At 47.4% G+C, this 115,343-nt stretch carries 95 protein-coding genes and 4 pseudogenes (1 of these 99 only partly in view); 46 read left to right on the top strand and 53 right to left on the bottom strand.

Annotated features, from left to right (window positions below; genetic code table 11):
- Window position 1 precedes the first annotated feature (1 nt).
- The 6 genes from EJO50_RS00755 to EJO50_RS00730 all read right to left on the bottom strand — a co-directional run bounded on the left by EJO50_RS00755 (window position 2) and on the right by EJO50_RS00730 (window position 7,172).
- On the bottom strand, window positions 2-304 hold the full coding sequence (locus EJO50_RS00755; RefSeq protein ID WP_125971117.1) for a hypothetical protein: 303 nt from the start codon (window positions 302-304) through the stop codon (window positions 2-4).
- 123 nt (window positions 305-427) lie between these two features.
- Window positions 428-760 (bottom strand): hypothetical protein, encoded by a 333-nt coding sequence (locus EJO50_RS00750; protein ID WP_125971116.1) that lies wholly within the window; start codon window positions 758-760, stop codon window positions 428-430.
- Between the two features lie 23 nt (window positions 761-783).
- Window positions 784-1,119, bottom strand: a complete 336-nt coding sequence (locus EJO50_RS00745) for a hypothetical protein (RefSeq protein ID WP_125971115.1) — start codon at window positions 1,117-1,119, stop codon at window positions 784-786.
- Window positions 1,120-1,179: 60 nt separating this feature from the next.
- Entirely contained in the window at window positions 1,180-1,521 is a 342-nt protein-coding gene (locus EJO50_RS00740) for a hypothetical protein (RefSeq protein ID WP_206434427.1), read from the bottom strand.
- A gap of 369 nt (window positions 1,522-1,890) precedes the next feature.
- Complete coding sequence (locus tag EJO50_RS00735) at window positions 1,891-2,388, bottom strand: hypothetical protein (protein ID WP_125971114.1); 498 nt, start codon at window positions 2,386-2,388, stop codon at window positions 1,891-1,893.
- An 8-nt stretch (window positions 2,389-2,396) separates the two neighbouring features.
- Entirely contained in the window at window positions 2,397-7,172 is a 4,776-nt protein-coding gene (locus EJO50_RS00730) for an RHS repeat domain-containing protein (RefSeq protein WP_164521391.1), read from the bottom strand.
- Between the two features lie 1,232 nt (window positions 7,173-8,404).
- On the opposite strand from EJO50_RS00730, the gene EJO50_RS00720 reads away from it, so the two are divergent.
- The 4 genes from EJO50_RS00720 to EJO50_RS00705 all read left to right on the top strand — a co-directional run bounded on the left by EJO50_RS00720 (window position 8,405) and on the right by EJO50_RS00705 (window position 10,647).
- Window positions 8,405-8,866 (top strand): PAAR domain-containing protein, encoded by a 462-nt coding sequence (locus tag EJO50_RS00720; RefSeq protein ID WP_125971112.1) that lies wholly within the window; start codon window positions 8,405-8,407, stop codon window positions 8,864-8,866.
- Window positions 8,867-8,953: 87 nt separating this feature from the next.
- Window positions 8,954-9,634 (top strand): zinc protease, encoded by a 681-nt coding sequence (locus EJO50_RS00715; protein WP_125971111.1) that lies wholly within the window; start codon window positions 8,954-8,956, stop codon window positions 9,632-9,634.
- Window positions 9,635-9,636: 2 nt separating this feature from the next.
- On the top strand, window positions 9,637-10,140 hold the full coding sequence (locus tag EJO50_RS00710) for a hypothetical protein (RefSeq protein ID WP_125971110.1): 504 nt from the start codon (window positions 9,637-9,639) through the stop codon (window positions 10,138-10,140).
- Between the two features lie 138 nt (window positions 10,141-10,278).
- Window positions 10,279-10,647, top strand: a complete 369-nt coding sequence (locus EJO50_RS00705; RefSeq protein WP_125971109.1) for a DUF6232 family protein — start codon at window positions 10,279-10,281, stop codon at window positions 10,645-10,647.
- A 543-nt stretch (window positions 10,648-11,190) separates the two neighbouring features.
- Here EJO50_RS00705 and EJO50_RS00700 read toward each other — a convergent pair.
- The 5 genes from EJO50_RS00700 to EJO50_RS00680 form a co-directional block, all read right to left on the bottom strand.
- Window positions 11,191-12,278, bottom strand: a protein-coding gene (locus tag EJO50_RS00700) for an IS3 family transposase (protein WP_125971108.1) whose coding sequence is annotated in 2 segments (ribosomal slippage) — window positions 11,191-12,026 and window positions 12,026-12,278 — 1,089 coding nt in all. Because the reading frame shifts where the segments join, the coding sequence is not laid out codon by codon here.
- A 350-nt stretch (window positions 12,279-12,628) separates the two neighbouring features.
- Window positions 12,629-12,991, bottom strand: coding sequence for a T6SS amidase immunity protein Tai4 family protein (locus EJO50_RS00695; RefSeq protein ID WP_125971107.1), 363 nt, complete (start codon window positions 12,989-12,991; stop codon window positions 12,629-12,631).
- The gene (locus EJO50_RS00690; RefSeq protein WP_125971106.1) at window positions 12,988-13,530 is read right to left on the bottom strand and encodes a type VI secretion system amidase effector protein Tae4; all 543 of its coding nucleotides are present in this window, start codon (window positions 13,528-13,530) and stop codon (window positions 12,988-12,990) included. The genes EJO50_RS00695 and EJO50_RS00690 overlap by 4 nt, the downstream gene beginning before the upstream one ends.
- Before the next feature lie 9 nt (window positions 13,531-13,539).
- A complete protein-coding gene (locus tag EJO50_RS00685) occupies window positions 13,540-14,175 on the bottom strand; it encodes a PAAR domain-containing protein (protein WP_125971105.1) in 636 nt (211 codons plus the stop codon).
- A gap of 256 nt (window positions 14,176-14,431) precedes the next feature.
- The gene (locus tag EJO50_RS00680) at window positions 14,432-15,055 is read right to left on the bottom strand and encodes a phage portal protein (protein ID WP_125971104.1); all 624 of its coding nucleotides are present in this window, start codon (window positions 15,053-15,055) and stop codon (window positions 14,432-14,434) included.
- Window positions 15,056-15,279: 224 nt separating this feature from the next.
- On the opposite strand from EJO50_RS00680, the gene EJO50_RS00675 reads away from it, so the two are divergent.
- From EJO50_RS00675 to EJO50_RS00665, 3 genes are read left to right on the top strand one after another with little or no spacing between them, the layout of a single operon-like run.
- Window positions 15,280-16,419: an RNA ligase RtcB family protein gene (locus EJO50_RS00675; RefSeq protein ID WP_125971103.1), complete on the top strand. Its 1,140-nt coding sequence runs from the start codon at window positions 15,280-15,282 to the stop codon at window positions 16,417-16,419.
- Window positions 16,416-17,036: a peptide chain release factor H gene (gene prfH, locus EJO50_RS00670; protein WP_125971102.1), complete on the top strand. Its 621-nt coding sequence runs from the start codon at window positions 16,416-16,418 to the stop codon at window positions 17,034-17,036. Before EJO50_RS00675 ends, prfH begins: the two co-directional genes overlap by 4 nt.
- 44 nt (window positions 17,037-17,080) lie before the next feature.
- Window positions 17,081-17,407, top strand: coding sequence for a low molecular weight protein tyrosine phosphatase family protein (locus EJO50_RS00665; protein WP_125971101.1), 327 nt, complete (start codon window positions 17,081-17,083; stop codon window positions 17,405-17,407).
- Window positions 17,408-17,523: 116 nt separating this feature from the next.
- Here the strand turns inward: EJO50_RS00665 and rtcA are convergent, their stop codons facing one another.
- Genes rtcA through EJO50_RS00650 form a run of 3 tightly spaced genes read right to left on the bottom strand, consistent with a single transcriptional unit; the run spans window position 17,524 to window position 20,614 of the window.
- On the bottom strand, window positions 17,524-18,537 hold the full coding sequence (gene rtcA / locus EJO50_RS00660; protein WP_125971100.1) for an RNA 3'-terminal phosphate cyclase: 1,014 nt from the start codon (window positions 18,535-18,537) through the stop codon (window positions 17,524-17,526).
- Window positions 18,538-18,555: 18 nt separating this feature from the next.
- The gene (locus tag EJO50_RS00655) at window positions 18,556-19,359 is read right to left on the bottom strand and encodes a nucleotidyltransferase domain-containing protein (RefSeq protein ID WP_125971099.1); all 804 of its coding nucleotides are present in this window, start codon (window positions 19,357-19,359) and stop codon (window positions 18,556-18,558) included.
- Window positions 19,360-19,393: 34 nt separating this feature from the next.
- Window positions 19,394-20,614: an RtcB family protein gene (locus EJO50_RS00650; RefSeq protein ID WP_125971098.1), complete on the bottom strand. Its 1,221-nt coding sequence runs from the start codon at window positions 20,612-20,614 to the stop codon at window positions 19,394-19,396.
- A 294-nt stretch (window positions 20,615-20,908) separates the two neighbouring features.
- Here EJO50_RS00650 and rtcR point away from each other — a divergent pair, with 294 nt between their 5' ends.
- Entirely contained in the window at window positions 20,909-22,492 is a 1,584-nt protein-coding gene (gene rtcR / locus EJO50_RS00645) for an RNA repair transcriptional activator RtcR (protein WP_125971097.1), read from the top strand.
- A 136-nt stretch (window positions 22,493-22,628) separates the two neighbouring features.
- Here rtcR and EJO50_RS00640 read toward each other — a convergent pair whose 3' ends face one another.
- Window positions 22,629-23,438: a substrate-binding periplasmic protein gene (locus EJO50_RS00640; protein ID WP_125971096.1), complete on the bottom strand. Its 810-nt coding sequence runs from the start codon at window positions 23,436-23,438 to the stop codon at window positions 22,629-22,631.
- A gap of 227 nt (window positions 23,439-23,665) precedes the next feature.
- Complete coding sequence (locus EJO50_RS00635; RefSeq protein WP_125971095.1) at window positions 23,666-24,472, bottom strand: substrate-binding periplasmic protein; 807 nt, start codon at window positions 24,470-24,472, stop codon at window positions 23,666-23,668.
- A gap of 822 nt (window positions 24,473-25,294) precedes the next feature.
- On the opposite strand from EJO50_RS00635, the gene EJO50_RS00630 reads away from it, so the two are divergent.
- From EJO50_RS00630 to EJO50_RS00620, 4 genes and pseudogenes are all read left to right on the top strand, one after another.
- Window positions 25,295-26,836 carry a subtype B tannase gene (locus EJO50_RS00630; protein WP_125971094.1) on the top strand — a complete coding sequence of 514 codons (1,542 nt, stop codon included), beginning with the start codon at window positions 25,295-25,297 and terminating at the stop codon, window positions 26,834-26,836.
- A 290-nt stretch (window positions 26,837-27,126) separates the two neighbouring features.
- A pseudogene (locus EJO50_RS17315) lies at window positions 27,127-27,315 on the top strand (integrase core domain-containing protein); the annotation flags it as partial.
- A gap of 407 nt (window positions 27,316-27,722) precedes the next feature.
- On the top strand, window positions 27,723-29,138 hold the full coding sequence (locus tag EJO50_RS00625) for an HlyD family type I secretion periplasmic adaptor subunit (protein ID WP_125971093.1): 1,416 nt from the start codon (window positions 27,723-27,725) through the stop codon (window positions 29,136-29,138).
- A gap of 266 nt (window positions 29,139-29,404) precedes the next feature.
- Window positions 29,405-30,037: a hypothetical protein gene (locus EJO50_RS00620; RefSeq protein WP_125971092.1), complete on the top strand. Its 633-nt coding sequence runs from the start codon at window positions 29,405-29,407 to the stop codon at window positions 30,035-30,037.
- Between the two features lie 42 nt (window positions 30,038-30,079).
- Here EJO50_RS00620 and EJO50_RS00615 read toward each other — a convergent pair.
- Window positions 30,080-31,641, bottom strand: a pseudogene (locus EJO50_RS00615) (IS3 family transposase).
- 108 nt (window positions 31,642-31,749) lie between these two features.
- Between EJO50_RS00615 and EJO50_RS00610 the strand changes: the two are divergent.
- Window positions 31,750-32,323 (top strand): annotated as a pseudogene (locus EJO50_RS00610) (ATP-binding protein).
- A 282-nt stretch (window positions 32,324-32,605) separates the two neighbouring features.
- On the opposite strand, the pseudogene gltS reads toward EJO50_RS00610, so the two are convergent.
- Window positions 32,606-33,807, bottom strand: a pseudogene (gene gltS / locus EJO50_RS00605) (sodium/glutamate symporter).
- 241 nt (window positions 33,808-34,048) lie between these two features.
- On the bottom strand, window positions 34,049-34,417 hold the full coding sequence (locus EJO50_RS00600) for an Mth938-like domain-containing protein (protein ID WP_125971091.1): 369 nt from the start codon (window positions 34,415-34,417) through the stop codon (window positions 34,049-34,051).
- Window positions 34,418-34,566: 149 nt separating this feature from the next.
- Here EJO50_RS00600 and EJO50_RS00595 point away from each other — a divergent pair, with 149 nt between their 5' ends.
- The 3 genes from EJO50_RS00595 (at window position 34,567) to thrC (ending at window position 38,763) form a co-directional block, all read left to right on the top strand.
- Entirely contained in the window at window positions 34,567-35,796 is a 1,230-nt protein-coding gene (locus EJO50_RS00595) for a pyridoxal phosphate-dependent aminotransferase (protein WP_125971090.1), read from the top strand.
- A 13-nt stretch (window positions 35,797-35,809) separates the two neighbouring features.
- Entirely contained in the window at window positions 35,810-37,120 is a 1,311-nt protein-coding gene (locus tag EJO50_RS00590; RefSeq protein ID WP_125971089.1) for a homoserine dehydrogenase, read from the top strand.
- 230 nt (window positions 37,121-37,350) lie between these two features.
- Window positions 37,351-38,763 carry a threonine synthase gene (thrC, locus tag EJO50_RS00585; RefSeq protein WP_125971088.1) on the top strand — a complete coding sequence of 471 codons (1,413 nt, stop codon included), beginning with the start codon at window positions 37,351-37,353 and terminating at the stop codon, window positions 38,761-38,763.
- Window positions 38,764-39,793: 1,030 nt separating this feature from the next.
- Here the strand turns inward: thrC and EJO50_RS00580 are convergent.
- The 11 genes from EJO50_RS00580 to EJO50_RS00530 form a co-directional block, all read right to left on the bottom strand.
- Entirely contained in the window at window positions 39,794-40,636 is an 843-nt protein-coding gene (locus EJO50_RS00580) for an HNH endonuclease (RefSeq protein ID WP_125971087.1), read from the bottom strand.
- Window positions 40,637-40,792: 156 nt separating this feature from the next.
- Window positions 40,793-41,029, bottom strand: coding sequence for a hypothetical protein (locus EJO50_RS00575; RefSeq protein WP_206434426.1), 237 nt, complete (start codon window positions 41,027-41,029; stop codon window positions 40,793-40,795).
- A gap of 266 nt (window positions 41,030-41,295) precedes the next feature.
- Complete coding sequence (locus EJO50_RS00570; RefSeq protein WP_125971086.1) at window positions 41,296-42,396, bottom strand: ABC transporter ATP-binding protein; 1,101 nt, start codon at window positions 42,394-42,396, stop codon at window positions 41,296-41,298.
- An 86-nt stretch (window positions 42,397-42,482) separates the two neighbouring features.
- Window positions 42,483-43,322: a carbohydrate ABC transporter permease gene (locus tag EJO50_RS00565; protein WP_233702130.1), complete on the bottom strand. Its 840-nt coding sequence runs from the start codon at window positions 43,320-43,322 to the stop codon at window positions 42,483-42,485.
- 18 nt (window positions 43,323-43,340) lie between these two features.
- On the bottom strand, window positions 43,341-44,216 hold the full coding sequence (locus EJO50_RS00560; protein ID WP_233702129.1) for a carbohydrate ABC transporter permease: 876 nt from the start codon (window positions 44,214-44,216) through the stop codon (window positions 43,341-43,343).
- 97 nt (window positions 44,217-44,313) lie between these two features.
- Window positions 44,314-45,555 (bottom strand): ABC transporter substrate-binding protein, encoded by a 1,242-nt coding sequence (locus EJO50_RS00555; protein WP_125971085.1) that lies wholly within the window; start codon window positions 45,553-45,555, stop codon window positions 44,314-44,316.
- A 178-nt stretch (window positions 45,556-45,733) separates the two neighbouring features.
- Window positions 45,734-46,996: an ABC transporter substrate-binding protein gene (locus EJO50_RS00550; RefSeq protein ID WP_125971084.1), complete on the bottom strand. Its 1,263-nt coding sequence runs from the start codon at window positions 46,994-46,996 to the stop codon at window positions 45,734-45,736.
- A 467-nt stretch (window positions 46,997-47,463) separates the two neighbouring features.
- Window positions 47,464-48,204 (bottom strand): GntR family transcriptional regulator, encoded by a 741-nt coding sequence (locus EJO50_RS00545; RefSeq protein WP_125971083.1) that lies wholly within the window; start codon window positions 48,202-48,204, stop codon window positions 47,464-47,466.
- A gap of 20 nt (window positions 48,205-48,224) precedes the next feature.
- Window positions 48,225-49,100 carry a glucosamine kinase nucleotide-binding domain-containing protein gene (locus tag EJO50_RS00540; RefSeq protein ID WP_164521390.1) on the bottom strand — a complete coding sequence of 292 codons (876 nt, stop codon included), beginning with the start codon at window positions 49,098-49,100 and terminating at the stop codon, window positions 48,225-48,227.
- Between the two features lie 347 nt (window positions 49,101-49,447).
- Window positions 49,448-50,131, bottom strand: a complete 684-nt coding sequence (locus EJO50_RS00535; RefSeq protein ID WP_125971081.1) for a phosphoadenylyl-sulfate reductase — start codon at window positions 50,129-50,131, stop codon at window positions 49,448-49,450.
- Between the two features lie 26 nt (window positions 50,132-50,157).
- Window positions 50,158-50,934: a sulfite exporter TauE/SafE family protein gene (locus EJO50_RS00530; protein ID WP_125971080.1), complete on the bottom strand. Its 777-nt coding sequence runs from the start codon at window positions 50,932-50,934 to the stop codon at window positions 50,158-50,160.
- Between the two features lie 131 nt (window positions 50,935-51,065).
- Between EJO50_RS00530 and cysB the strand changes: the two genes are divergently transcribed.
- Window positions 51,066-52,001, top strand: coding sequence for an HTH-type transcriptional regulator CysB (gene cysB / locus EJO50_RS00525; RefSeq protein WP_125971079.1), 936 nt, complete (start codon window positions 51,066-51,068; stop codon window positions 51,999-52,001).
- Window positions 52,002-52,199: 198 nt separating this feature from the next.
- Window positions 52,200-53,015, top strand: a complete 816-nt coding sequence (locus EJO50_RS00520; RefSeq protein WP_125971078.1) for a hypothetical protein — start codon at window positions 52,200-52,202, stop codon at window positions 53,013-53,015.
- Window positions 53,016-53,261: 246 nt separating this feature from the next.
- On the opposite strand, the gene EJO50_RS00515 is transcribed toward EJO50_RS00520, so the two are convergent.
- Window positions 53,262-53,888 carry a TIGR02117 family protein gene (locus EJO50_RS00515; protein ID WP_164521389.1) on the bottom strand — a complete coding sequence of 209 codons (627 nt, stop codon included), beginning with the start codon at window positions 53,886-53,888 and terminating at the stop codon, window positions 53,262-53,264.
- 694 nt (window positions 53,889-54,582) lie between these two features.
- Here EJO50_RS00515 and EJO50_RS00510 point away from each other — a divergent pair.
- Window positions 54,583-55,332, top strand: a complete 750-nt coding sequence (locus tag EJO50_RS00510; RefSeq protein ID WP_206434425.1) for a hypothetical protein — start codon at window positions 54,583-54,585, stop codon at window positions 55,330-55,332.
- Window positions 55,333-55,439: 107 nt separating this feature from the next.
- Here the strand turns inward: EJO50_RS00510 and EJO50_RS00505 are convergent, their stop codons facing one another.
- Together EJO50_RS00505 and EJO50_RS00500 are read right to left on the bottom strand one after the other, a co-directional pair.
- Window positions 55,440-55,634, bottom strand: a complete 195-nt coding sequence (locus tag EJO50_RS00505) for a YgaP family membrane protein (protein ID WP_125971076.1) — start codon at window positions 55,632-55,634, stop codon at window positions 55,440-55,442.
- Between the two features lie 119 nt (window positions 55,635-55,753).
- Window positions 55,754-56,341, bottom strand: a complete 588-nt coding sequence (locus EJO50_RS00500) for a 3'-5' exonuclease (protein WP_125971075.1) — start codon at window positions 56,339-56,341, stop codon at window positions 55,754-55,756.
- 323 nt (window positions 56,342-56,664) lie between these two features.
- On the opposite strand from EJO50_RS00500, the gene EJO50_RS00495 reads away from it, so the two are divergent.
- The 6 genes from EJO50_RS00495 to EJO50_RS00470 all read left to right on the top strand — a co-directional run bounded on the left by EJO50_RS00495 (window position 56,665) and on the right by EJO50_RS00470 (window position 62,624).
- A complete protein-coding gene (locus EJO50_RS00495) occupies window positions 56,665-57,108 on the top strand; it encodes a MarR family winged helix-turn-helix transcriptional regulator (RefSeq protein ID WP_125971074.1) in 444 nt (147 codons plus the stop codon).
- Window positions 57,109-57,226: 118 nt separating this feature from the next.
- Window positions 57,227-57,646: an organic hydroperoxide resistance protein gene (locus EJO50_RS00490; protein WP_125971073.1), complete on the top strand. Its 420-nt coding sequence runs from the start codon at window positions 57,227-57,229 to the stop codon at window positions 57,644-57,646.
- 373 nt (window positions 57,647-58,019) lie between these two features.
- Complete coding sequence (locus EJO50_RS00485) at window positions 58,020-58,748, top strand: YebC/PmpR family DNA-binding transcriptional regulator (protein WP_125971072.1); 729 nt, start codon at window positions 58,020-58,022, stop codon at window positions 58,746-58,748.
- Between the two features lie 381 nt (window positions 58,749-59,129).
- A complete protein-coding gene (locus EJO50_RS00480) occupies window positions 59,130-60,425 on the top strand; it encodes an aminopeptidase P N-terminal domain-containing protein (RefSeq protein WP_125971071.1) in 1,296 nt (431 codons plus the stop codon).
- A gap of 195 nt (window positions 60,426-60,620) precedes the next feature.
- The gene (locus EJO50_RS00475) at window positions 60,621-61,790 is read left to right on the top strand and encodes an FAD-dependent monooxygenase (protein ID WP_164521388.1); all 1,170 of its coding nucleotides are present in this window, start codon (window positions 60,621-60,623) and stop codon (window positions 61,788-61,790) included.
- A 639-nt stretch (window positions 61,791-62,429) separates the two neighbouring features.
- Complete coding sequence (locus tag EJO50_RS00470) at window positions 62,430-62,624, top strand: hypothetical protein (RefSeq protein ID WP_125971069.1); 195 nt, start codon at window positions 62,430-62,432, stop codon at window positions 62,622-62,624.
- Between the two features lie 390 nt (window positions 62,625-63,014).
- On the opposite strand, the gene EJO50_RS00465 is transcribed toward EJO50_RS00470, so the two are convergent.
- Complete coding sequence (locus tag EJO50_RS00465) at window positions 63,015-63,524, bottom strand: GAF domain-containing protein (protein ID WP_125971068.1); 510 nt, start codon at window positions 63,522-63,524, stop codon at window positions 63,015-63,017.
- Between the two features lie 143 nt (window positions 63,525-63,667).
- On the opposite strand from EJO50_RS00465, the gene EJO50_RS00460 reads away from it, so the two are divergent.
- The 5 genes from EJO50_RS00460 (at window position 63,668) to EJO50_RS00440 (ending at window position 69,072) form a co-directional block, all read left to right on the top strand.
- On the top strand, window positions 63,668-64,603 hold the full coding sequence (locus EJO50_RS00460) for a LysR family transcriptional regulator (protein ID WP_125971067.1): 936 nt from the start codon (window positions 63,668-63,670) through the stop codon (window positions 64,601-64,603).
- A gap of 184 nt (window positions 64,604-64,787) precedes the next feature.
- Window positions 64,788-65,480, top strand: a complete 693-nt coding sequence (locus EJO50_RS00455) for a DUF502 domain-containing protein (protein WP_125971066.1) — start codon at window positions 64,788-64,790, stop codon at window positions 65,478-65,480.
- A 233-nt stretch (window positions 65,481-65,713) separates the two neighbouring features.
- The gene (yiaY, locus tag EJO50_RS00450; protein WP_125971065.1) at window positions 65,714-66,865 is read left to right on the top strand and encodes an L-threonine dehydrogenase; all 1,152 of its coding nucleotides are present in this window, start codon (window positions 65,714-65,716) and stop codon (window positions 66,863-66,865) included.
- Between the two features lie 293 nt (window positions 66,866-67,158).
- A complete protein-coding gene (rlmD, locus tag EJO50_RS00445) occupies window positions 67,159-68,463 on the top strand; it encodes a 23S rRNA (uracil(1939)-C(5))-methyltransferase RlmD (RefSeq protein WP_125971064.1) in 1,305 nt (434 codons plus the stop codon).
- Between the two features lie 189 nt (window positions 68,464-68,652).
- Window positions 68,653-69,072, top strand: coding sequence for an META domain-containing protein (locus tag EJO50_RS00440; protein WP_125971063.1), 420 nt, complete (start codon window positions 68,653-68,655; stop codon window positions 69,070-69,072).
- Window positions 69,073-69,455: 383 nt separating this feature from the next.
- Here EJO50_RS00440 and bioH read toward each other — a convergent pair whose 3' ends face one another.
- The 6 genes from bioH to EJO50_RS00415 all read right to left on the bottom strand — a co-directional run bounded on the left by bioH (window position 69,456) and on the right by EJO50_RS00415 (window position 77,323).
- Window positions 69,456-70,235, bottom strand: coding sequence for a pimeloyl-ACP methyl ester esterase BioH (bioH, locus tag EJO50_RS00435; protein WP_125971062.1), 780 nt, complete (start codon window positions 70,233-70,235; stop codon window positions 69,456-69,458).
- A 358-nt stretch (window positions 70,236-70,593) separates the two neighbouring features.
- The gene (gene bioF / locus EJO50_RS00430) at window positions 70,594-71,733 is read right to left on the bottom strand and encodes an 8-amino-7-oxononanoate synthase (RefSeq protein WP_125971061.1); all 1,140 of its coding nucleotides are present in this window, start codon (window positions 71,731-71,733) and stop codon (window positions 70,594-70,596) included.
- Window positions 71,734-71,803: 70 nt separating this feature from the next.
- Window positions 71,804-71,926 carry a hypothetical protein gene (locus EJO50_RS17590; RefSeq protein WP_267900657.1) on the bottom strand — a complete coding sequence of 41 codons (123 nt, stop codon included), beginning with the start codon at window positions 71,924-71,926 and terminating at the stop codon, window positions 71,804-71,806.
- Between the two features lie 160 nt (window positions 71,927-72,086).
- A complete protein-coding gene (locus EJO50_RS00425) occupies window positions 72,087-74,882 on the bottom strand; it encodes an HD domain-containing phosphohydrolase (protein ID WP_206434424.1) in 2,796 nt (931 codons plus the stop codon).
- A gap of 954 nt (window positions 74,883-75,836) precedes the next feature.
- A complete protein-coding gene (locus EJO50_RS00420; protein WP_125971060.1) occupies window positions 75,837-76,673 on the bottom strand; it encodes an alpha-amylase family glycosyl hydrolase in 837 nt (278 codons plus the stop codon).
- Between the two features lie 17 nt (window positions 76,674-76,690).
- Complete coding sequence (locus EJO50_RS00415; protein WP_125971059.1) at window positions 76,691-77,323, bottom strand: alpha-amylase family glycosyl hydrolase; 633 nt, start codon at window positions 77,321-77,323, stop codon at window positions 76,691-76,693.
- Window positions 77,324-78,406: 1,083 nt separating this feature from the next.
- Here EJO50_RS00415 and EJO50_RS00410 point away from each other — a divergent pair.
- Window positions 78,407-81,067 (top strand): TonB-dependent receptor plug domain-containing protein, encoded by a 2,661-nt coding sequence (locus tag EJO50_RS00410; protein WP_125971058.1) that lies wholly within the window; start codon window positions 78,407-78,409, stop codon window positions 81,065-81,067.
- Between the two features lie 75 nt (window positions 81,068-81,142).
- Here EJO50_RS00410 and EJO50_RS00405 read toward each other — a convergent pair whose 3' ends face one another.
- On the bottom strand, window positions 81,143-81,748 hold the full coding sequence (locus EJO50_RS00405; protein ID WP_206434423.1) for an arylesterase: 606 nt from the start codon (window positions 81,746-81,748) through the stop codon (window positions 81,143-81,145).
- Here EJO50_RS00405 and EJO50_RS00400 point away from each other — a divergent pair.
- Both EJO50_RS00400 and EJO50_RS00395 read left to right on the top strand, forming a co-directional pair.
- The gene (locus EJO50_RS00400; RefSeq protein ID WP_233702128.1) at window positions 81,747-82,469 is read left to right on the top strand and encodes an ABC transporter ATP-binding protein; all 723 of its coding nucleotides are present in this window, start codon (window positions 81,747-81,749) and stop codon (window positions 82,467-82,469) included. The genes EJO50_RS00405 and EJO50_RS00400 overlap by 2 nt on opposite strands.
- A 114-nt stretch (window positions 82,470-82,583) precedes the next feature.
- A complete protein-coding gene (locus tag EJO50_RS00395) occupies window positions 82,584-85,037 on the top strand; it encodes an ABC transporter permease (RefSeq protein ID WP_164521387.1) in 2,454 nt (817 codons plus the stop codon).
- A gap of 57 nt (window positions 85,038-85,094) precedes the next feature.
- On the opposite strand, the gene EJO50_RS00390 is transcribed toward EJO50_RS00395, so the two are convergent.
- Window positions 85,095-87,875 (bottom strand): M16 family metallopeptidase, encoded by a 2,781-nt coding sequence (locus EJO50_RS00390; protein WP_125971056.1) that lies wholly within the window; start codon window positions 87,873-87,875, stop codon window positions 85,095-85,097.
- A gap of 542 nt (window positions 87,876-88,417) precedes the next feature.
- On the bottom strand, window positions 88,418-88,798 hold the full coding sequence (locus tag EJO50_RS00385; protein WP_125971055.1) for a Rid family detoxifying hydrolase: 381 nt from the start codon (window positions 88,796-88,798) through the stop codon (window positions 88,418-88,420).
- 205 nt (window positions 88,799-89,003) lie between these two features.
- On the opposite strand from EJO50_RS00385, the gene EJO50_RS00380 reads away from it, so the two are divergent.
- The 3 genes from EJO50_RS00380 to EJO50_RS00370 all read left to right on the top strand — a co-directional run bounded on the left by EJO50_RS00380 (window position 89,004) and on the right by EJO50_RS00370 (window position 91,996).
- Window positions 89,004-89,507, top strand: a complete 504-nt coding sequence (locus EJO50_RS00380) for a Spy/CpxP family protein refolding chaperone (RefSeq protein ID WP_125971054.1) — start codon at window positions 89,004-89,006, stop codon at window positions 89,505-89,507.
- An 87-nt stretch (window positions 89,508-89,594) separates the two neighbouring features.
- Window positions 89,595-90,281, top strand: a complete 687-nt coding sequence (locus tag EJO50_RS00375; RefSeq protein ID WP_125971053.1) for a response regulator — start codon at window positions 89,595-89,597, stop codon at window positions 90,279-90,281.
- A gap of 497 nt (window positions 90,282-90,778) precedes the next feature.
- The gene (locus EJO50_RS00370; RefSeq protein ID WP_125971052.1) at window positions 90,779-91,996 is read left to right on the top strand and encodes a sensor histidine kinase; all 1,218 of its coding nucleotides are present in this window, start codon (window positions 90,779-90,781) and stop codon (window positions 91,994-91,996) included.
- A gap of 194 nt (window positions 91,997-92,190) precedes the next feature.
- Here EJO50_RS00370 and EJO50_RS00365 read toward each other — a convergent pair whose 3' ends face one another.
- Window positions 92,191-92,679, bottom strand: coding sequence for a GNAT family N-acetyltransferase (locus EJO50_RS00365; RefSeq protein WP_233702127.1), 489 nt, complete (start codon window positions 92,677-92,679; stop codon window positions 92,191-92,193).
- Window positions 92,680-92,923: 244 nt separating this feature from the next.
- Window positions 92,924-93,460 carry a transporter substrate-binding domain-containing protein gene (locus EJO50_RS00360; protein WP_125971050.1) on the bottom strand — a complete coding sequence of 179 codons (537 nt, stop codon included), beginning with the start codon at window positions 93,458-93,460 and terminating at the stop codon, window positions 92,924-92,926.
- A gap of 123 nt (window positions 93,461-93,583) precedes the next feature.
- On the opposite strand from EJO50_RS00360, the gene EJO50_RS00355 reads away from it, so the two are divergent.
- The 6 genes from EJO50_RS00355 (at window position 93,584) to EJO50_RS00325 (ending at window position 98,220) form a co-directional block, all read left to right on the top strand.
- The gene (locus tag EJO50_RS00355; protein WP_125971049.1) at window positions 93,584-94,123 is read left to right on the top strand and encodes a chorismate--pyruvate lyase family protein; all 540 of its coding nucleotides are present in this window, start codon (window positions 93,584-93,586) and stop codon (window positions 94,121-94,123) included.
- Between the two features lie 99 nt (window positions 94,124-94,222).
- Window positions 94,223-95,095, top strand: a complete 873-nt coding sequence (ubiA, locus tag EJO50_RS00350; RefSeq protein ID WP_125971048.1) for a 4-hydroxybenzoate octaprenyltransferase — start codon at window positions 94,223-94,225, stop codon at window positions 95,093-95,095.
- Window positions 95,096-95,114: 19 nt separating this feature from the next.
- Window positions 95,115-95,528 (top strand): type VII toxin-antitoxin system MntA family adenylyltransferase antitoxin, encoded by a 414-nt coding sequence (gene mntA, locus EJO50_RS00345; RefSeq protein WP_125971047.1) that lies wholly within the window; start codon window positions 95,115-95,117, stop codon window positions 95,526-95,528.
- Complete coding sequence (gene hepT / locus EJO50_RS00340) at window positions 95,518-95,937, top strand: type VII toxin-antitoxin system HepT family RNase toxin (RefSeq protein ID WP_125971046.1); 420 nt, start codon at window positions 95,518-95,520, stop codon at window positions 95,935-95,937. Before mntA ends, hepT begins: the two co-directional genes overlap by 11 nt.
- A gap of 49 nt (window positions 95,938-95,986) precedes the next feature.
- Window positions 95,987-97,336: a KAP family P-loop NTPase fold protein gene (locus EJO50_RS00335; RefSeq protein ID WP_125971045.1), complete on the top strand. Its 1,350-nt coding sequence runs from the start codon at window positions 95,987-95,989 to the stop codon at window positions 97,334-97,336.
- Between the two features lie 203 nt (window positions 97,337-97,539).
- A complete protein-coding gene (locus tag EJO50_RS00325; protein WP_125971044.1) occupies window positions 97,540-98,220 on the top strand; it encodes a hypothetical protein in 681 nt (226 codons plus the stop codon).
- Window positions 98,221-98,256: 36 nt separating this feature from the next.
- Here EJO50_RS00325 and EJO50_RS00320 read toward each other — a convergent pair whose 3' ends face one another.
- The 6 genes from EJO50_RS00320 to EJO50_RS00295 form a co-directional block, all read right to left on the bottom strand.
- Window positions 98,257-98,805, bottom strand: a complete 549-nt coding sequence (locus tag EJO50_RS00320; protein ID WP_125971043.1) for an NUDIX domain-containing protein — start codon at window positions 98,803-98,805, stop codon at window positions 98,257-98,259.
- A gap of 224 nt (window positions 98,806-99,029) precedes the next feature.
- Entirely contained in the window at window positions 99,030-101,477 is a 2,448-nt protein-coding gene (locus EJO50_RS00315) for a glycogen/starch/alpha-glucan phosphorylase (protein WP_125971042.1), read from the bottom strand.
- Between the two features lie 360 nt (window positions 101,478-101,837).
- Complete coding sequence (gene glgA, locus EJO50_RS00310) at window positions 101,838-103,274, bottom strand: glycogen synthase GlgA (protein ID WP_125971041.1); 1,437 nt, start codon at window positions 103,272-103,274, stop codon at window positions 101,838-101,840.
- 291 nt (window positions 103,275-103,565) lie between these two features.
- Window positions 103,566-104,834: a glucose-1-phosphate adenylyltransferase gene (gene glgC, locus EJO50_RS00305; protein WP_125971040.1), complete on the bottom strand. Its 1,269-nt coding sequence runs from the start codon at window positions 104,832-104,834 to the stop codon at window positions 103,566-103,568.
- A 218-nt stretch (window positions 104,835-105,052) separates the two neighbouring features.
- On the bottom strand, window positions 105,053-106,663 hold the full coding sequence (locus tag EJO50_RS00300) for an NAD(P)/FAD-dependent oxidoreductase (RefSeq protein ID WP_125971039.1): 1,611 nt from the start codon (window positions 106,661-106,663) through the stop codon (window positions 105,053-105,055).
- A gap of 422 nt (window positions 106,664-107,085) precedes the next feature.
- A complete protein-coding gene (locus EJO50_RS00295; RefSeq protein WP_125971038.1) occupies window positions 107,086-107,997 on the bottom strand; it encodes an AraC family transcriptional regulator in 912 nt (303 codons plus the stop codon).
- Window positions 107,998-108,182: 185 nt separating this feature from the next.
- Between EJO50_RS00295 and EJO50_RS00290 the strand changes: the two genes are divergently transcribed.
- The 3 genes from EJO50_RS00290 to EJO50_RS00280 all read left to right on the top strand — a co-directional run bounded on the left by EJO50_RS00290 (window position 108,183) and on the right by EJO50_RS00280 (window position 109,666).
- Window positions 108,183-108,869, top strand: a complete 687-nt coding sequence (locus EJO50_RS00290) for a type 1 glutamine amidotransferase domain-containing protein (RefSeq protein ID WP_125971037.1) — start codon at window positions 108,183-108,185, stop codon at window positions 108,867-108,869.
- 126 nt (window positions 108,870-108,995) lie between these two features.
- On the top strand, window positions 108,996-109,304 hold the full coding sequence (locus EJO50_RS00285; RefSeq protein ID WP_164521386.1) for a putative quinol monooxygenase: 309 nt from the start codon (window positions 108,996-108,998) through the stop codon (window positions 109,302-109,304).
- A 38-nt stretch (window positions 109,305-109,342) separates the two neighbouring features.
- A complete protein-coding gene (locus EJO50_RS00280; protein ID WP_125971035.1) occupies window positions 109,343-109,666 on the top strand; it encodes a type 2 periplasmic-binding domain-containing protein in 324 nt (107 codons plus the stop codon).
- 17 nt (window positions 109,667-109,683) lie between these two features.
- On the opposite strand, the gene EJO50_RS00275 is transcribed toward EJO50_RS00280, so the two are convergent.
- A complete protein-coding gene (locus tag EJO50_RS00275; RefSeq protein ID WP_125971034.1) occupies window positions 109,684-112,404 on the bottom strand; it encodes an ImpA family metalloprotease in 2,721 nt (906 codons plus the stop codon).
- Between the two features lie 777 nt (window positions 112,405-113,181).
- On the opposite strand from EJO50_RS00275, the gene EJO50_RS00270 reads away from it, so the two are divergent.
- Window positions 113,182-114,642: a catalase gene (locus EJO50_RS00270; RefSeq protein ID WP_125971033.1), complete on the top strand. Its 1,461-nt coding sequence runs from the start codon at window positions 113,182-113,184 to the stop codon at window positions 114,640-114,642.
- 78 nt (window positions 114,643-114,720) lie between these two features.
- Here EJO50_RS00270 and EJO50_RS00265 read toward each other — a convergent pair.
- Window positions 114,721-115,343, bottom strand: a protein-coding gene (locus tag EJO50_RS00265; protein ID WP_125971032.1) for an IS3 family transposase (it continues 744 nt past the right edge of the window). Within the gene, window positions 114,721-115,343 belong to an annotated coding region that runs on past the window's edge; the region does not span the whole gene.

Below are 115,343 nucleotides of genomic sequence, written 5' to 3'. Positions count from 1 at the left end.
GTTATATAAGTTCTACAACAACAGCTTCTATATGCCCGCACTCTGCCACCATGGCATCGCTTGTTGTGATATGTACTGTTTTATTAGTTAGCTTTGCACTCATTAGTAAAGTTAAATTTTCCTTATATGCTGGATGAGATTTTTTCAAAGCAAACCAAGGAGACCCAGATGTTGCCGTATCTGCCGAAGTAACCCCTTCCAGCATAAATAGCGTACATGGCCGTGCATCACTTCTAATCAACGAAATAGATTTATTTGGGAAATAAGCTGCACAAAGGGTGTTTGCTTGTAGTGCAATACTCAAAAAAACACAACACCTTATAAAAAATGACAAATACACAATTGCTCCTTTAGCACAGCTGCTTAAATAGCATAAAACATAATAAAAGAAATATTAAATAATTCTATTAAGAAAATACAAAAACCATCAAAGCATAATATGAGTAATTAATGGCCTTTCGCCAATACACTGCAAAGCCAATTTAACTGGTCTGGCGGTTGAATACGCAGTTAATGCAATTGCAAGCTGAGCCCTGCCTTTTGATATGCTTAAATCAAGGGTATTGTATGGAGAATTACAGCCAGCAGGAATGTAATCAGCAGGAACGCCACCCTGAATAACAATCAACGCTTTCCCTCCCACATCCCCTTCAACAATAATATTCTCAATCAACCGTGCTTCAGGCATCCATTGCCCAGGAGCGGCACTGGCAAAACATGCTGCAAATAAAAAACAAAATGCTATGCTAAATTTCATCAATCAGATCCTGAATATTAATTTAATTAGCAAGGGATAAGCCCAACACAAACAGCTTCAACATCCCATGAATTTGACCATGCATTACACGTTAATTGTGGAATAAGTACAGTGACATCGGATTGCGAATGAAATGCACTCATTACTGCAGCCTGTGTGGCTTTAAATTTTAATGATGTACTATCAATAGCAAGCCGCCCTGTCGTATTACAACCACTTGGCGCACTTCCCTGGATTTTAAAAATAAGCACCTGCTTACCAGGTGCCTCATAGGGGATATACCCCGTAATTTTTCCAGTTTGAATTTCCGCAATACTTAGTGAAGAGCTGATAAAAACAAAAAACAAAAGAATAATTTTCAAAACGAAAGCACCTGTAAATTAAATATGAATTATTTTTTAACTCACTTTTAAACAACCCACTCACTCAAAAACAATACTATATACATCTTCACCATCCCCCCAGCGCTCGCATGTACCGGTGCCATGTACAGTGACAACACTGGCTGATTTTTTGGCCATTAATATCAATGCCAATTGCTGCATTCCAGACATTGAATTCTCATCTTTAATCATCCAATATGGCCATGAAGCACAGGCTGGCTTGCCTGTGGCAGGGCCATTCAAAGTAAAATAAAGAAGTCCATCAGTTGATCGTTTAGTAATAGCTGCTACAGTGCCTTTTTGGGTTCCTGCATAGGTCAATGAAAAAAAACCAAACATAAACAAAGCCAATACAACCTTTAAAAAATTAGGGAGTAACATTTTTAATCCACTTGATTTTAATATCATATATTTAGTTCACCAACATCACATAATATGGTGCAGGGACAGCGTTATAGGCAGGTAGTGCATTACAAGTCGGAGTATTCAGATCTGTAGCAGAATTGGGGCCAGACCACAGTTAAAATAAAATAATTAACCCTATTAACCGTGGTCTGTTCCAAAATTCCACCTAGGAATAACTTAAGCATTCGCTGTCCCATTTTTATGATGTCAAAGGCAATGAATTTAAATTTACTCTGACCCCAGTTATGACCCCAGTTATTATCAGTTAATAAAAAAATAATCGCCCCAATTACCCCAATTAACCGTGGTCTGACCACGGTTTCATTTTTTTAACTCACTTTTAAATTATCTTATTTTACATCGAGAAGCATTTGATAATAGACTGGCTTCTTCACCCCAATAAAAGTCATCCTTCCTTATTAGTTTTTTCCTGACATGGCGCAATATAGCATTCGCCCATATTTTGAAAGCGTCAGGCTTTTGAATTAAAACAGAGTTGTCGTTGTAGTATTTCTCATTAAAATAAATTCGCCCTCGCCCTAATGTATTTTCATTAAAAAAGCATTTATTTAATTCAATAACTGGTGAGTGTGTTTCATCAATAACCCAATACCCTTGACTAGGTACAGCTCTCATTTTAACGTCAAGGATGTCACATTGCCGCACCAAATAATAAAAAAGCCAATCATCCTCACCATCCCTCACTGCGAAATCATCAACAATCAATGGCTCATTCGATTTAGACCTGCTGTGCAAAATAAAGCATGGTTCAATTGTATCAATTAGCGTTTTTACACCAAGAAAATCAGACGGTGTTAGATAAAAATTTACTTGTTTACCCATGACAGACCTCAGTTATAAGGGTGATATTGTGGTCGAACATTGCTTGCTCCTTGAATATCATCCAATGCTTTTACTTCGCGAGAAACTGGGTTCCCCCCCTTAGTTTGGCGACCTACTTGGTGCATCTCCACAACATCACCTTTTTTATCCCTCGCAACCACATCAACGAAACGGCGCGATTTATTACCGCTAGGGGTCCTCACTAGGTGCTCTTGCCCAGCTACTAACCCACGAGATTCAATATCATCAACAATTTCTTTAACTTTAGCTCGATGTTGTGGACCACCAGCTTTGCCAAATGGATTTGGTACCTTATTCAATCCACCTACAACCTTACTCGCACCGGCAGGAACATAAGGGATTGCTGTCGCTACTAAATCAGCGGCTAGATCTACAGTGCCCGAAGCCACCATCGCTGAATTGCCAGTTACTGCTCCAACTGCAATTTTCCCGAGATCGTAAATTACGTTAGCAACATCCCAAATCGTATCAACAGGCACCCTCCCATCCGGATCCACATATCGCCAAGGGTTATTATTCGCATACGCATAACTATTAAACGAATGAAACGGATTCGACTCCTGCCAATCCACTGGATCCATTGCCATAAAGCGGCCAATAACCGGATCGTAATAGCGGGCACCGAAGTATTGCAGGCCACTTTCATCGTCTTGCGGTTTGCCACCAAACCATTGCTTGTTCTTTTCCCCTGCCCCGCCCCCTGCAAGCTTGTAGCCATAAGGATAATAATTGGCTGCCCATAGCACGACACCTGCAGTATCGGTTGCCAACATGGGCGACCCGGCTGGGTCTGCATGGAAAAACTCTAACTTTTGCGTGCCATCCTTATCCCATGTCCAGTCAGCTACTTTTTGATTACCGAGGTAGAGGTGATCGAGCCAGCCTTTTTTAATATTGTCGTATTCACTAACTAAGTTGTTGCCGATATGAACTTGCTGGCTATCCAGATTGGGGCCAAGGCTGCGTACTCGCCAACCTTTGGCGTCATAAGTGTAAGCCACGGCATTGGCTGCGCCTTTATTGATGAAAGCCATATTACCGGCATCATCATAGCTATAGCTTTGCCCTGTACCGCGCTTAGTAATGTTGCCGTAAACGTCGTACTGATAACTCCCTGTCTGCGCACCGCTGGTACTACTAAGCTTTTGGCTGGCTGCATCGTAAACATAATTCAGCTTGTAGCTGCCAAAAGTCTGGCTAGTGATATTGCCGTTGCCATCGTAAGCAATGCTACCAGCCCCCCAGCTACCATTAGCCACTACCAAGCGATCAATTGCATCGTAATCCAGATCGCGATTCGCTTCCGGGCGAACGCTATCGCGGATGTTTTTAACATTACCTACGCCATCATAACCATAACTGCGGTTGGCGTAGAGTGTGCCCCCTGCGGCTACATTGCATGGTGTTGGGTTTAAATTGCCATTAATATCGCGGGCCGAATTTCCTGCTAATGGCAAACCTTGTGCAAGCTGGGCAGGAGATAACGCATTTGCTGGGATGGCAGGCACAGGAATAATTAAGTCATCATCCAGCGGGATCATCGCGTAGCTTAGCTTTACCAATTGGGCATCGTAATAGCCATTGCCCACATAGATATAGTTGCCGTCATTCTGACGGATGATTTCTGGCTTATTACTTAAATTGGCTGGTGGCGTAGGTGAGCCACCACAACCGCCAGTGCCACCACGGCCTACCTGAATGGTTTTAATCCACTGTCTATCGTCCAAGGTTTGTGTTTGAGCCACACCATTGGCATAAGTCATAGCTTGCACTACGCCATTGGGGTGATACCAAATGCCTGGAACAGCCTCACCGATACGGGTTGGCCGGCCAAAAGCATCTGGATCAAACTGAACTACTCGGCCATTTGGGTAAGTCAGGCTGCTGCGGGCATCGTTAGCGTTGTAGCTATACTTGGAATCCAGCCATTTATCACCCGTACCTACGCGCTCTGTTTCTAAATTATTATTAGCATCATATGTGTAATGGCGAAGCGATGAACCAACTGCCATACTTAAGATATTAGAATTTTCATCATATTCATAATTAGCAGGAGCACTATTGGGATAAACAACCTTCTTTAGCCTATTTTGAAAGTCATATTCATAGCGAGTAACACCCAAATTACCAACCTGACGAGATATCATATTTCCAAGATTATCACGCCCAAACGTCGTAGCTCCGATTTCGGGATCAATACGTTTTTTTAAGAAAAAGTGTTTATCATATTCATAGCTACGGGTGCGACCGTTTTGGCTAACACTTGTAATCTGATTTTGCAGATTACGATTAATAACAATATTTGCCGATGGTAAATCTACGCTATTTACTGCAATAAGTTGCGTGTCAAGCGGATTGCCATAGCTTTGATAATATCGCTGGATAACAAAACCACGCTCATTCGTCTCATCAACCCTATTACCAGCACCGCGTTCATAATCCCATCGTTGCCAAGACCCGTCTCCATGTGTTCTTTTTACAGGACGATTAAGGGCATCATATTCTACTGACTCTCCTTTTTCCGAATTAGGGTAGGACTGAAAAATCTTCCTTCCTAAAGAATCAAAACGACTATGAATAACAACACCATTATGTTCATTTTTAATTGCGCGACCAAAGCCATCAAAAAAGGTAGTTTTAGTATCACTTCCCTTAGACTCAATTTTTAAATCTTTCCCCCATGTAATAAGCGCGGGATTATGAATAGGCGTGTAAATACCTGTTGGCCTGTTTATTCCATCAAAAGTGTAACGCGTTGTAAATTCTCTACCATCTGTTTCAGATTTAATATTGCCTGAATCATCAACTTCACGAGAGATAATAATATTATCCATCTCAGCCACAGGCCAAACTTCCTGCTGGGCAATACCTCGCTTGTAATTATTAAAATAGGTCACTCTCTGATTTGCATCTGTCTTAGTAGAAATATCTCCACTAGGATATCTGGTGAACTTTGTAAATACCCCATTATTATTTTCACTTAATACTCTACCAGTACCAATATCAAACTCGCGCTCAATAAACATATCTTGTTGTTGAGGGCTGCTCACAACCTGTCTTTTTACCGCATTAAAAACAAAGCGCTTAATTAAATCTGCATCATATCCAACAGTCCTAGTCTTTCTACCAAAACCTTGCTCACTTTCTTTAACAATCCTTCCAAACTGATCGTAGTCATATGCAGTGCTAGATTTTATGCCATTAATCGTAATATTTTTATTCTTCAATAGTGGCAATCTAACTGGGTTATCAGCAATTCCTACAGTCCCCTCCCCCGTCACCATAGAATACCAATTGCTATTGTGCAAAATAGAATCCCATTCATACTCTTCAGTATAATTATCACCTACTTTTTTTTCTACAAGCAGTCCTACTTTCCACGCACCTTGAACTGGTGGCGAAAACAAGGAATTCAAATCAGGCCGCCAAAAATAATTAATCCCAATATGTTTATACTTAACTATCTGGTTAGGACTAATAACAGTTGTTACATCATACTGACCACTTTCTTTTTGCGTTGCTGGTTTATACTGGTAGATCCACTCCCCAACATTATCCAATACTCGCTTTACCACTTTTGACTCTTGAATTATAGGGATAAATACTGAATTAAAATCATGAATATTATCTGGAACCTGATATGGCCATAAGTATGCTCTATAATTACGCTCAAAACTATAATCGAAACTAATCCCTCCTCCTTCAGGAAGCAACATTTTTTTTAAACGCCCAGACCTAGCAGCATCGTCATTTGCAGGGTTTCCACCTGCCAAATGATTTTCAGGGTGTGACGTTTCATCCCAATATGAAAATTGATATTCTTGTCCATCAGGACGTTGCACTTTAGATAAGTAACCGTAATATGGGACATAAAAATATGGTGACAATGTACTTTCTGCATATGAATACTTCCAAACACCTAAAGACGTTTCAATTGATGCAAGTCTTGCAATACCATTTTTATTATTAGTATATTGAAAACTAACGAAAGCACCTTCTTTAGATTTTATATTTTTGACTAAAGTATTTTCATACTCAATCTTTAACCAATTTCCATTTTTATCATAAATTTTTTCTGCTTGTATCAAAACTGCCATGGATGTCTGCTCACCAGAGGATGAACCACCATGGGAGCCATAAACTTTATTTACTTTCGTAAGCTGATATGCTAATCCACTAGGATCTTGCAACAATAGAGAGTTATTTTCCCCTTCACAACTTAGCCTCCAATTATCTAAAGAGTTTGCAACACCAGATTCAGCGGGGAACATTTTTTTGGTCTTACCTTCCAAATCAACAATTAAATATTCATATGAATCTCTAGCTGGATGCCATGCCTGCTTTTGACAAAGCTTATTGATCGAAAAATCCACTCTAGGATTATTATCTATTGCATTTCCTGGAATATATAGCTTAGGGGCAACATTTAGTGTCCAACCATACCCCATTCCAATCCATCGATCATCAGCAGAAATGACACGACTATTATCCTCAGGACCAGCAACTGGATTTAAATATTGAGTACTATAATTTCTATTGACTACAATATCTAATCCACCATTCCCTCGAATAAAAACGTCCTGATGCTTAATAGTCAAAACGCCATTAAATGGATCAACATGGTCAATATCACCATATCCGTTAGAAATAAGTTCATTTATTTCTGACGGATTAATAGCTTTAGGTGCAGCCATAGCATTAAAGCACGTCACCATAAAAAAACAGAAAACGACTTTCCAATCTTTCATAAAATAACCTTTCAACTTTAGAGGCATTGCTTATAGTAAAATTAAATCAACAATTAACTTTTTACAATAGACATTTACTTTTATTTAAGAATAGCAATTTTATTCTAATTTAAAATATCGAAATTGAGCACAATATTGGCATGAAAATTAAATCCTAATCGGCATCGCAACAAAATAACCCGAAAATATAAAACAATAAAAAACAACATCACTACTAAGACACATAACTGTGCAAATCTATATTTTTAAATTAATGGTACTCCACACCAATCATCAACCCTATCAACTTAAGAAAATAACCGAACAAAGCTTGTTTTTGTACAGAGCATGCAAGTCGTTTTTATTGTGCAGTGCTTTTCGTCGCTCAAGATTTGAGTTTTGCTGAGTTAAACGGCTTAAGTTGGCAGGACTACCCTAATTTGCCCCTTTTAGAGGACTGATAATAATACCATTAATAAAAGAAAATAACTCTCATTCCCAATAATAAATTTACAATGCGTTGTGTACGACTATCCACCAAGCTTGCCTAATGCCTATTTTCAAAGCAAAACTAGCTGATTCCCATCAGTTTCTACCTTAGGCTGAGCTTGTCGTGCCAGTCAGTCGTCCGTGTTTGCTGCTTTTCTAAACACCAGTCCTTCCACCGTTAAAAAGTGGGAGCAAGGTCAAAAACACCCGAACGGCCCATCACTCAAACTACTCAATTTGGTCGCACGCAAGGGCTTGGAAGTTCTAAGCTATGAAGCTCTGATTGCTCTAGCTATCAGCAGTTTGCTACACCTAGCTACGCCTACTTCCTTACTGAAGAACATGGATGGATTTTGGTAGCCGCCGCAAGGCAATAATTCAATATAAAAATAGCCGAAATGGCGTATCAGCTAGCAAATGAGCTGTTATAATCTGGCAAATTGATCTAGCTAGCTACACCTTGCTACAGCGATCTACAGAATATAGAACTGTTTGGATTCCAGTTGCTGCCCCACCACCAGTATAAAGCAATGAAATCAGCCACTTAGAGAAATCTAAGTGGCTTTTTTTATGCCTAAAAAAGCCATTTTAGGCCCAACAATAGCAACATTCCTTACAAAAAAACCAGTTCAATTAAAAAACCTTGCATAAGCAAAGCAAACACGATATGCATTAATTACGTCAGCTTACCTAGCCAATACACCCTACCTCTTATTGTATGCCTAGTAAGCAAAGATTAAGGTTAACAATCTAATCTTGGTCCCTCATAGGCAGCATTAATGAAAAGAGTAATACGTTTAGGCGACCAAACCAGCCACGGCGGTGTCGTGGTAAGTGCTGCATCAACAAGCAATATGTTTGGCAAGCCTGTTGCTCTTCTTGGGGACAAAGTTAGTTGCCCTATTCCTGGCCACGGTGTTTGCCCCATTATTGAGGGAGACCCCTCGTGGAATGTTGGCGGTAAACCCGTTGCATTAGAGGGGCATAAAACTTCGTGTGGGGCTGTTCTAATATCATCTATGCCGGAGGTCGGGCGCTCGTATGAAGGCAGCGGTGCAGCCTCTTCAGGAGCATCCAGCAACGCAGGTAAGGCTATAGCGGCCATTGCCCCGAAAGCCTTTGATGAGCAAATAAGATTCTTGATGCCGAACCGTAGTGTTTTAGCAGAGACCGCCTATAAGCTCACTCTAGAAGACGGCACAATCATTGAAGGTAAGACAGATGCAGAAGGTAAAGCATAACGGATTAGTACAGAGTGCGCAACAGCCATCACTCACGCAGAGTTTTATCCTGAAATAGTGTACTGCTGTGAAAGCCACGCCGATTATATGTGTGAAACTGGAGGCCGAAGCCTTCCGCCAGGCTTTGAAACATTCATACAAAATATTGCAACAAATAGAGTCCCTGACTCTACAGTTGAAGTAACACTGAAGGAGGGAGAATCTAGGCCACTCACCGCCGGAGAAATTGCCCTTGCAAAACTGGTCTTTAAAGATTCAATTAATTACGCTTTAGTAAAAATTCACCGAGGCGGTTTATTTGGTCAGCCAACTAAAACGGGAATTGCAATGACTCCCAACGGTGAAATTTATATGCCAAATACAGAAAATGGCTATAAACCCGACTTTTCTACCGAAAGAGAGAGAGATAAAGTTTGGCTAATTCATGAACTGACACATGTTTGGCAATACCAACTAGGCTATGACGTAAAGTTTTATGCTATGGATATTAAACTAAGGGGCGGATATGACGGTGCAGCCCCCGCTTATCATTATGACCTTGAAGGCGAAGACACAGGCAAGGTCATAGAACAATTTAACATGGAACAACAAGGGCAATTAATAGCACATTACTTTGATGCAGTTTATTTAGAAGGCACAAAGCGAAAAGGACATGCTGACAGCCTAAAAAGGCTTCCCAAACTGCGATTTACCCTAAGCTCGTTTCTCGAAAACCCAAAGAATCCAGCGTTACTCCCTACCACAACAGGCAAAATACATTGGCAATAAATATGAAGGTAAAGTATCTCTTATTAGCGGTAACCTACAGTGTATTTAGTTTACCCATCCTTGCTTATTCAAAGCCTTTTGATGCTGATGCAAACGCCATTTTGAAAGAAGACGTGCCTTGCTTCTTCATTCTACCAACCACAAAAGCTCTCCCCCCAAAGGTTTCGGTAAGCATTTTGGTCTACGACATTGGAGGCCCAACGACTGAAGTGTGGGGGGTATACTACAAGACACCAACAATCACACCGAGTACCACGCAAACTTGCATTGCATACGACAAAGCCACACTAGCGGAAGAACAATCCATAGGAAAAAAACTAGAATTTTCCCGCCCTTATTCTGCTGATATTGCTACAGAAGACTTTGTCGCACGCATTAACTTTTGTTTAATGAAAACAGCAAGCAATCAGCCTTTCCTTACAAAAACAAACGGCCAAGGCAGTTGCACTCTAGAGCCATTAAATGCCCACAAAGAATCTACCTTTTGGCAAAGGCTGTTTAAGTAAAAAAATACTTCAGGCCGCGCCCCGCAAGGTCTTACAGGGGGGCGTTTTTATACACCCAAGATGGTGGTTTTTCTACCGTTTTAGGGTGCCTATCTCTTGTTAGCCATTTGCATCTTTAAACTTAAGAAAGGTTTCAACATGGACGAAAAAATATTTTTCAATCAAGAAAATGTCAGTGTTAGTAATAGTCGCTTTATTGTAAACGACCAAACATATGCAATGAGTAACGTTACATCAGTAAAATCTGGTATTACTGAACCTCAAAGGGGAGGCTCAATTTTTCTAATAGTCATCGGGTTATTATGTTTATTTGGTAGTGGTTGGGTATTTGGTCTTGGCTGCATTCTAATCGTACTTGGTATTAGCGCTTGGTTAGGTGCAAAAACACAATATTCAGTAATCTTAAACACATCGGCTGGCGAGAACCAAGCATTAGTAAGTGAAGAAAAAGCTTATATAGAAGATGTTATTACAGCCTTAAATGATGCAATCGTAAGTAGGGGTTAGTAACATATACTACCTAACCACGCTTTCAGTCACGGACAAATAAAGCTGCTTTTTGGACACATACGTGCGCTCTCCCTGCGCGACTTGCACCTTGCACTTCGATGGCGACACTAGATGATTCGTAAGTCATTGATTTTACTTGAGATCTAGTTCTGCAGAGCAGCCTAAAAGGAGACGGAGTTACATTATCTGCTGCGCTGAGAGCAGATTAATTCGGCACAGAAAGCAGTTCAAATCGTCACAACATTCCTTTGTCCACCGTTGTCGCGATAGTGTAAAAGTAACTTTATGTGCCCGTGACTGGCTTTACCCCCTGAGTAAGTCGGAATCCCTAAAAAGGGAGTATCTCAACTATCCTGGTACAGGGGGCTCTCAAAGCTTGGCTACGTGGGCATCGTTTACAGTTGCGGCAGTGGTTGGCAGCGCCACAATTATCAGTACAGTCATAACATGTCTCAAGTAGGTGTAGCTCATGCCCATATTGCCGCCCAACCCATCTACCGGGGTAATCCCCCCATTTTTAAGCTCACTCAAAAGTAGAGGCTAGGCATGTAATGCCAGTTTCTGTTTCGGGGTGATGCCACCCAATCCCATATGTGGGCGTTCGTTATTGTAACTCCAAAGCCATTGCGTTGCGATTTCTTGTACTTCCGCAATACTTTCAAAATCATCACAAGCCAGCCATTCATATCGAACAGTGCGATTATAGCGTTCAATATACGCATTCTGCTGCGGGTTGCCGGGCTGGATATAGGCCAATTCAATCGATTGTTGTTCTGCCCAATTCTTTAATATGTGACTAATGTATTCAGGGCCATTATCAGACCTGATTCGTTTGGGTTTACCGCGCCATTCAATAATTTGATTCAGGCTGCGTACTACTCGCTCTGCAGGCAAAGAGAAATCGACCTCAATACCTAATCCTTCACGATTAAAATCATCAATCACGTTAAATAAGCGAATACTACGTCCATCGGCTAATTGATCGTGCATAAAATCCATCGACCAAGTTTCATTTTTTGCCTCAGGCACTGCTAATGGCTCTGGCGTTTCACGATCTAAACGTTTTTTTGGTTTAATTCGCAGATTTAATTCTAAATCGCAATAAATGCGGTAAACACGTTTATGGTTCCAGTGCTTTTTCTTGACATTGCGCAGATGCAAAAAGCAGAGACCGAAGCCCCAGTTTTTGTGTTCCTCTGTGAGCTGAACCAGAGAATCGGCGATTTTGGTGTTTTCGACATCCAACTTACGAATATAGCGATAGCAAGTCGTGCTAATTGAAAAGCTGGCGCAAGCCGCACGAATAGACAATGCCTTGGTTTCAACGGCCCAGTGAGCCATCTCGCGACGCTGAGATGGCTTCACCACTTTTTTGACATGGCTTCCTTGATGACGTCGGCTTGCATCTGTGCCTCTATGTACATTTTTTTGAGACGCCGATTTTCATCTTCAAGCTCTTTCATTCGCGTCATCATGGAAACGTCCATGCCGCCAAATTTAGCACGCCACTTGTAGAAAGAGGCAGAACTCATACCGTGCTCTCGGCATAGATCAGGAACGGTCGAACCGGCTTCAGCTTGCTTTAAAATCGCCATAATCTGGCTGTCGGAATAACGTGCTGCTTTCATGTAGAGCTCCTCAAAGACTGCGAGAAAATTCTACTTAAAAATGAGCTGGTTTTGTGGGGGATTACCAAAACAATCACAGTTAGAAGTGAAATTTCCCCCAAACAGGGGGATTGCAAACTCTGCAACAATCGGCAAGAAATCCGCAAATAGTGCAAGCTTTTATAGAGGCATTTTTTACTATTCAAGGCCATATTTGGCGGGGCTTGAGCCTTCCTCATGCAGGTGCATAAAAAGTAATGGGTTAAGTCCCCAGGCGTGGCGGGGTCACGAGGGCGCGCGCCGGGGGCTGGCAGCAGATTCTTTTCAAAATGCAGGCACAAAAAAGCCCGCGCTTGCGGGCTTATTACAAACTACTGACTTATGTAACTATCTTGCTCTTTAATGAGGCGGTCATAGTCTGCCCTTTCATAAGCATCCAAACATTTCATAACGGTAAGCTCTTGCCCTGTTTGTTGACCAACAAGCTTACTTTTTTTCAAATACGCATCAAAATACCCTCGCACCTTTACATAAGCGGCTTCATCATCATAGCCGCCAAGTTGGAAGTATCCTCCCATAGCGAGACCAGCATCATTTTTTAATTTCTCATTTGAGCTTAGGCAATATGCAAGCCCCCACTTCTTAAGAATGGTGCGTGTCTCTGTCATTTTATTACTTGAAATAGCCATTGCTGGGCAAATCAATAAGATGATAACTAGAAGCTTCTTAATCATTTCAACTCCCAAAAAAACACATCAGTTGTTTTTGCATTGGGTTGATTTGGGTGCATAAAATAGCAATGATCACCGCAATCTGAACCATTCCAAAGAGTTACATGCCCCGATGCATCGCCCCAACCGGATACCGTAAATATAAGAATTCCATTCTTCCCTTTAAATTTTTCTGATACGTCTTTTCCATCCGGTTTTACCGAAATATCAGGGCTACCGAAATTAGCCTTAACAAAAGAAATCATATCTTTTACGCGTAATAAATAATACTTATCATCACCACCTTGTACTTTATAGCCTGTAGCCCCTTTAGTTATAGTTACTCCTCCATAATTAAATGAACGACTTAAACGAAGAGCACATGCATTTGCATAACCAGTAGGATTAGTTTTAAAAAGTTCATAAGCATTACCACCTACTAATTTATAAACACTTTGGGCATCCATATGTACGGGATACTTTGACCAAACATCTTTAAATTTAGGCCTATTAACTTTAATTCTTGCACTTTGATTACCTGCTGTTGCTTGTATTTGTCCCATTTTCAATCCTTAAGCTGTAGCATAAATTTCTACCGAATGATCTTTTAAAGCGTTCATTATTTTGGCCTTCCCATCGGCTTGCACAATAGCGGTCAATGTAATTTGAGCAACACCATCTGCAATTTCATGCTCATCACCACCACAGCTAATAATGACCTCTACAGATTCACCCGCTTGGTAATTTAAAGTTTCAACATGCACATTTATATCTGAATAAAATCTAGATACATCAGCAAGAGGAGTTTCGCTCTCCCCATAGCTCCAATAAATACGCTTAATTTCTTTTTCTTTAACAATAGGGCTTGCCAAACTTGATAAAGCAGTCGCAATAACAGCAGGCGCTTTGCTCTTAGAAACTGGTAAAGCAGCTCCGCTAGGGGCCTCAATCATTGCATAATTTTGAGTTGCAATAAGCGTTGCACCACACGACGTTAGCATCCCCTCAACCGCAACATTTTTTCCTAAATATGAAACACCCACTACCCCTGCAACAATAACAAATTGGCACTTACACTTTGGGCAAACACCTTTATGCCCCACACCTGCAGCGGGTTTTCCATAAATATTAACACTTGCAAAGCCTTCAATAACTGTGCCGCCATGTGAGGTAGGATCACCCTCTCTTATTATTGCTTTAAGACCCATTTAATGTTCCTCAAAAGATAATCACTTATTCAAATTGATTAAACTTAAAAAACGCACCCTATTAGTTCAGTTGCACGCTTAAGTTACAGGATACATATACAGCATCTTTAAATTTTAAATAATTATTTAAATACCTTACTATGTACATATTCAAAAAGCATATAGATAACTTACACTCAAATATTCAATCTAAATAAATTTGTTATTCAGATAAAAAAAGCCCGCGCTTGCGGGCTTGCTTCTTACTTGGGTTTGTTTACGACAACACGTAAGGATTGAAGTGAATCACCTCCACCCCCAGCCAGTCATTCAACTCTTTCATGCGCTCCTGCAAGGGCTCAATCTCGTTATAAGCAAACACCGTGGCAGCCTTCTCTACGTCTCCCAGGCCTCCGGCATTACTCGGAATAATCCCCATCAGTTGCGCCGGTACACGGTAGGCGCTCAGCTGATCGTCACGGGTTACGTTCTTGATATTCCAGAAGTCATCCTTGGCCGCCACTTCTGAGATGGGCAGAATCTGTATGCCGTCCTTCTTGCCGCCAGGCGCGTACACCATCAGATTTTTAAAATTACCGGGGCCTTTGCTGCCTTGTAATGCGGTGCGCAAATCATCGATATAGCTTTCATTTTGCGCGGCGTCAGTCATGTACAGGATAAAACCGGCGTGGCTGCCGTTAGCAAAGTAGCGGCGGCGAAACAGCGTGGCCGATTCATTCAGCCAGGTTGAATTCAGCGCCGACAGGTATTCAGGCAGGCCGTAAATCTCCTGATTAATATCAGGCTCTAAAAGGTGGAAGATGGCCCCTTGCTGGAACTGGTGCTCATTGGCGTAATCAAGGATCTGAAAATATTGCTCTTCTTTCACACCCTCCCGCATATATTCAGCCAGTGCATAATTAATTTGTGCAACGCATTAAACCCAGTGTAGGATGCGGCCATTCGTTTTATTCACCGCACTGTTTAAAGGAGAACACATTATGCAAAACACCACTACATTCTCCGCAGTCCGCGCCTAGTTTGATCGAGACTTTCCTCCTGTAAGTCCCATTGCCCTAGGCTTCGGCCTGCCACATCATTTTTTAAATCTGATATGGATTTATCATGGGCGATTACGTTCAAAATTTGTCTGCGCGCGTTAATTTAATCGCGTCTGCAGATACATGGATCGAAGGCGGTGCGATCCGGCAATTACAAAACACCGCCAAACTTCCCGGCATGCAATATGTTTCCGGTATGCCTGATTTGCATCCCGGCCGGGGCTATCCGGTGGGCGCGGCTTTTTTCTCTGCTGATTTTATTTATCCGGCTTTAATTGGCGGCGATATTGGCTGCGGCATGGCCTTGTGGCAAACCGATATTGCGGTGCATAAAGCCAATCTCAGCAAGCTGGAGAAAAAACTCGGCAATATTGATGGCCCTTTGGGTGAGGAATGGCAGGATGAAATTGCCGGCTCAATCGCCACACAAACCGGCTTTCAACAGGCACTGGGTACCATAGGCGGTGGTAATCATTTTGCAGAGCTGCAATCAATTGATGAGGTTTACGATGCTGCCGCGCTGGATGCGCTGGCCATCAGTAAGCAGCAGCTTCAGCTTCTGGTGCATAGCGGCTCGCGCGGCCTGGGGCAGTTTATTTTGCGCCAGCATATTGATCAGCATGGCCACAGTGGATTAGCTGTGGATACGGCAGATTGCGCGGCGTATCTACAAGCGCATCAGCAAGCCGTGCAATTTGCCATGCTAAACCGCAGGCTGATTGCCCGGCGGATATTGTCGCGGCTAAACGCAAATGGCCAGGCACTGCTGGATATCAACCATAATCTGCTCCTGCCCGCAAAAATGCATGGCCTGCAAGGCTGGGTGCACCGAAAGGGCGCAACGCCGGCCGATGTTGGCCCGGTGGTGATTCCGGGCTCACGCGGCGATTTCAGCTACCTGGTTTCACCGCTGGCCAGCGATCTGAGCCTGAACTCACTGGCCCATGGTGCGGGCCGTAAATGGATGCGCAGCGAATGCAAAGGCCGCTTAAGCCCGCGTTATACCGTGGCCCAGCTTAGCCGCACCAAGCTGGGCAGCCATGTGATTTGTGCCGACCGGCAACTGATTTATGAAGAAGCCCCCGAAGCCTATAAACCCGCCGAAAACATTATTTCTACTCTGGAAGGTGCAGGGCTGATCAAGGTGATTGCAAGGCTGAGGCCGGTACTCACTTACAAAACCCGCGGGGAGTGCTGCGAATGATTTTATTACAACTCTCTGCTGCCCAAGGCCCGCTGGAATGCCAGCTGGCCGTTAGCAAAGCACTGCTCCGACTGATGTTTGAAGCCAGACAACGGCTGCTCAAGCTGGATATTTTAGAGCAGGAAGCGGGCGATAAAACCGGGGTTTATCGCTCTGTTTTAATCAGCCTGGATGGTGCAGGCGCTGAAGAGCTGGCCCGGCTGTGGGAAGGCACAGTGCAATGGATCTGCCCCAGCCCCTACCGCCCGCGCCAATTACGCAAAAACTGGTTTATTGGCGTATTGCGCTGTACAGAAACCCAGCGCAATTTATCAGGGGAGATTCGTTTTGAAACCACACGCTCATCCGGCCCTGGCGGCCAGCATGTAAACAAAACCGAATCCGCAGTGCGGGCAACCCATCTGGCCACAGGCATCAGCGTAAAGGTGCAAACCGAGCGCAGCCAGCACGCCAATAAGCGCCTGGCAGAAATGCTGATCGCCCACAGGCTGGCCAGCCTTGCCGAGGAAGCCAGCGCCTGCCAGCGCAGCGAGCGGCGTTTGATGCATTACCAGATTGAGCGCGGCAGCCCCAAACGCATTTTTAAAGGCGAGCTATTTGAGCCGGTAATCGCTTAATCAATGGCCCTTCCGATGCGAAGGGCCTCACAGCAGAGAAAATCATGATTCGCGCACTTTTTATTTGCAGCCGAAACCGCCTGCGCAGCCCCACCGCAGAGCAAATCTTTTCCACATGGCAAGGGGTTGAAACAGATTCTGCAGGCCTTGCACCCGATGCCGGTGTGCCGCTTTCATCAGAGCAAATCGGCTGGGCCACGCATATTTTTGTAATGGAGAAAATCCACCAGCGGCGCTTAAACCAGCGCTTCACCGCCGCCATTAAAAATAAAAAAATCATCTGCCTGAATATCCCGGACGATTACCAAGATATGCAGCCAGAATTAATCAGCTTATTAGAGAAAAAAGCAGGCGGGTATTTGGGGGGATAAAATCCAAAGCAATTAACTTAAGCGAAATGCTCTTCGCAGGGCAGATGCAACCCGCCAGACTTTCACATGCAAAGCTGCAAAAAACGGCGTGGCTTTACCCGCCAACAAACACAACATCAAACCGATGTAATACTGACACTCACGGCCTGCCCGCCTTGCTCGTGCTTTATTTTTACAGGTAAAAAACGCTCGATTACACCGATATTAGTCAGCAAATGGGAAGATGCTTTGGTGCAGGTAAAGCTGCCTTCCCCCGCAAGCGCCATGCTCAGCAGTAATTGATCAGCAAGGTATTCCCCCACTGCGCCCCGGCTGGCTAAATAGATTTTTGCCAGGCTGGCGGCCTGATTAGCCACGGCTTCCGCACTGGTGCCCTTCTCACCAAAGCCTGTAAAAATCTCGCTAAGATGCTTATGCACCACTTCAATCAAAACGGCATTACCGGGGCCCTGATCGTTGCTTAAAACACGAATCTCCCCTGCCACACCTTCAATCCGCAGGCTGATCTGATCAAGCTCCCGCTGGGCCACTTTACCGGGTACTCCGGCAACGAGCGCTTCGGCCTTAATCTGCTGCAATGTGCCTCTGCTGCTTAAGTACAGCGGGGTCAGTGCAGAAACAGGCTTTACACTGGCCGTGATTTCACCGCCGCCTGCGGGGTAAAAACCATAGCGTTTTAAGGCTATATCCTGCTGCACGCCCATTTTTGCCAGCAGCGGCTGCCAGACGCGGATCAGAAAATCAGCAGGCGGGGCCGCCTTATTATGCGTGCCCCCACTTACCGAAACCGTACTGGCCTGCTTTGCAAACCAAAGTGCGGGCAAAATAGTTTGCAATACCAGGGTGCAGCTGCCCGCCGTGCCAATAGCAAAACGATAATCCCCGCCCTGCACCAGGCCGGGAATAAAGCGCAGGCTTTGCGAGCCCACCGCCGCGCCTTCAACACTTGCGCCACAAATAGCCGCCGCGGCCTCCACCGCCGTCAAATGCTGGCGCAACAAGCCCGGCTTTTGCCGCCCGGCGCGAATGTTTTTAATTTTAAAACTTTGGCCAGTCATCATGGAAAGCGTAAGCGCGCTCCGCAAGATCTGCCCGCCCCCTTCCCCAACGGCCCCATCCAACTCAATCAATTTATTCTCCTTTTTGTTTTAAGCAGCATCTGCAAGCACCGCTTTATAAAGCAAGTGATCCAGGCTTGTCAGCTGAGCAAGCGGCCTTGGGGCGCTTGTTTCTGCCACTTCCTGCGCCAGGGTTTGCTCAATAAAGGCGTGGATGCGCGGGAAACGAACGCCGTACTCAGCCTCGCCAGCACTCATTTTTACCGCCAGCAGCTGGTTGATTTCTTCTGCCAGTGCGCTCTGATCTGCAAGCATGGCCTGGGCCAGATCAGCAAACCGCATGGGTGGCATATCTGCCCGGCTATCTATCCACTGAGTCGCCAGCAAGGGCCGCAGCACATAAAAATATTTTTTTAATCGCACAGATTCTGCTTGCAGATACTCACGAAAATTATTTTTTGCCATCGATAAATAATGCCAGCGTGCTTTTTTAGCAGAGAAATACCCGGCTTTTAAAGCCTGTAATTCATCGCAAAGCCAATCTTCCTGCCGATAAATCACCGGCGAATCCAGCCATTCAAACAGGGTGGGATTCGATTTTCCCAATAAACCCAGCGCTTTGCGCAGCTCCCAGCCGCAGATATCCAGCTCATCGCTGATGGGCACTTCAATCACATCGCGCTGTTTTTCAATATTGAGGTACCAGTCTAATGAGTGCACATAGATAAACCGCACATCGTAATCGCTATCGGGCGAGGCAAATCCCCAGCCCCGGCTGCCCGATTCGCAAGCAAACAATATCTTTACCTCATGCCTTGCTTCGATCGCGCTCAATTCATCCATGATGCGCTCTCGAACACGGGCTTCTATCGGGTGGGCGCTCAGTATTTTCATTTTACTTCCTCTTAAAACCGCCCCATCCAGTGCTTTACCCCTTCACACAAACCACCTGGCGCAGGGTATGCACAATTTCTACCAGATCGGACTGCGCGGCCATCACTGCGTCGATATCTTTGTAAGCCATGGGAATCTCATCAATCACCTCTGCATCTTTGCGGCATTCCACATGCGCAGTGGCGTTGATCTGGTCTTCCACCGTAAAGAGTTTTTTGGCCTTGGTTCTGCTCATAATTCGCCCGGCACCGTGGCTGCAGGAGCAAAAAGCCTCTTCATTTCCAAGGCCACGGACAATAAAGCTTTTGGCCCCCATCGACCCCGGAATAATCCCCAGCTGGCCTTTTTGCGCCGAAACCGCCCCTTTGCGCGTCACCAGCACCTCGGCACCAAAGTGCGTTTCTTTTTGCACATAGTTATGGTGGCAATTCACCGCCTCTACATCAGCCAGAAAGGGCTTGCTGATTACTTTTCGCGCGGCTGCAATCACGTTTTGCATCATCACCGCACGATTACGGCGGGCAAAATCCTGCGCCCAGCCCACGGCTTCCACATAATCATCAAAGTGCTGGCTGCCTTCCTCAAAATAAGCCAGATCACGGTGCGGCAAGTTGGCAATATGCTGGCGCATATCGGCCTGAGCCAGCTCGATAAAGTGCGTACCAATCGCATTTCCTACCCCACGCGACCCGGAGTGCAACATAAACCACACGCGGTTTTCCTCATCAAGGCATACCTCGATAAAGTGGTTTCCTGTACCCAGTGTTCCCAGATGCTTACGATTATTGGTTTTAATTAAGCGGGGATATTTATCGGTAATCTGCTTAAACCCATCAGCCAGCTCACCCCACATGGCATCCACCGTGGCAGGTGGAGTATCCCAAGATCCTTTATCCCGACCGCTTCTGGTTGAAGTGCGGCCATGCGGCACTGCGGCCTCAATCGCACTGCGCAACCCGGCCAGACTATCGGGCAAATCTCCCGCCATCAGCGTGGTTCTGGCGGCCATCATTCCGCAACCAATATCCACCCCCACCGCAGCAGGAATAATCGCCCCGCGGGTTGGAATCACGCTGCCGATGGTCGATCCCTTACCCAGATGCACATCGGGCATCACGGCCAGATGCTCAAAAATAAACGGCATTCTGGCAGTGTTAATCAGCTGCTCGCGCGCCTCATATTCCAGCGGCACGCCCTTGGTCCAGAGCTTGATTGGCGAAGCGTTTTCCACATTAATCTGGCTGTAATTGCTCATTTTTTTATTCTCATTTGTTGGCTGTGTTGTGTATAAACACAGCGATTTAAGTAAAGTTGGCCTTGCTATGATCTTCAGTACGGGTAAAACCCGCTTAATTTTCAGCATTGCCAGCACCACAGTACATAGCAAGCACTGTGCCACCCATAAAAATAACGTGTCAATTAATCAACAAGCCTTTGATTTATATTCGTAATTAAAAAATTTAAACGCAAACCAGCCAGACTACCCTTCGCCGGAAACAGATAAAATATGATAAATTAAGCTAGTCATTTATATTTTTGGATAAGGCAGATGCAAAAGACCGTGGTGTTTGGCTTTGTAGGTACGGTGCTGGATTATGTGGGCCGTGGCAGCCAGCGCTGGGAGAAGTGGCGTCCTACCATTGGCCTATGCCAGCAGGAAGAGCTGCTTATCCACCGAATAGAGCTACTCCACGATCTGCGCAACCGTGGCCTGTTTGAAAGACTCAAACAAGATATCAAACAGGTTTCTCCCGAAACCGAAGTCGTCGGCACCGAAATCAATTTAAGCAACCCATGGGATTTTGAAGAGGTTTACGCCGCGCTGCATGATTTTGCTCACGGCTACCGCTTTGATACCGAGGCCGAAGACTATCTGATTCATATCACCACCGGCACGCATGTGGCGCAAATTTGCTGGTTTTTGCTGGCTGAATCGCGCTATTTACCCGCCAAACTGATCCAGACCTCACCTGATCGCAAAGAACAAGGCCCGGCTGGCCGCTATGCCCTGATTGATCTTGATTTATCCCGCTATAACAAAATTGCCAGCCGCTTTGCCCAGCTTAAAGACGAAAGCGTTTCTTTTTTGAAATCAGGCATCGCCACACGCAATCCGCGCTTTAACCGCATGATTGAGCAAATCGAAAGAGTGGCAATTCGATCCAAAGCGCCCATCTTGCTGAGTGGCCCCACGGGCGCAGGCAAATCATTTTTAGCTCGCCGTATTTATGAAATGAAAACCTCCAGGCACCAGATTAGCGGGCGTTTTGTGGAAATAAACTGCGCCACACTGCGCGGCGACAGCGCCATGTCTACCCTGTTTGGCCATGTAAAAGGCGCATTTACCGGCGCACAAACCGAGAGAGCAGGCCTGCTGCGCAGCGCCGATGGCGGCTTACTTTTTTTAGATGAAATTGGCGAGCTGGGGCTGGATGAGCAGGCCATGCTGCTGAAAGCCATCGAAGAAAAACGCTTTTTCCCCTTTGGCAGCGATAAAGAAGTCAGCAGCGATTTTCAGCTGATCGCAGGCACCGTGCGCGATCTGAAACAATGGGTGGCCACAGGGCGCTTTCGGGAAGACTTATACGCCAGAATCAATTTATGGCTCTACGAATTACCCGGCCTTGCCGATCGCAGCGAAGACCTGGAGCCCAATCTGGAATTTGAACTGCTGCGCTACGCCAAAGAGCAAGGCGAGCAAGTACGCTTTAATGCTGGAGCCAGACAAAGCTATTTAAAATTCTCCGGCCGGCCAGAGGCTAAATGGTCTGGTAATTTTCGCGAGCTATCCGCCTCCGTCACCCGCATGGCCACGCTGGCAGAAAACGGGCGCATTACCCAGGAAAACGTAAACGAAGAAATCACCCGCCTGCAGCAGGCCTGGCACAACAATACCCCCAATGAATTAGACGAATTAATGGGAAGCAAAGCCGGTGAGCTTGATTTGTTCGATCGCATGCAGCTGGAAAAAGTCATCCAGATCTGCAAAGCATCTGATTCGCTATCGGATGCGGGCAGAAAACTATTTAATATATCGCGCCAGGAAAAGGCAAAAAGCAATGATGCGGACCGCTTAAGAAAATACCTGGCAAAATTTGAATTGGACTGGGGCAAAGTAAAGAGAATGGTTTAGATCTGTAGAAATAAATCATGCCAATGCATTTACTTTATTAAACAACCTATTAAATCAAATATCAACAGGTGTTAATTTACATTTGAATATTTAAATCACAATCATTAAATCAGGCAGATATGCCATTAAACATCATTTAAAACAACAATGAGTTTTCTGCACCTTCCCATTTAATCACCTTTTTTTTGTACAGCTCTTTAACTCTTCCTGCTTTAACTTTTAAAGTTATTTCATTTATCAAAAGCATCCGGTCTTTTTCAGGCAAACTATTTTTAGGAAAATAAAAACCGGCCCCAACCGGAGGAAAAGAGTCAATCGAGGTAATCCGCAGGCGTGATTCTAAATTATATTTTTCAGCAGATTTAATAAATCCACTAACCCCCATGATTGTTGCATCACAACGTTTATTAAACATTTTTTGTGCAATCACATCTGTATTTAATACATCTTCAACACGATTTTTTTTACGCAAGCTGGCAATCAATTCTAAGTATTTAGGCCCAGAATCGAATCCTCTGACAACATTTACCTGCATTTTACCTTGCATCAAATCATCAAGTACATTATTGCTACCCTGCCAGTCTTTTAATGAAATCAAACTAACCTGCTCGGACAGAACATTTACATAGTCTGCTACAGCATCACGCTTCGGCGTTTTTGAAGCTGCAATTAAATCGATCTCTCCTGACTCAAGCATTCTCAGTGCACGCACTCTTGGCATCACGTCATATACAAACTGACATGCGGTTGCTTTACTTATTTCAGCCAGAAAATCCGGGATAATCCCGCTTACTTTATTCTGCTCATCAATATCCATAAAAAAACCAAGCGGGCTCGCTGCCACAACAACGGGGCGTGAACACCCGCCAGCAGAGTGCGCGGTTGAAGTCATTGCAGTTAAAAGCACAGCAGCCAATATATGAATTGCTGTTATTTGCTTAGACATTACCACCTCCCACTATTTTTGGTCAGCACTTATCGTTTCATTATTCAAGTTAAACGATGCCCGTGCAATTTTCTACCTACCGTAAGTCAGTTCATATGAACAGCCAGCTATTATGGCTTATTTTCGAATTATTTTTATAAGCCTCTCAAGCTGCCACATGACATGCATGCTAATCCATCTATTTTTTAATGCTAAAAAAACAAGTGTAAACCCGGCTTGATCCAAGTTTATTCAAATATTATTGAATTTGTCTCTTCTTCCCATTTACTTACTTTTTCCCTATATAACTCTTTAATTCTCCCTGCTTTTACCTTTGATATAATTTTATCAATTAAAAAAAATCGATCTTTTTCTGGCAAACCTTTTTTTGTAACATAAAAACCAGAATGATATATGGGCAAAAAATCAATCGGAGTAATAAGTAAACGAGATTCTAAATTATATTTTTTTGCTGATTTAAAAAAGTTACTGACAGCCATTATGGTTGCATCGCATCGCTGATAAATTATCTTTTGTGCAATTACATCAGCATCAATAACATCTTCCAAATTATGACTTGCACTTAATTGAACTAAAAGTTCTAAATATTTCGGGCCCAAATCATAGCCTCTTATAACGTTTACCCGTATTTTCCCGCTCATTAAATCATTCAGAATATTTCCACTATTAGGGCGCTCTTTTAAAGAAATCAGGCTAATGCGGGCAGAAGCAACACCGATATAATCGGCAACAATATCCCGTTTAGGTGTTTTTGATGCAGCAATTAAATCAATTTTCCCGGTTTCAAGCATATGTAGCGCACGGATTCTGGGCATCACTTCATACACAAACTGACAACCGGTTGATTGGCTGATTTCAGCAAAAAAATCAGCAATGATTCCTGTAACCTTTTTCTGTTCATCTATTTCCATAAAAATACCGAGCGGGCTGGCCGCCACAACAACAGGCCGGGAGCAGCCGCCAGCCGCCATAACTGCTGGTACATTTACAAATGCAATAAGCGACAAATAAATCACAGATATTTGCTTAAACATTGCCCAGCCCCACCGCCCAAACAATACTCGATAAAACGTTATTTCTTACTGCTGCATATTAATAAGCAGGCATGCATTTAAATTAAACGATGCCCGGCTTGTTTTCTACCCACCACAAGTCAGCTTACTTACAATGCAAATAAAAGGCAGTTATTTTTACTTTAGTGGGTAAGCTCAGAAAAATATAAAGCCCCTTTTTTACTTCCCCCATCCATGCACCCATTTTTTAAACACTTTCTTTATCACAAATAAAAAAAACAACCATTATCTTCCCGGATAAAAAAACACCGGAATGTGAGAAACAGAGCAGACTCCATACTAAGCATGCAAAAGCGGCCACTAACGGCAATGGGGCATGGGGCATGGGGCTACACGCAAAAACCCACCCCGGATATTACAGCTATATAGATTGCCAATATGGACAGTAAAATCAGCCACAATTTGTGATGCAACTCAAATCAGTGCCCCTTATGTAGTGATGTAATCTGATGAGCTGCGGGGCCATCATGTAAATCAATCATCTTCAAACTACCCAAATAATTTCTGCCCGGGTAAAAGGGCTTTTACCTGGCCAGTGTGTGTCCCGTGCGATCCATTGCCATCTGGTGAAACCAGTTTTTGCCTAAAAACTCTAAAAACACCAATAAAAAAGCGCTGTAAAACTAAAAATAATGACCGCACAAGCCTGCGCCAACAGTGCAATATCAAAATTTAGTCATCATCCAATGTGAATAAAAGTTATGCCAAACCACCGTCAGCTACTGATAATAATGTAAAATTAAGAATAATTCCTATTCTCAAAATTTATTCAGGACTTACCTCATGAAAACCCGGCTAAACCTGCTACTCCTTAGCTTTTTGTTCGCTGCACCAGCCTTTGCAGAAAGCAAAAACCTGCACTTTAATGCCAGCCAAGGTCAGGAAAGGCATATTGATGTCAATGGACAAAAAGTACAGTACCTGGCATTCGAAGGGCTTAGTTATGTAGCAAAGCCTTTGGAGCCAGCCTACCAACAACTGAATGTCTACATCCCCAAAGCCTATTTTGAACATCAGAGTATTGGCCGCTACACAACAGAAACGGCTCCGATATTTCTGCCAAACAATGTAGGTGGTTATATGCCATCGCAACCCAAAGCTCCGGGGCTGGGGCGTGATCAGCAACCCGATGCCATAGCGCAAGCGCTAGCCCACGGCCTTGTTGTTGTCTCCCCCGGAACCCGGGGCCGCACCTTGCAAGATAAGTCAGGCAACTACACAGGCAAAGCTCCGGCTGCTATAGTCGATTTAAAAGCCGTCGTACGCTATCTAAAATTTAATGACATAAAGATGCCCGGTGATGCAAACAAAATCATCTCGAATGGTACCAGCGCAGGAGGTGCTTTATCTGCTCTACTTGGCGCCAGCGGTGATGCTCCCGACTACTTACCCTACCTTAAACAACTGGGGGCAGCACCAGGCAGCGATGCAATTTATGCAGTATCAAGTTATTGCCCTATTACTAATTTAGGCCATGCCGATCTGGCTTATGAATGGATGTTTCAGTCCATTCATGAAGCAACCGCTCCAAAATTGCAGGCTGGCCAGGCTTTTGAAGCCCCAGGGTTGGAGCCAGGCAGCCCATTAGCACTCAATGAAAAAATTAAAGGAGACAGGCGAAACAGGCCCGCCGGAGCACCTGTGTTCAACCTAGGCCCTATGACAGCCAAACAGCTTAAAGTATCGTCAGAGCTGGCATCTGCCTTCCCCGATTATCTTAATTCACTGTCACTAACCCACAAAGGACAAGCACTACAGCTATCGAAAGACGGCACGGGCGCATTTCAGCAGTATCTGCAACAACAGCTGCTACAGTCAGCAATGGTGGCACAGCAACAGGGCAAAGATCTTAATGCTGCTACATGGCTAAAGACATCTTCAGCCGGACTGCAGGTGGACTGGAACAATTACATCAAAGCAACAGGACGCTTAAAAAAAGCCCCGGCCTTTGATTCGCTGGATTTAAGCAGTGGTGAAAACAGTTTATTTGGTGACAGCAAGACCAACAACAAACACTTCACCGATTGGGGCGTTGCACACTCGGCCTCTCCCCAGAAGAAATCAAAACAAAGAGCGCCTGCAGCAATCGTCACACTAATGGATCCAATGCATTTTATTGGTAAAGAAACAATTAAAACCTCGACCCATTGGCGGATCCGGCATGGAGCTGCTGACAACGATACCTCGCTGGCAGTGCCTGCTATATTGGCGCTTCGATTAGAAAACAGTGGCAAAAATGTTGATTTTAGCCTGCCATTCGCTCAGCCTCACGGCGGAGATTATGATTTGGCAGAGTTATTCAACTGGATAGCAACATTACCCTGAATAGCTCCTGACGAAAGCCTATAACTAAAATCGTGTAAATGCCCTAGGCCGATTAATCTCTTTCCAGAAAAAACTCATGTCAGGCATCACAATGGATCGTCAAACATTTCCTGGAAGGATTACAAAGCCGTTGCCGCAGATTTGAAACGGGAAAAATATTTGAAGCTTTACAATCACCATATCCCGCAAAAAGCGCAGGGGCATATTACGCCGATTGCGGCGTTAAAGAACTGACAAAAAACCAAGCCTGAATTGTTTACGAAACAAGTTTATAACCATGTGCAACTAGGCAGCAGAATGCGTATATTGAACGTCATAATCGCACTGTTCGAGGTGAATAGCTGGCCTACGGTAATTTTGAAAGCCTTGCAGAAGTGCAAGAAACTGCAACGCAATAGCTTTGGACTTACAATAACGAGCGCCCGCATATGGAATTGGGCGGCATCACCCCGAAACAAAAACTGGCATTACATGCCTAGCCTCTACTTTTAAGTGAGCTTAAAAACAGGGGGGATTACCCAAATCTTTAGCGCCCACGTTTACACCCGGAAAAATAAGAAATTAAAACGTTAGTAGTGCTGTTAATTAAGTTGTTTTTAAATGCGTAGAAAAATAAAAAATGCGGATTTATCAGATTTATTAAAGGTAAATACTTACAATATGTAAGTATTTTGATTGTTGCTGTTAATTAGCAATTTACTGAAAAAACAGATAATTATATTGGCTTGTGCGGGCATTCGGCCAATTATTACAGCTTATTGCTTTTGTATTTATTGTGTTTTAATAAATATTATTGAAATAATTATTTATTTTTCTTTGTTTTTAATTGACGTATTAATTATATGGTGCTTACTATGGTTTATTAAAATAACTTTATAAAGTTAATATGAAATACCAAATTGTCGGTGAATTGCTTACAAAATACCGGCAGGTTTTTGCTGCGGCGTGGCAAAGCCGCAAGCAGCAAGATTTACCACCTAAAAGCGCTAACGAGCTTGCCTTTTTACCCGCAGCGCTAGAGCTGCAAGAAAATCCCCCTCACCCCGCCGCCCGCATCACGCTTTGGGCCTTGCTCGCTTTTATCTTGATTGCCTTTACTTGGGCCTGCCTTGGCAAGATCGATATTGTGGCCGTGGCGCCTGGCAGGTTGATTGTGTCTGATCGCAGTAAAACCATTCAGCCCTTAGAGGCAGGGGTGGTGAAATCCATTCATGTGCAAGACGGGCAAATGGTGCAGGCGGGGCAGCTATTGATCGAGCTGGATGGCACCGTTTCTGGCGCAGAAAACACCAAGCAGCAAACCAATCTGCACGATGCAGAATTAAACGCGCTGCGCGCCAAAGCCTTGCTCGCCGCTTTAGATAGCGGGCAAACGCCTGTGGTTAACCATGTGGCGGCGGGTAAGGAACTGCAATCTCTGGAGGCCAGCCGTTTGGCGCTCAGCCAGTGGCAGGAATTACAAGCCAGGCTGTCTACCCTGGATAGCGATACTTCACGCAAGCAAGCCGAGCGGGCGGGGGTGCAAGACCAGATCGCCAGGTTTGAGCAGACCTTACCGATTATTAAGCAGCGCGAAAAAGACTTTCAGGACTTGGCGCTGCAAAACTTTGTTTCCAAACACGGCGTGCTAGAGAAACAGCAGGCCAGAATAGAGGCCGAGCAAGATTTAGCCAACCAGCGGCATAAACAATCAGAGCTGGATGCTGCCATTCGCGGCAATGCCCAGCAAAGAATCGCCATACAGGCAGAGTTTCGCCGCACCCAGCACGATCTGCTTAGCCAAGCCAGCGAGCAAGCCCGCTCGTTTACCCAGGACGTGGTTAAAACTGGGCAGCTGCAAAAACAAACCCGCCTAACCGCGCCCGTTGCCGGAATTGTGCAGCAACTGGCTGTACACACCGTAGGCGGCGTCGTCACCCCCGCGCAAGCCCTGCTGGTGATCGTGCCAAAAGATGAAGCCGTAGAGGCCGAAGTGGTACTGGAAAACAAAGACATCGGCTTTGTCAATGCCGGGCAGGCCGCCGCTATTAAAATTGAAACCTTTAATTACACCAAATACGGCCTAATTGAAGGATTGGTGAAAAACGTTTCATTTGATGCCGTACCAGATAAAAAATTAGGATTGATTTATCAGGCCAGAATCAAATTACACAAAAATAAAATGAATGTTGATGGTAAATGGCTAAAGCTGGCACCGGGAATGGCGGTAACGGTGGAGATTAAAACGGGGCAGCGCAGGGTAATTGAATATTTCTTATCGCCACTCATGGCGCATGTTTCGGAAAGTACGAGGGAGAGGTGAATGCTTAATAGCATGAGTTGGGCAATTTCACTAAAAAAGTTTTAAGTGATCACTCAATAAGCTGGATTTAGGTACCCACAGCAATTCTTATGAAGCCTTTGGCAGGAAAAATTATAAATAAAATTACACCTATATCTCTTTATAATGCCGCATTTCGTTAAGAAAATTCATCATGCAATAAGTGCCGAATGGCTTTTAAGTGGATGAAATGGTGAATATGGGGAGCAGGCCATGTATATGTTTTTGTTGATAAATAAGGGCGATACATGATCACGATAAAAAAATGTTTTTATTTTATTTTGTTTGTTTTTGAACCACTGTTTTTCAAGGGACGCTGGATTATGTGGTTTTTTGCGTTTCTACTGTTGATGATGATGGGAAACACTATTACAGCGATTCGGATGGAAATTCCAAATATTGAAAAAGTTAATCGTATTTCTGGGAAATTTATCAACACCGGCAAAGGTTATCACAAAGGTGTGCTATTCAATATCGGCATTAAAGATGCATATGGAATAACCCATATGTGTGGTTGCGAACCATTGGAATTCTCTAATTGTTTAGGGCGGAAGCCATCCGATCACAGGGAAATACTGGATCAACTTGATGCTGAAATATTAAAGAAATACGTGGCGCAAATGGCAATCGTTAAGTGGCTGGCGGGTCAAGATGGAGAAGTGTGGATGTATCCTAATCGGGGTTTATTTAGCTCTCTAAATTCTTGCTACCAAATATCAACTAATGCCCACACTCTCAGGTCATTTGAGCAGTCTGTTCAGGAATACTCAAAGGTAAAAAACGGGGTCAACGTTTATTCGTTTTGGATCATCATGTTATCTGGAGCAGTGGCTTTACTGATTTTTTTTATTATTCGGATCAATGCATATTTTAAGGAGTAAGACATGCGGCAATTGTCAAAGTAGTTGAGATGTTTTTACGATTTAAGCTGCCTGTAATTCCTCGCTTGTTTTAGGCTCAATGGCCCGACCCGGATTGAGTTGAACTTCGTTTTGCCAGCTCCAGTTCCGAGTAGTATTGCGCCACCGTTCCGGCCGCGCCAAGCGGGCGGTTTGGTAAACCGCATGGCGCTTTTCTAACAGCGCTTTGTCTTGCCCTTGATGCCGTTGTGATGGCGTGACAAATTGAATGCCGCTGTGCCGGTGCGCATGGCTGTACCAATCCACAAAGCGCCTCACCCATTGCCTTGCTTCATCCTGACTGGCAAAGCCTTTATGCGGCCAGGCGGGCCAGTATTTCAGCGTGCGAAACAATGATTCCGCATAGGGGTTGTCATTGCTGACGCGGGGGCGGCTGAAGGACGAGGCGATCCCCAGCATCTCCAGCTTGGCTTTCAGCGTATAGCTTTTCATCGGCGCACCATTATCTGAATGCAATACCAGTGGATTCATACTGCAGCGCTGGGCCAGCACGCTGCGTTGCAGCAGCTCAGCGGCCAGTTCTCCTGTTTCTTCCGCATGCACTTCCCAGCCTACTGGATAGCGGCTGAACAGGTCTTCAATCATATACAGCTTGTAATACTCGCCTTTTATCGGTCCCGGTAACCAGGTGATATCCCACATCCAGACTTGATTCGGGCCGGTGGCGGTGAAGCTGGTTGGTTTGGCTTTGCGCACCACCTTGGCGGCACGGCCACGGTGCTGTAGTTGATTGGCTTGCCGCAGTACGCGGTACATCGTTGATTCAGAAGCCAAATAGCGGCCTTCATCGCTCAGAATGGGGACGATCTGGCTGGGCGGAACGCTGTTAAAACGCGGGCTGTTGCAGACCGATAAAATCGCCTGACGCTCTGTTTCACTCAGCTTGTTCGATGGATTGTTCCGTTTGATCAAAGGCCGCTGATCCGCGGTCACCTTACCAGCCGCTTGCCAGCGATACCAGCTATGCACCGAAATACCGATGGTTTCGCAGGCACGATATAAGCTCGCACCGGCGTGACAAGTCTGTCTGATCCACGTGGTCAGCCGCTCCCGTTGATCCAGTGAGGTCAGTCTTCCCCGGGTTCGCCCCAAAGGGCGCGCACCTTTTTTTGCAGAATCAGCAACGCTGCCGCCTCCGCCAGTGCCTTATCTTTACGCAGAATTTCCCGCTCCAGCTGCTTGTTTTGCTTACGCAGCGTTTTGTTTTCCTGCGCCTGCTCCGGCGTGATGATTTCAGCCAGGCCCTGGGCCTGAATGGAGAGATCGCGCCACTGTTTAACTTGCTCCGGGAATAAACCCTTGGCACGACAATATTCACTCAGCTCGATTTCTGACATGGCAATGGTTTCAACGACCACGGCAAAACGGGTTTGAGCAGACCAGTTTTCATTGCTGCGATGGTGTTCTGGCACGGGGCGACCTTCCTGGCGAAGTTGATTTCGCCAATTGTACAACGTGGCTTCGGAGAGGTTTTCTTGCAATGCCAACTGCCGGATGCTGACCGGGTAAGGAGCAAGCATTTTGCTTAAAATGGCATCTTTACGAGCCTTGGGAATACGCGACATGATAAGTAACCAGCCCCCTGGATAAGTTGGAATCCCTGAAAAGGGAGTATCTCAACTATCCTGACACAGGGGGGTGGTTTGCAGCTAAAGCAATTACAGCTCTACGGCATGGCTGCGGCCTAGACGGAATGGCAAGCCGAGAAAACCAGAAAACCGGCCACGATAGAAGCCTGGCTGGATCATCTGATTGCAGCAGAAGCGGCCGATCGGGAAGTGCGCAGTTTGCGCTATCAGCTCAAGGCAGCTCGCTTCCCGATCCACCGGGATCTGATGGGCTTTGACTGAGCAGAAAGCCCCTTGGCTTGTGCCCTGATTGAGCCACTGGCCACCGCTGCGTTTATGGAGCATGCGCACAATCTGATTCTGGTTGGCGGCATCGGCACGGGCAAAACCCACCTCGCCACAGCATTGGGTGTTGCTGCGGATTATGGACGAACTAGGCTATCTGCCCTTTCCTGCTTCAGGTGGCGCTTTACTGTTTCATTTGCTTAGCCAGCTGTATGAAAAAGCGAGCCTGATCATCACGACCAACCTGTCATTTGGCGAATGGGTCACGGTATTTGGTGACGCCAAAATGACGACAGCGCTGCTGGAGCGAATCACACATCACCGTGAAATTCTGGAAACGGGCAATGATTCGTTCAGGTTTAAACAGCGTAAAAAGGGGCAGAAAACGGGCTGACAAACTGGAAACTTTTGGACGCTGACGGGTGGAAAATATTGGATGCTGATTGACATGCATGATATTTCTCGCCATGAACAAGGGCCAACTATACATTGGGATATGATCACCCAGAACTAAACACCTATATCACTCATTGTTACTTAAATAAATTACAAACAATAAAAACAAGCTATTTTTGCAACATACATAAATTCAAACAAAAAAAACCTCACCAAATGGTGAGGTTTGTAAACCAGGATAATTCACACCTTTCCCGCTAAAACAGTCAAACACAATAATCTATCCATAAATCGGCAGCAGTAAAAATAGCTTAATTAAAATTGCATTGGCAATATCAATAAAGAATGCGCCAACCATGGGTACAACCAGAAAGGCGATGTGCGAGGGGCCGAAGCGTTCGGTTACGGCTTGCATATTAGCAATAGCGGTAGGTGTAGCACCCAGACCAAAGCCACAGTTACCAGCGGCAAAAACCACCGCATCGTAGTTTTTACCCATGATGCGGAAAGTCACAAAGATGGCAAAAAGTGCCATCACGGTCGCTTGCAGCGCCAAAATACCCAGCATAGGCAAAGCCAGAGAGCCCAATTCCCACAAGCGCAAGGTCATTAAAGCCATCGCTAAAAAGAGCGACAGACTGACATTACCCAAGACCGAAACTCCACGATCAAATACTCGATAAAGGCCCAGTGCGGATAAGCCGTTTCTCAGTACCACACCAACAAACAGCACACACACAAAACTAGGTAATTCAAAAGCGGTGCCTTTTAATACGGAGGCTAGCGTCGATCCCGCCATCAGGCTTACTGCGATCAGGGCCAGTGTTTCGATAAATACCTGAGGGGTAATCAGACGCACAGTGTGCGGCCGCTCAAAGGTGGTCGGGCTATCATCGCTATTATGCTCAGAACCTGGGATTTCTACCTTCTTAACCAGATAACGCGCAACCGGGCCACCAATCAGCCCCCCATCACCAGGCCAAAAGTGGCGCAGGCCATGGCAACTTCGGTGGCAGAAGCTAGGCCGTATTTCGCACCAAATACCGAACTCCACGCAGCACCTGTGCCGTGCCCGCCAGACATAGTGATTGATCCGCCCAGCAATCCCAGTAATGGGTTAATGTCCATCGCACTGGCAGCTGCAATCCCGACAATGTTTTGCACAATCAGCATGGTCACGACCACGCCCACAAACACAACCAGTGTAGAGCCCCCTTTTTTCAGGCTGGCCAAATCCGCATTCAGGCCAATACTTGCAAAAAATGCCAGCATCAGCGGTGTTTGCATGCCGGTATCAAACTTCACTTCGACATCTAAACTCAGCCGGGCGATCAGCAGTAAAATAGCAACGAGCAGGCCACCAACAACAGGTTCCGGGATACTGTAATTGCGTAGCGGCGATGACCATTCAACAATTTTGCGGCCTAGTAACAAAACCAGCGATGCTGCCACTAAAGTGCCATAAAAATCGAGTTGAAGCATATGAATCCTTATCTTTTTTATTAATTAATGACATACGTATATTACATAAGAATATTTAGCCACTTTATTCACCCCGTGATTAGACAAGCCATTCTTACTAAAAACAAGCGAGGAAAACCCGACTGAAATGACACTATTTACTGCAATTGGTAAAAATAACTTATTTCAAATGGGATATAAAACCTGTTTTATGCCATTTAAATAAAAAATAGCGAAAATTACCCAAAATCTGCAGCAAAGATCAATGATGCACAATAAGTGCAACCACTTTACGGTTTTCCGAGGTCAGAATATTAAAAGTGCGGCACAATGCACCGGTATCCATTACATCTAACCCGATATGCACAGCCGCCAGAGCACTATAAAGACGCGGATGCGGGAAGCGAATTGTCTTTCCTGTACCTAATAAAACCACTTCGGGCTTATACGCCAGCACCGCACTAAAATCAGCCTCGGTTAAATCATCAAAACCCCAAGGCCGCCAGACGTGTACCTCAGCTCCCGTAACCAGCACATTGCCCTGATACTGCTCGGTATTCACCCGCACGAAATTGTCACCATAGCCCGAGAACTGATTTAAATTTTCAATGGCGGTATGTTGTAATTTCATGATGATTTTCCTATTAAAGACGCACTATTTTAACTTAATTACAGGTTGATACCTTTTTGCATTCATTTTTTTGTTTTCGTAATCACAATAAGTGCAGTACAGCACAATCTTTCGTTAGAATATGAAGCCCTAGCCCATAAGCCGCCGCCATGACGACCATCCTTAAATCAAACAAATTACAAAATGTCTGTTACGAGATTCGTGGGCCTGTTCCTGAGCGGGCGCGTCAGATGGAAGAAGAAGGCCAGCGTATTATCAAGCTGAACATTGGTAATCTGGCTTCCTTTGGCTTTGATGCACCCGAAGAAGTCGTGCAGGATATGATTCGCAACCTGCCCAATTCTGCAGGTTATGTCGATTCCAAAGGTCTGTTTCAGGCGCGTAAAGCCGTCATGCATTACACTCAATCCAAAAATATTGGTGACGTGACGGTAGACGATATTTATATTGGCAACGGCGCATCCGAGCTGATTGTGATGGCGATGCAGGGCCTGCTCAATGATGGCGATGAAGTTTTGGTGCCGATGCCGGATTATCCGCTCTGGACTGCCGCAGTGAGCTTGGCTGGCGGCACGCCGCGCCATTATTTGTGCGATGAAGCCAATGAATGGTATCCGTCGCTGGAAGATATTCGCAGCAAAATTAATGATAAAACCAAAGCCATTGTAATTATCAACCCGAATAATCCAACGGGTGCTTTATATCCTGATTCACTGCTTAAAGACATTATTCAAATTGCACGTGAAAATAATCTGATTATTTATGCCGATGAAATCTACGACAAAGTACTTTACGACGGCGTCACACATACCTCGATAGCATCCCTTGCCAATGATATTTTGTTTGTAACCTTTAATGGTTTATCCAAAAATTATCGCGCCTGTGGCTTCAGGGCTGGCTGGATGTTTGTCTCTGGCAATAAGAAAATAGCCAAAGATTATATCGAGGGACTCAATATCCTCGCTACCATGCGGCTTTGCGCCAATGTGCCTGCCCAATACGCGATTCAAACCGCGCTGGGCGGGTATCAAAGCATTAATGATTTAGTAAAACCCACAGGCCGCCTCGCCAAACAACGCGATCTGGCCTACAAGTTGCTCACGGAGATCCCGGGGGTAAGCTGTGTAAAACCACGAGCAGCGCTCTATATGTTCCCCAGGCTTGATCCGGCCATTTACCCGATTGCCGATGATCAGCAGTTTATTTTAGAGCTATTACAAGAAGAGAAAGTACTGCTGGTACAAGGCACTGGCTTTAACTGGCAACAGCCTGATCATTTCCGTGTGGTGTTCTTACCTAACCTTGATGATCTGACTGACGCCATTGCCCGCATTGCCCGCTTCTTAGAAAACTACCGAAAACGTCACGGCACAGCTTAAGGAATAAAATGAAATGAAACCCATCAATGTAGGTTTATGCGGTGTAGGCACCGTAGGCGGCGGAACAATTACAGTTCTTAAACGTAACGCAATCGAAATCACCCGCCGCGCAGGCCGGCCGATTGTCATTACCATGGCTGCCAACCGTGATCTGATCCGTGCTCGTGAACTCTGTGGCGATGACATCACCCTGACAAGCGATGCTATGGATGTAGTCAACAATCCGGAAATCGACATTGTAGTGGAGCTCATTGGCGGCACCACCATCGCCAAAGATCTGGTCCTGGCCGCCATTGCCAATGGCAAGCATGTGGTCACCGCAAATAAAAAACTGATCGCCGAACATGGTAATGAGATTTTTACCCGCGCCACAGAAAAAGGCGTGATGGTTTCATTTGAAGCCGCCGTAGCGGGCGGTATCCCGATTATTAAAGCACTGCGTGAAGGCCTGACCGCCAATAAAATTGAATGGGTGGCCGGCATTATCAATGGCACATCCAACTTTATCCTCACCGAAATGCGCGATAAGGGCCTGGCCTTTAACGATGTACTGAAAGAAGCACAACGCCTTGGCTATGCCGAAGCCGACCCTACTTTTGATATCGAAGGCCACGATGCCGCGCACAAGCTCACCATCATGAGCGCGATTGCCTTTGGTATTCCGGTGCAATTTGATAAGGCTTACCTGGAAGGCATCAGCAAGCTGGCCGCCATCGATATCCAGTACGCGCAAGAGCTGGGCTACCGCATCAAGCTGCTGGGCATGACCCGCCGCCGCGAGCAGGGTATTGAGCTGCGCGTTGCCCCAACGCTGATCCCTGCCAGACGCCTGATTGCCAATGTAGATGGTGTAATGAATGCCATTTTAGTAAAAGGTGATGCGGTCGGCGCCACCATGTACTACGGCCCTGGTGCCGGTGCCGAGCCTACCGCGTCTTCGGTGATTGCTGATCTGGTGGATATCACCCGCCTGCATACTGCAGACCCAGAGCAACGCGTGCCACATCTGGCTTTCCAGCCTTCGCAAATTGCCGATCTGCCGATTCTGCCTATCGACGAAATCGAAACCTGCTACTACCTGCGCATCAATACCGAAGACAAACCGGGTGTGCTGGCCGATATCACACGCCTGCTTGCCGATAACGATATTTCGGTAGACGCCATGCTGCAGCGCCCGATTGCAGGTGAAGCACGTGCCGATATCATCATCATCACGCATCTGGCAGTAGAAAAACGTGTGAACACCGCCATCAAAGGCATTGAAGCGCTGCCAAGCATCACCGGCGCAGTTGTGCGCTTACGCCTTGAGCATTTAAACGGCTAGTCCATTCAAAATCTAAAAACTCTGTAGACACAGAGGGCACGGAGAAAGGCAAAAGACAGAAAAATGAGAAGACTCTAGTTGATGAGGCAAGGTGGGGGTAACTCACTAATATTTGTTGTATAGCAGCGGCTTGTACCCGCCCTGCAAGACTCAAGCTTCCATTAGGTTTCCCTCGTCTTTGCCCTTCTCCGTGTCTATAGACTTCAAGGTTTATTAAAGGCCTAAAAATCATGCGCTATATCTCTACCCGCGGCGGTATGCCACCTCAGTCTTTTTCTAAAATCCTGCTTGGCGGTTTAGCGCCAGATGGCGGCCTGGTGATGCCAGAAGTGTGCCCCCGCCTGACGCAAGCCGATTTAGAACGCCTCGCCCCCCTGCCCTATGCTGAGCTGGCTTTTGAAGTAATCCGTCTGTTTGTGGACGATATCCCGGAAGCAGATTTAAAAGCACTGATCGCCAAAACTTACACGGCAGAGGTGTTTGGCTCGGCCGACATCACGCCGATCAAAACGCTGGCCCCAAATCTGCATCTGCAACAGCTCTCTAATGGCCCGACGCTGGCTTTTAAAGATATGGCGATGCAGCTGCTCGGCAATCTGTTTGAATATGTGCTGGCGCGTGACGACAAAGAAATCAATATCGTCGGCGCAACTTCTGGCGACACCGGCTCGGCGGCGGAATACGCCATGCGCGGCAAAAAGGGCGTGAATGTGTTTATGCTCAGCCCCGCTGGCAAAATGAGCCCCTTCCAGCGCGCGCAAATGTTCAGCCTGCAAGACGCCAACATCCACAATATCGCGGTAAAGAGCATGTTTGATGCCTGCCAGGATATGGTGAAAGCCATCAATAACAATGCCGCGTTTAAGCAGGATTACAAAATTGGCGCGGTCAATTCGATCAACTGGGGCCGGGTCGTTGCGCAGATTTGCTACTACTTCAAAGGCTATTTTGCCGTAGCCAAAACCGTCGGCGAGCCAGTCGATTTCTGTGTGCCGTCGGGCAACTTTGGCAATATCTGTGCCGGCCATATGGCGCGGCAAATGGGCCTGCCGATTCGCCGCCTGATTGTCGCCACCAATGAAAACGATGTGCTGGACGAATTTTTCAGCAGCGGCGGCTATCACCCGCGCGGCCTTGATCGCACCTTTGAAACATCCAGCCCGTCGATGGATATCACCAAAGCCTCTAATCTGGAACGCTTTGTATTCGATTTGCTGGGCCGCGACGCAGGCAAATTATCCGCTCTGTGGCAAGGCATCGATGCTGGCATCGGCTTTGATTTAAGCGCAGACGATTTTGCCAAAATGCGTGAGGTGTATGGCTTCAGATCCAGCCGCAGCACGCATCAGGACAGGCTCGATAATATCCGCAGCGTGTTTGAGACTTACGGCGTAGAAATCGACCCTCACACCGCCGACGGCTATAAAGCAGCCATCGAGCATAGGGATGCAGATGTGGCCATGGTCATCCTCGAAACCGCCCTGCCCGCCAAGTTTGAAGAAACCATGCTGGAAGCCACCGGCCAGAAACCACAGCGCCCGGCTGCCTTGCAAAACTTAGAAGATTTACCACAGCGCTTTGATGTGCTGGAAGCAGATGTGGCGGCGCTGAAGGCGTATTTGGTGGAAAGGATTAAGGCCTAAAAAGCTGGTGCCGTTCACTTAAGCGGTTTCGCTTGAGTACCCCCTTTGTAAAGGGGGGCCAGGGGGGATTTGAAGTTGATGTTGGGCTTAAATAAGCTAAAAACCACAGGCCAATCCCCCTCAATCCCCCTTTTTCTAAGGGGGAAGCAAAACCAACACCATAAGTGAATGACATTACCCATTGCCCCTTTATCAGCTGCATTACTGTTAAGCAAAAAGATCTTTTAGTGCCTTCGGCACGTTGATTTAGGTGCGGGAATCCCCCGCTGGGGACTCACTTTCTTGAACGGCCAAGAAAGTAAGCAAAGAAGGCCGCCCCGACCAGCACGAAGGCCCCTCGCTGCGGATAATTGGCCCGGCGACAAAGGCTGCTCGCTCGCTGCCTCGCTACCCCTTTGTCGAAACCCCGTGCCAATTATTCCTCGCTCGGCGTGCTTCAAGGGGAAACTTTAGCCCTATGCAACGTATTTAGAAACAACAAACGATTGCAAAGTACTTAAAAAACTCAACTATATAACTTAAATACATAGTTAAATTGTTTGGCTTTGCTTTGGCTTTAGAGAATACTTCACCCCAGCGAATTAATATCACAGCTCATCGCATGGGGCTTAAGTCTCCCCTTGAAGCACGCCGAAGCGAGGAACAAGCGGGTGGGGTTTCGGCGAGGACTGTTTGAGCGAAGCGAGTTCCGCAGCCGCCGCTCGATTGTCCGCAGCGAGGGGCCTTCGTGCTTCGTGGGGCGGCCTTCTTTTGGTACTTTTCTTGGCCGTTCAAGAAAAGTACGCCCCCGCGGTGGCTACCGCTCCAAAATCAACGTGCCGAAGGCACTAAATATATAAATCTTTTGATTCCTTTAATTACACACAATAAAAAACCGGCACAGAACAATTCCTCACCGGCTTTTCGATTTAACTCATGCGGCGTAATGCGTCTGGAAAAACCACCAGACTTATTACGCCCTACAAATTCATTGCGACTTACGGCCTTTACGAAACTTGAAAGTCTTGTTTGGCGACCTTTAATAATCAGATTATTCGTTGGGTTGCTTATAGTTGTTTATGCTATGGGAGAATAGTTCGTTGATAATAGTCACATATCTTTCAGCAAGAAAACCAACTTCTTTATAAGCCATATTTAAGATCATTTTTATTTGTTCGTTGTCTTCAAGTGGCACGTAATTTCTACTATCCATATATTGTTCTATTTTTTCGATAGCGGCGGTATCGTCTCCAAGAAACTCTCGAAAGTCTTTGCCTGCTTTGCGGCTATTGCACGTTTTGCAACTCGGCACAACATTTCCAAGCTTATGCTCACCAAGTTTTTCTTTATTAATTGGTATAGCATGCTCAATGAGGAGTTCGGCTTCTAAAGCACAATAGGCACATTTATATAAGAAATAGTCTTTTGTTAAATTCCAGTCATTTTCAGTAAATGATTCTTGCCCAAGATTGCTGAGAATATTTCTAATGAATAGATTTTGAGAGTTTCCAATGGCTGCCCCTCTGTAGCGGCTGTTAGAGTTATTTTTAAATGGAGATAATGCTTTATGTTCATTATTTGTGCTGTTTTCCAAATTATTTTCTACGGATATTCCTTTCGATTCAATGTATTTTAAGAATGATTCTCTACTTTTCTCAAACCATTGACTTGTAACTCGTACTCGTTTGCTTCGGACTATATATATTTCAGTCCAGTATCTCTTTGATTCTGATTGCTCAATATTTTCAAGCTCTGTGCAAAATGGATAATTCACTCCGAACATGTTTTTTGAGTCTTTATAATCAAGGAGGTGGTATATTTCATCATGCTCAGCAATTTCGCAATTGGAAAAAATATCCTTGATATGTTGTTTTACTAATTCGCCAATTTTCATGAGGTGATTGTCGCCTAACGTCAAAAACAGCAGCACTTAGATTGGGCATACATTATCTACCCAACGAAATACCGAACATAACTAAATGTTGGGCTGATAAAACGCTAGCCCAGCCTACAAGACTACAAATTCATTGCGACTTACGGCTTTGAGTTTTTAATCTTCAATAACCTTGTGACCACATTTTTCACAGATACGATGGCGAGAAAATTCATCCATTGATGCGATAAATGCCCCCAGAAACCAACTCTTTATCGCGCCATGTAAAAACTCTTTAAATTTACTGTTTTTCTCGCCTTTAAACGGATTCGTTTTCCTGACCAAAACAACGACATGGTTCGTATCAGCACCACAAACAGAACAATGACGGATTTCGGAGATATGTTGCATCATTTTTTCTCAATTGAATGTTAAGCAAATATAAACGCCCTGAAATGACAAAAAAATCACCACCTTTGGCGTATAAAAATGCACTCTTTGAAACGCCTTAGCTGGCTTAGCCTGAATTATTCCATAACGTAATACTACTCCAAATTGAACAAAGACTTACACCATATATCTTCCACCAATAAGAAAAATAAAGCTAAATCCAATTGTTTCAGCGCAAAAAAAAGCCCAGCAATAAATCGCCGGGCTTTTTTGCGTATCCAATAAAAAGATTAAACGCGTTTTAGTGCAACACCCTGTGCATCGAACAACAGGCAATTCTTTTCCGGGAATACCACATGGATATTGTCGCCGAATTTAATCACATCGGATTCGGCAGGCAATTTCATACACAGAATTTCGCTGATGCCTTTTACCTGAATATAGGCCAATACAATATCACCTAAATGCTCAACCAGATCAACCCGGGCAGGTACCGAGTTTGCAGCGTCCGCGGTTGCCAGTTGCATATGCTCCGGGCGAATACCGATGGTGACTTTATCCCCTACTTTGCATGGCGAGGCATCGACAGCTGCACGAATCTGGATGCCATCCGGCAGGCGAACGTGGGCAGAGCCATTTTCAATAACCACCAGGTCGGCGTCCAGCAAATTCATTTTGGGCGAGCCCAAAAAGCCGGCAACAAACAGATTGACCGGGTTTTCATACATTTCCAGCGGAGAGCCCACCTGCTGGATTACACCGGCGTTAAACACCACAATGCGGTCTGCCAGCGTCATCGCTTCCACCTGATCGTGCGTCACATAGATCATGGTGGTTTTAAGATCCTGATGCAGCTTGGATAGCTCAACACGCATTTGCAGGCGTAAGGACGCATCCAGATTAGACAGGGGCTCGTCAAACAGGAATACTTTTGGATTACGCACGATCGAGCGACCAATGGCTACACGCTGACGCTGACCGCCAGACAATGCTTTTGGCTTACGATCCAGCAAATGCGTCATTTGCAGGATTTCGGCAGCGCCTTTAACCCGCTGATCGATTTCTTCTTTTGGGGTGCCCGCCAGCTTCAGTGCAAACGCCATATTGTCGTACACGCTCATATGCGGATACAGAGCATAAGACTGGAACACCATGGCGATACCACGCTTGGATGCGTGTAAATCGTTGGCAATCACATCACCAATTTTCAGTTCGCCTTCAGTAATGTCTTCAAGGCCGGCAATCATCCGCAGCAGGGTGGACTTACCGCAGCCCGACGGGCCAACAAAAACCACAAACTCGCCGTCTTTGATTTCTAAATCCACACCTTTGATAACACATACATCTTTGGTGTAGTTTTTCTTGATTCTGCTTAGCGTAACCGAAGCCATATCTGCGATTCCTTACGAACTCTATTTCTAAATGGGGGACCTGCCAATCAGCAGGCATTGCCCCTTGGGGCAAACGTCTCATATGCTTACTTCACCGCACCATCTAAGCCACCGATAAAGTAGCGCTGGGTAAAGGCAAAGAAAATCAATACCGGGATTACGGTCATTACAATTGCCGCCATCACCATGCTGTAAGAGGTCGCAAACGGGCCGGTCAGATCATTAAACACACCCACAGCCAGAGGTAATTTCTCTTTGGAAGAAATCACAATCGAAGGCCAGAGGTAGTCATTCCAGGCGTTCACCAGCGAGAAGATCGCCAGTGATGCAATGGACGGGCCGGAAACCGGTACCATCACCCGCCACAGAATTTGCATCTCTGTTGCGCCATCTACCCTTGCGGCATCAACCAGATCCTGAGGCACAGCTTCAAATGCCTGCTTCATCAGGAAAATACCGAAGGCCGTAGACAGATTCGGAATAACGGCACCAAGCTGGGTATCCAGCAGCCCCATGTGCTTCAGAGTAATAAAGTTAGGAATAATCGCGACTTCGGTTGGCATCATCATCGTGGCCAGAATTGCCACAAAAATGAAGTTGCGTCCCGGAAAGCGCAAACGGGCCAGCGGATAACCCGCCAGTATCGATAACACCACCACACCCACGATGGTCTGAAGCGTCATCCAGGTGGAGTTTTTCATGTAGGTCATAAACGGCATATCATCAAATACACGTTTAAACCACATCAGGCTGATGTCAGTTGGCCAGAATGAACGAGGGAAAAGCCAGGTATTGGAAGGATCAGCCGATAGCGCCACCGACAAAGCCCAGATAAAGGGGAAGGTGGTGAAGATACCAAAACCGATCAAGCCAGCGTACTGGCCTGTCATTGCCAGCGCGGTGCGCAGTTGTTTACCCATTGCCATGATTTCTTATTCCTCGAATTATTTCTTTTCGCCGAAAAAGCGAAACTGAATGGCCGCAAGAATCATGCAGAAAAAGGTTACAACCAGCCCAGCCGCAGCTGCACGGCCAAAGTTGTAATTGCGGAACGCCTGATCGTAAACGTAGAACAGCGCGGTATAGGTATCTGCCTGCCCCTTAGTCAGCACCACGACTTCCTGAAGAATCTTCATCGCTGCAATGGTCGACATCAGGCTGCACAGCAAGATTGTCGGCTTAACCATCGGCACAGTGATCTTCCAGAAGCGCTGGAATGCGTTTGCACCATCCAAAATCGCGGCTTCTTCTACTTCTTTAGGAATCGCTTGCAAGCCCGCCAGGTAGAGCACCATAAACCAGCCAATACCACGCCAGAAGGTAAACAGCATCACGCCAAACAAGGCAATGGCGGGATTCCCCAGCCAATCAACCTGCCCTTCGGAGCCTTGCGGAATCAGATGCAAGGCTTGTAAAAACCAGGTCAGAATACCGTCGTATTTATAAACATTAACCCAAACCACACCGGCAATTGAAATTGCAGTAATAACAGGAATATAAAATGCCGCACGGAAGAAAGTCATTCCGGGCAATTTGTTATTTACTAATTTGGCCAGCAATAAAGCACAAATCTGAATGACCGGCACAATTAAAAGAAAAATTAAGGAGTTTTTCAATGCATTATGAAATAACTCTTCTTTATAAATATATTTAAAATGCTCGAAGTTATTCCAGGTGGCGGCACCATCTGCAATGCTGTAATCATTAAACGCCAAATATGCGTTATACCCTACCGGCCAAAAGGTAAATATACCCATCAGAATAAGGGCCGGCGCCAAAAATAAATAGGCAATGCCTGTATAGCTGCTGGAGTTTTTCACGGCGCTACTCAACTATAATTATAATAATTCGGGGAAAAACGGAATTACCCTGGCGGGTAATTCCGTTCATCAGAGCATAGAAACAGCTAATTATTTTTTACTTCTTTAGCTTTTCATTCCATGCCGCTGCTGCTGTATCTAATGCATCTTTCACAGATTTACGGCCTTCAACTGCATTTTGAATCTCTTCTTGCAACTTCTTAACCATTACAGTTTCATCTGGCAATGTACCCGGAGTCAGTGTCAGAGTACGCGCATTGTCCATTGATTTAGCAGCTACAGCGCGGGCACGGTCAACGACATCGGTGCTCTTGGCTCCCGACTGGAAGTATGGATCCAGGTTTGCTTTCTTGGTCGAAGGCATAGTGGATTCGGTTACCTTAGAAAATGCAAGCTGCTGATCATCATTGGTCAGAAAGATACCCAGTTTAGCTGCAGCAGCCGGATCCTTTGTGCCCTTAGGAATCACAAAATCCATCATCCATGAGCCAAGATTCAGCTTACCTGCATCCAGCGGAAATGGCGCAACTTCGGTTTTCTCGTAGATGGCTTTAGAGTCAGTTTCAGTGCGTTTCAGGCCTTGGGCAGCTGTAGTCATCATGGCAATTTTACCGCTGTTATAAGCAGCGATTTCTTGCTCGAATGCCATCTTGAATACATCTTTAGGCACAACACCTGCTTTGTACAGGTCTGCAAAAGTCTGAATAAAAGCAACGTGCTTAGGCGAGTTAAATACAGCCTTGCCATCTGTTACAACCGGCAGGCCGGCGTAGTAGAAAAAGCCAACCATATCGCTCATTTTAGGTGCGAAAGCAGCTTGGCCTGTCTTTGCTTTAATCTGCTTACCCATTGCTACAAATTCAGCGAATGTCTTAGGTGCAGCTTTAATACCGGCTTTAGCAAAGATATCTTTGTTGTAAGCAATAATTTGTGTGGAGTTATACCAAGGGAAAGCATACATCTGGCCCTTCACCTGCACATCTTTCACCGCATTGGTGGAGTAAGTGGCTTTAGCGGCACCCAGGTACTGATCGATAGGCAGGATAAGACCCTGTGCTGCAAATTCATGCACCCAAGGCACATTAAAGTTAACCAGTGCAGGTGGATTGCCAGCAGCAATCGAAGCGGTCAGCTTGGGCTGAATCTGATCCCAGTTCATGTCAACCCATTTTGCTTTCAGGCCCGGATTAGCTTCATTAAACTTAGCTGCCGATTGCTCAAAATAGCTACTGAACTTTTGCAAATTCATTGTCCAGAATTCTAATTCTGTATCTGCAGCTTGTGCATTAACGCCAGCAAATAATGCTGCACCAACGATTAACATTTTTTTCAGCTTCATCTTGTCTTTCCTCTTGGGTTTTTCGACAAATATTTATATGGATTTAAATCCACACTTTATATTACCGCATCAGATTAACTGCTATTCCAATTAATCTTGCGGTTTTTTATTCTTCCGAATAATCCTATCAACAAATTACTCGAAAGAATTTGATTCAAAACAGAATCAAATCAGGTCATTATTTTTTTGCTACAGCAAACTTTTCATTCCAAAATGCGGCAGCTTCATCCAATGCAGCTTTTACAGGTTTACGGCCAGTAATTGCCTCCTGAATAGCTTCATTTAATTTTTTATTCATTGCCACATCATCAGGCAAACCCGTTACTGTAAGCGTACGTGAAGCCTTAATATGTGTAGCCGCCACTGCAGTGCCTTTTTCTACCGGATCACTCGATTTGGCTCCTGCCTGGAAAAAAACATCATCCAGCGATTTATAGGTAGATGGGAAAGTAGAAGACGCTTTAGCAAAAGCCAGCTGCGAGCTGTCGTTTGTTAAAAATTTTCCCAGCTTAACAGCTGCATCAACGTTTTTAGCGCCTGTCGGCACCGACCACATAAACAGGAATCCACCCAGAGGGGTTTTACCGCCTGCAATTGGGAAACCTGCTACGCCCGTGCCTTCATAAACCTTTGGTGAATCTGTTTTAGTACGCTTAATAGCATGCGCGCCGTCGGTAAACATGGCCAGTTTTTGCGCGCCATAAGCTGCAATACGGTCTTCAAATTGCATTTTGAAAACATCTTTCGGGAAAGCACCTGCCGCATAAGCTGCTTTAAATTGCTCAATATATTTCACATGCGCCGGGCTATTAAATACAGCCTTATTGTCTTTTACAACGTCCAGGCCTTCGTAGAGAAACCAGCCGGAAGTGTCTTCATCCAGCTTCGGAGCAAAACCGCTCACCCCTGTTTTGGCTTTAATCTGAGTTGCTACTTTCAATAAATCGCCAAATGTTTTTGGCTCTTCTTTAATGCCCGCTTTAGCAAACAGATCTTTGTTATAAAACAGCACGCCCGTTACCTGATACCAGGGCATACCGTAAATTTGCTTATCGCCCACATACGTTGCATCCTGGATTGCACCGGGTGTGTAAACATTTTTAAAGCCTGCCACCTGCTTGCTAATAGGCTGGATCATTTTTGACTGGGCAAACTGATCCATCCATGGCTTAGGCAAATTCACAAGAGCGGGCACATTCCCGCTCGCAACAGCCGTAATCACTTTTTGCTGAAAAGCATCCCAGCCCACATCAACCCATACCGCTTCTACTTCGTTTTGCGAAGCATTGAACTTGCTGGTGAGCTCTTTCATGGTTGAATCATATTTTGGCGAAAGGCTGTTAGACCAATACTCGACCTTTACTTTTTCAGCGGCTAATGCACTCATGGTGCTTGCTGAAAAGACTGCTGCGGATACGGCTAAAATGAATTTCAATTTCATTACTGCATCTCCAAAGTAAATCGTTTGCATTGGCACCCAAAAAAAACAGGCACAGCAACCAGCATAAAAATTTATGTCATACGTCAATCAGCTAAAAAACAGGAACAACGCCTCTTTGCCGGGCAGAACCTGCCTTACCTGACGACAAGTAGTTTAGTACCCAGACCGAAAGTGGTATCAACACCCTGGGTAACAAGCAGGGCAAAAGCCGCTTTAAATAAGGATTTTTAGCCGTTCACCATAAAAAAAATACCGAAAACTGGACTTAGTGTTTTTACCTACACAGACTCAGATTACAACAAATTAACGTGCCGGTGAATAGCCAATAGAAAAGGAAAGTGGCACAGGGAGCGGACAGGCGGAAGGGAAGGGAAATGGCCCACAAAAACAAAATGTAGGCAACAACAAAGAGCCGGCATCCAAAACTACGAAACAAAAGAGCAGATATATATCTATATAACAAATACTTACTTATTCAGCTCCACTACAAAATCGTAGTAATCATTGCGAAAATAGGAATGGGTCAGCTCAATCGCCGTGCCGTTGTCCAGATAGCCGATACGGGTTAAATGCAACATTGCATCGCCTGGTGCAACATCAACTAAATCCGAAATAGCCTGAGTTGCGTTGATTGCTGCGATGTTTTGTATCGCACGTACAACAGACAAACGAGCGCTGCGCATATAAGCGTATAAGGAATCGCCCACCAAATTTGGATCAGGCACCAGAGCAAATGGCAGGGTGGTTTCTTCCAGCGCCATGACCACATCATTGGCCATCCGCACCCGTTGCAGGCGGCTGACACGGCTACTCGAAGAAAGATTGAGTTTCAGTTGCTCTTCCGTATTAGCCAGCACCACCTCGCGTTTTATCCAGCGCGAGCCGGGGGTAAAGCCACGCTGAATCAGCATTTCGGATAAATTTGTCAGCTTATTAAGTGGCTGCTCAAGTTTCGGAGTGATATAAGTTCCCGCCCCGTGGCGGCGGATAATCAATCCATCTGCCAGTAAAATATCCAGCGCTTTTCTGGCGGTCACCCTGGAAACCCCAAGGATCTCGCATAAATTACGCTCTGAGGGCAAAGGCTCATCTGCCAGCCAGAACCCCGCATGAATTGCGGCGGCCAGCTTATGACCCAGCTGTAAATAAAGAGGCGTAGCACTGTCTGCATCAGGACGGAGAACCAGTAGTTTTTGTTGCGGCAGCATTTTCGCCTCTTTATGTAAAATCAAGCCAACGCTTGGTAAATCAGAATTAAAGCACCTGCACAGGAATCTTTCTGTGGACGGATGGTGCTCGCTAAAAAGTCTGCCGGAATAAATGGCCGCAGAGCCTCGGATAAACCACCACCACAAATGGCCAATGGCAGATTTGGATTTTGTGCACGCAAAGCCTGACCAATCTGCTCGATTTCCTGACCTGCATCTTGCAGGAAAGCACGAGCATACGCATCACTGGCAGCAAACTCCATGACTACCGGCGACAATGAAGCGCATTCACCCTGCTTCATTTGCCCCATCCAGTTAAAAATCTCTACCTTGGTCTGCCCCGTGATCGAGAGCAACTTACGGCCAAAGTCAGTCACAGGGCGGCGCCCATCCATAATCCGCTGCACATGGTTGATGGCTTTTAAGCCCAAAAATGCGCCACTGCCCTCATCAGAAGTTGGAAAACCCCAGCCCCCCACCTCCAGGCGCTGACCATCTGGCAGCCATGCTTCCCCGATAGAGCCGGTTCCAATCGCGATAATCCCACCATGCTGTCCATTAGTTGCCCCCAGCAGAGTAGAAAAACCATCGGTTTCAACAACAATTTTGCCAAAACCTGGATTTTTTTGCCTGAATTCTTCAGCCCAAACCGGATTATGAACACCCGATATCCCCAGACCCACTGCGCACTGAGCAAAATCCGGCTCAATTTCCAGCTCGGCAAAGCCCGCCCTGATTGCCTGAGCAATGTTAAGCCAGGCTTTATCAATGCCCTGCCCCAAAGCAGATGCAGCCCCTTCAGCACGCACCTTTTCCACACCATCCGGGCCTGCAATACAAATACGTGTACCTGTACCGCCACCATCCACACCGATTAAATATTGAATCTTGCTCATTGTTGGTCTCTTCATCTTATTGTGGTTTAGTTTAAATACCAATTGATATACCTTGTAATACCAATTTGATAATGTACAAACTATAAAATCGCTTAATTTTGCGAAAAATAGCTTACATACAAGTAATGTACCGTACCAATTTAATCAGACAGATAAACCATGTCAATGAGATGAGGCAGACATTTGACAGAGTGTAATTAAAAAGCCACTCTTGCTTTAACCCGCTTTACGCAGAAAAAAAGCCACCTTGCGTGGCTTACTTTTAACCAGAGCTATGCCGCCCGGAAAAACGGGATGGTACCCTGCTGGCTCGCAAAAAAAATGTCCGCATCGTTGCGGACACCGGTTTATTTTTTTACATGTAAACCACATTCTTTATTAGCCGGGTCCTCCCACCACCAGCGCCCCGCTCTGACATCCTCCCCCATAGCAACAGCGCGCGTACAGGGCTCGCAGCCAATCGAAGGGTAGTGCTGATCGTGCAAAGCGTTGTAAGGCACATTGTTCGCCTTGATATACCCCCAGACTTCTTTTTCTGTCCATTCAATCAGCGGGTTAAATTTTGCCAGGCCATTACCACTATCAAACTCCTGATTACCCAAATCAGTACGGGTTGGCGATTGCTCGCGGCGCAGGCCAGTAACCCAGGCTTTTTTACCTGCCAGAGCACGCTTTAAAGGCTCCATTTTACGAATCTGGCAACAGGCTTTACGCAGCTCAACCGATTCATAAAAAGCATTGATGCCATGCTGATTAACAAAGCGTTCTGTTGCCGCCGTTTGCGGAAAAAACACCTGAATCGGCTGGCTTGAATACTGCACGGCAGATTTTTGCATCAAGGCATAAGTCTGGGCAGGCAGGCGGCCCGTATCCAGACTAAAAATCTGAATATCCACCTGATGTTTGGCAATCAGATCAGTGATCACCATATCTTCTGCCCCCAATGAATTGGCAAATACAGCAGGGCTATATTCAGTGGCAATTTTGTGCAGCAGCGCGATCGTATCGGCTAGTTTTTCTTCAAAGCTCATTCTTTTCTGCTCCCTCATTACTGCACTCAAAATATCAGCTTACCGCCAATCATCACCAGCATCACCGCCAGACAGGGGCGTAAAACAGTTTCCGGAACCCGGCCGGTTAAATGGCTGCCAAAATAAATCCCCGGTAAAGAGCCTATCAGTAAATACATCAGCAGATGCCAATCAATATTGCCAAGGCCTGCATGCCCCAGCCCGGCGACCAAAGTGAGCGGAACAGCATGCGCAATCTCTGTACCGACCAGTCGTGAGGTGGAAATCATCGGATAAAGTAAAAATAAAGCCACCGTTCCCAAAGCCCCTGCACCAATCGAGGTAAGGGTCACAATCACCCCCAGAAATACGCCGACCAGCACAGTAATGCTATTGAGCTTGCGAGGAGGTAAATAAAGCCATGATGAGGCGTGGCGATGTCCCCATTTTAATAACTGCGGCTTAAACACAATCGCAACTGCCGTTAATAACAGCGCCACACCCAGCGCCTGCTTAATCAGCGCATTGACCACACTTAAATCGGAATGCAAATTGTGCAGCACCAGCAAGGTAATCAGCGCTGCGGGCACACTGCCTGCGGCCAGCCAGCCGGTGATATTCCAGTCAATATTTTTCTTTTTGTGATGAACAAAAATCCCGCTACCCTTGGTAATGGCGGCATAAAGTAAATCCGTACCCACGGCCGTGGCCGGACTAATCCCAAACCAGAGCAAAATCGGCGTCATTAAAGAGCCGCCTCCTACACCTGTCATGCCGACAATAAAGCCCACCAGTAAGCCTGCGACAATATATCCGTATTCCATGATGTCGCCCAATATCCAAATAGTTTGCCAGCATAGCAACTCGTTTTATAATTCTATAGACGAATATGTTAAGATTTTATACGAATGGGTTATTAGGTTTTGTTTACATTATTTTTGCGAAAGGATTTGCCATGAAGTTGCAACAGCTGCGCTATCTAGTGGAAGTGGCTAAACAAGGCCTGAATGTTTCTGAAGCTGCCGAGAAGCTCCACACCTCCCAGCCAGGCATTTCCAAGCAAATTCGCCTGCTGGAAGATGAATTAGGCGTGCAAATTTTTATTCGTAACGGTAAACGTGTCGTGGATGTGACCGCTCCGGGCAAGGAAATTCTGCGTATTTCCGAGCGCATGCTGATGCAGGCACAAAACCTAAAGCGCATCGGTGAAGATTTTATTAATGTGGAAGGCGGCAGCCTCACCATTGCCACCACGCACACCCAGGCACGCTACGCACTGCCCACCACTATCCATAATTTTATGCTGCGCTACCCTAAGGTGCACTTGTCCATTAAACAAGGCAGCCCGACGCAAATTAGTGAAATGGTTGTAGAAGGCGCTGCCGATATCGCCATCGCCACAGAAGGCATCGATCATTACTCCGAGCTGGCCATGCTTGATTGCTACAACTGGAACCGCAGCATTGTGGTGCCTGTGGGCCACCCGCTCACCCGGCTTGATCGCCCGATCACCCTGGATGATGTCGCCGCCTGGCCGCTGATTACTTACGATTTTGCCTTTGCAGGGCGCAATAAAATCAACGAAGCTTTTGAGTCGCACGGCCTTACCCCGAATGTGGTGCTGACCGCCATCGATTCGGATGTGATCAAAACCTATGTTGCCCTTGAGCTGGGTATCGGCATTCTGGCAACCATGGCATTTGAAGCCGAGCGTGATCAGCAGCTTGTTGCGATCGACGCCTCGCACTTATTTCATGAATCCACCACCCGCATCGGGATTCGCAAAGATGCTTATTTGCGTGGCTATGCTTACGACTTTATCGAACTATTCTCCCCGCATCTTAACCGCAAGGTAGTGCAGGCGGCCCTGATGTGTGACAGCGAAGAGTAGAAAAAGCACAAACCGTGTATGTTGATTTAATGCACAAAAGCCTGCGTAACAAAACCCATATACTTGAAGAGCAGGGGGCAAATGAAAAACAGAGACGCACCCTTGCTCTCCCTATAAATCACGGCCTGAAGGTGCGAGCTGCATAAGTAGTTCGTATCTTCACTTGCAATTTGCCACCTAACCATCACCCGCTCCTTCATGCAGCCATTTAGCTCACCCGAAAAATATGCCCTGTTAAGCGCACTATCCGATCAGGAGTCAGGCTCGGTGCGACAATGGTTTTTTCTGGAATTGGCCGCATTAGAAGCGAAAGAGCCACGTTCCAACCGGGCCCGATACTGGATTTTTTTGCTGACAACATTTGGGCCTGCGCTGCTTGCCCCCAGCCTGATTAAGCGGGGCATACAGGGTGCAGCGCTTTATCTGCCAGCCAGCCACTATCGCTTTCAGCTGATCCGGCAAAGTCTCAATGATGCACTGCTGCTTGGTATTAGCCTGCTTGCCCTGCTGGCAGGCTTTAATCGCCTTACCGCTTCCATGCAATTTGGTCTCTGGCTGCTTGCCATCGCTGGTGCAGCATGGCAAATCTGGCGTACCCGTATCAGCCCTCCTGCCGAAATAGAACACAATCTGCCCGGCGCAGAAGCAAGCCTTGGCCTTTACGGTATTTTAATAGCCAAAGGAATCGACCCAATACTTGCCCGGCAACTTATTACAGATTTACGCCAGGGCCTCAGCAGCTTCCTAACCGCATTACAAAACCAGCTCCCCGAGCTGGCCCCTGCCACGGACACACATCACGCCCGCTCATTTAAAGCTATCAGCTGGTTTATTCCCCTGCTACCCTGTGCCTGGCTGCTGGGCCTTATACCTATCAGCCGGAGCTGGATCATCTGCAGCCTGCTGCTGATTGCCCTCTCCCGCCTGATTAACCACCAGTGGCAATCCCCTGCTCTGCTTGCACTGAGCAGCCTTTGCGTTTACGCACTGGCCAGACTGGCGCACTGGCTATAGCAATTAATCCCGCTGCTAAATTCTATTTACACGCATTATTTAACTTTCCCAACAGAGAAACAAATAACAACATCATTCTGCCCAACTATAGAGAAATACATACAGATCATCACAAAGGGCAAATACCGCTGTATTAAAAACAGGTTAGGATAAAAAATAATTATTTAGTAATTTAATTAATATTTATTTGGCAATGGAGCTGCCTATTTATTTTAAATAAGCATCAGGCATAGGTTAGTGATAACATTACTGGCATTGCTCTGGCAAAGCGGCAATTGCGTTCATCACACTGCTGGCGGTTAATTTAAAATAGGGCCAGATTGGCAAATCCAAACTGGCCAATTGCTGAGCAGTCCAGCTATTACAAGTATTAAAAAGATGATAAGCCCCTAATGCTGCATAAAACTCGCTATCTCCGTATAAACCTTTGCCCAAAGCACTGACAGATCCACTACTTTGATCAAAGCTTTGCGCCAGATTCTGACTTAAACGTTGTAATTGCACGCTGGACAGGCAAATTTCTTTTATTTGGCTATTTTTAAAATACTGCTTTGGATCATAAGGCACGGCGACCAGATGAATAATCGATCCAGATATTCCAAGCATTGCCCGTATAGCAATCCCTGCAGTTACATTTCTTTCCTGGTAAAAGCCTTTATCACCCCAGCCCATTTCCAGATAAGGCACATCGCCAAAACGCTGTTTCAACTCAGGAAACTGCTTTAATGCTGTAGCAGGTAATACCAGGCCAGTATGCCAGCCATTATTTATAACATAAATAGATGCATTACTGCCCGAGGCGGGCTCAACAGCGTAAGTAAAATAGCTTAGCAAACAGATAAAAAATACCATAAATAGTCTGAATAAAACCAATTTTCTAGTGCTCCATCTATTTATACATTCAATTGAATTGTAAATTAACATATGAGCGGTGCTGGCACTCAAATTTAGCAGCAGCAGCGCTGGCCAGATCGGCGGCCCTCACCCCATCCGGCACAAAAGAGATGTTGCTGCCCCTGTTTGCAGGCTGGATAAACAGCAAGCAGGTAGTCTCGGTTTTATTTTCCAGTCCAGTGCACTAAATTTTTTACCGGGCACCCAAGGTATTGCGATTAAAACCAGTATTCCGGGCCAGCCAGAAATAAGCCCCGCAAACAAAGCGTAAACAGTGCAGATTTTTTTGATTAAAACATCTTATCCGCATCTTTGTAGCAATAACCCAGTGCAAAGCTAAGTTTACATCGGGCATAAATGAAGCAGATTTAATCAATTAGCACCCACTGACCCTGCCCGGATAAATATCGGAAAATATTTATTGCATATGCTAATTAATTTAAAACCAGCTACAAGTAAAAAAACTTTGCATTATGTTTAACGTAAATAAAAACCCCAACGAAAAATCTAAAAATACACACCAACCTGTAGGTAGAAATATTTACCGAAAGAAAAATAACTAAAAATATATTTACCCGTAAATAACACATAGTGCATGATAAACACTTAAAGAAAGCAATACACCTGCAACAAGCATTTTTTTAAAACCTATTTAAATAATGAGAAATACGTAATGCACTATCTGTTAAATATCGAAGCTAAAAAACATTGGGCCAAACTACTTGGCAGCCTTTGCCTGCTTAGCCTGCTTAGCCTGCTTGCTGCCTGCTCCAGCATGCCCGCTCCCCAACAAACAGAAACTTCAAGCGCAAAGCTTGGTACAAAATGGGGCGAGGGACTTGAATCCAGCGTACACAATGTTGAAGGCAGCCGCATCACCCCGCAACAAGCAGAGCAAATAGCCTCTATCTCATATCGTGAAGCAAAAACACTGCCAAAAGCGGCACATCAGCTCAATCTGCCCCTGGTTCGCGGGGAGATCGAATGGACCGTACTCGATGAAAACAACCGTCCTATCCCGCTTATGCGTACAGCTCAGGGGCAATTTTTGCTTGGCGGCACAAATGGCGCACGCTATTCACTCAAATTTGAAAATTTAAGCAACAATGATTTTGAAATTGTCACTACCGTGGACGGGCTGGATGTGCTTAACGGACAGGCAGGCAGCCTCAGTAATACGGGCTATCTGCTGGCGGCGCAGCGCTCACTCACTATTGAAGGGTTTCGCAAAAACAAAGAAGAAGTCGCAGCATTTCGCTTTTCAACCCCTGATCAGGCCTATGCTGCCAACACGCCAGCCGGGGACACCAACAATATTGGTGTGATTGGCGTAGCCGTTTTCCGTGTTGCCCTGAAAAGCAAAACACAAAAACCTAATCCGTTTCCGGCAGACAACCCTTATGCGGCACCACCTCGCTACTAAGTCCAAGCTCTGATGAGCTCTAACAGGTAGCCAAAATGGCTATATCTGAGAGAAACCCTCGGAGATGGCTATTTAAGCCCTTGCAGACGCAAGGGCTTACTCAAAAATTATTCACCGCTTTTTCTTAAAGGGCAGGAATTAAAGCCGATTAATTTATAAGCAGGGCAAAAACGAAACAGCCCTGTTGCCAAAGGCAGTATGCCAATAAAACCCCAGGCACCAATTTGCCCCGATAACGCCAGCACAATCAAAACCAAGCCTGCTGCAATCCGTAAAATACGATCAATTCCGCCTACATTCATGATCTTGCTCCCACTTGTCAACTCGATTTCGGATCAGTAAATAGGTATTACATCACCATCACTTTACATGATAACAATATATTTTAAAATATATTATAAGTCAAGATATAGTAGTAAGCTCATCCGGCAAACCGTGTGCCACCAGCTTGCCACTTCCGGTACACCAACAGTGCCACATGTGCATCATCTGCCGCATATTTGATTTGCCGCTCGTTTAAAAGAGCAGCAGCCCAGTTTGAAGTTGAGACTTTTTTTGATTTTTGTAAGCGCATTCCAAAATGCATTGCCACCGCAGACTTGGCCCCCAAGTCGCCCTGCCCTTTTTCCCTGAGCGCTCTGGATAAATCAAGAACATGCCTGGGTGTGATTCCCAGCTTGGCTTGCAGCCGCTTATGATCATCACCTAAACCAAACCCTACTTTCAGTATTTGCGGCGACTCAAGCACGGCCTTAATAGCTACAGTGCTATGGCCCGCTGCCACCACCGGAAATAAAAATACCTCCTGGTCAGTAGCAAGCTGAATTAAATGCGGCCCAGTGGATTGCTGCCCTTTAAAAAAAACAGGCTTGGACTCGGTATCAAAGCCCAGTACGTCCGCCACTTCTAACACCGCCAAAGCGCGTTCTGCATCCGGCAGAGATTGCACTAAATACACGTGCTCCAGAGAAATACCAGGGTAGGGAGGAAGAACGATTTCTAAATTCATAGGCCGTTTTAAATTAAAAGCTAAAAGATAAAAAAACAATATTGCCAAGCCTTCAAGGCCAAGCCCCAATATGCAGACTCTGTGTAAAAATAGGCACTGGGCAATTTGCTACATATTTCGTGCGTAATGACTTGCATTCAGTAGAGTAAGACAGCAGAAATAACAGGAAATATTTACAAACAGCGAATCATCTGCGCCCCGCAAGGCCCAGATTAACCAGGTATTTCGCCAAACTTAATCAGCTTGTGTTTATAAATTTGATCATACTTGCTGCCAAGCTTGCTAAACTAGCACCTGCCACCATACCCCTGCCTGAAAAAACAATGGAACCAGATTCAGACCTGCTCTGTCTTGATAAGCAATTTTGCTTTTCCCTCTACTCCGCCTCGCTGGCGGTGACAAAGGCTTACAAACCACTGCTTGCAAAGATTGGCCTTACTTACCCTCAGTATCTAGTTATGTTAGTGCTATGGCAACAAGATGATATCTTGGTGAAAGATATCGGCGAAGCACTGTTTCTGGATTCCGGCACCTTAACACCGCTGCTAAAGCGAATGGAAAATGCTGCCTTAATTAGCCGCCAGCGCGATACGGCAGACGAGCGCCAGGTACGGATTACCCTCACGCCCGATGGCAAAGCGCTTAAAGAAGCCGCCCGGGCAATCCCTGTACAACTGATGTGCGCCAGCGGGCAGAGCAAAGATACCCTGATGCAGCTGCGCAGCCAGCTGGTTCAGATTCGCAATGATCTGAACACGCAGCTCTAGCCCCTGGCAATCCCCCATCATCCCCTTTTGAGCCTTTTGCGTAATATATATTGCACACTATTTAATTGTGTAATATAGTCAATTTATCGTACAACACTTTCAAACCAGGGAGCATCACATGCACATTCTTTACACAGCCAATGCAACAGTAACGGGCGGGCGCGATGGCCGCGCTACTTCTGACGATCAAAAACTTGATGTGCAACTAAGCACTCCTAAAGAGCTAGGCGGCGCAGGCGGCGAGGGCACAAATCCCGAGCAAATGTTTGCCGCTGGTTATTCTGCCTGCTTTATTGGCGCAATGAAGTTTGTGGCTGCAGCAGAAAAAATTGCACTGCCAGCAGCAACATCAGTCAATGGCCTGGTGGGAATTGGCCCGAATGGCCAGGGCGGGTTTGGTTTGCAAGTGGCCCTGAATATCTCTGTTCCGGGAATGGAGCGCAGCGCGACTGAAGCACTCGTCAATAAAGCGCATGAAGTCTGCCCTTACTCCAATGCCACTCGCGGCAATATCGAAGTAACCCTTACCGTTTTATAAAATATCAAAATAATCCGGTGCTCAATTGCTATTTGGGTAAATATCACACGATAGATATTTTAGAAAAAAGCCGCAGCTGCGGCTTTTTTGTCATTCAAGCGATGCCAATAACCAGCAACACCTAAAAAGAGGCTCTGCCGGGGATGTTTAATCCATAGCCTGAGCGCACAAAAAACCAATCATTAATATAGCTGCTGCAAGACTGTAGATTAAGTCCCCAGCCTCTGCGATAAGATCGCTATTTGCCCCAGATCAAGCAAATACACAGCTTTTTTACCCAATCCGCCATAGCCAATCTCTCCCCCTCTCCTCCTTCTGTCCTCTCTCTGCTAAAATCTGCCATTAAACTTCGGCTTTAACAGGACATTCGAGCATGGCAGGTCACTCAAAGTGGGCAAATATTCAGCATCGTAAAGGTCGCCAGGACGCCAAACGCGGCCAGCTCTTTACCCGTCTGATTAAAGAAATTACCGTTGCAGCCAAAATGGGCGGCGGCGAAATTGAAACCAATCCGCGTTTACGTCTGGCCATTGATAAAGCCTACGACGCAAATATGCCAAAAGACAATGTGCAACGTGCTGTTGAGCGCGGCTCGGGCAATATGGAAGGTGTGGATTACGTTGAATGCCGTTACGAAGGTTACGGCATCGGCGGCGCAGCCGTGATGATTGACTGCCTGACCGATAACCGCGTGCGTACCGTGGCCGAAGTACGCCATGCCTTTGCCAAATGCGGCGGCAATATGGGAGCAGACGGCTGCGTATCATTCCAGTTTAAACACTGTGGCACGCTGATTTTTGCCCCGGGCACACCGGAAGACGCCTTAATGGAAGTCGCTCTGGAAGCAGGAGCGGATGACATCATCACCAATGATGATGGCTCAATCGAAGTGATCACCCCGCCTTACGAATTTATCACCGTAAAAGAAGCGCTGGAAAAAGCCGGCTTTAAAGCAGAAATGGGCGAAGTCACCATGAAGCCACAGGCCGAAACCGAGATTCTGGGAGATGACGTGGCTAAGATGCAAAAACTGCTCGATATGCTGGAAAACCTCGACGACGCACAGGCGGTATACACTACGGCCGTGATGGACGAAGAGTAATCCACCCCGTATAAAACAAAAATCTCCACACAGCGCAAGTGCCCTGGCAGCTTTACTGCGTTAAAGATCGGGGTTTATTGATATCCAAGCTGCACTGGCTGCAAAACATCAAATATCAATAAACCCTGGTATATCTAAAATTTAGCCCGCTTTACGAATCCATCGCCATAAACGTGCACCGGACACAAATGCCGATCGCCCTTGGGAAGGTATATTGCCCACCGATTGTCACTGGGCAACGCTCCGATTTCATCCCGGAATCTCTGTATTTCAAGGCCTGGCTTATATGGCAGTGCACAATATCTCCCGCAGGTAAGTAAAAATACGCACTGTGCTGCGCCTCGCCGTATAATCTGCCTACCTTCTTTGGGAAAGCCATCCATGCAGCCTTACATAACCCGCCGTGCCATCTTGTCCACACGCTTAGCTGCCGGTGTGGTTATTGTTCCGAACACAACAGAAGTCATTCGCAATGCCGATTCAACTTATCCGTTTCGCTATGATTCCAGCTTTTATTACCTGACTGGCTTTAACGAAGCAGATGCCGTATTCGTACAAATTATTGGTGCAGAAAGCACTCAGAATATCCTGTTTTGCCGCCCCAAGGACTTAGAGCGCGAAATCTGGGATGGCTACCGTCACGGCCCTGATGCCGCCCGTGAGCAGTTTAATTTTGATGCAGCCTATTCAATTGAAGAGCTCGACCAGAAAATGATCGAACTCTTACAAAATCAGCCACGTTTACATACCACCTTTGGCCACAATGCCGCATGGGACAGCCGGGTAGCGAGCTGGGTAAACGGCGTGCGCGCTAAAGTGCGCAGCGGTGTAACCGCCCCGAATGAAATCGCCGATATACGCAGCACCATCGCCGAAATGCGCTTATTTAAAGATGAATTTGAAATCGCACTGTTACGTAAAGCGGGGCTGATTAACTCTGCAGCGCATATCCGTGCCATGCGCTTTGCCCGCCCGGGGCAAATGGAATACGAAGTAGAAGCCGAAATTCTGCACGATTATTACCGCCAGGGCAGCCGCTTTCCTGCTTACTCCAGCATTGTGGCATCGGGCGCGAATGCCACCTGCCTGCATTATGGCGAAAATAATCAACGCATGAACGACGGCGATTTACTGCTGATTGATGCAGGCTGCGAAATCGGTGGCTACGCCTCCGATATCACCCGCACCTTCCCGGTAAACGGCAAATTCAGCGGCCCGCAAAAAGATGTATACGAAGTCACACTAGCCGCCCAATACGCCGCGCTCGATGCTTGCCGCGCAGGCAAAAGCTGGAACGCGCCACACGAAGCAGCTGTGCGTGTATTGGCTCAGGGGATGATCGATTTGGGCTTATTGCAAGGCTCGCTGGATGGCGTACTTGAATCGCTGAGCTATAAGCAGTTTTATATGCACAACACCGGGCACTGGATGGGCCTTGATGTGCACGATGCAGGCGCTTACAAAATCAAAGGTGAATGGCGTAACCTGGAAGCCGGCATGGTCATGACGGTAGAGCCCGGCTTTTACATCCGCCCTGCCGCCAATGTGCCCAAGCACTTTGAAAATATCGGTGTGCGCATTGAGGACGACGTACTGATTACCAAAGACGGCATGGAAAACCTGAACGCCAGCTGCCCAAAAACCGTAGCAGAAATTGAAGCGATTATGGCAAGGTAAGGCATGTATTGTTCGCATGGCGAGTGTACCCCATATGCGCTTAACCAAAGTCAAAAGCCCCATACAAAGAGCGCCGTCACAACATTTTTTGGCTATTTGCTAATAAAAACAATTTTGTTAGCATGTATGGGGTTTCATCCTCCCTGCTTATGACCTTAAACTCATCCCTTGCCTCAAATTTTTCATCAGGTCGATATGCTCTTAGAAAAACTCCCCCTCCATGTAGACGTGCTGATTGTTGGCGGTGGCCCGATTGGCGCTTTGGTCGTACAAAGGCTGGCAGCGGCCGGCATTAATGCCCTGCTGGTTGATGCAAAACCCAGAATTGAAGCCGACCCGCGCGCGCTGGCCTTATCCTGGGCCAGCTTTGAAGCGCTGGACAGAGTGGGTTTATGGGGAGAAGAGCTTACCGCAACAGCCATCACCAAAGTGCATATCTCGCAGCAGGGCACAATCGGCCGCACCGAGCTGTTAGCCAGCGAGCTGGGCCTGCCCGCCTTAGGTTTTGTGGTGGACTATGACAAGCTGGCCCGCCGCGCTTTTAACACGCTCAGCGAAAGCACAGCCAAGGCAGCACTAGGCTATCGTGTCAGCAAAATCACGCGGCTGGCCCGCTTTGCGCAGATTAAAATCGACGGCCCCAAGGGAGAAGAGCAGCTCACCGCCCGCCTTGTGGTGCTTGCCGATGGCGGCCAGCTGATCAGCCAGCTGGACGATATTATCCAGACCATCAAGCCGTATCATCAGCACGCCATCCTTGCTAAGCTCACGCCCAGCGAGCCGCATGGCGGCATGGCCTATGAGCGCTTTGCCAACGATACCACCATGGCGCTCTTGCCTAATGGAAAAGACTTCACCCTTGTCTGGCCGCAATCCCCCGAGCTTGCCAGCAAACGCTTAGCCATGAGTGAAGACGATTTTATACAGGAAGTCAGCAGGCGGTTTTCTGGCCGTATCGCAGGGTTTAGCAGCGTGGCTTCCCGCGCCAGCTGGCCGCTGGCTTTAAAAACGCTCAATTCCGTGGTGGGCCGCCGTGTCGTCTTAATCGGCAATGCAGCGCAAACACTGCACCCCGTAGCAGGACAGGGCCTGAATCTGGGCCTGCGTGACGCCACAACACTGGCCGAGCTGATAATATCTACCCGCCAGGATGAAATTGGCGAAGCAGCGCAACTGGCCCGTTATGCTCGCCTGCGCAAAAAAGATGCCGATCTGGTCACACATTTTACCGACGGCCTGATCACCTATTTCGACCACCCCGGCCCCTTACTCAAACATGGCCGCAGCCTGGGGCTGATTGCCATGGATCAAATAAGCTGGCTAAGAAAGGGCTTTGCAAAACGGATGGTGTTTGGTGCAAGGTAATAAACGCCATTTAAATCGCCCCGATGCCGGGCGAGCCTCACAAACCACAGATAAAAAAACCAAAGCCCTAAAAATATCCGTTTCTGCCAAATTGAAAAATGGGGCAAAAGCATAGAAGCAGAAATGCTATTATCAATACAAGCCACGGAACCTCAACCATAAATTACAAATAAAAAACAATAAGCCTCATTGAAAAGATTTTTTTATCTTAGCTTTTCTAAAATGCCAAAAATGACAACAACATAAAATAGATCACAAAGAATATATTAAGAATCAAATAAAATTTAACAGCACATTGAAAAATGCGTGACCAGCCAGCATTTTTTACAAACAATCAGCTTTAAAAAATTACTCCCTGTCAAAAATGCTTTTACCTATCATCCGGCCAGATGCCGGATAATTACAATCGGCTATATTCCTCAAAAAAACACAGCTCTAAAGTAACAAAACAAACAGGCTCGTGCCTGCCTAAGCATATGTAATTTTTATACATAACTATACAAACCAAAGTAAAATAGTTATTGCAATATTATTAGGATGGCAAGTATATTAATCATTTCTTTATCACTAAAAATTACATAGAGTTAATACTAATTATAAATTATCCCTTAAAAAAATATACATAGCGGGGCAATAGCTGTGAAAGCCAAATTAAGCGATATTATTAAAACTATTGATTTTATGATTAATGATCCTGGCTGCAAAGGGTTTATTAGTATTGATAGTGGCAAGGTTCATTTTCAATCCGAATATCTTATCAAAGGTATAGAAACTCTGCCCACAGATTTGAATAATAACAAACTCTATTTACCTTTACCTGCAAAAATGATTTAGGCCTGGCAAACCAATTGCCCGTTTCTTTTTCTAAAAAACATACACTAGGTTTTTATAATGAAGTGCAAGCCATATTCAGGCATCAGGGTGCTCTTTAGGCCGGTTTAAAGATTGGGCAGACTGACATCAATTACTGGCTGCATGGTATCAATTCGAACAAGAAAACAGCGAAAAAAATAAAGGCATGGTGCCATATACACAAAATTAGCCTGATCGACTAAATGCACCATTGCAGTACAGGTTCTTGTCTGTAAAAACACTATCTTCAAAGAAAATTTCTTACTTTCATCGCTAGAATTATTTATACTGGCACACTACATTTCAAGCCAAATTTTACACTACACTTTCTTTTTTTGTAAAATATATAATCACCTCATAGATACAAAGCTTTTACCCCACCGCCTCAGCCCCAGGCTCCGGCCGCTCCAGCTCCTGCACCACCAGCCTTGCCATATCGGACAGCATTTCTATTTCAAAACCCTGCAGTTTCCGGGGGGAAGGGTCGATCAGGCAGAGCGTACCAAGATTCAGACCATTGCTGGCTTTTAAGGGTGCTCCGGCATAAAAACGAATTCTGGGCCTGCCAGTCACAAGCGGGTTATCAAAGAAGCGCTCATCCAGCAAAGCATCTTCAACCACAAACACTTCGTCCTGTAAAATAGCATGACCGCAAAAAGAGATATCGCGGGGTGTTTCTTTCATATCCAGGCCACAAGCCGATTTAAACCATTGCCGGTCTGCATCAATCAGGCTGACTATTGCAATTTGCACACGAAAAAAAGCCACTGCGGCGTGAGTGAGGTTATCAAAACGCAGCTCAAGCGGCGTATCCAGAATCAGCAGCTCACGCAGTGTTTGTACACGTAGGGCTTCATCGGGAGGAAATACTGGCACCTGCATAACGTATCCTGTCTAGCTTGTAACAAATTTAATCATACTCTTGAAAGTTGTATCTGCCAGCGTTTGATCTGCAATTGCGCCGAGCCAGCAATCAAACGCTCAACAGGCCCCTGGTTTTTAAAAGGTTAAACAGCACCCTTACCATGCAATCCTTACTCGAACTTCGCCATCTAAAAACCCTGCTGGCCATCCGCGAATCCGGCAGCCTGACCCGCGCGGCAGAGCGTTTGCACCTGACGCAATCGGCGCTCTCGCACCAGATTCGCCTTTTAGAAGATCACTACGCGCTGCCGCTACTCATCCGCAAAGCCGTCCCCGGTAAATCCAGCCCGCTGAAACTCACCCCGGCGGGTGAAAAACTGGCCCAGCTGGCGAGTGAGTTTTTGCCACGCATTGATCAGACCGAACGCGATATTGCCAAATTAAGGGAAGGCGAAGCCGGGCAGCTGCGTATTGCGGTGGAATGCCACACCTGTTTTGACTGGCTGATGCCAGCGATGGACAACTTTCGCGGGCACTGGCCGGAAGTCGAGCTGGATATCGTGTCCGGCTTTCATGCCGACCCGGTGCAGCTGTTATTTGAAAATCGTGCCGATCTGGCAATTGTGTCTGAAACGGCTGATGAGCCGGGCATCAGCTATCAGCCACTATTTAGCTATGAAATGATTGCGCTGATCGCCAGGGATCACCCGCTGGCAAATAAGCCCTTTTTAAACGCTGAGGATTTTGCCAGTTACACACTAATTAGCTATCCCGTGCCTGACGATATGCTGGATCTGGTCAGAAAAGTATTAAAGCCCGCAGGCATCAACCCCAAGCGTCGCACCACCGAGCTGACCGCTGCCATATTGCAACTGGTTGCCAGCCGCCGGGGCATCGCCGCCCTGCCCAGCTGGAGCGTGCAGCATTATCTGGAGCGTGGCTATGTAGTGGCTAAACCGATTACCGGGCAAGGCCTGACATCAGAGCTTTATGCCGCCATCAACAATGCACAGGCTGACACCGCCTTTGTCAGAGACTTCGTAGTTACCATGCGCGAAATCAGCCACATCAACCTGCCGGGAGTGACCTTGCTGTAAGTTTTTAAAAAAATACCTGGTAAAAAAGAAACTGTAAAAAGCACTTTTTATGGAACATCTGATAAATCCCACTGACCGTGCATAACCCCAGAGAATTAATCTCAACCCTTGGTTTTAAGCCGCCTATACATGCCAAGGGTTAAAATAGCAGCACATCGTTTTGACTTAACTCACCGGAACATCAATGCTCAAGCGTAGCCTCGAAAGAATAATCACCACCTGGCTTGCTGGCCTGTTAGCACTTCTGCCTTTTTTACTGACAATGGTTTTACTGGCGTGGCTAGTAAAGTTGCTCAACAATTATCTTGGCCCCCAGAGCATGATTGGGCATCTGTTTGCCCTGATCGGCCAACCAATTGTTGATCACCCTGTCCTGGGCTATTTAATCGGCTGGGCCATGTTGATTGGCACAATTTACCCGCTAGGCATAATTGTGCAATCAAAGCTTAAAAAGCATCTTGCCTATTTGCTTGATAAAACAGTCAGACGAATTCCGGTAATCGGTACTTTATACAATACAGCTGATCGATTTGTAAGCTTACTCGACCAAAAAGAAGACGCAGACATCGGCTCGATGAGCCCGGTATGGTGCTTGTTTGGCGGCGATGGCGTTGCCGTACTGGCCCTGATGCCCAATCCCGAGCCAATCGAAATCGAAGGCCGCATCTACCAGGCCGTGTTAGTGCCCACTGCCCCTGTACCTATCGGAGGAGGATTACTCTACATTCCCAAGGAATGGATACGCCCTGCCAATATTGGTGTAGATAAACTCACCAGCATCTATATGTCGATGGGCATTACGCCTCCACCATCGCTCAAAAAGGCTGCACAATCAGCCCCGATGATTTACCCTGACCCCAGGCGGCTTACCGATTAAAAAAAAGTGATGCAAACAGAGTTTGCAAATACAAAGTTTCATGGCAAAAAACCGCGTAGGGATTATGATGTTTTCATTCGCACCAGATGGTATTTTTACCCCTGTAAATCAGGACGCAATTCAGCCATCCCCCCTGCCTGCAGCCCTCGCTTACTATCTTTTTTTGATCTCACACAAACCCCGTAACAGATAAAATGGTTAGGCTTAAGCTTTAACCTGCAGGCAGATCCGCCATGACTACGACCGCATTCTTTATTCCAGCAGTAAATCTGATGGGCGCTGGCTGTCTTAAAGACGCAGCGAGCACTATCCAGTCTTATGGCTTTAAAAAAGCCCTGATCGTGACCGATGCCGTACTCAATAAAATAGGCATGGTAGCTAAGGTCGGCGAACTATTGGGCAAATATGGTGTGGTATCAGTGGTATTTGATGGTGCTCAGCCCAACCCCACCATTGGCAATGTTGAAGCAGGCTTAAAATTACTCAAAGAAAACGACTGTGATTTTGTCATTTCACTGGGTGGTGGCTCACCACACGATTGTGCCAAAGGCATTGCACTTTGTGCCAGCAATGGCGGCAATATCGCCGATTACGAAGGCCTGGATCAATCCAGAAAACCACAATTACCACTAGTGGCAATTAACACAACCGCCGGCACCGCCAGCGAAATGACCCGTTTTTGCATCATTACTGACGAAGCACGTCATGTAAAAATGGCGATTGTAGACAAACACACCACGCCTATTTTATCGGTGAATGATCCGGAGCTGATGCTTGATAAGCCAAAGAGCCTGACGGCAGCTACCGGGATGGATGCGCTGACTCATGCTATTGAAGCCTACGTATCCACTATCGCTACGCCCATTACCGATGCCTGTGCCCTAAAAGCCGTAACTTTAATCAGCGAAAACCTGCGCCACGCCGTGAATGATGGGCAAAACTTACATGCCCGCGAGCAAATGGCTTATGCACAATTTTTAGCAGGGATGGCCTTTAATAACGCATCCCTCGGCTATGTACACGCGATGGCCCATCAGTTAGGTGGTTTTTATGATCTGCCACACGGTGTATGCAATGCGGTGCTCCTGCCACACGTACAAAAATTCAACTCCGGCATTGCCGCCAAGCGCCTGGGCGAAGTAGCCCAGGCTATGGGCTGCGACGTGCGCTTCTTGTCTGATGAGGCCGCCGCCGAAGCTTGCCTTGCCGCCATCCGCCAGCTTGCTGCCGACGTAGGCATCCCTGCTGGCCTGACTGAGCTGGGTGTAAAAGAAGCCGACTTCCCAACCCTCACCACCAACGCCCTCAAAGACGCTTGCGGCTTTACCAACCCGATTCAAGCCACGGCCGAAGAAATCACTGCGATTTATAAAGCGGCAATGTAAAACGCAAGCAAAATAGATTTGCCTTAAATCAATAGATAACGCCGCATGCAAAGATCATTTGCTTGCGGCGTTTTTTATTATTTACTGGTGCAGCACAGCCAAAACCCAAATACTGAAACAAGGATCACAAAGAAGAAAAAAATTTCACGCAAGAAAAACAAGTTTTAAATATTTTCAAACCCGGCTATCCAGATCGTGATCTTAAATAACTGCCCGCTCCCCGGTATTTCGCGCCGTCCTCAGCACTCCCAAGCCTGCTATAATCCGCCGTTTTACGCGACGGCCCTTTTACCATGAATGCTCCTGCCCTGATTGAATCCTTAGACTTTGAAGGCCACGGCATTGCTCGCGTAGATGGGAAAACGATTTTTATTGATGGCGCTCTGCCACGCGAAACCGTCAGCTATAAAAGCTATCGCATTAAGCCGCGTTTTGAAAACGCCGAAGCCACGCAAATCCATACCACCAGCCATATGCGCGTTAACCCGCCCTGTCCGCACTTTGGTGTGTGCGGCGGTTGCAGCATGCAGCATCTGGAATTCACTGGCCAGGTGGCGGCCAAGCAGCGGGTACTGGAAGACAACTTAAAACGCATCGGCAATGTATCCGCCGAGATGATGTTGCCAGCGATTTACGGACCGGAATGGGGCTATCGCCAGCGGGCGCGTTTATCGGTTTCGTATGATGCCAAGCAAAATGAAGTCAGGCTGGGCTTTTTTGAGCGGCGCTCTAAAGTGATTGCGGCGCTGAATGAATGCCGTGTATTGCCGCCGCATATTTCCAAGCAAATCTTGCCACTGCGCTCGCTGCTTAAAAGCTTATCGATAAAAGATCGCATCCTGCATATCGAGCTGGCCGTCGGGGAGCATGTGGATATTCTGGTGCTGCGCACACCCGTCGCCCCTAATAAAGCCGATCAGGCCTTGATTAAAAAATACGCTGAGCAGTGGAAAGTACAGTTCTGGCTGCAGGCAAAATCGGTTGAAGCGGCCACACCGTTTTACCCGCTGGATGCGCCGCAGCTGAGCTACAGCATTCCTGAATTTGGCATTGTGATGCGTTATAAGCCCACAGAATTCACCCAGGTAAACCACCACATCAACCGCACACTGGTGGCGCGGGCTATGGATTTACTTAAACCGCAGGCCGGTGACGTGATTGCCGACTTTTTCTGTGGCGTGGGTAATTTCACCTTGGCCGTTGCTAAAAGCGGCGCTAAAACACTGGGCATGGAAGGCTTGCAACAGCTGGTAGACAGGGCCAATGAAAGCGCCAGCGATAACCACCTGACTGGTAATACCAGCTTTAAAGTGGCCAATCTATTTGAAATGACTGAAAGCTGGCTGAAAAAGCTTGGCCATTTCGACAAGATGCTGATCGATCCGCCAAGGGACGGCGCGCACGAGCTGTGCAAATCCATCAGCGCCCAAAACGGCCCGAAGCGCATCGTTTACGTATCCTGTAATCCCTCCACCCTCGCCCGCGATGCCGATGTGCTGGTGCACGAAAAAGGCTACACGCTAAAAGCTGCCGGGATAGTGAATATGTTCCCGCATACGGCGCATGTTGAGAGTATTGCGTGGTTTGAGAAACATTGAATAATTTGAACGAAATTCATAAAAAACGCGAAGCAAGTCTTCGCGTTTTTTATTGGCTACATCTTCGGCAAATACTACCGAAAGCCACTTAATACCTCGCCTCCGTCGCAGCAACTCAACTAAGCTTTAGGCGGCTTAAATCCCTAACCATGCTGAGCTCACGCCAGCTGCACTCTATGGATATCAGATATGCGTAAATTATTTCTAGGCTCTGTCCTTACCCTTGGTTTATCCGCCTGTGCCAGCGTTATGCCCGCCACCCCAAGTGCTGCTGCCAGCTTTGATGGTGAATGGAATATCATCAAAGTAAATGATAAAGCCATAAGCAGTGATAGCAGGGCAATACTGGTTTTTGACGCACAAACCATGCGCATTACCGGCTTTGATGGCTGCAACCGGGTAATGGGCAGCCTAAAAGATGAAAATCAACAGCTCAAGGGCATGCTGGCATCCACCAAAATGGCCTGTATGGGAGACGAGAACCGCACCATTAGCCGTGCAGTAGGCCAGGCCTTTGCCAATGGTGCAGAAGTAAAAGTGCTGGAAGCCGGTAAGCTGATCGAGCTAAAAAGCAAAGATGGCTCACTGACTTTGGGTAAAAGACCTTAATTGAGCGGGGGCGTATTGCACTGTAGGGTGGCTGAAACCCCGTGGCGCTAAGCAAAATCAAAAAAATCTAAGATCTTTTTAGCGCTTTCGGCACATTAATTTAGGTGCGGGTGTCCCGCTGAACCTTCGTTTCTTATGTGACCAAAAAACGAAGCCAAAGAAGACCAACCCACGAAACACGCCCCCCCTGCGGCGGTCCAATCGAGTCGGCGGCAGGCCTCGCTCCCAAGCAATCCCCGCCCCGCTACTCCTCGGGCAGCGGTTTCAAGGAGGCTTTAAAGCCCTTTGCCAAGAAAGTGGTTATTGTGTTTTGTCTCTGCTTGCTAATAAAAAAATACAAATAAAGCATATAGGGCAAGTACTTTCACCTGCCCAGCATCTGGCTACATCCCGCTCAGCAAAAACCTGCGCTGCGCCGTAATAAAATCATCCGGATGCGAGGCAAAAGGCACGTGAGCAGCACCGCTGTGTACAATCAGCTCGGCGTGCGGCAAAGCCTCTGCCAGCCACTCCCCAGCCCCCAGCGGGGTGAGCGTATCGCGGTTGCCAAATTGCAGTAATACCGGGCAAGTCAGCTGGTTTATTTGCTGACGTAAATCGGTATCGCGCAAAATCGCCAGACCTTCCTGCAAAACAGCCAGGCTTGGCTCGCCGTGCAGGAATAATTCCTGGCTTAGCGCTTTAGCCAAGACCCGCGCCTCTGCACCGCCTTGCACTTGCAGGCTGATAAAGCGCTTTAACGTGCCCTGCCAGTCTGCAGCGAGGCTAGCGGCAAACTGGCTCATGGTGGCCGGGGCCATGGCGGGCTGCCAGTCTTCTCTCTGCATAAAACACGGCGTGGAGGCGATCAGGCTGAGCGAGCGGATTTTATCCGGCGCAGCCATTGCCCAACTGCTGGCCACCGCCCCGCCCAAAGACCAGCCCACCACTTGCACCGGCCTTGGAAAAGCCGCATCCAGCTCTGCCACCATATGTGCCAGCGATAAAGGCTGGCTGCTGGTGCTTTTACCGTGGCCGGGTAAATCCACCAGATGCAGGCAAAAATCATCACTCAAAGCGTCAGCCACACCGCGCCAAACCGTGCTGTTCATCGCCCAGCCATGCAGCAGCACTACATCCGGCCCACGGCCTGTTGATTCGATATGTAAAAAATTGCTTGTCATGCTTGCTAAAACCTTTCATAAAAACAACTATTTTCCAAATACTTAAAAATTAAATACGGCTTTATGCTTCGTTGTGCCGGTGCAACCCCATATGCGCTAACCAATTTGGCTCTTAGTAGCAAACTTAGACAAAAGAGGATGACGACGCTCCCGACACGGGGCTTAAATCTCCCCTTGAAACACGCCGGAGTGAGGAACAAGCGAGGCAGGGGCTTTCGTGCTTTGCTGTTGTCGCTTCGCTTCCTTTCTTGGCGAAGCAAGAAAGGAAGGCCCCGCAGTGGCTACCGCACCTAAATCAACGTGCCGAAAGCACTAAAAAGAGCATTTTGACTATGGTTAGCGCGGCGGATCAGCCCCCCTAAAGCAATGCTTTTAACTCCCCCATCAAAGCCGCAACATCATCGTCAGAATGCGCTGCCGATAAAGTGATGCGCAGTCGTGGTGTGGGCACGGTAGGCGGGCGGATTGCGCCTGCCCAAATGCCGCGTTCAAACAGCGCTTTGGCGATGCGGATGGTGCTGTCATTATCCGGCAGCAAGATCAGCTGAATGGCGGTATTGGAATCAAGCAGCTCACAACAATCCTGCAAACCGGTTCTAAAGGCCGCGATATGCCCGGCCAAACGCGTCCGCCGCCAGGGTTCGGCCGCAATTAAATCAAGGCTGGCTTGCATGGCGCAGGATAAAAGAGGCGGCATGGCGGTGGTGTAAACATAGCTGTGGGCTGTGTTCAGCAGCCAGTCGCACATCACTTGCTCACCCGCTACAAAAGCACCCGATACGCCTGCTGCCTTGCCTAAAGTCGCCATATAAATAATGCGGGGTGCAGATATGCCAAACTCGGCCAGTGTGCCGCGCCCATCCCCGAGTACGCCAAAACCATGAGCATCGTCTAAAAACAGCCAGGCATCGTATTGCTCGGCCAAGGCCAAGAGCGCCGCCACCGGGGCGATATCGCCATCCATGCTAAATACTGCATCGGCCACAATCAGCTTGCGTGGCGCAGTACTGGCGGCCAGCATGCGCTCTAACCCTGCCATATCCTGATGCGGGTAGCGCTTGAAATCGGCCCGCGACAGAGCCACGGCATCATTCAAAGAAGCATGATTGAGCTTATCGGCAAACACCGCATCACCGCGCCCCACCAGCGCAGTAATCACCGCCAGATTTGCCATATAACCGGTAGAAAACCCCAGTGCAGCGGGCATACCTACAAACTTAGCCAGCCGGTCTTCCAGCGCCTGATGCGGGCCAAAGTGCCCGGCCAGTAAATGGGCGGCACCACTGCCCACACCCCACTCTGCCGCGCCTTGCTGCGCTGCCTGCACCACAGCGGGGTGATTGGCTAAACCCAGATAATCATTGCTACAAAAGTTGATCAGCTGCCGCCCGCCAATTTGAATATGCGCGCCCTGCGGGCTGTCAATCTGACGGCGGCTGCGCAGCAAACCTGCTTGCTGGCGCTCGGCCAGCCTGGCGGCAAATTGGACAAATGGCATGGGAAAATCCGGCAGGGAAAATAGCAATTCTAACAGCGGATGGATAATGAAGGCGCGCTGGCCAAAGCGTTTATACCAGGCTGGCATTGATAAAGCAGGCCACCCGCCCAATCACCAGCGTCTGGCCTGCCATAACAAAACTTGCAGCTCCGGTATCGTAAACAAGCCATACCCACCGGGATGGTCTGGCCATTCATTTTATATACCAGAGCCATCTTAAATTGCTGCGCATCGCTAAAGCAAATATCAGCGTTGTAACATTAAGCGCCACCGCTTTAATCACCACAGCCAACGGCCCTGGCAGTGGCCGTCCCAAAGCGGCAGCCAAATTGTGAATCAAGCGCTAACAGACCCTAGCCTTTTACTGGAAGTAATTTTTCAATTGCAGCCACATCAACCTCATCTATTTGCTCTTTGTGCATAAATTTCTCGGCAAAAACCAGCCACAATTTACTATGCAAGAAATAACGGAATAGCTCGGCGTCAATATGCTGATCTTTGGCCATAAAGGCCATAATTTTGAGTGATTCAGTCAGTGTTTTCGGAGATTTATACGGCCGGTCTGCAGCAGTAAGCGCTTCAAACACATCAGCCAGCGCCATAACTCTGTCAGCGGTTGTGAGCTGAGCCGCCGACAGGCGCCGCGGATAGCCTTTACCATCGAGCTTTTCATGATGGGTGGCTGCAATTTCAGGCACTTTGGCAAGGTGCGCGGGCCAGGGCAGGCTACGCAGCATGATTAGTGTCTGCACGATATGATCATTAATTTTGAAACGGTCTTCTTCTGTCAGCGTACCGCGTCTGATGGACAGGTTGTATACCTCACCCATATTTTGCGCATGTTTGGGCAAATCCATATCAAAGCCATAGAGATTGTTCGGATCATTTTTTTCTACAACAGGCTTACGCTCACCCCAGGGCACAATATGATCATTGCGATCAGCAAGCAGCAGCTCTGCAATAGGCAGGCTTTCCGGTACATAATCACCCAGCCTGCGGTTTTCATCGGCAGACAGGCCCAGTTGTTTATCAAAATAACGCAACCATGTTTTTTGGCCAATTTGCTGCAGCCTGAGAATATCTTCATCGGCCATAAACTCACTACCCACATTACAGCGGGCCACAAAAACAAAATCATCCTGTAAAGCCTGCTGGCGAAGTTTTAACTCAGCCAGCGAGGAGCCACCATCACCGCCAAACGCTATGGCCCGCCAGTGATCCAGCTCGGCATCGCGCCACATCACTTCAAAGCGCATGCGCACTTCATGGATGCGGTTATAAATGGTTTCCAGCTTGGTGGCTTTATCAATAATGTGCTCAGGGCTGATGACCTTGCCGCAATCATGCAGCCATGCGCCCAAATGAAACTCGTAGCGCTGATCTTCAGTCATTTTAAAATCGGCATAGGGGCCGCTCTGCTCGCGCCCCATCTGATCGACCAGCATGCCCGCCAGCTCAGGCACACGCTCGCAATGCCCGCCGGTATACGGGCTTTTTGCATCAATCGCGTCAGCCATCAGCCTGATCACCGCATCAAGCAGCTTTTTCTGCGCTCCGATCAGCTGACGCGTTTCTATCGACACGGCCAGCATACCGGAGAGCTTATACACAAACTCAGTGAACGAGCTGTCTGCGTGGCTGATATCATCCTCGTGTTGCAAAGTTAAAAGACCTTCAAGCTGGCCACTGCGTCCCCGCAGCTCAATCTGCATTTCGATCACGCCTTCAGCTACTTTATGCACTGCCGGCATGGCCTGCTGCCTATCAAGATGAATAAAACTTGTTTCTGTGTGCCCGCATAAATCACCATGCGAGACAGTGCGCTCCATTTTATTGCTGGCATGGTTGAGTAAATAAACTGCACCTGCCCGGCAACGGGTGGCCATCACCATCTGATTAAGCACATTGTCGAGCATGTACTCAACTTTTGGCTCGGTTGCCATATCCTGGCTAATTTGCAGAAAGGTCTGGATGGTCTGCCCCATATCGCTCATCACAGCTGATAAATCATTCACTTCCTGCACCAGGGTACTTTTAAGCTGGCTCTGGCTAAAATCAAAACGGCTCATTCGCTGAGCCTGAGCCGTCAGCTTATCCATGCTTTTGCCAATTTTTGCACCGGCAAGCCAGCCCAGCGGCATCAGAAACAGAGCCAAAACCACTACCAGAGCAATCAGACGCAAGAGCTTGCCACGCAGCTCTCCCAGCAAATCATCACTGGGAGCTGCCACAAGCAAACGCATTCCTTCGGATTGCCAGACATCAAAGGGCAAAGCGGCACCCAGCCATTCCTGGCCATCGACCTCAAAAGCAGCAACTTTCCCTCTTTCCAGACCCAGAGCATTCAGGCGGCTAAGGCTGGGAACAGCCAAACCATCAACAGTACTAAAATCGAACTTATCTGCGCCCTTAATTAATACTTTCTGCATATCAGGATAAGCCAGCACCCTGCCCTTTTCATTGACCAGGGCAAGCTGGGTATGGGGCGAAATTTTCAGCTCTTCCAGGCTGTTTGCCAGATCATCCAGCACCACATCAATGCCAAAAACCGCCTTACCGTTTTTACTGGCCTGGCTCAGCGTGACGCCGATTTGCCGGGAAGAAAAGAAAATATAAGGCTCGGAAAGCTGCGCTGCAAAAGTCAGCCGGGAGGCTTTATACCAGGGGCGGGTACGGGGATCGAAACGGTAATCTGGCTGGCTGCGACGCTCCAGCAGTGTGCGGGCAGAATTAAAAAATAAATACTCACCCTCCGGCTCCCCGTTGTGCAGGCTTTGCACCGATTGCACCAGAAAATTAGATGATGGCGGCGCATTAAATTTTTTACGGATTTCAGGCCGTTCCAGTGAACGAACCAGCATAAAAGAGCCGTCGGTATAGCCCACAAACACGGACGACATTAATTTATTGTCAGCCAGTACATCGACAAGTGTACCCAGCCTCATCATCCGCTCATCCAGCGTACTGGCATTGGCCACAGGATCCGTGACCAGCATGCGTAACGTTGCCTGTGCCGGATCAAGCATGCGGCGGGATTTTTCCGTGATCAGTTGCCCGGCATCCCGCGCTGTTCTGGCTGCCGTATCCAGTAGCGTTGTCCGGGCACCGCTCCAGCCAATACCGATGACCGCAACGGCCAATACCAGCATACATAGGACCACCACGGTGGCGATCGAAAATTTTATCGGCCAGCTGACCCTATGCCCGGTTGGTAAAGATATCCCCCCATCACTCATCATCTTTCCCTGAAAATTAAAGATAGGCAAGCTGCTCAATCTACAATATGTAGCCAGAAAACCGGGAAGCACCATTTTATGCACGTATAAGCGCTTTCCCATCATCCGCCCCCCCAATCTGACGCCAGCTTTTGCCCTTACCCTCTTAATGCTAGACTATTACTTACTAAATTCACAATTTTCATCACAGCTGAATCATTATTTTTTATTAAGGCTTAAGGAAGTTACAATCAGAGAACCCCTGAAAATACTTATCGGCAATCTTGCATAAGTGCCCGGCTTTTAATTACAATTAAAATTTAAAAACAGCCATTTTCATTCAACACATCAAATTAATTTTTATATCTTCACTATTTATTTACTTAAATCATTTCACGTAAAAACTTGCCTGCTTCTTGAAACGACAAAATACCTCTATTACTTTTACGCAATAATCCAGTTAAGTAATTCAGCTAAGCTTGTAAGTTTATTTATACTCAATTAACTAACATTATAAAATATAAACAATAAAACCATACTAAACAACTCGCTGTTACTTTATTATTAAATATAGATACAGAACCATATTTACCCAATGCTAAATAATCTTAATTAAAACCAACAAAGCGTTGAAAAACATGATGATAAAAGTTTTACCATTATGATAGAATAGATTCTCCGGCTGATAGAGAAACACACAGTACATAAGAGCCGTAATTACTTTGAATTAAAATACAAGATAACCTGGCAGCAAAAGGCAAAGTTGCCCGCAATGAATAAGATACGCTCTTAATTAAAAAAGGATCGGATCAACCAGGCAAAGTACCTGACTGATCCGGCAGAGCAAGCTAATATATCCGCCCCGAATACTTTGATCGGGGCACACACTCAGCGATTTCTAGGCTTGAAAAAGGTGTAATGCTGGTAAGGCTCGCCAGGTAAATAAATCGCCGCAGCTTGCGCCGGGATATCAAGCAACACGCTACCAGCCTGCACTTTGGTATCCACAGCATTACCCAGTGCATCATGCAAAGGCACACCGTCATACCAGTGAGAGTAAGGAATTAACAGCCTGGTTTGTAAAGCACGATCAGATAAATTTACAATGACTAAAGCCGCTTCGCCAATCACCTCGGTAGCACGTAAAAATACCAGCGCATTGCCAGCCAGCCTGTCCCCCAATACTTTCACATCACCATATTGCAGCGCCGGATGGTTTTGGCGAATGGCAATCAGCTGCTGCACAAACTGGCGCTGCGCATGATTCCAGTCGGCCTGATCCCAGCGCATAGGACGGCGGCAATCCGGATCCGCCCCGCCTTCCATGCCAATTTCTTCACCGTAATAAATCAGCGGGATACCAGGTAAGGTGAACTGCATGATCATAGCGAGCTGTGCTTTTTCTTGGCTTCCCACAGTAGTCATCAGCCTTGGCGTATCATGGCTGGAAAGCATATTCCAGGAGCAAAGCAGGCCACTCAAACCATAAGCTTCTCTGGCGTCTTTAAGTGCATGATTCATTTGCAGCGCATCAATTTCCCCTGCCAGCCATGCCAGCGTAGCGGTGCGATACCAGTAATTCATCATCCCTTTAAAGCCGCCACCGGCCTCAAACCAGCTGCCCGAAAAGCCATTTAACTCGCCAAGCAGGCCTGCCTTAGGGAAACGCTGCCCCACTACCGCCGCCATTTCCTGCGCAACTTCTATGCCCACATCCTGCGCCACATCAAAGCGCCAGTTATCTATCCCTTAGCCAGCCAGTGCTGCACCAGACTGTCTGGCTTACGGTACAAAATATCGCGAACAGCGGGGTTGCTTAGGTTCAATTCCGGCATCAGGCCATAATCCTGCCAGCAAAGATAAGCACCATCATCTGAAAAACTAAACCAGTCCCGCTTACCTGCATCCCCCGCCTTGGCTGCTAAAAACCACGGGTGGCTGTCGGACACATGATTGAGCACTGCATCCAGCGTCAGGCTCATGCCTTTGGCGTGTAATGCCTCAATCAGCCGCAGCAAGGCCGGCTCGCCGCCAAACATCGGATCAATCGCAAAAAAATCAACCGCATCATATTTATGATTGCTCGGAGCGGTAAATACCGGTGTCAGATACACCCCGGTCACGCCCAGCTCACCAAGGTAATCCAGGTGATCCCGAATACCATCCAGATCTCCTCCAAAAAACTGCATGCCCCAGGGCTGGCCTAGTGTTGTATCGTCCCAACCCTGCTTAACCACATCAGGATTTGAATACGCCGCTTGTGCAAGCTTGGCCCCGCTTGAAAGCCCGCCGCCAATAGCAAAACGCTCAGGGAAAATCTGATAAATAATCTGACTAGCCATTTGCTTGGTGGCGGCATCCAGGGTGTTTTTCATGGTGGACTCGAGTAAGAAAAAGACAAAAACCCCAGCAATCGGCTGATGTGGGAATCCGTAAATTGATTATTGAATAAAAAGGCCGGGTATGCGCAACTACGTGAGCATGGCCTAAAAAATTGAAAAAGCAGAGGCTGCTAATCCATATCACTTAAACCCGATGCCACCTAAGCTTTGGGCCAAAAAACCAGCAGGGTCAATATGCAAAAGCCGAGAGTACTGTGGCCTCATCAGTGCCGAGCTGGCTGCAAGTCCCTGATAAAGTGTGTGATGTTTTTTTAAGGCTAGTCGGGCATTACCTATTTATGAATGAAGAGCATAGAGGTGAATTTATCTGAGAAATAAGAGCACTCACTCCTGGCGCTCTACACCAGACACAAGGCCTGTGATGCTTACCCGGATACAAAAAAATAAAACGATTACTTTAATTTGGATATTTCCAGCAGCACAATATGCCGATTTAACTGAAGATCAATACAGATATATATCTAGAACACTTGCTATCTGGCAACTATGTACTTTTTAGTTGCAAATGAGCAACAAAAACAAGAAAAAAACAACTCGAAATAAAAATAAAATATTATTTATCAATATAAGTCAACAATAAATAATTACAAAATATCGATATTATTGAGCATAAACACATCGTAACCTAGCGATAAGTTAGCATAAAAAATAATGACGTCCAATACGCTGGCAAAGAACTAAAAGCTAAAACCTCTCATTTACTTTCATTAAAATTACTAATTGCGAGATAAAAATCCATACATAACAAACTCACAACACAATGATTTAAAACAAAAAAAAATAAAAAATTAAGTAAAAAAATCAATGTATACACACGATTTATAGCTTTAAACTACATTACACAAGCTTCCAAAGCTTAAAAACATCCCTCTGTTTGTCCCCCTCTCAAGCTATTTTGATCACTCATACTGACAAGCCCCGCTTGTTACATTTGGTTACATGGTAAAAAGTCACAACTGATAATTTTCCCTTAGTTCCAGCATGAGCAATACACCTGTCAGCCTCTGTTTAAAACAGGGCGCTAAAAAACATAGCTAACTTAGCGGGGGATTACATATGCAAATAAAAAAAATAACCATTGCTATCGCAATGATAGGTGCAGGCGCAGTCATCAATGCGCATGCAGCAGAAACCGTCAACAAAGTGGAGCGGGTTGAAGTCACAGGCTCCAATATCAAACGCACTGCAAAAACCGGTGCAACCCCGGTGCAAACTATTAGCCGCCAGGAGATCGCTAAAACCGGAGCCACCACCGTGGCTGAACTGATCGATAACCTGGCCGCCAGCAACAACGGCTATTCACAATCGCAAGCCGTGGGCGACTCAGGCAAGCCCGGCTTTTCTGGCGCTAATTTACGCGGGCTTGGCACTTCTAAAACGCTGATTCTGGTCAATGGCCGCCGCATGGCCAACTACGCTTTTGATAGCGCAGGCGTGGATTTGAATTCCATTCCGCTGGGCGCAGTTGAGCGGGTTGAAATTGTAAAAGATGGCGCTTCTGCGGTTTATGGCACCGATGCAATCGGCGGCGTAATGAACTTTATCCTAAAGAAAAGCTTTATTGGTGCAGAAATCGGCGGTGGTCTCGAACAGACTTTTGACGGGGGCGGTGAGGTCAAGAAAGCCAACTTCAGCTTTGGTTTTGGCAACCTGGACGAAGACAATTTTAATATCTTTATGGCGCTGGATGTCTCCAAACAGGAAGCACTGGCCGCTAAAGATCGCAGCTATTCCAGGACATCTTATATTCCAGATAAAGAAATCAATAAAACATCTGCCAACACCTTCCCCGCCACTATTCTCAATGGCCCGGGTGGAAAACCGGTAAATGTTGGCTATTTAACCGGCTGTGATCAGCCCCGCTCCATCCCTATTGCCAATAGCAACTTTGCCACAGGTGGCAATTGCCGTTTTGACTACGCTAGTATTATTGATATTGTCTCGCCACAAGAGCGTCTTTCTTTCTATAGCAAGGGCACTTTGAAAGTAGATGACAACACCCAGCTCTTTGCTGACTACCTGTTTACCCGTAATGTAGGCACTTATTCCGCCTCCCCAGTGCCCGTTTCCAGCGCCACTACCTTTAATGGCGATGATTTACTTTATCCTGCCAATGGCAAATATGACCCTTATAAAGGCACGCTTGGCGATTTAAAGCTGCAATGGCGCGCAATTGACGCAGGTGCGCGTGAAAACGAAGCCACATCCGATCAGCACCGCTTTATTGTGGGTGCCGAGGGCGAGGTAGCAGGCTGGGATTACCGCGCAGCCCTGGTTTATGCACTGAATAAAACCGAAGATAAATACACCAATGGCTGGCTCTATGAGAGCAAATTGCTGCCTGCCATGCTCAGCGGGGTCATCAATCCGTTTGGTCCGCAGGATGCAGCAGGCAATGCCGCTCTGAACGCCTCTAAAATTACCGGCAAGGTACAGAGCGGTGAAACCAGTAATAAATCGGCCGACGTTCAGTTCTCCAAAGAAATTTACGAGTTGGATGCCGGGAAGGTAGGTTTTGCCTTTGGTGGTGATGTACGCAAAGAAACCTATACCTATACCCCGGAAGCCATTTTATCCAGCGGGGATATTTTAGGTGGTGGTGGTAACCGCCAATCCACCAACGGCGAACGCCTGGTGTATGCCGGCTTTGCCGAGGTAGTGGTTCCGGTACTGAAAAACCTGGAATTACAAGCGGCGCTACGGTACGACCATTATGACGATATGGGCAGCACAACCAACCCTAAAATCAGTTTCCGCTATCAGCCCATCGATGAAGTAGTCTTACGCGGCTCGATCAGCACGGGTTATCACGCTCCCACGCTGGATGATTTAAACCGCCCAACCAGCAAAACCAATACATTAGGCAATTATGATGACCCTGAACGCTGTGCGGCAACCAATAGCCCGCTGGATTGCAATTTGCAGTTAAATTTGGTGCAAGGTGGCAATAAATCACTCACCCCCGAATTATCCACCAATTACACCTTTGGCTTTTTGGTAGAACCCGTGAAAAATTTATCCATAGGGATTGATTACTGGAATATCAATGTTAAAGACCGGATTGACTCCATATCGGATTCCACCATATTTGGCGACTATGCCAAATATAAAGACAAAGTGATCCGTAAAGCACGCACTGCAGCCGATATTGCAGCGGGCTTGCCAGGGCTGATCGACTATGTGGATTCCAAATCGCAGAATCTGGGTGAGTTGCGTACCGATGGTCTGGATGTCTCTATCCTGGCCGCGCTGCCAAAAACAGAATACGGCACTTTCCGCATTGGGATGGAAGGCACTTACACCATCACCAATGAGTATCAGCGTGAAAAAGATGGCGCTTACTTTGATAGCGTAGGTCAGTATATCGACCTGGGCATGACCCCGCGCTGGAGACACAACCTGACGCTTTCCTGGAATATGGCCGAATGGGGGGCAGCGCTCACCAATAACCTCACTTCCGGCTATATCGACCAGAATCAGGTTACAGATCCGGTATCGGGCAATAGCGTTAATCGCTCTGTTGAGGCTTACAGTACCTGGGGCCTGCAAGGCACATACCGCACCAAGAACATCGAGCTGACTGTCGGCGTGAAAAACCTGCTCGATACCGATCCGCCTTTCACCAATCAGGCCGATCACTTCCAGGTGGGTTTCGATCCTAAATACACAGACCCACATGGCCGCAGCTGGTATGCCAAGGCCAATTACAAGTTTTAAGCCAGTTTTAAAGTTGTAAATTATAAAAAGGGCAAAGTCTAAGTGGCTTTGCCCTTTTTACTGTTAGCCCCAAGACTAAATCAATTTCCCCAGATCTTTTTCTATCATTTTCATTAATAAAGGCTGTGCCTCAGCCTTAGGATGGAGCTGATCCGCCTGAAAAAGCTCGGTATTTTTAATGACAGGTTCAAGTAAAAAAGGCGTTAAACTACTGCTGTACTGCTTGGCTAACCTTGGGTAAATCGCAGCAAAGCCCTGTGTATAGCTTGCACCATAATTAGGTGGTATTTGCATGCCAATTAAATGCACTTTAGCACCGCTGGCTTTAGCCATTTTCATCATGTTGCCCAGGTTTTTTTCCATATTAACCAGAGGCAAACCACGCAGACCATCATTAGCGCCCAATTGCAGCAGTACAATTTTAGGCTGATGCGTTTTAAGTGTTTGCGGGAACCTTGTGAGCCCGCCAGCTGTCGTTTCTCCTGACACACTGGCATTCACAACCCGCCATGCCTTACCTTGCCTGACCAGATTTTCATTTAGTAATGCGGGCCACGCAGCTTGAGCCGCAATGCCATAACCGGCAGACAGACTATCACCAAACACCAGAATTAAAGGCGTCGCGGCCAGAGCCGGCGCCATGCACACAATAAAACCTAATACGGATACGAAACGCCACATGAATCACTCCTCAGAAATAATGCTGGCCGTACGCGGTCTGGGCAAAACAGTCAGCACCGCCGTCGAAAAACTTAATCTCTTGCATGATATTGAATTTTCACTGCCAGCGGGAGCCAGCCTTGCCATTGTTGGCAGCTCCGGCTCAGGAAAATCCACACTATTGGCCCTGCTTGCCGGGCTTGATCAGGCCTCACGGGGGCAAATCACGCTGGCCGGAAAAGATTTAGGCAGCCTGAACGAAGACCAGCGTGCAGAGCTGCGCGGCCAGATTTCTGGCTTTGTATTTCAATCATTTCAGCTATTGCCTGAGTTATCGGCCCTGGAAAACACCATGCTGCCACTGGAATTGGCCGGTAAAAAAGATGCCTCAACCCGTGCTACAGAATGGCTGGAACGGGTAGGTTTAAGCCATCGCCTGGCACACACGCCAAGGCAATTATCGGGAGGCGAGCAGCAGCGCGTTGCGCTGGCCCGTGCTTTTGCATCCAGCCCGAAAATCCTGTTTGCCGACGAGCCAACCGGCAGCCTGGACGCCGCCACCGGCACGGCCATTGCCGATTTACTGTTTCAGCTCAACACAGAAACTCAAACCACACTGGTACTGGTCACCCACGATGAAAAACTCGCAGCGCGTTGTGGCTGGCAATTAAGACTTTCTGCCGGTACACAACTGGAATTTTCGAAAGCCCCATCGCCCAGCACGGGCAAAACGCCTGAATAAAAAAATAACAGCTTGCGGAAAGCTTGAGCCACAGCGCCAAGCCAAAGCATATTGCGACTCAAAAAATACTTGTCCGCTCTAGCGATGCCGACAATTTGCTTTAACGGAAAAACCATGCACAAACTCAACTGGCGTTTGTTTTACCGCAGCTTTCAGGCTGGTGAATATCGCACTCTCCTGGCGGCCCTGATCATTGCCATTGCCGCGCTCACCGCCGTGGGACTGTTATCTGCCAGAATGGAAAAACTACTGGCACTGGAAGCCAATGATCTGCTGGCTGCAGACGCCGTCATCAGCTCGGATCATGCAATCAGCCCCCACTACCGGCAGCAGGCAGAACACTCTGGCTTAAACACCGCAGAGACGGCTGTTTTCCCCAGCATGGCGGGGTTTAATGGCCAGGTAATGCTGTCTTCCGTTAAGGCGGTCAGCCACGCCTACCCCTTGCGTGGCCAGTTAAAACTCGCACCCGATGGCCATGTCAGCACGGCACCGAAAGCTGGCACAGCCTATGCCGATGCAAGGCTGGCAGCAACTTTAAAGCTCAAGCTGGGCGACACACTGGAAGTCGGCCAGCTTAAGCTGAAACTTGCCGCACTGATTGAGCGAGAACCCGATACCGCTATGGATTTCTCCGGCCTGCAGCCCCGGCTAATGATTAATCAGCAGGATCTGGCTGCCAGTGGCTTACTGGGGTTTGGCAGCCGGGTGAAATACCGGCTGCTGGTTGCGGGCCCTCCTGCCATGATCGACTCATGGCAACAAGCCGTTAAGCCCAAGCTGATGCGGGGTGAAAAACTAGAAGATGTGAAAGACGCCCGGCCTGAAGTAAAAACCGCTTTGGAGCGCGCCGAGCGCTTTTTGCGCCTGACATCACTATTGGCAGGCTGCCTGGCCGCCATGGCAATTTTACTGGCGGCACGCCGCTTTGCCACCCGGCATTTTGATACCGTCGCCTTGCTGCGCACACTCGGTGCCAGCCGTGACATGGTACGCACCCTGCTGTTATCACAACTGGCCCTCCTCACTCTGGCAGCCAGCGTAATAGGCGGTTTACTGGGCTGGGGCGCACAAAGCCTGCTGGTATTGAGCATCCGGGATCGCCTGCCGGCCGCCCTGCCTGATGGTACTTTGCTGCCCTGGCTGGTCGCATCTTTACTGGGCTTTATACTGCTGATGGGCAGTGCGGGGCCAATGCTGCTCGCTTTAGCCAACACCCCGCCACTACGTGTTTTGCGCCATGAATTGGAGCCCAAAGCCAGCCTGATTCTACAATGGGCGCTCACCCTTTTCGCACTCTTGCTACTACTCTGGTGGATTGCAGCCGAAGCCAAACTGGCCTTGATGGTCGGTGCAGGAATTATGGCAACGCTTTTGCTCGCTGGCGGCAGCGGCCTTGGCCTGCTCTGGTTTTTGCCGCGCATACTCCCCGAGCACCCGATCAGGCTGGCACTGCGCCAGTTGCTGCGCCGCCCCGGCCTGGCCTTTGCCCAGCTCGGCGCGTTGGCAATTGGTCTGTCAGGTATCTGGCTGCTGACCGTAGTAGAAGGTGATTTACTTAAAACATGGCAAAGCCGCGTGCCCGCCGATGCACCCAATCACTTTGCGTTGAATATTCAGCCTGACCAGACTGCGGCATTTCAGCAGCAATTTATAAATCGTCATCTGCCCGCTCCAGCTTTACAAAGCATGATTCGTGGCCGCTGGACCATGCAGAACAAGCAAGCGATCAAGCCGGAAAGCTTTCAGGAAGACAGGGCAAAACATCTGGCAGAGCGCGAATTTAATCTGTCCTGGGGGGATATTTTAAGCGCCGACAACCGCATTGTTGCAGGTCAGCCGCTCGATGAGAGCCAGCCCGGTTTCTCTGTAGAAGCTAAGCTGGCCACTACGCTTAATATCAGGCTGGGCGATATGCTGAGCTTTGATATCGCAGGCACAACGGTTACTGCACCAGTGCTGAATCTGCGTGAAGTCAACTGGGATTCCTTTCGCGTCAATTTCTTTGTGGTTGCCAGCAAAGCGTTAGTTGCCGATTTACCGGCCAGCCTGATCACCAGTTTTCATCTTGGTGAAGGACAAAAAACCATCATTCCCGAGCTGGTACAAGCCCTGCCTAACGTCACCATCATCGACGTAGGCCAAGTGCTGGCCGAAGTACGGCGGATTCTGGATTTATCTGCGGCAGCGCTGCGCCTGGTATTTTTGTTCTGCATCGCAGCAGGGGTAACCGTGCTCTTTGCCGCACTTGACACCACCGAAACCGAGCGCGCCAGAGAAGCTGCCATATTGCGGGCACTGGGAGCCACCTCCAGAAAGCTTCGCAGCGTATGGCTCACGGAAAGCCTGCTAGTTGGCGGCGTTGCCGGCCTGATCGCAGGGCTGATGGCCAGCGCGGGAGGAATGATCATCGGTCAGGAGTTACTCAAATTACCTTTAGCATTTAACTACTGGCTGCCTTTCGCCAGCCTGCTGGCCGGGGCTGCAATCACGGCACTGGCGGTACTCAGACGCTTACATAAACTCAGCAAAACATCGCCTGTGGTTTTATTAAGAGATGCAGGATAAAGAAGCGAATATAAAAAAGCCGGCATTTGTAAATGCCGGCTTTTTTTCTAAGTACCATTACTTCTTATCAAAATTTCCTGCATAAACCACAGATAACTGGGCCGGATCGATATATTTCACCATTACAGCTTTAATTTGCTCCGGGCTGAGTGCTTTTAATCTGGCTTCAAAATCAGCACTAAATTGCATGGTTCTGCCCAGATGCAGATTACTGGCTAGCATTGCGGCAAGGCTGCTGTCCTGGGTACGGGATAATTGCATTTGTTGCACAAAGCTTTCTTTTCCCGGCTTAATTTCTGCCTCGGTGAAGCCATCTTTGCGTACCCGCTCGATTTCTTCACGAATCCCCGCCTCCAGCCTGGCTCGATTTTCAGGTGCATAAATCGCGTAAGTAATAAAATGACCCGATTCATCCTGACTTGATACCTGCACACTGGAGCCGCCGCCGTAGCTGATACCATCTTTCTGGCGGATACGCTCCAGAATTCTGGAATTCATACTCCCGCCCAAAAGATAATTGGCAAAAGCCAGCGCCGGATAATCAGCATGCTGCTCACCTACAGGCAGGGCAATGCGGCCAATAAAAAAGGCATTGGCTTTGTCTGGTGTTTGTTGCTTGATATCCAGCGATTTATTTGCCTGAAATGGCCGTACCAAACGTGCATAACCCTGCTGCGCATTCCAGCTGCCATATTGTTTTGCTAACTGGGCCTTCACTGCGGCCTCGTCAAAATCACCGACTACCGCGACCTCGGCGTGTTCTGCACCATAAAAAGCCCCCCAAAAAGACTTAAGCTCATCCAGCTTTATTGCTTTGATTTGTATAATTTGTTGCTCGGTCTCTATATAAGCACGCGGGTCTCCAGCTGGCCAGGTATTCAATTTGCTTTTAAGCAAATTACTGGCAACCATCTGAGGCTCTTTAAGTGCTGATTCCAGACGAGCTAATTCCTGATTAATCAGCAGTATAAATTCTTTTTCATCAAAAGCAGGCTCACGCAATGCATCGTTCACCAAATCCAATACTTTTGCTAAATTGCCTTTTGTAGTTTCCAGATAAACCGCAACACGATCTACATCCCCTCCGATTTGCAATTTGGCCTGTAGCTTATTCAGCTGCTCGGAAAATTGTTTGCCTGTTAATTTTTTAGTCCCGCGATTAAGCATATCTGCAGTTAAAGCCGCAGCAATCACTTTACCTTGCAGGTTTTTTTCATTACCCATATTAAAAGATAAACTGGCCGATACCGTATTGCCACGGGTGGACTTAGACAGAAATGCGTATTTCATGCCATTGGCAAACTGGCCACTATGCGTGCGCTGATCAATATTTTCAGGTGAAGCATCAAAGCGTTCCCCTGCTGCCAGGGCCACACCCGGCTTAAATTGTTTGATTTGCTCAGCCATATCTACTTTGGCAGCAACAGGTGCACGTTGCGGATCGGCCTCTGGAATAAACTCACCCGTCGTGCGATTGCTGGCTTTAAGCCAGGTTTGCGCCACGCGCTGCACATCTGCTTTGCTTAATGCTTTAACCCGGTCCCTTAATAAAAAGAGTAAACGCCAATCGCCATTACCAATATGATCCGATAAAGCCACGCCCAATTGCTCGGGGCTATTAAATACTTTATTCATATCACTATCAATTTTTGCTTTAGCCCGCGCAAGTTCCTCATCACTGATCGGGTTGCTGGCTAAATCTTCAATAGTGTCAATTAAGACTTTTTTAGCCATTACAATATTATTATCTTCAACAAAAGCAGCCCTATTTTGCTCACCGCGTAATTCAACACCAAACAAAATAAAACCGGGCTCTTCCAGATTAGCGGCCCATGCAAAGATGCCTGTGCCTAATTTACTTTCTACCAGCGATTTATATAAGCGACCATTGGGCGTGTCACCCAAAATAACCGAAAGCGCTTCAAAAGCCGCGTAATCAGGATGCGCTGCCGGCACGGTATGGTAAGCCGCCCCTACAAACTGGGTATCACCCACACGGCGTACCACCACGCTACGCTCGCCGTCTTGCACCGGATCCAGGGTATAGGTATTTTCAAGCACGCGTTTAGGGCGTGGAATCACACCGAATTTTTTTTCAATCAGTTTTAACGTCTGGGCGGCATCAAAAGAGCCCGCCACCACCAGTACCGCATTATCGGGCTGATAATATTTGCGCCAGAAATCCTGCAAGCGCGGAATGCTGACGTTTTCTACATCGGTACGCGCGCCGATCGTGTCTTTACCGTAGTTATGCCATTGATAAGCTGCCGATAAAATCCGCTGAATCAAAATGCGTGCTGCCGAATTTTCGTTTTTTTCCATTTCATTACGAACAACAGAAAATTCGGTTTTTAAATCATCGCCGGATATGCGCGAATTCACCATGCGATCCGCTTCCATAGAGATCGCCCATTCCAGCGTCTCGGGCTTTGCCGCAAAGGTTTCGTAATAGTTAGTACGATCAAGCCATGTAGTGCCGTTAAATTGCACGCCGCGCTGACTCATTTCTTCCCAAAGCCTTGGATGCGCCTTACTCCCTTTAAACATCAAGTGCTCAAGGAGGTGGGCCATCCCAGTTTCGCCATAATTTTCGTGCCTGGAGCCCACACGGTAAGTAATATTCACCGTGGTAATGGGTTTACTGGCATCAGGCACCAGCAATACTTTCAAACCATTACTCAGCTCATATTCACTCACCCCTTCAACAATACGAATGAGCTTTAAACCCGAAGCCGCGGCACTGCTGCTTGCCACAGATTTAGCGGCTGCCGGGCTAATTGCAGGCAGAAAAGCAAGGGCAAGCGCCAAGCTTAAAAATGTCAGACGAGAAGGCTTCATAGTTTCCATCGGGTTAGGAAAAATAGGTTGCACACAACAATATAACTGACTCGAGTATTCATGTTTGAACAGAAAACAAACATCACGAAGCTACTTATATGCTTTAGGCGGGGAATAATAAGAAAGACAAGCTTTTCTCCCCGCAGGGCATTGCTGCAGAAGAACCCCAGCTTTGAGCCAGGAAAAGCACAAAGTTTCATAAAGTGAAGCAGATTTCAAATTAAGCCATTGTTTGTTAAGCAATTTCAAACCTGAATATATGATGTTTTAATCTCTGCCAGGCCGCGTCAGAGTAAAGTATTCCATTGAAACGCCCCTAAGCGCCTGCCTGCCGCAGGGATTTCGTATTTCAGATCCATTTGGCTTACATTCCTGGCAAAGCAAAAATCAACGGCCCAAAGGCATTAACAAGATCTTTTTCATATTTGCTTTACTCATCAGGGTTTCACCCGCCCTGGTGCGACTAAGCAATCACCACCATGCAGCATGGGCAAGGCAAACTGCCTTGCCCATGCTGTACATACTTTTAGCAGGCAAAAACCTTAAGCTCGCAGCGCAATCACTTCGATTTCAACCATTGCATCTTTAGGCAGGCGCGCAACTTCTACACAGCTGCGGGCAGGATAGCTGCCGGTACCTTCAAAAAAACGGCTATACGCTTCATTCACTTCGCCAAAATGGTTTAAGTCTTTTACAAAGACTGTCGTTTTGATGATATTTGATGCGTTCAAGCCCGCTTCCAGCAAGATTGCTGCCACATTAGCCAGGCACTGAGTTGCCTGCGCGCCTGCAGCTGCCGGCATTTCACCCGTAGCCGGGTCAATAGGCAATTGACCAGAAGTGAAAACCAGCTGACCAATATCTTTGGCTTGTACGTAAGGGCCGATAGCGGCAGGGGCATTGCTGGTATTCAGGTCTTTCATAAAAAGTGTCCTTTAAAATGAGTAAAAATCAATGCTGACAATGATAACACCCCAGACAGCGGGGCTTAAGTGAAGCTTACCCCCATGCGCGCGCCTCCACTACACATAACTTTACACAAACAACACAGATGCTTTACCTCAGGCAGCTATTGTGCAGTTGTTGCAAGTCATCTTGCAAAACCAAACTATCTCAGAGGAAATCACCATGTTCAACGCACTTAAAACCAAATTTCAACATCACCATATGAAACGCCGTGCAGCTATCATTGCGGTAATGGGGCTTTCTTTAGGTGGTATCGCCTACGCAGCTGCACCAGGCCATTGTGGTGACGGCCCGGGTATGCGCCGCGGCAATCCGGAGCAAATGCACAAAATGATGCAGAGCCGCCTGGATAAAGCATTGCAGGAAGTCGGCGCAACAGATGCGCAAAAAGTCCAGCTCAATCAGCTTGCCGAGCAAGCCTCCAAGGAAATGAAAGCGCAACATGAAACCATGCGAAACAACCATGATGAGCTGCGTAAAGCCTTAAGCCAGACCACTGTTGATGCCGCTCAGCTAGAAACACTACGTGCTGCCAAAATCAAGACGATGGATGAATCATCCCGTAAACTAACCGCCATTCTCGCCGAAGCCAGTAAAATTCTGACTCCGGAGCAAAGGCTTAAACTGATAGAAAAAATGGACAGAAAAGGCCGTAATCGCGGCTAAGCAGGCTTCTGGTCATAAGCATCATCTCAGCCACAGATCACATCGTGGCTGAAACCACTCCTATGCCATCAACAAAACAGGGATCGCATGTCCAGACAGCTCTTACTGATCGACGACGATGAACGACTTACCGCCATGCTGGCTGAGTATTTACGGCAGCAAGGCTTTGCGGTGGAAGTGGCACACGATGGTAAACGGGGCTTGGCAGCGCTTGCCAGCCGCAGCTTTGATGCGCTGATCCTGGATTTAATGCTGCCCGACGCAGACGGCCTTGATTTATGCCGGCAGATTCGCCAGACCCAGGCGCTGCCTATTCTAATGCTCACCGCCAGAGGCGATGTGACCGACCGGATTGTGGGGCTGGAATTAGGCGCCGACGACTACCTTGCCAAACCCTTTGATGCCAGAGAGTTACTCGCCCGCTTACGTGCCATACTGCGCCGCCAACACAGCACAGAGAGCAGCAGCCCGCTCACCTTTGGCAATATAGAAATCGACGCCGACGCCCGCAGCGTACTCGTGGCCGGGCAAGCATGCAGCATCACCAGCTACCAGTTTGATTTACTACTTTGCCTCGCCCGCCACGCCGGTAAAGTACTGAGCCGCGAGCAGATTCTGGATCAGGTACGCGGTGAAACGCTGGAAGCCTTTGACCGCAGCATCGACGTACACATCTCCAAACTACGCGCCGCGCTGGGGGACGACTCCAAAGCCCCCAAACGCATCATCACCGTGCGCAGCGTGGGTTATGTTTTTGCTAAAACGGATGATTAATGGCTGCGCCACTCTGTGGATAAACCCAAACCTATCAACTTACCCAGATGCTGCCGTACAAGGGTTGAATCATCATAGGGCGGGTGAAACCCGCGTTTTTTCAGCATCGCTCGCGGGTTGCACCCCATAGGCGCTACGCAAAATCAAAAAGATCTTTAGTGCCTTCGGCACGTGATTTTGTAGCGGTAACCACCTCAGGGCCTTCCTTTCTTGCTTTGCCAAGAAACGAAACCAAAGAAGGCGACCCCGCGAAACACGAAAGCTCCTGCACTACGGACAATCGAGATGGCGGCGGGCGGGATTGGCTCGTACCTCGCTCCCAAGCGATCCCCCGCCCCGCTTGTTCCTCGCTCCGGCGTGTTTCAAGGGGACTTTGAAGCCCTATGCAAAGAACGTAGTTATTATGCTTTTTCGCTGTTTGCTAAAAAAACAATTTGGTTGGCACGTATAGGGATTTATCAGCCCTGGATCAAATATCACCCTAAAAAGGACTCACCGTGCGGCATAAGCTTTACTGGCAGATTTACTTTACCGTTGTCGGCAGCCTGGTGTTATTTGCGCTTCTGGCTGGGCTGCTTTATCAATGGCATGACGACCCGCCTCCCCGACGTTTAATCCACGGCACAGCCAATTTGCTGGCTGTGGCGCTGCCGCCTGCCGATCAGGCCATCGCCGCACAAGCCGAGGCCTTTACCCGGCTAACTCAGGAATTCGATATCCCCATCAGCCTTTATGCAGCAAACGGGCAAATGATTGCCAGCGTAGGCGAGCCTTTAGAATTAAAACAGGGTAAGCCGCGCATTTTTCAATTACGTCTGCCTGACCAGCGCCTGATTCTGGTTGGCCGCCCAGCCCATCGGGAAAAAAACCCCGGCTTACTGGCAGGCTTTGCCATGCTGGCACTGGCTATTGCCGTTGCAGCAATTCCACTGACACGCAAACTCAGCCGCCGCCTGGAAGCCCTCGCCAATCAGCTTGATGCTCTGGGTGAAGGAAATTTTTCTGCGCGCTTGCCTGTATATGGCAAAGACGAAGTGTCCCGGCTGTCGATTCGCTTTAACCACGCCGCCGGGCAAATTGCCGAGCTGCTAAACGCACATAAAAACCTGCTCGCCCACGCCTCGCACGAATTACGCTCGCCGCTGGCCCGCCTGCAAATGGCCGCCACCTTGCTTGGCGATCATGCCCCTGCCCATTTACAGAAAGAGCTGAGCCAGAATATTAGCGAACTTAATGAATTAGTCGAAGAAATCCTGCTGATGAGCCGCCTTGATGCAAGACCGGATAGCCTGCAAACCCAGCGTCTGGATTTACTTGCGTTATGCCAGATTGAAGCTGCGCCCTACCAGGCCAGCGTAGAAGGCCCCGATACCGAGATCGAAGCAGACCCGAGACTCTTAAAACGCCTTATCCGAAATCTACTGGAAAACGCCAGGCGCTATGGCGCAGCACCATTAAGCATCCGTATTGCCCCTGAGACGGATCGGGTGCAGCTTTACATTTGTGATCAGGGCGAAGGTATTGCTGCCGCCGCACAGCCGCGTATCTTCGAGCCCTTTTACCGCCCGCCCGGCACGCCCGAAGGCAAAGGCGGCCATGGCCTGGGGCTAGCGCTGGTAAAACGGATTGCCGAGCATCATGGCGGGAGGGTTGAATATCAAACGCCTGCAGGCGGGGGGAGTTGTTTTAAGGTTAGTTTGAAAAGAAAAATTTAAGGCGATCCCCCGCCTTCAGCCTGTTCTGAGCGGGTGCTAAACTTTAAACCACAAAAAACACCGAGCATCACAGAGGCAGCCGTTACTACCAAACAACGCCCTCTGTGATGAGCTTTTGTGATTTGTGCTTGCTGCGTTTTGTGAAATATCTTCAGCCTCAGAATGCTTGCTTAAAAGCCTGTCCCTCTTGCAAATCAGGCCACACTTTCATCTGCAGCCAGCCACTGATACATTACCAGCGTATCTACAAAGCCCAGCTGCTTATGCCGGTAGGCTTTAGGCACCCTGCCGATTACTTCAAAACCCAGCTTTTGCCACAGCGCCACAGCCACGGTGTTACTTGAAACCACCGCATTAAATTGCATGGCTAGTGCCCGCTGTTTTGAATGCTGGCATAGCACTTTGGCTGCGCCTTTGCCTCTGGCTGCGTCTGCCACCATATAGCCGCAATTACTTACATGTGCGCCCGGACCACTGGCATTGGCTTTAATAAAGTAGCTGCCCAGCACAGTGTTATTTTCTACCGCAGCATAGGTTTCAACAGGCAAGGTACACCACAGATCAAATGCCTGCTGCTCATTCAAACAAGGATCAAATGCATAGGTTTCTTCTGCCTGAATAATTGCAGAAAATACCGGCCAGAACCGGGTGAATAATTCGGGAGTCATTGCAACAATATTCATTATTTCTCGCGTAAATAAACAGGAATTCGTTTTTTTAAAAACCGGTCACGCTCATCCCCTATATTTTTCCAGATACAGGCTGCCAGTTTGGGTTGCTCAGTATAAAAAGATTTACTAAAAACTAAAAAGTAATCTTTGGCACTGATATCAGGCTCCAAAAGCCGCATTTTTAATTTTTTATTCTGCTCTAAAAAAGCATCCGCTATATTTCGCTGCGTAGCATAGGCATCAATACGATCCACATTTAATTTAGCAAAGTTATTTTCAACACTTGCGCGACTTCATAAGGGATATTTAAATCTCCCAGATCTTTAATAACCGACCAGCCCGTATTCACCCCGACTTTACCTTGTAAACCGGAAAGCACCTTACCATCCCAAACCAGCGTTGATTTCTGATTCACAAAAAAAACATGACTCAGTGTGGTTAAACGCTGACTATGATCGGGCAATTCATCAAGCATAGGATAGGCAGCAAAAGAGGCACGCTCCTCTGAATAAGAGAGCATTAGCACGCCCTGAATTAAATTTATTTTTAAATTATTTAATAAGCGCAGCGAGGGATAACGTTCAATTTCAGGGGAAGCACCGCAATATGTAGCTGCAGCACGAAGTTGCTCGATTGCAATTCCCGGCAAAGCCTGCAGCTGCAGATTATCCCCCATGATATAAGGCACGGATGACTGCTGGTTTACCCCGATACGCAGCATTATTCCAGCCTGCACAGCCATCATGGGCAAGCTTGCCAAAAAGCCGGTTACAAGAAGCTTCGCTTTATTCATTTTTCCAGCTTAGCAGCAAAGGGCCAGAACTCCTGTTGCTGATCGCATAAACGAATCATCTGCAAGCACACAAGCAAGCTGACACTGCTTATAATCTAGCCTCTGCTCATCCTGGCCATTTTTATGTCTTTGCCGCAATACTGGCGCACCCCGCTCTGCCTTGCTCCCCGAGCTTTACACCCCTGGCTTACCGAACGCGGCTCTCTGACCGCCATGCTGATGGCTAATTTTCCGGAGATATCGGTAAAAATATTATTCCAAGGCTGGCAAAAAGCCCATGCAGATGAGGCCCATTGCCTGAACAAAGCGCAAATAGCCTGCCGTGAAGTGCTGTTACAAAGTAAACAAATCCCGCTGGTTTACGCCCACAGCATTACCACCAGTGCGGCACTACGCAGAGGATTTCACTTGTTTGGCCGCACCGGCAGCCGCCCCTTGGGCGCTTTACTCTTTGCCGACCCCACCATCCGCCGCTCTAACTTAAGCTGGTGCTGTATTGATCAGCGCCACCCCCTATGGCAAAAAGCACAGACCGCAGTCGGAGCATTACCACAAAGGCTATGGGCAAGACGCTCGACATTTTATGCAGGCCACGACAGGCTGCTGGTCACCGAAGTATTTTTACCCGCACTATCAGCACTCCCTTCTGGTCCTATTGCCTAAAAGACAATGGCTCTCATCTGGCCTGCACTACCATAAACCTTGACGCCAGTGCTTTCCATCAGCAAAGTAAGCGCACCTTTTCCGAAGCTCACTCACTCTATGATGCTATCCCGTATTCCTGCTTTCGCCCGCCTGATGCGCATCGACAAACCCATCGGCACTTTATTACTCCTCTGGCCAACACTATGGGGATTATGGTTTGCCAGTAACGGCCACCCCGATCCTGTGCTATTGCTGATTTTTTGCCTGGGCACCTTTCTAATGCGCGCCGCAGGCTGCGTGATCAATGATTATTGCGATCGGGATATTGACGGCCATGTCGAGCGCACCCACGCACGGCCCCTGGTTTCTGGTGAAATAAAGCCCAAAGAAGCCCTTCTGCTAGCAGCAGGGCTGGCACTCGCCGCATTTTTGCTGGTGCTGCCTTTAAACCGGCTGACGCTATTGCTATCTATCCCCGCGGTATTTCTGGCGGGCACTTACCCGCTGACCAAGCGTTTTCTGGCCTTGCCACAAGCCTATCTGGGCATTGCCTTTGGCTTTGGTATTCCCATGGCTTTTGCGGCCCAAACCGGCGATGTGCCCGCCTTTGCCTGGATTTTATTGCTGGCCAATATTTTATGGACCATCGCTTACGATACCGAATACGCCATGGTCGATCGGCCTGACGATTTAAAAATCGGCATTAAAACCTCGGCCATCACCTTTGGCCGCTTTGACGTTATCGCCGTCATGCTGTGCTTTGCAGGCTTTATCGCCCTGATGGCATGGCTGGGATTAGAGAGTCAGCGCGGCGTGATTTATTTTATCTCGCTACTAATTGCCAGCGGCCTGATTGCACAGCAATACAACCAGATCATGGCCCGCAATCCCGCCGATTGCTTTAAAGCTTTTTTAAGCAATAACCGCGTCGGCGCTGTGATCTTTATCGGACTGGTACTGGATTATTGGCTTAGCCAATCGCCAATCTAAGATAGGAGCCGAGCATACAATGAAAACCCTTTTAATTACGGATCTCAATAAACTATTAGCAAAACTACAATCAGCCCTACCCCATTTATTAGCGATCTATCTATTTGGTAGCCAAGCAAAGGGGGATGCCCATGCTGCTAGTGATATTGATTTAGCCGTATTACTAGCGGGATCGGCAGAAGCGACCACGCTATGGAATTTGGCGCAAGAATTAGCAATGATGCTGGATAAAGACGTCGATTTAATCGATTTACGCCAAGCATCAACCGTTATGCAGTATCAAATTATTAGTGATGGGCGCTGCTTATGGGCAGCGGATTCTCAAGCAAAGCTTTACGAGAGTTTTATTCTGAGCGAAAAAACCGCTTTAGATACGGCCCGTTCGGGCCTTTTAGAAGATATCGATCAAAGGGGAACCATATATGGCAGATGATGTACTCATCAATAAAGCCGCTACCATTGAGCGTTGCGTTGCACGGGCCCGCGAAGAATATGACAAAGACCCAAGCAGTTTTGCTATCGATTTTACTCGGCAAGATGCCGCCATTTTAAATGTGCAAAGAGCCTGTGAAGCCGCGCTAGATATGGGCCAGCATTTAATTCGCCGCGAACGCCTTGGCGTACCCCAAAGCGCCCGCGATGTATTCGAACTCCTCGCACAAGCTGATTGGATCAAACCAAGCTTGGCCGATAGCCTCAAAAAAATGGTCGGCTTTCGCAATATTGCCGTCCACGACTACCAAACCTTACAGCTGCCCATTACCGTCATGATCATCACCCAACATTTAGGTGAATTTACGCAGTACAGCCAAGCTTTATTGCTTAAAGATGCGCAAAGCTAAATAGCAACTTACCCATTTCATCAATTGCCGCCCTAACAGAGATTGCCGCATGAACCAAACTATGCCTAACTTATCAACGCCTCGGGACGACTACGCAACAGGTGATGCTTTTACCAATGACTTGCTCAATCGGAAAGCACTTGCAAGCAAGCTAACAAACTATTTAGATCGTTTACGTGATGGTGCCGTTTTAGCAATTGATGCTCAATGGGGAGATGGTAAAAGTTGGTTTGGAAAAAACTGGGCCAAGCAACTGCGCGATGCTGACCATACTGTGATTGAAATCGATGCCTTTGCACAAGACTATATTGATGACCCCTTTTTACTCATCGCTGCCGAGCTAAATGAAGCATTCGCTACGCAAAAAAATACAAAAGATGAATTAAAAAAAACAATGTTGGCCATTTGCAAAACCTTATTACCCACAGCGGCAAAACTCACAATCAACGCATTAGGCAGAATGGCACTGGGGACAGCAAATCTAAGTAGCTTTGAGGATACAATTGGCAAAGCAGGTGAAGAGCTACAAGAATCAGGCGCTGATGCCGCAGAAAAATGGCTGGAAGATAAATTTGATAGTTACAGCAAAGAAAAAGAAACTTTAGCCCAATTTCGGGAGCAGCTTAGTCAGCTAGCCGCAGCACAAGACAAACCCATCATTATTTTTATTGACGAATTAGACCGCTGCAAACCTACTTTTGCAGTAAGGCTAGTTGAGCGCTTGAAGCACTTTTTTAATGTACCCAATATTGTATTTGTATTGCTACTCAACCGCGATCAATTACAAAAAGCAGTGAAAGGCGTTTATGGTAATGAAACCGATGCGGCGCAGTATTTAGGTAAATTTGTTAATTTCTTTTTTAAACTACCCCAAGCAAATTCAAGCTCAATTCACCAATTAGGGTCTTATTACAAATATTTTATTGAAAAAGAAATTGATAAATTCAAATTTGATAGAAGCAATATAAAAATACAACCTTTTATCAAAACACTTAGTAAGCTTGCAGAAGGTCAAAAAATTTCATTGCGGGACATACAAAAATGTATAGCCCTTTTTTCTTTTGCATACCCAAACGTGCAGCTATCAGCACACCTTGCCTATATCATCACGCTAAAAGTCACCCAGCCGGATCTTTACCGTCGGCTATCCCATAACGATATTCAAGCTCATCGTGATGCCCAAATACCACTAGCCATGGCGCACAATAAATTCTGCACAAATGGCAACAACCCAAGAAGTATGTTTACTGAATTCGAGGCTTGGCACCAATATCATGATGGTAATGCTCAGCAGCATAGCTTTTCACATTTGCAGGATATACTTCATACGTTAGATTTAAATATGGACGGCTTAATGCACTACCTTATGCAACAAATTGACTTTCAAATTGAAAATTAACTGGACACCTCATTAGATACCCCGTCAAATTAAATCATGGCCCGCAATCCCGCCAATTGCTTTAAAGCTTTTTTAAGCAATAACCGCGTCGGCGCTGTGATCTTTATCGGACTGGTGCTGGATTATTGGCTTAAGCTATAGATCTTTGATCTGCCAGCAGGCGCTCTATAGCCTGTTCACCCCGCCTACAAGGAAATACGGCCTTGAAAACGATCATCACAACACTTATGTTCAGCTGTCTGGCTCACGGTGCTTTTGCAGAGAGTAAAGCAGCAGAAAGCTTACCCGGCCATTATTACTTACAAGGCGCACATGAAGTAGGCTCTGAATTATTACTCAGTAAAGATGGTAAATTTCAGTGGATGTTGAGTTATGGCTCGGTCGATAAATACGCTCAAGGCACTTGGCAAGTGGATAAGGGCAGCGTTTTACTGCTCTCCACACCGCCCAATGAAAACCCTGAATTTCGCCTATTTACCGAAGATGAAATGCGCATCCGTAAACCTGCAACAGCAGGCATTTGGGTTGCCATTGTGGGCGTACCCAGTGTTGGGCCTACGCCAGGCGTTGAAGTCAAATTTGAAAGCAAATCAGGCAAAACGCTGACGGCAGTTAATGCGGCCAATGGCGAGGCCATCGTCAATATGCCAGCAAGTGAAGAATGGGCTCGGGCAGGTTTACGGGGAGTAAAAAGCAAAAAAGACTGGCAGTGGTTTGTGATTCCTGCCGAGCGTAAAAAAGACCGGGTTGCCGCTTTTGCCAACAAAGACGAAAGCCAGGCCAGACCCTCGGCCTTTGAAAAATTGCAGTTTAAAATAGAAGACAAAGGCCTGCGCATCAGCGATCCAAAAGCCATGCCGCAGGGCCTTTATAGCAAGCAATAACTTTAACTAGAGCTTGCCTGCAAGCTCTAGTTTTAATCAGCCACGCAACATCTTCTCTGCCCAGAAAATCCCGGCAACCGTTTTACCATCGGTAATCGAGCCATCCAGCACACCGGCAATCAGATCATCAAGGCTGACCGCCACGCATTCTACAAACTCGCCTTCATCGAGCTGCGGCGTGCCTGCGGTTAAGTTTTGCGCCAGGTAAAGATGAATTTCTTCATTGGTGTAGCTGATAATCGGGTGATGAACGCCTAGTTTTTGCCATTTTTGCGCGGTGTAGCCGGTTTCTTCCAAGAGCTCGCGCTTGCCGCAAGCCAGCGCATCTTCACCCGCATCCAGCTTACCAGCAGGGAACTCCAGATACACACGATGCATAGGATAGCGATATTGCCGCTCCATCAAGAGCTTACCGTCAGGCAACACCGGAATAATCATCACTGCACCGGGGTGAATCACGTACTCACGCGTGGCCTGACTGCCATCGGGCAAGCACACGATATCGCGGTTAATATGCAATAGCTTGCCATCAAACACCCGCTCGCTACTGATTTTTTCTTCGATTAAATGTTGATCTTTTTGCATGGATTCCCAGTGTTTTAATAATTAAAAAGTTCTGTGGCAGAAAAAAGCAAGGCTATATCTGATCACAAAAATGTTTCTGTTTAAAGCTAAGGGAGCAAAACCTTGAATCACAGAGAACACAGAGTGCACGGAGTTTCACAGAGGAAATAGATTCAATTTATTCCCTGTGAACTCTGTGGATCAAGGTTTAGCCCAAGAGGCGAGATGTTCTAGCCATAGCGCAATTACAATTTCACGCTGCTGCTATGCCATATTTTACGCGCATATTCACTGATGCTGCGATCTGACGAAAAGCGCCCCATTCCGGCCACATTGAGCAGTGCTTTTTTATGCCATTCCAATGGATTTAAATATAATGCGTCCACTTTACTCTGCACTTTTATATAATCTGCAAAATCTGCCAGTAATTGATAATGATCCCCCCAATTAACCAGCAAATCAAAAATAACCCGATAACGCTCAGGTTCTTCCGGGCTAAAAAAACCTGATCCTATTTGATTTAAAACCTCATGCAATACCGGATCTGCCTCGTAAATAGCCCGGGGATTATATGATCCTTGCCGCAGGCGCTGCACATCATCACTATTATTGCCAAATATAAAAATATTATCAGCCCCTACTGCCTGGCCAATCTCGATATTGGCACCATCTAACGTGCCAATTGTTAATGCAGCATTTAATGCAAATTTCATATTTCCTGTGCCGGAAGCTTCTGTACCTGCAGTAGAAATTTGCTCGGATAAATCTGCAGCAGGAATAATAATTTCTGCCAAGCTAACACTGTAATTAGGAATAAAAACCACTTTAAGCTTATCGCCAATGCGCTCATCATGATTAATTTTTGTTCCTACATCATTAATCAGATGAATTAATAATTTAGCTATCTTATAAGCTGATGCAGCCTTCCCGGCAAAGATGACTACTCTGGGTACAATGGCAACATCCGGGTTTTTTATAATAAAGTTATATCGGGAAATCACATGTAGCAAATTAAGCAACTGCCGCTTATACTCATGAATTCGTTTAACCTGTATATCAAATAAAGCATCAGCTGAAACAATGCCACCTAAATGTGTGGCAATATAATAGACCAGGCGCTCTTTATTAACCCGTTTAGCTAATATCATATTGGCAATAAAATCTTCATTCTCAACCAGTGGCTTTAATTCGGCCAATTCATCCAAATTAACCCGCCATGTTTTGCCAATTTTCTCATCAATTAAAGCTGCCAAAGGCCGGTTAGCCTGAGCCAGCCAGCGCCTTGGTGTAATACCATTGGTTACATTGGTAAAGCGCTCCGGGTAAATTCGTGCAAAATCGGCAAAGATGGTTGATTTCATTAATTGGGAATGCAGCGCCGAAACGCCGTTTACTTTATAGCTGGCCACCACGGCAATATAAGCCATACGAATTTTGCGCTCACCCGCTTCATCTACCAGAGACACACGGCGAATTAAATCAGTATCTCCCGCAAAGCGCCGCTTTATATCACTTAAAAATCGCTCGTTAATATCAAAAATAATCTTCAAATGCCGGGGCAGCCAATGTGCAAACATCTCCACCGGCCATGTTTCCAGCGCTTCACTCATTAAAGTATGATTGGTGTATGAAAAAATATTCTGTGTATATCCCCAGGCACTATCCCAATCCAGGTGATGCTCATCCATTAATATCCGCATTAATTCTGGCACAGCCAATACAGGATGCGTATCATTTAAATGAATAGCGACTTTATCACTCAGCTGAGTAAAATCTTCATGCATAAACAAATAGCGATGCACAATATCCTGTAAAGATGCCGAAACAAAAAAATACTCTTGCCGCAATCTTAACTCTTTGCCATGCTGGGTAGAATCATCAGGATATAAAACTCTGGAGACATTCTCGCTATGATTTTTTTCTTCTACCGCAGCAAAATAATCCCCCTGATTAAACATATGTAAATTAATACTGCGTGATGCTCTCGCCGACCAAAGCCGTAGTGTATTGGTGGCAGTAGTTTGATAACCGGGAATAATATAATCATAGGCCATCGCCAATACATCCTGCGTATCGAGCCAATGAGCTGTATTGCCTGTAGTTTCTATTCGCCCGCCAAATTGCACCACATATTGCACTTCATCTCTGGGAAACTCCCATACATTTAAAGCAGACAACCAGGTATCAGGCGCTTCAACCTGCTGGCCATCCATAATACGCTGCTTAAACATCCCAAAATCATAGCGAATACCATAAGCAAAACCCGGCACCCCCATGGTGGCCATTGAATCTAAAAAGCACGCCGCCAGACGCCCCAATCCCCCATTACCTAAAGCCGCATCGGGCTCGTAATCCAGAATCTCATTTAAATCAACACCCATTTCATCCAGCGCCGCTTTTACCGGCTCAAACAATTCCAATGCCAATAGCGCATTCGATAAAGCACGGCCAATTAAAAACTCCATCGATAAATAATAAACCCGCTTTAAATCCTGAGAATACTGCGCCCGCGTGGTGCGCATCCAGCGCTCCACTAAACGATCCCGCACAGCCAGAAAAGTCGCATTTAACCAATCTTTAGGCAGCGCCACAATTGGATCTTTTCCAATAAAAAACACCAGTTTATTAGCAATAGCATGCTTTAAAGCATCACTGTCATTACCAGGGGAATCGTATTCAAAAGACACCGTCATGGGGTGCTCCTTTGTTAAAAACACTGACTGCCGTTGCTGACATGTTTTATTAACTAATAATTACGCAGTGCTTGCTTTTTTTTAGTGCCTTCGGCACATTGATTTTGGTGCGGCGTCCCCACAAAGACTCACTTTCTTGAACGGCCAAGAAAGCAAGCAAAACCGCAACTCCAAAAGCACGAAGGCCCCTCACTGCAGATAATCAGTTCGGCGAAAAAGGCTGCCCGGGAGCAAACCCTACCCTTTTTCCGAACCCCTGAGCTGCTTATTCCTCGCTTCGGCGTGCTTCAAGAAGTGACAGCTTTCTCCGTGACCTCTGTGGCTCAAGATTTGGGTTTTGTCAGAGCCAGCGGAATCACCTTATTCAGCCATTAATCTCTCATACAAAGCCACATACTGCGCAGCCGCCGCACTCCAGCCAAAATCGGCCTGCATAGCACTGCGGCGGGTGGATTTCCAGTCTTTTGGACGTTGCCAGAGGATAAACGCGCGTCTTAGTGCGCGGGTGAGGGCCGCTACATTAAAGTCGTCAAAGACAAAGCCGGTGGCGCTGGCGTCTTCTAAGTTTTCTAAGCTGCAATCAACTACCGTATCGGCCAGACCACCGACTCTGCGTACCAAGGGCAGCGTGCCGTATTTCAGGGCGTAAAGCTGAGTAAGGCCGCAGGGCTCAAAGCGGCTGGGCACGAGCAGTACATCGGCGGCGGCCATGATGCGGTGCGAGCAATCTTCGTCGTAACCGATTTGCACGGCAATTTGCGCAGGGTTGGCTGCGGCAGCAGCTTTAAATGCATCTTCCAAGGCCGTGTCACCCCCACCTAACAGCACAAACTGCCCGCCACGACGGGTGATTTCATCCAGCGCAGCCAGCACCAGATGCAGCCCTTTTTGCTCGGTAAGACGGCTAACTACGGCAAACAGCGGCTGTTCGCTGTTTTGATCTAAACCCATGCGTATTTGCATATCCAGCTTGCATTTGGCCTTACCCTGCATTTTTTCCACGCTGTAATGGGCAATAATCAGCGGATCAAGATTCGGGTTCCAGATCTGATCGTCTACGCCATTTAAGATGCCACTCAGATCGGCTTTGCGGGTTCGAAGCAGGCCATCTAAGCCGCAGCCCTGCTCATCATGGGTGATTTCGCTGGCGTAGCGCGGAGATACAGTGCTGATATGGTCGCAAAAATACAGCCCGGCTTTCATAAAGGAAATCTTGCCGTGAAACTCCAGCCCTTCCAGCGTAAAAAATTGTGGCGGCAATCCTAAGCTGGCAAAAGCCGAGGCAGGAAACACGCCCTGATAAGCTAAGTTGTGCACGGTAAACACGCTTTTTGCAGGCCGACCCGCAGCTACTAAATAAGCAGGCACAAGGCCCGCATGCCAATCGTGGGCATGCACCAGCTCTGCCCGCCAGAAAGGGTCCTGCCCGCTGGCAAGCCGTGCAGCCACCCAGCCAAGCAGCGCAAAACGCAGATGATTATCGCTATAAGGCTGCTGGCCTACATCCAGATAAGGGCTGCCGGGGCGATCAAAGCAATGTGGCGCATCAATCACATACACGGCAATACCGCTGGCGGTATGACCGAATAACACACGGACAGGCCCCGCCATGCTATTCACCGCCGCCACTTCACCATCAATATCCAGCCCCGCCAAGATGGCCGGAAAACCCGGCAAGAGCACACGCACATCACAGCCCAAAGGCGCCAGCGCCAGCGGCAAAGCCCCCGCCACATCGGCCAGCCCACCGGTTTTTAATAGCGGAAACAACTCGGCACAAACATGTAACACGCGCATAGACGGCTACCTTTGTTGGTTTTAGCAAACTTCGTAAACACAAAAGCCCCCAAACCCAAATCTTGAACCACAGAGAACACTGAGGACACAGAGAAAGCCAAACGATTCAAAGGTGATATGTCCACTTTAGGCTTTGGCTAGAAATCAACACAAACAAGGCAAGCCGTGATCCCGAGTGTTTTTATCAGAAATTCAGCGAAAATGGCGCTATTTCAAAAATAGGACGTATCAGGTTTTCTCCGTGAGACTCCATGTTCTCTGTGCCCTCCGTGGTTCAAGGTTTGGGTTTTATCACAGCTTCGCCAGCATTTCCCTTGTAACCAGCACTACGCCGCCTTCGGAGCAATAAAAGCGCTTTTCGTCTTTGCTTCGATCCTCGCCAATCACCGTGCCTTCAGGGATTTGGCAGCCGCGGTCGATCACGCAGCGGCGCAGGCGGCTAGAGCGCCCCACAGTAACGGATGGCAGGATCACCGCCGAATCAATGGCACAAAAAGAATGCAAACGTACTTTGGAAAATAGCACCGAGTTATTGACTAAAGAGCCAGAAACAATACAGCCGCCAGAGACCAGTGAATTTAATGTCATACCGTGGCTGCCGTTAATATCCTGCACAAATTTAGCCGGGGAAAGCTGCTCCTGATGCGTCCAGATCGGCCAGTTTTTATCGTAAATATCCAGGTCCGGCACGACAGATGCCAGATCTAAATTGGCTTCCCAATAAGCATCGACCGTGCCTACATCACGCCAGTAAGGTAGTGCACCTAAGTCACTGGAAACACAAGATGCACTAAATGGATGAGCCAGCGCACGGCCTTCGGCCACAATGCGCGGAATAATATCTTTACCAAAATCGTGGGAAGATTCTTCATCGGCCAGATCTTCAGCCAGCATGCGATTAATATAATCGGCATTAAAAACATATACGCCCATTGATGCCAAAGCCTTATCGCTTTTATTAGGCATGGCTGGCGGATCGGTCGGTTTTTCAATAAAAGCGGTGATTTTTCGATTTTCATCCACCGCCATCACGCCAAAGGCAGAGGCTTCTACTCTGTCCACTTCAATACAGGCAATCGTGCAGGCGGCATCGTTTTCTACATGGTCAAGCAGCATGCGGGAATAATCCATTTTATAAATATGGTCCCCCGCCAGAATCAGCACATATTGCGCTTTATAGCTGCGGATAATGTCCAAATTTTGAAATACCGCATCGGCAGTGCCACGATACCAGTGCTCTTCATCCACTCTTTGCTGGGCAGGTAATAAATCAATAAATTCATTCATTTCATTACGCAAAAAAGACCAGCCACGCTGTAAATGCCGTAATAAGCTATGCGATTTATATTGGGTAATCACGCCAATGCGGCGAATGCCAGAATTAAGGCAATTGGACAGGGCAAAATCAATAATCCGGTATTTACCCCCAAAATGCACTGCGGGCTTGGCGCGATGATTGGTTAAATCTTTTAAACGTGAGCCCCGGCCGCCTGCCAGCACCAGTGCGACTGCCTGATTAGGGAGCTGGCGGGCTAAAACCAGCTTATCAATTGCTTCCATCTCACCACTCCCATAGATAAAACTACCTCTATAGATATTAAGCAAGCCTGGGGGCAATTTCTGAGAAAGATTTGTAATCAGACAAATCAGCAGCCCAGTAGGTGCTAATTAAGTGATCAGATATTTTTAAACGCGATGATTTCACTCATATAAATAGAAATACTTTCCCCGCTTCCTCATGGGACGAGGGGAAAAAACACCACAGAGCCTATCGGATATTAGCGGGCATTCAAAATACTCAAAGCCACCGCTTCGGCGATTTTAATGCCGTCTACACCGGCCGATAAAATCCCGCCTGCGTAGCCAGCGCCCTCGCCCGCAGGAAATAAGCCTTTGGTGTTGATGCTTTGCAGCGTGCTGTTATCACGCTTGATGCGCACAGGCGAGGAGGTGCGGGTTTCTACGCCAGTAAACAGCGCATCACTCATACCAAAGCCTTTAATTTGCTTATCAAACGCTGGCATCGCTTCGCGAATTGCGGTAATGGCATATTCAGGCAGACAATCGGCTAAGTCAGTTAAATGCACGCCAGGCGTATAAGAAGGCACCACCGAACCAAACTCGGTAGAAGGCTTGCCTTTCAGAAAATCGCCCACCTTTTGTACTGGCGCCTGATAAGTGCTGCCGCCCGCCTCAAAAGCCTTACTTTCCCACTTACGCTGCAGCTCGATCCCTGCCAGCGGATGGCCAGGGAAATCTTCTTCCGGCGTAATCCCCACCACAATCGCCGCATTGGCATTACGCTCATTGCGCGAATATTGGCTCATGCCATTAGTGACGACCCGGCCCGGCTCGGAAGCTGCCGCCACCACCGTGCCACCCGGACACATACAAAAGCTATACACCGAGCGGCCATTGCTGGCGTGGTGCACCAGTTTGTAATCTGCCGCGCCCAGAATCGGATGGCCGGCACTTGGGCCAAAGCGGGCAGCATCAATTAAAGTTTGCGGGTGTTCCACCCTAAAGCCAAGCGAAAACGGCTTGGCCTCCATATACACGCCCTGCTCGAATAACTTGTAAAAAGTATCACGCGCGCTATGGCCAATGGCCAGCACCACATGCCCGGAGTGGATTTTTTCGCCACCAGCCAGCTCTACGCCTTCAACCTGACCGTTCTTCAGGATCAGCTGCTCTACCTTACTGGAAAAGCGCACTTCACCGCCCAGCTCAATAATATTGGCACGCATGCTTTCAACCATGCTGACTAAACGAAACGTTCCGATATGGGGTTTACTGACGTACATAATCTCGTCTGGCGCGCCTGCCTTTACAAACTCTTGTAAAACTTTATGCCCAAGATGCTTCGGGTCTTTAATCTGGCTGTAAAGCTTACCGTCAGAAAACGTACCCGCGCCGCCTTCACCGTATTGCACATTCGACTCGGGATTTAGCTCACCCTTGCGCCATAAGCCCCAGGTGTCTTTAGTGCGCTCACGCACGGCCTTACCGCGCTCTAAAATAATCGGCTTAAACCCCATTTGTGCCAGCAATAAACCAGCAAACAGACCACAGGGACCAGTGCCAATCACAACCGGGCGATCAGTTAATCCTTCCGGCGCGTGGCCTACATATTGGTATTCAATATCCGGGGATACCATGATGTGGCGATCGGCTTTCAAGCGTTTGAGCACCGCCGCTTCGTTTCTGACGTCTGCATCCAGGGAGTAGATCAGTAAGATGGCCGCACGTTTGCGTGCATCGTAGCTGCGCTTAAAGATGGTGAAGCTAATCAGATCACTCTCAGGTACAGCAAGGCGCTTGAGCAGTGCCTGTTTTAACTCGTCTGCCGAATGATCAAGGGGTAGTTTTACTTCGTTTATTCTTAACATGCTGTCTTTCCGAAATTCTAAGGTGCGCGTAGCGCGTTTGATTTGATTATTTTGAACAGGAACATCACCTAAAATCATCAAATAAAGCCGCACTACCTAGGTTTAACCTGTCATTTTGCCGGTTTTCTGCAAAGCGTGCAGAACTATGGCAGCGCAAATAACCCCGCCAGTTGCCCGCCAAGACGCTCAGCGGACTAAAAAAGCAAAATCTTTTAAGTACAGAGCTTTAGCTAACACTGATTTTAAGCAGCTCTTCTGCCTGAAAAAAGCACTTTTCAAAATTGCCTTACTGTTATGCGCCCACACAGCATCCAGATGGTCATGACCGGCTGCCAAACCTGTTCAGACCGAGTTAATAACGATATCTTTTCCAGAAGACAACCGCACAAAAAAACCTGAACTGCAGCCGAGCATTGCCAGCTTTAACCGGGCGACAACAAATGCACCGCTGCGTGCTCCCCGATATGGCAAGTTGCTTCTGTCGGGGAGTAAGCAAAAAGTCGCTTAAACTCACGGCTAAACTGTGATGCGCTGACATAGCCCACCGCATAGGCCGCTTGTGCTACCCCTTTACCAGCGTAGAGAATCAGCTCGCGCGCACGGTGAAGCCGAATGGCCTTGAGATACTGGATGGGGGAGTTTCCCGTCACCGTTTTAAACGACTGGTGAAACACGGATGGACTCATAGCCGCTTCACGAGCCAGCGTAGCAATATCCAGATCCTGAGAGTAATTAACTCTAATATGCTCGCAAGCCCGATAAATTGAGCCATAGCGGCCATGCCAGGCAAGCAGGGCCCGCAAACACTCACCACCAGCTCCTTGCAATACGCGATAGTGCAGCTCCCGTACCAATTGAGGCCCCAGCACCCGCACCTCGTCTGGTGAAGCCAGTGCCTGCAACAGGCGATAAACCGTATCGTTCATCGCATCGTCCAGATCTGCCACAACCATCCCGCGTTTGGGTGCATCAATACCAGGCATCGTACTCAGATTCATTTTTGATAGCAGTTCACTTATCGTTGACATATCCACCCGAACAGCCAAAGCCAGCATGGGGCCATCTCCGCACACAACCGTATCGCAATTGAAATGCATGGGAACAGCCACAATCAGATACTGACCCGGCTGATAGTGAAATACTTCATCACCCAAATAGCCCCGCTTAAGTCCCTGCCCCATAATCACGATAGTCGGCTCCTGCAAAACAGGTGTAGGTGCCACCGTGGCATTGGCCCGCATAAGGGTGACACCATCCAGTCCGGATGGAATATGCCCATTATGAGGAGTAAGGGACAAAATCTGACGAGCGATACGTGAGCTGGTAATAGGCATGGCAACAAGGATTAAGCTAACTGAATGCAAAGAGTGTAACGGAAATCAATTATTATCAATCCAATTCCTATGGTGGAAAATACAATTAGGCAAGTAAGTGCAATCTTTAGGCATTCCTGGCAATAAAGATTAGCGCTTTAATGTCGTTATCGCGACAAACGTCGCACAGACCAAAGGAAATTGTGATGACCAAGAAAATTCTCGTTGTAATGACGACCACGGAAAAATATCCGAATATCACACGTGCAACCGGTATATGGCTCGGTGAAGTCGTGCATTTTGTCGCAAAAGTAGAGAAAACCGGCTTCAAGGTAGACTTTGTGACACCCAATGGCGGGTATACACCGATCGATCCGCACAGTTTGGCTCTGGCAGAAACCATTGACTGGGAGTGGTACCACAACCGCGATTTCATGAACCGCCTGGGTACAACACTAAAACCCAGTGATGTGACTGCTGACGACTACGTAGCCATTTACTTTGTAGGTGGCCATGGTGTGATGTGGGACTTTCCCGATAATAAGGATTTCCAAGATCTTAGCCGCAAAATTTATGAAGCGGGCGGATATGTCTCATCAGTTTGTCATGGCGCAGCAGGGCTACTGAACATCGCACTCTCCGATGGGACGCTGCTGATTAAGGATAAGAAAATTACCGGCTTTTCTAATGAAGAAGAGCAACAGGCACAGCTCGACCAGTATGTGCCATTCATGACCGAGGACGAAATAGTTAAGCGCGGCGCCAGCTATGTGAAAGCCGATGAGCCGTGGGCTACATTTGCCGTGGAAGACCAGCGCGTCATCACGGGGCAGAACCCAGCCTCCGGAGGGGCCGTTGCCGATCTGCTGATCAAAGCCATCGCCCGCGCATAAACCAGTGGGAAACAGGGTGCAGGTATTGCACCCTAAAAAAACCCGGCCTTCCCGCCGAAACTGTGGCGGATGGTCGGGCCCGTTAGCCCCCCCCCCAGCAACAGTAACAAACACAGGCCACACACTATGAGCATGTATATTTTTGCGACACTCGAAAGCCTGCCGCACACAGTAGAAGAAGTTCGCGCCGTACTACGGAACATGGCGGTTTCCAGCCGCCAGGAGCCGGGATGCCTGCACTATCAGCTGCTTCAGTCAGCAGAGCAGCCGACCCTCTTGCACGTGTTTGAAGAATACAAGGACGCCGAGTCTATTAGCGCCCATCAGGCTTCACCCCACTATCAAAACTATCGTCAGATAATCTCGGACAAACTGGCCAGACAGCCCTCAGTTACCATCATGACCAGCCTATTAACAGACCGTTCTGGCCACTAAACCCCTGACTTAACGCTGTGCCGGGCCAACAACGACCAATGCACCTACGCTCTAAAACCGGAGGCTGCGGGCGGGTAATCAGCCCTGCAATCAGAGCATCCAGCGGCAGAGCACTACGTCACCTGACACTCAATGGTGCCGGCATTGCTTGCCTGGCTCATTTTCTGATTGATAAGCATCTACAAGCGGGCCAGCTGCAAGCTGTACTGAGCGATATCCCTGCCGTCGAAGCAAACGATCTGGGCGGCTCGTTTATAAACAAGGCACGCTGTCCCCAGAATGGCCAGCTTTGTAGATTATCTGGCCAAGGCATTGGCATAGTCTCCGCCAGTTTAAAGCCCACGCTTATGCGTGGGCTTTAAACTGTGGCATGCGCAGTTTATTGAGGATAGGCTGGCGTTGCTGCCGATAAATCCAGCCATTGCCCGCTAGAGACCTGATTGAATTTCTTCTGGGCCAGCGCATAAAACTGCTCTGAAGCAACTGGCAGCTTAAGATCAGCCACCGAATCAAGTGCAGTCTGGCTTAAAGGCAAACCATACATGGCAAAGATTTTGCGCACATCCTGCCCGATGATTTTGGAGCTAATGACATAAATTAACTCATGATTATTGATGGTGTTATTCGCATAACGACTCATGCCATATTTATTACCAGCCTCCCACTCCTTGCTTACTAAGCGATCTGCCTTCGTCAGCAGGGTAAAGTAATCCATGCTGGCTTGCATACTTGGCACAGATTCCTTGGCCCGGTATTTACTGAAAAGAAAGGCCAGCTGGAAATGCACCGCCCGCATGGGATCTTGCGAATCTCCCCCCCAAAGGCGTTTTTCCATATCAGCACGCTGTGCTTCACCACTCAGGCCATTTTGCCGGTTTTGTACAATATACTGGTAAAGAGCAGGGTGATCGGTGAGATGCCCGTTGTCCAACCCTGTAAGGCCATACTGACGCATCATATGAGTGCTAGCCAGGATGTTGTTATCACACTCAACTAAGCAACCTTTACCATTTAGCTCAATATGCATCACACGCTGCACCGTGTTATGGCCCAGCTCATGAGCATGCCCCCAGCCTGTACCGCTGATACCGGCAAAGCCATCCGAAGGATTACCCGAACACAAATAGCCACATGCCGAGATCCAGCCCACAAAATGCTGCACGCCCGGTGCACGATGGATTGGTCCGCCACATGTCCAGCCCGCAGACGCACAGAAGGCGGCAACATTGGCCGACATCGGCATATTGCTATAGCCGTTTGCAATATGATTGGAATCGAACAGCATGCCTTTGATTTGATCAACGATATAGACTTTGGGGTCCAGAGTACCCATCGCCTGATTCGCATAATTGATAGTCTGCTGAATCTCTCCACCTACAAACTTAGCAGTTTGCCAGCCAAAATCCTTGCGTTTTAAAGCGGCAACCGCCTCATCGATATCCGCGTCACTTTGCGCCTTGGTAAAATCAAAATGTGAGTACTTAGCTGCGCCGCGAATCTTTAGCGTCACACTTTGGCCTGCTGTAGCACCTGCATAGTTTAAGTAAAGCGGGCCACCAAAAGGTGTAACCAGTACTGTTTCCCCACTCGCTTTAAGAGGAAATCTGAACGACTGAGGATGACGTGGCCGCTTATAGCCTTCGCTCACAGCATCAGTCAGCGGATTGCCCCAGGTGCGCAGATAATTACTTTGCACAGCCAGCTTGCCATTGCCTGCCAGCACTTCGATATAAACCGGCTTACCAGGCACGGCAGCGCGGCCGATTGCCGTTACGCCATCAGCCTGAGCAATGGTCACTTCAATCGTTTCGGCACTACTGCTTACCGGTAATTGCTGCGCAAGCTGCGGCATAAAATCACCCTGCCCCGCACGTGCAACCGTTGTGCTGACCCGATTAAAGGCCAGCCATGAATCAGAAGCATAGGTACGCAAAAACTCGGCAGGCTGGGTAGTGCGGTTGATTTTTCCGTATTCAATATCCGGGCGGTATAAATCAGCCCACAAGACCAGCAGCTGATGAAGGTCTGCCGCAGGCTCTGCAAACACCTCGCCCCCCGTGCTCTGCAAGTTTTCTAACTCTTTGTGAATCACCGTAATTGCATCTGCAGACGATGTATCTTTGCTTAAATCAAGACTTAAGCTACTGCTGCCCATCTGCTGAATGGCTTGTATCAACGGCACCAGCCTTTCACCCTGCTTAAGTACCTCGCTCAATGTACGCTGGCTACCCACCGACATTCCCGCTACGCTCGCAAAGAAATTCCCGCCATAGCCCCCCAACTCCATACCCAGGGCCTGCAAAACTTTACGCCCACCTACCGAATCCCCCCAGCTTGGATGCATATAGATTATTGCTTTGCCGCTTTCCAGATATTTGCGAACCTGCCCACCCAGCTCTGCACTATCTTTCACCCCTGCACCAAAAAACAGCACATCGGCATCTTGCCAGCAGCTATTGTTGCTGACAGAAAAATCACAGGTTAAAGCTTGCGGTGTTTTGCCCAGACGAGCCAGCAGTTTAGTCACACTCTTGGCATCGTAGCCTGCCGTCGCAAATTTAATCGTGGCGGGCAGTGGCCCGGCCGCTTTACCCGTTACAACCCAGTTAAACGCACGGTTAAAAATGGGAAAATGCTGGTTTTCTCTTGATTGATCAGCCATCCAGGCCAGAACATCCGCCCCATATGCCAGGCTGCGCCCCTTGCCATACTGGCTGATCACCGCCAGACCACGGCCCTCATCCGACAGGATCAAAGGCACAGCCATTGTTGACAAACCCGGGCTAATTGAATTGCTGTTTTTACCTAAATTAAACGTCAGATCAAGATCGGCACCACCATAGATATCACTTAACGTGGCATTTTGCTGCTGCTGGTAACGCTTAGCCAGCGTTAAAGCCTGCTGTAATAAAAGCTCGCGATGTGGAGCACTGAGGCCTGCTGTACTGCCAGCTTTCACCGCAGACGCTATTAAATTTGCATCATTACTGCTGATAACCTCATCTAAAGTAGACGGATCTGTAGCCGACGGATCGGAGCTGCCACCACAGGCAGCGAGCATGCAAAGCGTTAACATGCTCAGAAAAGATTTATATTTCATCAAAAGATAAATACCTCATTAAAAACTGCATCATTCACTCCAGCTGGCAAGAACGGAGGCGAGCAGGTACATTAGATATTCATAATATTATCAAGCACGATTAATATATGACATTGGTGTTTGTAGCAATACAGGATATAAAACGCCCCCAAACGGCGACACCTATTGACATTCAACCATCAGTTATGTTGAGAGAACCACTTCAGAGCTAAGCCAAAAACAGCCTTTACTGCACTATGTGTCTTGGTAATTACAATCAATTACACTTTGCACACCCTATGCTTGGCTGTTGTTCGACTCGGCTCAGCTGCGAATCAAATATCAACAGATTCTGAGTTGACACTAAATAGGTGATATTTTTTGAAGTTTTAATTGAGCTCAAGCAATATTTTTTTGAGTAGCGGGCTACCGTTAAACAAAGAATTTACGGTAAAGTTAACCGGTGCTCATAAAAAGCCTGTTTTCTAAACTAAGAACTGAGGCTTTTTCCCTAAAATGGCATTACCTGCAGGGCTCTGTCTGAAGCCCCTGCCGTCTGTCAGGCTCATCTGCCATTTGCCACAACTTAGTTAAAAGTGATACGGGCACAGTTACTCTTTTGATAAAAACTATCAATCGCATTTAAATAATCAATTTGTTTTAACTATCGCAAAAAACCATAATTGGTTTCAACAAGGAGCCACCATGCAGCAAGCCACACTCGGGGAACTCTTTTGCGAGCTGCTTGCCAGCCTGGTCTGGATGCAGTGATCTCAATCTAAGCAAAGGAAGAAAATCATGACATCGAAAAAACTCACCACCCAAGCCGGTGCACCCGTCAGCGACAACCAGCACGCTCTTACCGCAGGCCCGCGCGGCCCGATGCTGATGCAGGATGTCTGGTATATGGAAAAAATGGCACACTTTAACCGTGAAGTGATTCCAGAGCGCAGAATGCACGCAAAAGGCTCAGGAGCTTACGGAACATTTACAGTAACCCACGACATCAGCAAATACAGCAAAGCTAAAGTTTTCTCTGAAGTAGGCAAGAAAACGCCTTTATTTATGCGCTTTTCTACTGTAGCCGGTGAGCGTGGTGCGGCAGATGCCGAACGGGATATCCGTGGTTTTTCGATTAAATTCTATACAGAAGAAGGCAATTGGGATGTAGTCGGTAATAACACACCGGTGTTCTTTTTACGCGATCCACTCAAATTTCCTGATCTGAACCATGTGGTGAAACGCGATCCGCGCACCAATATGTTTAATGCAAACTCGCAGTGGGATTTTTTCTCCAGCCTGCCCGAAGCGCTGCACCAAATTACCATTGTGATGAGTGATCGCGGCCTGCCTAAAAACTACCGTCAGATGCACGGCTTTGGCAGCCACACATTCAGCCTGATTTCTGCCGACAACAAACGCACCTGGGTGAAGTTTCACTTTAAAAGCATGCAAGGCATCGCCAACTACAGTAATGAAGAAGCTGCAGCCGTGATCGCTAACGACAGAGAAAGCTCCCAGCGCGATCTGTATAATAGTATCGAGAATGGTGATTTCCCGCGCTGGAAAATGTGTGTCCAGCTGATGACAGAAGCCGAAGCAGATAACTACGCGATCAATCCTTTTGATCTGACCAAAGTATGGCCACACGGTGATTTCCCTCTGCATGAAGTGGGCATACTGGAGCTAAACCGCAATGCAGACAATTACCACGCCGATGTAGAGCAATCAGCACATAACCCGGCCAATGTAGTACCCGGCATCGGCTTCTCGCCAGATAAAATGTTACAAGGCCGCTTATTTGCTTATGGTGACGCACAGCGCTACCGCCTTGGTGTTAACCATGGTCATCTGCCGGTAAATGCGCCAAAATGCCCATTCCACAATTACCACCGTGACGGGCAGATGCAAATGGGCAATTATAATGGCAGCGCCTATCCAAGCTACGAGCCAAACAGCTTTGGCGGCCCCATTGAAGACCCATCTGCAGCCGAACCGCCTTTGACAATTCATGGCAGCGCTGATCGTTACAACCCGCTGCAAGATCAGCCTGATGATTTCATCCAGGCCGGTAACCTGTTCCGCTTAATCGGCAAAGACGGGCAAGAACGCCTGCTGGACAATATGGCCGGCGCACTCAGCCAGGTCACAGTAAAAGAAATCCAGGTGCGCCAGCTGCGCCACTGCTACAAAGCCGATCCGGCTTACGGCCTGGGATTAGCTACTCGCCTCGGGATTGCTGAGGCTGAAATTAAGTAAGCCAATTAAATAAGCTGTAAATCAACAAAAGGCCAACCCGATGGTGAACTGACCCCAATTAGTTGGACAGTATAAAAGCTAGGTGCTCAAGGGCTGGGTTCTATATTGAACAGGACTCAGCCCTTTTAACTTCAACTTGATTCGGTCGTGGTTATAGTAATGAATGTAGTCCACGATGCCTTGCTCCAGTTGCTCAATACTAGTGAATTTTTCCTGGTAGAAAAACTCTGACTTCAACGTACCAAAGAAGCTTTCCATCGTTGCATTATCGTGGCAATTGCCCTTTCTTGACATACTTTGTACCAGTCCTTTTCCTGCCAATTGCTGCCGATACTTTGCCATTTGACACTGCCAACCCTGATCCGAATGCAGTAGTGGTTTTTCATCCGGGCTCAGCTTAACGATCGCTTTCTTTAGCATTTGACTGACCAGCGCAAATACTGGGCGGCGCGCCATTTCAAAAGCGATAATTTCTCCATTGTATAAATCCAAAACTGGCGACAGATAGAGCTTTTCTCCCTGTACGTTAAATTCAGTCACATCGGTTACCCATTTCTGATTCGGCTTATCTGCACTAAATTGTCGCTGCAATATATTTGGCGCGATTTTGCCGCATTCACCCTTGTATGAACGGTACTTTTTAGGCCGAACGCACGACTTCAAACCCAGCTCTTGCATTAAACGCTGCACCGTTTTGTGAT

The organism is Iodobacter ciconiae (assembly GCF_003952345.1).
GTDB lineage: Bacteria > Pseudomonadota > Gammaproteobacteria > Burkholderiales > Chitinibacteraceae > Iodobacter > Iodobacter ciconiae.
The sequence above is the reverse complement of the archived record's forward strand: the minus strand, read 5'-3'. Positions and strand labels throughout refer to the sequence as shown.

Bases quoted from the DNA above. Each gene is read 5' to 3' on its own strand.
- EJO50_RS00375 (WP_125971053.1), top strand. From the start codon at position 89,595: ATGTCCAGACAGCTCTTACTGATCGACGACGATGAACGACTTACCGCC.
- EJO50_RS00600 (WP_125971091.1), bottom strand. From the start codon at position 34,417: ATGAAATTACAACATACCGCCATTGAAAATTTAAATCAGTTCTCGGGC.
- EJO50_RS00295 (WP_125971038.1), bottom strand. From the start codon at position 107,997: ATGCCTATTACCAGCTCACGTATCGCTCGTCAGATTTTGTCCCTTACT.
- EJO50_RS00635 (WP_125971095.1), bottom strand. From the start codon at position 24,472: ATGTTTAAGCAAATATCTGTGATTTATTTGTCGCTTATTGCATTTGTA.
- EJO50_RS00565 (WP_233702130.1), bottom strand. From the start codon at position 43,322: ATGGCAATGGGTAAACAACTGCGCACCGCGCTGGCAATGACAGGCCAG.
- EJO50_RS00460 (WP_125971067.1), top strand. From the start codon at position 63,668: ATGCAATCCTTACTCGAACTTCGCCATCTAAAAACCCTGCTGGCCATC.
- EJO50_RS00500 (WP_125971075.1), bottom strand. From the start codon at position 56,341: ATGAATTTAGAAATCGTTCTTCCTCCCTACCCTGGTATTTCTCTGGAG.
- EJO50_RS00415 (WP_125971059.1), bottom strand. From the start codon at position 77,323: ATGAAAAACACCCTGGATGCCGCCACCAAGCAAATGGCTAGTCAGATT.
- EJO50_RS00555 (WP_125971085.1), bottom strand. From the start codon at position 45,555: ATGAAGCTGAAAAAAATGTTAATCGTTGGTGCAGCATTATTTGCTGGC.
- bioH (WP_125971062.1), bottom strand. From the start codon at position 70,235: ATGACAAGCAATTTTTTACATATCGAATCAACAGGCCGTGGGCCGGAT.
- EJO50_RS00550 (WP_125971084.1), bottom strand. From the start codon at position 46,996: ATGAAATTGAAATTCATTTTAGCCGTATCCGCAGCAGTCTTTTCAGCA.
- EJO50_RS00320 (WP_125971043.1), bottom strand. From the start codon at position 98,805: ATGCAAAAAGATCAACATTTAATCGAAGAAAAAATCAGTAGCGAGCGG.
- EJO50_RS00655 (WP_125971099.1), bottom strand. From the start codon at position 19,359: ATGAAAATACTGAGCGCCCACCCGATAGAAGCCCGTGTTCGAGAGCGC.
- EJO50_RS00410 (WP_125971058.1), top strand. From the start codon at position 78,407: ATGCAAATAAAAAAAATAACCATTGCTATCGCAATGATAGGTGCAGGC.
- EJO50_RS00520 (WP_125971078.1), top strand. From the start codon at position 52,200: ATGCAGCCATTTAGCTCACCCGAAAAATATGCCCTGTTAAGCGCACTA.
- EJO50_RS00405 (WP_206434423.1), bottom strand. From the start codon at position 81,748: ATGTGGCGTTTCGTATCCGTATTAGGTTTTATTGTGTGCATGGCGCCG.
- yiaY (WP_125971065.1), top strand. From the start codon at position 65,714: ATGACTACGACCGCATTCTTTATTCCAGCAGTAAATCTGATGGGCGCT.
- EJO50_RS00710 (WP_125971110.1), top strand. From the start codon at position 9,637: ATGAAGGTAAAGTATCTCTTATTAGCGGTAACCTACAGTGTATTTAGT.
- EJO50_RS00335 (WP_125971045.1), top strand. From the start codon at position 95,987: ATGAACCAAACTATGCCTAACTTATCAACGCCTCGGGACGACTACGCA.
- glgC (WP_125971040.1), bottom strand. From the start codon at position 104,834: ATGGAAGCAATTGATAAGCTGGTTTTAGCCCGCCAGCTCCCTAATCAG.
- EJO50_RS17590 (WP_267900657.1), bottom strand. From the start codon at position 71,926: ATGGCCAGACCATCCCGGTGGGTATGGCTTGTTTACGATACCGGAGCT.
- EJO50_RS00490 (WP_125971073.1), top strand. From the start codon at position 57,227: ATGCACATTCTTTACACAGCCAATGCAACAGTAACGGGCGGGCGCGAT.
- EJO50_RS00680 (WP_125971104.1), bottom strand. From the start codon at position 15,055: ATGCGGGAGGGTGTGAAAGAAGAGCAATATTTTCAGATCCTTGATTAC.
- EJO50_RS00480 (WP_125971071.1), top strand. From the start codon at position 59,130: ATGCAGCCTTACATAACCCGCCGTGCCATCTTGTCCACACGCTTAGCT.
- EJO50_RS00385 (WP_125971055.1), bottom strand. From the start codon at position 88,798: ATGAAAGACCTGAATACCAGCAATGCCCCTGCCGCTATCGGCCCTTAC.
- EJO50_RS00510 (WP_206434425.1), top strand. From the start codon at position 54,583: ATGCACTATCTGTTAAATATCGAAGCTAAAAAACATTGGGCCAAACTA.
- EJO50_RS00735 (WP_125971114.1), bottom strand. From the start codon at position 2,388: ATGGGTAAACAAGTAAATTTTTATCTAACACCGTCTGATTTTCTTGGT.
- EJO50_RS00475 (WP_164521388.1), top strand. From the start codon at position 60,621: ATGCTCTTAGAAAAACTCCCCCTCCATGTAGACGTGCTGATTGTTGGC.
- EJO50_RS00575 (WP_206434426.1), bottom strand. From the start codon at position 41,029: ATGATGCAACATATCTCCGAAATCCGTCATTGTTCTGTTTGTGGTGCT.
- EJO50_RS00270 (WP_125971033.1), top strand. From the start codon at position 113,182: ATGACATCGAAAAAACTCACCACCCAAGCCGGTGCACCCGTCAGCGAC.
- rtcR (WP_125971097.1), top strand. From the start codon at position 20,909: ATGCAAAAGACCGTGGTGTTTGGCTTTGTAGGTACGGTGCTGGATTAT.
- bioF (WP_125971061.1), bottom strand. From the start codon at position 71,733: ATGCCATTTGTCCAATTTGCCGCCAGGCTGGCCGAGCGCCAGCAAGCA.
- glgA (WP_125971041.1), bottom strand. From the start codon at position 103,274: ATGCGCGTGTTACATGTTTGTGCCGAGTTGTTTCCGCTATTAAAAACC.
- EJO50_RS00690 (WP_125971106.1), bottom strand. From the start codon at position 13,530: ATGGGACAAATACAAGCAACAGCAGGTAATCAAAGTGCAAGAATTAAA.
- EJO50_RS00300 (WP_125971039.1), bottom strand. From the start codon at position 106,663: ATGTTAAGAATAAACGAAGTAAAACTACCCCTTGATCATTCGGCAGAC.
- EJO50_RS00440 (WP_125971063.1), top strand. From the start codon at position 68,653: ATGCGTAAATTATTTCTAGGCTCTGTCCTTACCCTTGGTTTATCCGCC.
- EJO50_RS00455 (WP_125971066.1), top strand. From the start codon at position 64,788: ATGCTCAAGCGTAGCCTCGAAAGAATAATCACCACCTGGCTTGCTGGC.
- EJO50_RS00675 (WP_125971103.1), top strand. From the start codon at position 15,280: ATGGGCGATTACGTTCAAAATTTGTCTGCGCGCGTTAATTTAATCGCG.
- EJO50_RS00535 (WP_125971081.1), bottom strand. From the start codon at position 50,131: ATGAGCTTTGAAGAAAAACTAGCCGATACGATCGCGCTGCTGCACAAA.
- EJO50_RS00720 (WP_125971112.1), top strand. From the start codon at position 8,405: ATGAAAAGAGTAATACGTTTAGGCGACCAAACCAGCCACGGCGGTGTC.
- EJO50_RS00365 (WP_233702127.1), bottom strand. From the start codon at position 92,679: ATGAATATTGTTGCAATGACTCCCGAATTATTCACCCGGTTCTGGCCG.
- EJO50_RS00685 (WP_125971105.1), bottom strand. From the start codon at position 14,175: ATGGGTCTTAAAGCAATAATAAGAGAGGGTGATCCTACCTCACATGGC.
- EJO50_RS00590 (WP_125971089.1), top strand. From the start codon at position 35,810: ATGAAACCCATCAATGTAGGTTTATGCGGTGTAGGCACCGTAGGCGGC.
- EJO50_RS00390 (WP_125971056.1), bottom strand. From the start codon at position 87,875: ATGAAGCCTTCTCGTCTGACATTTTTAAGCTTGGCGCTTGCCCTTGCT.
- rlmD (WP_125971064.1), top strand. From the start codon at position 67,159: ATGAATGCTCCTGCCCTGATTGAATCCTTAGACTTTGAAGGCCACGGC.
- hepT (WP_125971046.1), top strand. From the start codon at position 95,518: ATGGCAGATGATGTACTCATCAATAAAGCCGCTACCATTGAGCGTTGC.
- EJO50_RS00630 (WP_125971094.1), top strand. From the start codon at position 25,295: ATGAAAACCCGGCTAAACCTGCTACTCCTTAGCTTTTTGTTCGCTGCA.
- thrC (WP_125971088.1), top strand. From the start codon at position 37,351: ATGCGCTATATCTCTACCCGCGGCGGTATGCCACCTCAGTCTTTTTCT.
- EJO50_RS00495 (WP_125971074.1), top strand. From the start codon at position 56,665: ATGGAACCAGATTCAGACCTGCTCTGTCTTGATAAGCAATTTTGCTTT.
- cysB (WP_125971079.1), top strand. From the start codon at position 51,066: ATGAAGTTGCAACAGCTGCGCTATCTAGTGGAAGTGGCTAAACAAGGC.
- EJO50_RS00625 (WP_125971093.1), top strand. From the start codon at position 27,723: ATGAAATACCAAATTGTCGGTGAATTGCTTACAAAATACCGGCAGGTT.
- EJO50_RS00620 (WP_125971092.1), top strand. From the start codon at position 29,405: ATGATCACGATAAAAAAATGTTTTTATTTTATTTTGTTTGTTTTTGAA.
- EJO50_RS00425 (WP_206434424.1), bottom strand. From the start codon at position 74,882: ATGCTGGTATTGGCCGTTGCGGTCATCGGTATTGGCTGGAGCGGTGCC.
- EJO50_RS00485 (WP_125971072.1), top strand. From the start codon at position 58,020: ATGGCAGGTCACTCAAAGTGGGCAAATATTCAGCATCGTAAAGGTCGC.
- EJO50_RS00665 (WP_125971101.1), top strand. From the start codon at position 17,081: ATGATTCGCGCACTTTTTATTTGCAGCCGAAACCGCCTGCGCAGCCCC.
- EJO50_RS00595 (WP_125971090.1), top strand. From the start codon at position 34,567: ATGACGACCATCCTTAAATCAAACAAATTACAAAATGTCTGTTACGAG.
- prfH (WP_125971102.1), top strand. From the start codon at position 16,416: ATGATTTTATTACAACTCTCTGCTGCCCAAGGCCCGCTGGAATGCCAG.
- EJO50_RS00360 (WP_125971050.1), bottom strand. From the start codon at position 93,460: ATGAATAAAGCGAAGCTTCTTGTAACCGGCTTTTTGGCAAGCTTGCCC.
- EJO50_RS00395 (WP_164521387.1), top strand. From the start codon at position 82,584: ATGCACAAACTCAACTGGCGTTTGTTTTACCGCAGCTTTCAGGCTGGT.
- EJO50_RS00290 (WP_125971037.1), top strand. From the start codon at position 108,183: ATGACCAAGAAAATTCTCGTTGTAATGACGACCACGGAAAAATATCCG.
- EJO50_RS00715 (WP_125971111.1), top strand. From the start codon at position 8,954: ATGTGTGAAACTGGAGGCCGAAGCCTTCCGCCAGGCTTTGAAACATTC.
- EJO50_RS00355 (WP_125971049.1), top strand. From the start codon at position 93,584: ATGTCTTTGCCGCAATACTGGCGCACCCCGCTCTGCCTTGCTCCCCGA.
- EJO50_RS00570 (WP_125971086.1), bottom strand. From the start codon at position 42,396: ATGGCTTCGGTTACGCTAAGCAGAATCAAGAAAAACTACACCAAAGAT.
- EJO50_RS00705 (WP_125971109.1), top strand. From the start codon at position 10,279: ATGGACGAAAAAATATTTTTCAATCAAGAAAATGTCAGTGTTAGTAAT.
- EJO50_RS00285 (WP_164521386.1), top strand. From the start codon at position 108,996: ATGAGCATGTATATTTTTGCGACACTCGAAAGCCTGCCGCACACAGTA.
- EJO50_RS00640 (WP_125971096.1), bottom strand. From the start codon at position 23,438: ATGTCTAAGCAAATAACAGCAATTCATATATTGGCTGCTGTGCTTTTA.
- EJO50_RS00530 (WP_125971080.1), bottom strand. From the start codon at position 50,934: ATGGAATACGGATATATTGTCGCAGGCTTACTGGTGGGCTTTATTGTC.
- EJO50_RS00505 (WP_125971076.1), bottom strand. From the start codon at position 55,634: ATGAATGTAGGCGGAATTGATCGTATTTTACGGATTGCAGCAGGCTTG.
- EJO50_RS00400 (WP_233702128.1), top strand. From the start codon at position 81,747: ATGAATCACTCCTCAGAAATAATGCTGGCCGTACGCGGTCTGGGCAAA.
- EJO50_RS00315 (WP_125971042.1), bottom strand. From the start codon at position 101,477: ATGACGGTGTCTTTTGAATACGATTCCCCTGGTAATGACAGTGATGCT.
- EJO50_RS00650 (WP_125971098.1), bottom strand. From the start codon at position 20,614: ATGAGCAATTACAGCCAGATTAATGTGGAAAACGCTTCGCCAATCAAG.
- EJO50_RS00465 (WP_125971068.1), bottom strand. From the start codon at position 63,524: ATGCAGGTGCCAGTATTTCCTCCCGATGAAGCCCTACGTGTACAAACA.
- EJO50_RS00545 (WP_125971083.1), bottom strand. From the start codon at position 48,204: ATGCTGCCGCAACAAAAACTACTGGTTCTCCGTCCTGATGCAGACAGT.
- EJO50_RS00540 (WP_164521390.1), bottom strand. From the start codon at position 49,100: ATGAGCAAGATTCAATATTTAATCGGTGTGGATGGTGGCGGTACAGGT.
- EJO50_RS00580 (WP_125971087.1), bottom strand. From the start codon at position 40,636: ATGAAAATTGGCGAATTAGTAAAACAACATATCAAGGATATTTTTTCC.
- EJO50_RS00740 (WP_206434427.1), bottom strand. From the start codon at position 1,521: ATGTTACTCCCTAATTTTTTAAAGGTTGTATTGGCTTTGTTTATGTTT.
- EJO50_RS00275 (WP_125971034.1), bottom strand. From the start codon at position 112,404: ATGAAATATAAATCTTTTCTGAGCATGTTAACGCTTTGCATGCTCGCT.
- mntA (WP_125971047.1), top strand. From the start codon at position 95,115: ATGAAAACCCTTTTAATTACGGATCTCAATAAACTATTAGCAAAACTA.
- ubiA (WP_125971048.1), top strand. From the start codon at position 94,223: ATGATGCTATCCCGTATTCCTGCTTTCGCCCGCCTGATGCGCATCGAC.
- EJO50_RS00280 (WP_125971035.1), top strand. From the start codon at position 109,343: ATGCACCTACGCTCTAAAACCGGAGGCTGCGGGCGGGTAATCAGCCCT.
- EJO50_RS00380 (WP_125971054.1), top strand. From the start codon at position 89,004: ATGTTCAACGCACTTAAAACCAAATTTCAACATCACCATATGAAACGC.
- EJO50_RS00695 (WP_125971107.1), bottom strand. From the start codon at position 12,991: ATGATTAAGAAGCTTCTAGTTATCATCTTATTGATTTGCCCAGCAATG.